Source organism: Caenimonas aquaedulcis (assembly GCF_015831345.1).
In the GTDB taxonomy this organism is placed as follows: Bacteria; Pseudomonadota; Gammaproteobacteria; order Burkholderiales; family Burkholderiaceae_C; genus Ramlibacter; species Ramlibacter aquaedulcis.
This window is the reverse complement of record NZ_JADWYS010000001.1, coordinates 4,097,756-4,207,099: the sequence shown is the minus strand read 5'-3', so window position 1 is coordinate 4,207,099 and position 109,344 is coordinate 4,097,756. Positions and strand designations below refer to the sequence as shown.

Genomic DNA, 109,344 nt, shown 5'->3' with positions numbered 1-109,344 from the left:
GCGGCAGCTGCCACGACAACGCGAGCGATCCTCCGAGGTGAGCATCCGACAGCGCGGATCCCGAAGGACCCGTGAGCGGCACGATTTCCGTGGTGAGGGCGTTCAGCGGGACGACGAGCGTGACCGTCGAGCCGTCCGGTCGCGACATCGTCACGGTGAACGGGGTGCCTGCAGGCGGTACCGAGGCCGCGGGCAGCGTCCCCGTGCCGCCGAAGAACGAGTCGAGCAGCACGCCTCCTTCGTCGATGCCGGTCGCGCCACGCGACATCGAGATGCTGCCGGCGCTCGTGGTCACGCTGACGGCGGAGACGGTGCCCTGCACCGGCTGCACGCCCGCACTCACCGACGGGCCACTGCCTTGCGCGTTCGCCCCCAGGTTCAGCCGCGCCTCCGCGTAGATGTCCACCTCGGCGATCCGGCCGTTGCCGCCCCACAGCCATCCGCTCGCGCCCTGCACGAAGTCGAAGTCGTTGTCCTGCTGCTCCTGCTCGCCGCCCTGGATCTGCGTGACGGTCACGACTGCCTGCGCGCGACCGGTGGCCAGGTCCAGGCTGGCCACGCGCTTCATCTCGAGCGTCACGCCCTGTCCGTCCATGAACGAACTGACGATGCCCGTGGCGAACTGGGTGCGGTTAAGCCCGTCGTTCATGAGGGCGGCATCCAGGTACGGCAGCAGGTCCGCGGTGGTGAGGCTCGCGCCCTTGGCGTTGATGACGGCCGCGAAGGAGGAAAGGCTCGCCTCGATCGCGTTCCATGCGGCCAGCCGACCGGCCGACGCGGGAATCACGGAAGCCACGGTGCTGCTGCTCGTGTTGCTTTCGCTGTGGACCGATGTGTTGGCCGTCATGGACGACTGCGCGGTGTCGTAGGTCACCGTCGTGGTCTGCACGCCGCCCGGTGCGTTGACGGTCACGGTGGCCGATCCGGCGGCGTAGGAGACGCGTGTCATGTCCAGCACGCCATCGAGTCCCGCGTGGTTGGCGGTGAACGGCATCGTGATCAGGTCCAGCGGCCCGCTGACGCCCGCCCCGCCCACCGTCAACGCGAGTTGCATCAGCGACAGCACGGCCTGGGCCGTGGCCTTGACCTGCACGCCCGCGGGCGGCGGCGCGGCCACCGGGTTGGCAAATGCCGTGTCGACGGGAATCCCCTGCACCGCATACCAGGAGCGCACGACGAGATCGGTGAGCGGCGTGAGGTTCGCCGTCTGCACCCCGGCGCCGGCGGTCACGCTGTACAGCGTCGTGCCGCTCGCCGTACTGGCCTGCAGCAGGAAGGGGCCGGTGAGCCCGTCGGTGCTGAAGGTGAAGGTGCCCGCGGCGCTGGTGCTGGTGGTGGCGGTGTGATTGAGCGCGTCCTTGAGCGTAACCGTGCGTCCCGCGAGCGGGCCGCCGACGGCTGCCGTGCCGCTCACGCTGCCGCCGCAGGTGGCGGGCAGGACGGTGCACTGGTAGCCCGACATCGGACCCACGTCGTAAGGCGTGTTGTTGGTGAGGCCAGGGCCCTGCACCCAGATCTCGCCGGTGTTCGTCACCGCGAGGTAGTTGCCGTTCGAGTACGCACGGTACGTGTAGGGAAAAGACGTGCGATCCGTCTCGTGTCCGGGGAAGTACGCCGTGTAGTGCTGCTCCGCCCAATCCATCAGCTGCGTGGGCGTGAGGAGTTGCCCGGCGGGCGCCGCGGCGAGCGGCTTCGGTGGGACCGGTGAATCCGGCGCGTCGCCACCACCGCATGACGCGAGGAAGATCGCGGCAACGCAAAGCACACGGGAGAACGAATCTCGCAGCATGGCGGCCTCCTCAAGGGGCTGGTTGCCGCGATTGGACGCCTCGGCAGGCGCAGTGTCAACGCGCTAGCCGACCACCTTGAGCGACGGCGGCGCCGCGCGATCCACGAGCTCGCCGAAGCGCGTGCGGATGGAGGCTTCGATGCCCGCCGCATCCAGCCCCTGCATGGCCAGCACGCGCGCCGGGTCGCCGTGCGGCGTGAACTCGTCGCGCAGGCCCAGTTGCAGCAGCGGCATCACGATGCCGGCCGCCTGCAATGCCTCGCCCACCGCGCTGCCGGCGCCGCCCATGACGGCGCCTTCCTCGAGGGTCACGAGGGCTTCATGGCGCGACGCGACCTGCGCCAGCAGCTCGGTGTCCAGCGGCTTGGCCCAGCGCATGTTGACGACAGTCGCGCCCAGGCGTTCCGCGGCGGCAAGCGCGGGATACAGCAGCGTGCCGAACGCAAGGATCGCCACGCCGCGCGGCGCGCCATCCGCCATGCCGGCACGCTCGCGCCGGATCTCTCCCTTGCCGTACGGCAGCGCGTCCAGGCCGGGCTCCACGGCGACGCCCGCGCCCGCACCGCGCGGGTAGCGCACGGCCACCGGATGGTCCTGCCGGAATGCGGCGGTGAGGAGCTTGCGGCATTCGTTCTCGTCGGCCGGGCAGGCGATGCCCATGTTCGGGATGCAGCGCAGGTACGGGATGTCGTAGGCGCCCGCGTGCGTGGGCCCGTCCGCGCCGACGATGCCCGCGCGGTCCAGCGCGAAGACCACCGGCAGGTTCTGCAGCGCGACGTCGTGCACGAGCTGGTCGTAGCCGCGCTGCAGGAAGGTCGAGTAGATCGCGACGACGGGCTTCATTCCCTCGCACGCCATGCCGGCCGCGAAGGTGACGGCGTGCTGTTCCGCGATGCCGACGTCGAAGTAGCGGGTCGGGAACATCTTCTCGAATTCGACCATGCCCGAGCCTTCGCGCATCGCGGGCGTGATGCCCACCAGGCGCGCGTCGTGCGCCGCCATGTCGCACAGCCATTGGCCGAACACCTGTGTGAAGGTGGGCTTGGATGGCGCGGAAGGCTTCGTCAGGCCCACCGCGGGGTCGAACTTGCCCGGGCCGTGATACGCCACCGGGTCCGCTTCGGCGAGCTTGTAGCCCTGGCCCTTCTTCGTCACCACGTGCAGGAACTGCGGGCCCTTCAGCTGCCGGATGTTCTCCAGCGTGGGGATGAGCGAATCGAGGTCGTGCCCGTCGATCGGGCCGATGTAGTTGAAGCCGAATTTCTCGAAGAGCGTCGCGGGCACGACGAGGCCCTTCGCGCCTTCCTCGAGCCGGCGCGCGAGTTCGAAGAGGGGCGGCGCGACCTTCAGCACGTTCTTGCCCACGTTCTTCGCCGCGGCATAGAACTGCCCGCTCATGAGCTGCGCGAGGTAGCGGTTGAGCGCGCCCACCGGCGGGCTGATCGACATGTCATTGTCGTTGAGGATGACCAGCAGGTCGCACTCCGCGACGCCCGCGTTGTTCAGCGCCTCGAAGGCCATGCCGGCGCTCATCGCACCGTCGCCGATGATTGCGATGGCCTTGCGGTCCTCGCCCTTCTGCTTGGCGGCCATCGCCATGCCCAGGGCCGCGGAGATGCTGGTGGACGAATGCGCGGTGCCGAAGTTGTCGTACGGGCTTTCGCTGCGCACCGGGAAGCCCGACACGCCGCCGAGCTGGCGCAGGGTGCCCATGCGTTCGCGCCGGCCCGTGAGGATCTTGTGCGGGTACGTCTGGTGGCCCACGTCCCACACCACGCGGTCGTAGGGCGTGTTGAAGACGTAGTGCAGCGCGATGGTGAGTTCCACCGTGCCGAGGTTGGAGGACAGGTGCCCTCCGGTGCGCGAGACGCTGTCGAGCACGAAGGCGCGCAGTTCCTCGGCGAGCGGCTTGAGCTGCGCGCGCGGCAGCTTGCGCAGGTCCGCCGGGTCGTTGATCGTGTCGAGCAAGGTGGCCATGCCGGGTGTGTCCGTGTCAGTTGTCGCGCTCGACCACCATGGTGGCCAGCGCTTGCAGTGCGCGCGTGTCGGGCAGCGCGCTCGCCTCGAGCGCATCGCGCGCCTCCGCGAGCAGTTCGCGCGCGAAGATGCGCGAGCGGTCCAGCCCGAGGAGCGAGACGTAGGTGGGCTTGTCCTGCGCGGCGTCCTTGCCGGCGGTCTTGCCGAGCGTCGCCGAATCCGCGGTGACGTCCAGGATGTCGTCCACCACCTGGAACGCGAGGCCCATCGCGGCGCCATAGCGTTCCAGCGAGGTCCGCGCGCGCAGGCCCGCCGCGCCGCATGCCGCGCCCATCATCACGCTGCCCAGCAGCAGGGCCCCGGTCTTGCGGCGGTGCATTTCCTGCAGCTGCGCTTCGTCGAGCGGCAGGCCGACGCTCGCGAGGTCGATCGCCTGGCCGCCCGCCATGCCCGCGTGCCCCGCGGCGCGCGCGAGCAGCCGGCACAGCGTGGCCTGGATGGGCGGCGCGATCGCATCGCCCTCCGGTGCGAGCAGTTCGAAGGCCAGCGCCTGCAGGGCATCGCCCGCGAGCAGCGCCTGCGCCTGGCCGAACTTGACGTGGACGGTGGGCTTGCCCCGGCGCAGCACGTCGTTGTCCATGCAGGGCATGTCGTCGTGGACGAGCGAATACGCGTGGATCAGCTCGACGGCGCAGGCCGAGCGCAGCGCGGCTTCGGGATGGCCGCCCACCGCTTCGCTCGCCGCCAGCACCAGCAGCGGGCGCAGGCGCTTGCCGCCGTCGAGCACCGCGTAGCGCATGGCGTCGCCCAGCCCCGCGGGCGCATCGGCGACGACCCATTCGGACAGCGCGGCTTCGACGCGCGCGAGCCGCTCGGCGCTCCAGGAGGCCAGGTCGAAGGCACCCGCCACGCCGCTCACTCCTGCGTCCACGGCTTGAGCGTGCCCTGGTCCAGCACCTTGATCTGGGTTTCGACGGCCTGCAGCTTGTCGCGGCAGAACTGCAGCAGCTCGGCGCCGCGCTGGTAACCGGTGAGCAATTGCTCCAGCGGCAACTGCCCGGATTCGATCAGGCCCACGAGCTGTTCCAGCTCTTCCAGGGCCGCTTCATAGCTGGCCGGGGGTTTGGACAAGGCCTTGGGCATGACTACTCTTCACGTGGAAACCCCGGATTCTAGGCCGTGTGGGCAGCGGCCGGCCCGCGCGGACGGTTACACACCGATCCTTGATCCCCCATGGAGAATCCCCAATTGGACGAGGGGTACAATCCCCTTCCCTTCATGCGGGGTCCCCCCGCGTTACGCGTCCCCAATCACCCTTTCCGCGCCAATCCACGGACGAAGCGCTTACCCTGCCCCTTCATAGGGGGAGTCTCTAGGTCAGGTCACCCATGTCTGATTTAAGTCTTCAACTGCAGCAGGCCGCAAGCCAACTACCAGTTTCAAGTTACTTCGACGAAGCGCTCTACCGGCGCGAGATGGACACCATCTTCCAGCGCGGGCCCCGTTATGTGGGGCACCAGCTGTCGGTCCCGAACACCGGCGACTACCACGCCCTCCCCCAGGAGGGTGGCGGCCGCGCCTTGCTTCGCACCCCGCAGGGCGTGGAGCTGATCTCCAACGTCTGCCGCCACCGGCAGGCCGTGATCCTCAAGGGCCGCGGCTCCATCGCAACGGCCAGCGGCACGGGGGGCAACATCGTGTGCCCGCTGCACCGCTGGACGTACAGCGGCGGCGCGGGCAGCCCGGCGGGCACCCTGCTGGGTGCGCCGCATTTTCCCGAGGACCCCTGCCTGAACCTGAAGAACTACGGCCTCCAGGAATGGAACGGCCTGCTCTTCGAGAAGGTCCCGGGCGGACGCGACGTCGAGGCGGACCTCGCCGGCATGGGCCCGCGCGCCGACCTCGACTTCGAGGGCATGGTGCTCGACCGTGTCGAGATGCACGAGTGCAACTACAACTGGAAGACCTTCATCGAGGTCTACCTCGAGGACTACCACGTGGGCCCGTTCCATCCGGGCCTCGGCAGCATGGTGAGCTGCGAGGACCTGCGCTGGGAATTCAAGAAGAACTATTCGGTGCAGACGGTCGGCGTGGCCAACCGCCTGGGCAAGGCCGGCAGCCCGGTGTACGACCGCTGGCAGAACGCGCTGCTCGACTACCGCAACGGCAAGCAGCCGAAGTACGGCGCGATCTGGCTCACCTACTACCCGCACATCATGGTCGAGTGGTATCCGCACGTGCTCACCGTTTCCACGCTGCACCCGATGGGCCCGCGCAAGACGATGAACATGGTGGAGTTCTACTACCCCGAGGAGATCGCGGCGTTCGAACGCGAATTCGTCGAAGCCCAGCAGGCGGCCTATATGGAAACCTGCGTGGAAGACGACGAGATCGCCGAGCGCATGGACGCCGGCCGCGAGGCGCTCCTGCGCCGCGGCGAGGACGATGCGGGTCCCTACCAGAGCCCGATGGAAGACGGCATGCAGCACTTCCACGAGTGGTACCGCGGCAAGATCCCGACCGCCTCCGCGCTTTGATCGGTGGGTGCGCGGCTCCCCTGGAGCCGCGGGACGCCAGATAATCGGGCGATGCACACCACGCTCATTTCCGCCACCGAACTGATGAGCCTGCAGGCGGCCGGCTCGCCGCTGATGGTCTTCGACTGCACCTTCGACCTGATGAACCCCGCCGCGGGCGAAGAGCAGTACCGCAACGCGCACATTCCCGGCGCTGTCTACGCGAGCCTCGACACCGCCCTCAGCGACGTCGGCGTCGCGGGGCCCGACGGCAAGCGCCTGCATCCCGACGCGGCGTCGGGCGGACGGCATCCGCTGCCCAGCCGCGAGAACTTCGCGCTGTGGCTCTCGAGCGTGGGCTTCGCCAACGACATGCAGGCGGTCGTGTACGACCGCAACGGTGCGAACTACTGCGGACGGCTGTGGTGGATGCTCAAGTGGGCGGGCCACGACGCCGTCGCCCTGCTCGATGGCGGCCTGCAGGCGTGGCAGGCCGCGGGGGGCGAAGTGACGGATCGCGCGGAAGTGGCGCACTTCCAGTCGAACTTCCGCCTGGGCGCCCCGCTGCGCGAACTGGTCGGCGCCGACGAACTCATGAAGGACATCCGGCAGCCCACGCGCACCGTGATCGATGCGCGCGCCGCGCCGCGTTATCGCGGCGAGGTCGAACCGCTGGACCCGGTGGCGGGGCACATTCCGGGCGCGCTGAACCGGCCGTTCTCGCAGAACCTGGGCGCGGACGGCAAGTTCAAGCCCGCCGCGCAGCTCAAGGCGGAATTCGATCAGTTGCTGGCAGGACGCGATGCACGCACGGTCGTCCACCAATGCGGCAGCGGCGTGAGCGCGCTGCCCAATGCGGTGGCGATGGAAATCGCAGGGTTTGCGCCGACGGCCCTCTATGCGGGCAGCTGGAGCGACTGGTGCAGCGACGCGTCGCGTCCCGTCGCCAAGGGATAGCAGGCCTCGCGACCGCTAGCGGTTGCCGACGCTGCTCTTGGTCGTGAGGTTGGGACTGCCGTCGCCGGCCGCGGGCGTGCCGCTGGCATTGCGCGCCGGGAAGCTTCCCGTGAGGCCGGTGCCCGATGAAGCGATCCCGCCATTGAGACCGACCCCGGGTTGCGCGCTGGCGGTGCTGCCGGCGCTGGCGGTGGCACGGCCCCCGCCTTGGCCTGCAGCGCCCGCCTCGGCTTCGGTCCCGGCCTTTTGACAGGCCGAGACCGCGACGCCCGATGCGAGGACGATGCAGAGGGCGACAGCTCGCATGCTTACTTCGTGGAGGTCGTCGCCATCGGGGTGGACGGGTTCACGCCGGAGGTGTCGCCGGACGTGCCGGAAGCGGTGCTGCCGGTCGTGTTGCCCGTGGTGCCGCCCATGCTCGAGGAGCCCGACGTGCCGGAGGTACCCGAGCCCGATGCGCCCATGGAGCTCGTGCTGCCCGAGGTGCCGCTGCCGGACGTGGAGGTGTCCGTGCTGGCCGTGCCGCTCGTGCCCGAGGTGCCGCTGCCGGTGCTGCCCGTCGTCGCGCTGGTGCTCGGCGAGGTGGACGTGCTGGAGCTCGTGCCGCTGGTGGAGGCGGACGGGGTCGCCGCGGTGTCGTCGCGCTTGTTGCAGGCGCTGAGGGAAACGACGGCAGCCAGCGCGATGGCGGCGGCGGAGATGAGGGATTTGTTCATGGAGGCTCCTGAAGTGGTGGTGGTTCGTGGAATGCCACGACTCTAGGGAATGCACCCGCGCGCGTTGTCGGCTCGCACCGGTTGTGCGTGTAGGACAGGCGCAGAGTGAAAGCTCAGCGATTCGAGCGCTTGCCCGTGTCCTCGTCTCCCGCTTCGGAAGCGGTCTTGCTCGTTTGCTTCATCGCGCTGCGCGCCTGCGACGCATCCCCGGTTTCGCCGCTGCTGGCCGTGCCGGTGTCCTCCGGCTGCATGTCGGTGTTGGGTGTCTTGCCGGCGGGGGCCGCGGGGCGCTCGCTCTGCTGGTCGCTGCTTTGGGTGCTGCCTGGGGTGCTCATCGCTGCCTCCTGTGAATGGATGGGATGCGACCACTCTAGGCCTGGCGCGGCCTTTCCGTGTCGGCAGGGGCAGCGCCTGCATGTAGGACGCGCGGGCACTTGACGCGCCCTGCGCGTGTGCTACACCCACGCACTGGCAACCGAAGGACCTGCGATGCACCACCCCGGCAAATTCACCTGGTTCGAGCACTTCTCGGGCGATCCGGGCAAGGCGCGCGACTTCTACGAGGCGCTGTTCGGCTGGAAGCTGAAACGCGTCCGGGGCCCGCAGCGCGAATACGACATGTTCCACAACGCCGGCGAAGGCGTCGCAGGGCTGCTGCCAGCACCCGCGGGCACGCCGAATCTATGGATGAGTTACCTCTCGGTGGCCGACGTCGACGCCGCGTTCGCGGCCGCCCTCGCGGCCGGCGCGAAGGGCCTGATGCCGCCTGCCGACTATTTCGGCGTGGGCCGCGCGGCGACGATCGCCGATCCGGCAGGCGCCGTCTTGTCCCTGTGGCGCGGCGCGCAGGGCGATCGCGAGGACCGCGAACGCACGCCCGCGGGAGACTGGGTCTGGAACGAACTCGCCACGCCCGACCCGGGCGCCGCGGTGGCGTTATACGAGAAGGTGTTCGGCTTTACGCACGACGAGATGGACATGGGCGCCCAGGGCAAATACCACGTGCTCAACAGCGCCGACGGCAAGGGGCGCGCGGGCGTCATGAAGTCGCCGCACGCGGGCATGCCGGCGATGTGGACGCCCTACGTGCATGTCGAACAGGCCGACGCCACCGCGGCCCGCGTCGCGCCGCTGGGCGGCACGCTGCTGTTGCCGCCGATGGACGTGCCGACGGTCGGCCGCATCGCGATGCTGCAGGACCCGCTGGGCGTTTCGGTCGCGTTCCTGCAGCCCGCTGTGATGGGCTAGCGCTTGCGCCCGCGCCCTCGTCGCATCGTGCGTTCGTAGGCCGCCATGAGCGGCGTGACGGAGATGCCGTGCACGATGATGGAAGTGACGACCACGGCGAGCGTGAGCGCCACGAGCGGGTCCACGAATTGCGTGGGCAGGCCGTGGTTCACGGCGTACATGAGGTAGTAGATCGACCCCACGCCGCGGATGCCGAACCAGCCGATCAGCCAGCGCTGGCTCTTCGTGCTGGGCGACTGCAACAGGCCGATCGCCACCGCCGCGGGCCGGATCAGCAGGAAAAGGAGCGGCACCAGCCACCAAGCGCCGCTGTGCCAGGGCACGGCCCACAGCAACGCGCCGATGGTGATGACGACGGCGACTTCGCCGATGCGCTCGATCTGTTCGTTGAAGCCGAGCACCGCCTGCGCCATGTATGCGGGCGCATGCTCGGGATCGACCGCCACGGCGTCCGCGACGCTCTTGTCCGGATCGGCGTGCGCCTGCGCGGCCGCCTCGCTCACCGAGGTCCTGGGCGTCTGCGACTGTTCGAGGTAGCGCAGCGCGACACCGGCGGCGAAGACGGCGAGGAAGCCGTTGGCGTGCACGAACTGCGCGAGGCCATAGGACAGCGCGACCAGTCCCATCGCCAGGAAATCGTCCAGGCCCACCGCCTCCTTGTGCTCGCGACGCAGGTACAGCACCAGCTTGCCGATGGCCCATCCGAGCAATCCGCCCACGACAGGGCCCATCGACGCGGCCCACAGCGTGTCCACCAGCAGCCAGCGCCAGCCATAGCTGCCCAGGTCATGCAGTCCCATCAGCCCGAGGCCGAGCAGGACGAAGGGGAAGGCCGTGCCGTCGTTCAGGCCGCCCTCGCCCGTGAGCGAAAAGCGCAGCCGGTCCCTGTCGTTGTGCTGGTGCACCTGCACGTCGGAGGCCAGCACGGGGTCGGTGGGCGCGAGGATCGCGCCGAGCAGGATGCAGGCGCCGATCGGCCATCCGAGCCCGACCCAGGCGGCTGTCGCGACCAGGGCCACGGTCACGACCATCGACGTGACGGCGAGGCGCAACGGCAGGAGCCAGCGCTTGTCGCGCAGGCCGGGACTGAGCTTGAGGCCCGCGGTGAACAGCGACACGAGCACCACGACCTCGGTCAGCCGCTCGAGAAGCAGGGTGTGCTGGTGCGGGGTGGGCGACATGAGCCCCAGGCCCAGCGGACTGACCGCGAGGCCGGCGCCCAGGTAGAGCATCGACGTGGACAGCGGCAGGCGGCTGAGCACGGTGCCGCTGAGCGCCATGAGGATCAGCAGCACGCCGACGACGATGGACCAGGTGGCGAATTCCATGCCGTCCATTGTCGGGACGGCTCAGCTGCGCGCGTGTGGGCGAATGCCGCGAGATGCGGAATTACCGGCCGGGATCAGAGGCAACCGAGGGCGCCGGTCAGGGCCTTGCGAAAGCTCGGGAACTTGTGCACGTCGCTGTGGCCCGCGCCTTCGACGCGCAGCAGTTCCGCCTGCGGCATGACCTTGCTCAGCGCCTCGCTGTGGTGGATGCCGATCAGCTCGTCCTTGTCGCCGTGCACCAGCATCAGCTTGCCGGCCAGGCGGGCGGCGTGCTCCAGCGTGTGCAGCGGGTAGCGCAGGACGCGCCGCGGAACCCACGGATAGAGCTCGTCGGCCAGTGCGCGCATGCTGCTGTACGGGGACACGAGCATCGTGAGGTCGGGCGTGCGGCCCGCGGCGGACAGTTCGGCCGACAGGCCGGCGGCGAGGCCGGTGCCGAGCGACTGGCCGGAGATCACGACGCGGCGGCCTTCGTAGTCCTTGGCGAAGTATTCCCACACGTAGCGCACGTCGGAGCGCAGCTGCTCTTCGCTCTCGATGCAACCGGTGCTCTTGCCGTAGCCGCGGTAGTCGAACATCACGACGTCGAAGTTGACTTCACGGAAGGCGTTGAGGTCCTCCATGCAGTCGGTGAGGTTGCCCGAATTGCCGTGCAGGAAGAACACGACGCCGCGAGGGCTGGGCAGCGAGAGGCGCACCGCGGACAGCGAAGCGCCGGGCACGTCGATCGTGAGTTCCTCGACATCCGGGTCGGCGCACAGCACATGGTCTTTCGGCAGGGGCGTGGGTTCGAACAGCAGGCGTTCCTGGCGGAACCAGAGCCATCCGATCGCCGAGGCGTACACCGCGCCGACCGCTGCAATCACTCCCAGGGAAAACAGTGCGTAGACCATGTTGCCTCCCGATTTCATTGTGTTGGACCGATTACTGCCGGTTCTTGTCCGGATCGCTGGTGCCGATGCGGTCGGACTGGATTTCCGCCGGGGCGCCGAGCTTGCCGCTGTCGCCGCCCTGCGCGTCCCGCGTGCCGCCCTGGCGCGCGGTGTTGCCGCGCGGGTGCGTCATGTCGTCGTCGTCGAAATTGAGGGAGCCGCCGCCCATGGGCTTGTCGTCGGCTGCGCCGTGGTCACGCTCGTTGATCCCGCTGGGGGACACGAGCTCGGGCTGGCGGCTGCTCGTGAGGCCGATCTTGCCGGGACCGTCGCCCTGTGCGACGTCGTCCTTGCCGGACGGGTCCCTGGGGTCTTGCTGATTGGCCATCGCGTGCTCCTTTGTGCTGTGAATGAAGCATGGAGCGCGAATCGAGCCCGACCTGTAGGAGTCAGGCGGCGAAAACCGTAGGAACCCCACGCGCGGGGTGGGGCGAAAGAGCTATAGCAGGGACCCGAGCAGGGACCACATGCGCTCCTGCGCCTTGGCCATGAAGGGCCGCGCCTTCCACGTTTCGTACGTGAAGCGGCGTGCCTTCCTGAGGTCCTGCTCGAACACCTCCGTCTGCCGCGCGGCGAAGCCCGCGTCGTACACGTTCAGGTTGGCCTCGTCGTTCAGCCGGAAGGAGCGCACGTCGAAGTTCGTCGAGCCGACAGAGGTCATCTTGCCGTCCACGATCATGACCTTGCAGTGGTACATCGTGGGCTGGTACTCGTACATCTCGACGCCCGCCTCCAGCAGCTCGCCCCACAGGCCGCGCGAGGCCCGGCGGACCGTCTCCGCGTCCATGTGCTCGCCCGGCGTGATGATGCGCACGCGCACGCCGCGCTTGCGCGCCGCGATGATCGCGTCGCGCGTGATGTCGTCCGGCACAAAGTAGGCGCTGGAGAGGTCGATGGTGCGCGTGGCCGCCGTGATGGCCAGGAGGTACATCATCAGCATGCTCTCGCTGCCGCCGTTGGGCGAGCTCGCGAACATCTGCGCGCTCTGGACGCCCACGGGTTTGGGCGAGGGAAAATACTCGACGCCGTGCAGCACCTTGCCGGTGGTCTTGGCCCAGTTGTCCAGCATGACGCTCTGCATCTGCGCGACCACCGGCCCCTCGATGCGGTAGTGCGAATCGCGCCAGTGATCCGGGTCCTGGCCGTTGCCCGTCCAGATCGGCGCGATGCCCACGCCGCCGGTGTAGCCCACCGTGCCGTCGACGATCAGCAGCTTGCGGTGGGTGCGGTTGTTCATGCGGCCGAGGTTGTACCAGCGCAGCGGATGGAACTTCTCGACCTCCACGCCCGAGGCTTTCATCTTGTCGATGACGGCATCGTCGATCTTCGCGCTGCCGATCCAGTCGAGCAGCACGTGCACCTTCACGCCCGCGCGCGCCCGCTCGGAGAGCGCATCGGCGAATTCGTTGCCGATCTCGCCGGACCAGTAGATGTAGGTTTCGAACAGCACGGTCTTCTTCGCCGCGCGGATCGACTTGAGCATCGCGGGGAAGATCTGGTCGCCGTTGATCAGTTCGGTCGCCGTGTTGCCGTCCATGATGGACGGCCCCAGAAGCAGCCCCATGGAACGCAGGAACTGCGGGTCGTCCACCGAGTAGAGGTGCTCGATGCGCGTCTGGATCTTTCGCTCGGGGCCGGCGAAATTGGCGTAGATCACGCCGACGAGCAGCGTGACGGCGATGGTGAGGAGGATCAACTTCTTGTGCTTCACGTGAATGGCTGTGTTGGCCATCGATCCTAGCGAGCGTCGCCGCCGCCGTGGGCGCTCGCGGCGAAGAAGCGAATTCTTCCTACAGCGCCGTCGGCGGCAGGTACAGGGCCTTCAGCCGCGCGCGCTCCGCGTCGCCCAGGCGCAGGCCCTCGCGCAGGTAGCTGTCCATCCCGCCGTAATCCGCGTCGATCACGTCGTAGGCGGCCTGCAGGAATTCGGGCTGCACGCGATACAGCACCTGCGCGACATGGCTCGGCAGGACCCAGCCCGTGATCGAGAAGGGCTTGAGCCGCTCGTTGGTGAGGAGGTAGTCGCGCATGACGTCGTCCCGCGACACGCCCAGCGAATGCAGGATCAGCGCCGCGGCGACGCCGGTGCGGTCCTTGCCGGCCGTGCAGTGGAACACCGTCGGCTCGTCGGACTCGAGCAGCATCCCGAAGAATTCCGCGAAGCGGTGCGTGCTGCCGCGGATGAAACCGCGATACGTGTCGCACATGTGCCCCACGACTTCCGCTTCGGTCAACCGGTGCCCCGCGCCGAGCAGGCCGTGCAGGGTCTGCACGATGCTGGGCTCGATCGCGAGCGAATGCACCTGCACACCCGGCAGGCTGCACGCGGCCGACGTGCGCTCGTCCACCCCGCGAAAATCCAGCACCCGGCGGATGCCCAGCGCCTGGATCTGCCGTGCGTCGCCTTCGCTGAGCCCGCCGAGGTGGTCCGAGCGGAACAGGACGCCGGGGCGCGGGCCGCCCGAGACGTGTGCGGCGAGATCGCGGAAATTCGGGGGGTTGTCGAGGCGCATCCCCTCCATTATCGCACCAATGAGAGTACGATTGACAGTACTTTTGGATAGACGGACAATCCTGCCCACTCCCACCATGCATGCACTCACCGCCAACGACCTCAAGACCCGCGGCGTCGCCGCGATCGAGGCCACGCTCGCCGACCAGCCCGAGGCCGTCATTTCGGTGCGCGGCAAGGATAAGTACGTGGTGATGGAGGTCGCGCAGTACCAGTACCTGCGCGAGTGCGAGCTGGACGCGGCGCTCGCCCAGAGCCGCGACGACGTCGCACGGGGCCGTTATGTCACCGAAACGGCGGCGCAGCACATGGCGCGCCTGGAAGCGCTGCTCGTCCCGGCGCAGGACGCACCCCGCAAGCTTGCCTCCCGCCGCCGCGCACCGCGTTGACCGCCTGCGGATGGCGTATCGGCTGGTCTTCACCGAAACCTACCTGCGCATCGCCGTGCGCTTCCTGCGCAGGCATCCCATGGTCAAGGCCCAATACGGAAAGACCTTGGCACTGCTCGAAGCCAATCCGCATCACCCGTCCCTGCGCCTGCATGAGCTGAAGGGGAAACTGGCGGGCCTGCATTCCGTCTCGATCAACCTCACCTACCGGATCACCCTGGAACTGCTGGTGCGCGACGGGGAAATCATTCCGGTCAACGTGGGCGACCACGAAGAGGTCTATCGCTGAAACGGGAAACCGCGCCTGAAGCGCGGTTTCCCGTTTCGGCGAGGCGGCGTGCGCCGCCTTCACCCTCAGTGGCTCGTCGACTTCTTCTCGCCCTGCTTGGCGCTGCGCTTGCTGCTCGCACCGCCCTTGCCCGCGCTGCTGCCCTTGCTCGCGGTTGCGTGCGAGCTGGACTTGGACGAGTCGGCCTGCGAGGCGCTGCTGCTGCCCTTCATGGGGCTGGAAGAAGAAGAGGACGACGATTTGGAAGTGCGCTTGGGCATGGAGAACTCCTTGGTGTGAACCGCTTGCCCCGTGCGAGCGGCGATGAATGCACTCTAGGCCTTCACCGCGCCGCGCGTGTCATCCCTCGCGGGGCTTGCATGTAGGACATGCCTTGTGCGTGCGGGTCGCGGGCGACCGCGGTCAACGCCACGCGGCACGCGCGCGATCGCGCACCTGCAGCACCGGCGCCGACGGCTTCGCGCCTGCGGCCGCATCGGCCGCGCCGGCCTGCGGCCACGTGATGCGCTCGAATTTCTCCGCCATCGCCTCGCTGATGAAGCGCGTGCGGCTCGCGTACATGTGCCTGTCGCCGCCGCCCGACTGCTGCGTGACGTAGAAACGGTGCGGCACGATGAGGTGCAGGTGCTCGCGCGCCCGCGTCATCGCCACATACAGGAGCCGGCGCTCCTCTTCCAGTTCCGCCTGGGTGCCCGTCGCCATGTCGCTCGGGATGCAACCGTCCACCACGTTCAGCACATGCACCGCTTTCCACTCCTGGCCCTTGGCGCTGTGGATGGTCGAGAGAACGAGGTAGTCCTCGTCGAGATGCGGGACGCCGGACTGGTCGCTGGTGGACTGCGGCGGGTCGAGCGTGAGTTCGGTGAGGAAGCGCTCGCGGCTCCCATAGCCCGCAGCCAGGCGGACGAGCTGGTCCACGTCGAGCTTGCGCACCGTGGCGTCGTCATGCAGGCGTTCCAGGTGCGGCAGGTACCAGGCCTTCGCGAGTTCGAGGTCGGCAGGCCACGCGACCGCCGGGTCCCGCAGTTGCGCATAGAGGGCAGCGAAACGCGTCCACTCCTCGCGCGCCTGCGACGGCACGTCGAAGGACTGCAGGACCTGCAGCGGCTGCGCCGCCTCCGACATCGCGTCCAGCAGCCGCGTCGCCGTCGCCTGCCCGATGCCGGGAATGAGCTGCGTCGTGCGAAAGCCCGCCATCCGGCCGCGCGGGTTCTGGGCGAAGCGCAGCAGGGCGAGCATGTCCTTCACGTGCGCGGCCTCGAGGAATTTCAGCCCGCCGAATTTCACGAAGGGGATGCTGCGCCGCGCGAGTTCCAGCTCCAGCGCCGCGCTGTGCGAGCTCGTGCGGAACAGCACCGCCTGGCTCTTGAGCGCGCTGCCGGCTTCGCGTTGCCTCAGCACCTCGTCCGCCACCCAGCGCGCCTGGCTGGCCTCGTCGGGCACCAGCAGCAATTGCGGACGATGGCTCGCGGCGCGATCCGTCCAGAGGTTTTTCGCGTGGCGCTCCTTCGCCTCGCCGATCACCGCGTTGCTCGCATCGAGGATGGGCTGCGTGCTGCGGTAATTGCGCTCCAGCGTGACGATGCGCGCGGGCTGCGCGAACTGCGAAGGGAATTCCAGGATGTTGCGCACCGTCGCGCCGCGGAACGAATAGATGCTCTGCGCGTCGTCGCCCACCACGGTCACGCCCTGGCCCGTCGGTTTCATCGCGAGGATGATTTCCGACTGGAGGCGGTTGGTGTCCTGGTATTCGTCGACCAGCAGGTGGTCGAAGCGCTCGCCGACCTCCTGCGCGATGGAAGGTTCCGCCATCATCTCGGCCCAGAACAGCAGCAGGTCGTCGTAGTCGAGCACGTTCTGCTGCTGCTTGGCTTCCACGTAGGCGCCGAACAATTTCTTCAGCTGGCCCTCCCACGCGCTGCACCACGGGTAGGTGTCCTGCAGCACTTTCTCCAGCGGGTCGCGCGTGTTGAGCACCCGCGAGTAGATGCCCAGGCAGGTGCCCTTCAGCGGGAAACGGTTCTTCGTTTCCGACAGGCCGATGTCATGCCGCACCATGCCCATCAGGTCCTCGGCGTCGCCGCGGTCGTGGATGGTGAAGCTTTCCTCCAGGCCGATGCGCCCAGCGTATTCGCGCAGCAGGCGCGCGCCGATGCCGTGGAAGGTGCCCGACCAGGGCAGGCCCGGCAGCGACTGCGTGCCGGGCAGGCCCAGCGCCTTCTGCAGCACCGAGCCGACGCGCCGCTCCATCTCCTGCGCCGCGCGGCGGCTGAAGGTAAGGAGCATCATGCGCTGCGGGTCCGCGCCATGGCGTATCAGGTTGGCGACGCGGTGCGCGAGCGTGTTGGTCTTGCCCGAGCCCGCGCCGGCGATGACGAGCAGCGGGCGCGTGTCGTGCGCGGTATCGCCCGTGCCGTGCATCGCGGCATCGCGTTGCTCGGCGTTCAGCTGCGCAAGCGGATCTGGCGCCGCAGGGGCACTGGACGGGGGCGGGATGGGGTACTGCATGGCGAAGCCGATCCCTGTATATTAATACAGTGGGCAACATCCTCATAGGCTCGGCCTCCTGGACCGACAAGACGCTGATCGAATGCGGGCGCTTCTACCCGAAGGGCTGCAGCAGCGCCGAGGCGCGGCTGCGCCACTACGCCACGCAGTTTCCGCTCGTGGAGGTCGATTCCAGCTACTACGGCATGCCGACGCCGGTGAATGCGCAGCTGTGGGCACAGCGCACGCCGGAGCACTTCACCTTCAACGTGAAGGCCTTCCGGCTCTTCACCGGCCACCAGACGTCGCCCGTCGTCCTGCACAAGGACCTGCAGCAGGCGCTCGGGCCCGACGCACCCAAGGTGCTGTACTACAAGGACACCCCGCGCGAGATCGCGGACGAATTGTGGCGGCGCTTCAGCGAGGCGCTGGAGCCGCTGCGGCAGGCCGGCAAGCTCGGCGCCGTTCACTTCCAGTTCGCGCCCTGGGTCCTGCGCAACCGCGAAGGGATGGCGCATGTGGCGCATTGCGTGGAAAAGATGGAGGGCCACCTGCTCTCCGTCGAATTCCGCAACAAGAGCTGGTTCGGCGGCGAGAACACGGCGCGCACGCTCGAATTCGAGCGACGGCTCGGCGTCGCGCACACCATCGTCGACGGGCCGCAGGGCTTCGCCAACAGCGTGCCGGACATCTGGGAAGCCACCCACCCCCGCCTCGCGCTGCTGCGGCTGCATGGGCGCAACCACGACACGTGGAACATCAAGAGCAATGCCTCCTCGAGCCGCTTCGACTACTGGTATTCGAAGGAGGAGCTCGCCGCGATGGTGCCGCGCATCCGCGAGGTGGCAGGTCTTGCCGACTCGCTGCACATCGTCTTCAACACCAACTACGAGGACCAGGGCCAGGTGAACGCGAAGCTGCTGATGAGCCTGCTGCAGTAAAGGCCCGGTAAAACGGGCGGGCGGCGAATGGCTCGTCAGCAGGCCCGCGCTAGACTTGCCCGATGAAACCAAAGACCTCGATGCTGGTGCCGCTGGCGGCGGTGCTGTTCTGCGCCCACGCGGCGGCGCAGCTGAAACTGCCCAAGGGCGCGACGGCTGCCCCGGCGCCCGCGGCGGCGCCGGCACCCGCGTCCACGCCCGCTGCCGCGGCGCCGTCGGCCGAAAACGCGGAGAAGGAAGCCGCCGGCCGGCTCGCCGCGTCCGGCTGGTTGCTGCTGCTCGACCGGGGCGACTGGGGCCGCGCCTGGGAAACGTCCAGCAGCGTGTTCCGTGCGACGGTGCCGCTGGCCGCATGGATGGACGGCATTCCACCGGTGCGCAAGGCGCTGGGCGCCTTCGTCGAACGGTCGCCGGCCGAGGCCACTTACAAGACCACGCTCGCGGGCCGCCCCGACGGCGAATACGTGACGGTGATTTTCGCGAGCAAGTTCGCGCAGCGCGAGCTGGAGGAGATCGTCACCACCGTCCGCGACACGGACGGGAAGTGGCGCGTGACGGGCTACTCGACCCGCTAGCCCGGCCCGGCGGCGCGCAGCGGCGCGGAAATCTTGTAGACCCGTGCCCGGTTCGGCGCGAGCTGCTCGCCCGTCACGAGCTGGTAGCGCATCTGCGGCAGCGTCTGGTCGATCCACGCCTTGATCTGCGGATCCCGCGTGGCCATGCTGGCCCGCTCGAAGTCGCTCACGTCCTGCTGCTGGTGGCGCAGGGCCACGGCCTCCACGAACTCCCGGTCGAACTTCGTGCCCTGCAGCTTCGCCATGCGGTTGAGCATCTTGCGCTGCGCGTCGGCCAGCATCGGCGCCGCCATGCCGCGCATCTGCAGCATGTGCAGGAGCTCGTTGCCCGCCGCGCTGTTGTGCTTGATGAGGGCGGCCGCGAAGTTGCGCACCTCGGGGTTCGTGGACTTGGCGAGCGCCAGGCGCGCGGCATCGCTTTCGAAGCGGCTCGCGGCCGCGGCTTCCTTGAGGAAGCGCCACTCGTCCCGCTGCTGGGGCGTCATCCGGCGGTCGCCCACCGCCACGGCGCCCCCGGGGGCGAACATCGCAGGATTGGCGGCGCGCGGCTTGGCCGGCGCGGGTGGGGCTTCGACCTGCGCGCCTGCCGAACATGCCACGGTCAGGGCCCACAGGGCGGCGATGAGGCAACGGTGGTAACGCATACGGGTCATGTCGCGAGGAGCGAACCTCAACGGTATGACGCCGCTGCCGGCGCCCGTGTCGGACAACGCCGCAAGCGTGTAGGACTGCAGGAAATTCCGTCAGTTCGCCACAACGGCGACGGTTTCCTGCAACGCCGCCGAAGACGCGACGGCGCGTTCGCGCATCGTGCCCAGCATGTCGTGGTTGCGCTTCGCGCGCTCGTACTGGTCTTGCAGGAGCGCGTGCACGCCTACCGGGAGGTTCTCCGTGAGAGCGCGGCGGTATCGCTCCAGCGCTTCGTCCTCCCCGCGTTCGCACTCCTCCAGCATCTTCTCGTCGGTGGCGCCGCCGAAAAATCCCCGTAGCTGCTTCCAGGCGCGCTGCGCCGCATCGGCGATGGTGACCTCCTCGGAGGGGTCCGCCGTGCCCCCGCGCGCGACGATCTCGCGCTCCAGCTGTGCGGCCGCGCGCGAGCAGGACGCGGCGCAGCGCTCGAAAAGCGTCGCCAGCGTCTGCGTGCGCGCATTCTCGGCGGCCTCGGCGAAGCCGCCCTCCCCGTCGCGGGCATGCCGCAGGAGCTCGGCGAGTGTCGCCAGGACGGTGTCCCGCGTGGCACTGCCGTCGGTGCGGAAGCTGTCCGCATACTGCGCGCGCTGCCAGGCTGCCCGCACGGCCGGCAGGGCTTCCGCCCAGGTGAGCTTGGACACGCTCTTGCGTAGCTCCCAGTCGTTGGCGAGCAGGCGTTGCGCCGAGTGGAAGTCGCCTCCGTACGCCACGTGGCCCTGCCAGCCGAGCTCATAGGCCGGCAGGTAGTCGTGAAAACCCAGCTTGGGCTCGAAATAGGGCTCTTCCTCGTAGGTGCCGCGCCAGTAGTCGGCTTCGGCCTGCGGGATGCCGGTGAAGACGCCGGCGGGAAGGCCGGCGTGGTCGCTGTTCTCTTTGGCCATGGATGCTCCTGACGCCTTGGGGCGCCCGGTCATCCTCGGTGGCGCGCGTGCCCGACAGGAAGCGGCGCGCGGCCCGCGCCGCTGTAGGAGCGTGCGGACTCGTCCGTGCGGCCCGCTCAGTCCACGTGCGCGAGGCTGCTCACGAGCGTCACGAGGCCGATGCCCAGCAGCAGCCAGAACACTTGCGTGACCGTCTCGCGGGCGGACAGCCGCCGTTGCAGTTGCGGGATGAGGTCGGCGAGCGCCACGTAGATGAAGCTGCTGCTGGCGACGACGAGGAAGTACGGCAGGTAGTCGTGCAGCCGGTCCACGAGCCACCAGCCGATGAGCCCGCCGAGCGCGGTGACCGCCCCGGCGAGGGAGACCTTCATGAGCGCGCTGCGCTTGCCCGCGCTCGTCTGGCGCAGGACGGCGAGATCGCCGATGTGGTGCGGCACCTCGTGCGCGAGCACGGACAGCGCGGCGACGAGGCCCAGCCGCCGGTCCGCCATGAACGCCGACGCGATCAGGATGCCGTCGCCGAAGCAGTGCAGGCTGTCGCCGGTGAGGACGGCCCATCCGCCGGAGCGGGGCGCATCGGGCGCGTGGGCGTGGTGGGGGTCGTGCCCGTGGTCGTGGTCATGCGCGTGATGGTGCTCGTGCCCGTGATGCCACAGCTCCGCCTTGTCCAGCAGGAAGAAGAACACCAGGCCCACGAGCAGCACCGCGAAGAGCGCCTTCGCGCCCGCGGCGCTCTCGAAGGCCTCGGGCAGCAGGTGCATGAAGGAAGTGGCGAGCAGCGCGCCGGCGGCGAGGCTGAGGAGGTGATGCGGCCCGACATGCGTGGACGGCTCGGGGCCGCGGGCGATGAAGCCGAGGCGCATCAGGCCGGCGGCAAGCCAGACGCTGCCGATGCCCGCGGCAAGTGTCGCGATCAGGATGGCTAACAAGGTCATGCTGGACGGGTGCGTCCGGCATGGATCGCGCCCAGGTTCTCCTGGCGGGCACGTGGCGCGCCCGAGGCGGCGATCTTAACAACCCGGTCCCGCCGGGCGACGTGTCAGCCCGGCGACACCTGCGTGATCGACGCTTCGATGGCGGGCGCGCGGAAGTCCGTCATGGCCCACGACGCGATGGCGGCGAGGCCCAGCGTGGCGGCGATGACGATCTGGCGGGCGATGGTGCTGCAGTGATGCTTCATGTTCTTCTCCTCTGGACCGACGTGCTTCGATGGCGTCCATTGTTCGCCCGCGGCCGCGGCGGCGTTTAGGGAAATTGCCTACCGCGCCACGCGTGAATTCCCCAAGGCGCCGCCGCAGGCACAATGCGGGCGAACCATCCGAAGGAGAGCGACATGCCGACGATCCGCGTCGAATTGCTGGAGGGCCGCACGCCCGAGCAGAAGAAGAATCTCGTTCAGGCCCTGACCCAGGCCGTGGTCGACACCCTGGGCAGCAAGCCCGAATCCGTCGATGTGCTGCTGTTCGACATCCAGCGCGCCGACTGGGCGACCGGCGGCGTGCTGTGGTCGGAGCGCAAATAGCGCCTCAGTGCGCCTTCTCCCAGTTCTCGCCTACGCCGATCTCCGCGAGCAGCGGCGCGCGCAGCTCGGCGACGCCCGCCATCAGGCGCGGCACTTCGCTTCGGACCCAGTCGACTTCGTCCTCGGGCACTTCGAACACGAGTTCGTCGTGCACCTGCATGATCATCTTCGTGCGGCGTCGCTCGGCGTCGAGCACGTTCTGCACCTTCACCATCGATAGCTTGATCAGGTCCGCCGCCGTACCCTGCATGGGCGCGTTGATGGCCTGCCGCTCGGCGCCGCCCCGGCGTGGACCGTTGGGCGAGTTGATCTCCGGCAGGTAGAGCCTGCGGCCGAACACGGTCTCGACATAGCCCTTGCTCTTGGCCGACAGGCGCGTCTCGTCCATGTAGTTCTTCACGCCCGGGTAGCGTTCGAAGTAGCGCTGGATGTAGTTCTTCGCCGCGGCATTGTCGATGCCCAGGTTGCGCGCGAGGCCGAAGCTGCTCATGCCGTAGATCAGCCCGAAGTTGATGACCTTCGCATAGCGGCGCTGCTCGCTCGACACCTCCCCGGGCGCGACGCCGAACACCTCGGCGGCGGTGGCGCGGTGCACGTCCATCCCCTCCTGGAAGGCGCGCAGCAGCGCCGCGTCCTCCGACAGGTGAGCCATGATCCGCAGCTCGATCTGGCTGTAGTCCGCGCTCGCGATGAAATGCCCCGGCGGCGCGATGAAGGCTTCGCGCACGCGGCGGCCTTCGGCGGTCTTCACCGGGATGTTCTGCAGGTTGGGGTCGTTGCTCGAAAGCCGCCCGGTGATCGCCACGGCCTGCGCGTAATGCGTGTGCACGCGCCCCGTGCGCGGGTGCGCCATCTGCGCGAGCTTGTCGGTGTAGGTGCCCTTGAGCTTGGACAGGCCCCGGTGCTCCAGCAGCTTGGCGGGCAGCGGGTAGTCCTCCGCGAGCTTTTCCAGCACCTCCTCGTCGGTGCTCGGCACGCCGCTGGGCGTCTTCTTCACCACCGGCAGGCCCAGCTTCGTGAAGAGGATTTCGCCGATCTGCTTGGGGGAGCCGAGGTTGAACGGCTGGCCGCCGAGCTCGTGCGCCTCCTGCTCCAGCTGCATCATGCGCTGGCCGAGCTCCGCGCTCTGCTTCGCGAGCATCGCGCCGTCGATGATCACGCCGTTGCGCTCGATGCGATACAGCGCCTCGCTGCTGGCGATCTCCAGCTCGTAGATGAAGCGCAGCTTGCTGTCCGCCTGCAGGCGCGGCCAGAGCACCTGGTGCACGTCGAGCGTCTGGTCCGAGTCTTCGCAGGAATACTCCGCGGCCTTCTCCACCGACACTTGCGAGAAGGGGATCTGGTGCGCACCCTTGCCGGCAATCGTTTCGTAGTCGATGCCGCTGCGGCCGAGATGGCGTTCGGCCAGGCTCGCGAGGCCGTGCGGCTTGTGCACTTCCAGCACGTAGCTTTCCAGCATCGTGTCGTGCACGTAGCCTTGCACTTCGATGCCATGGTTGGCGAACACGTGCCTGTCGTACTTCACATGCTGGCCGAGCTTTTTCCTTTCCGGGTTCTCCAGCCAGGGCTTGAGCTTCGCGAGCACTTCGTCGCGCGGCAACTGCTCCGGCGCATCGCCGTAGCTGTGCGCGAGCGGGATATACGCGGCCTCGCCGGGCTTCACGCTGAACGACACGCCGATGATCTCGGCCAGCATCTCGTCGAGCGAGCTCGTCTCCGTGTCGACCGCGGCGAGCTCCGCCGATTCCAGCCGCGCGAGCCAGTCGTCGAACTGCGCCCAGGTGAAGATGGTGTCGTACTGCAGGTTGCTCGCCTGCGAGATGCCGGAGAGATCCGGCTCGTCGAACAGGCCCGCGCCCGGGCCGGGCCCCACCTTCTTGCCGCTCTTGTGCTCCTCGATCAGCTCGGGCGGCACGTCGTGCACCTCGAGCTGCTTCACGAGGCCCTTGAAGCCGTAGCGTTCGTAGAAGCCCTTCAGGGCCTCGGTGTCCTGGCCGCCGATGACGATGTCGTCGAGCGAGGGCAGGCCCGCGATGTGCTCCGCGAGTTCGCAGTCCTTCTTGATCGTCAGCAGCGCGCGGCCCCTGGGCAGCCAGTCGAGCGCGCGGCGCAGGTTCTCGCCGACGGCACCCTTCACTTCCGCGGCGCGTTCCACCAGCGCGTCGAGCGAGCCGTATTCCTGCAGCAGCTTCACCGCCGTCTTGGGGCCGACCTTGTCGACGCCCGGCACGTTGTCCACCGAGTCGCCGACGAGCGTCTGGTAGTCCACCATCAGGCGCGGCGGGACGCCGAACTCGGCCTCGACCCCGGCGACATCGCGCTTGCGGTCGTTCATCGTGTCGATCACCATCACGTGCTCGTTCACGAGCTGCGAGAGGTCCTTGTCGCCGCTGGAGATCACGGTCTCGATGTCGTGCTGCGTCGCCATGCAGGCGAGCGTGCCGATCACGTCGTCCGCCTCCACGCCGGGCACGTTCAGCACCTTCCACCCGAGCAGGCGCACCACTTCGTGGATCGGTTCGATCTGCGCGCGCAGGTCCGGCGGCATCGGCGAGCGGTTGGCCTTGTACTCGGGATACAGGTCGTCGCGGAAGGTCTTGCCCGGCGCGTCGAACACGCAGGCCGCATAGTCCGCGCGCACGTCCTTGCGCAGCTTCTGCATCATGTTGATCATCCCGCGGATGGCGCCGGTGGCCGGGCTCGTCGGGTCGCCGGGGACGGCCCGCAGGTCGGGCATGGCGTGGAACGCGCGGTAGAGGTAGCTGGAGCCATCGACCAGCAGCAGCACCTTGCGGCCGGCGGCGGGGGTGGGGGCGGGGCCGGGCGGCGTGGATTCGGAAGGGGTCTCGCTCATAGGGCGGATTGTGCCTGCCATGGGGGCCGCGCCACCCCGCCCCCTACAATGGCCGCCATGCTTTCGCGACTACTCCTGACGGTTCTGCTGGGCGGCTTCGCGGCTCTCGCCCAGGCACAGACTGCCCCCGCCGGCCCAGCCACGGCCGCTGCGGTCCCGCCGCCCGCGCTCGTGCAGGACCCGACGCCTGCCGACGGCCGCAGGAACCAGCGCGTGGAACGCATCCATGTCGAGGACAGCCGCGTCGTGATCGACGAGACCCGCTACGCCGGGCAGACCGAGAAGATCCGCGTGAAGCCCAAGAACGGCGCACCCGCCTACGAAGTGCAGCCGGGCGGCGCGCGCGTCTGGAACGTCCTCGACTTCTGATGGCGGTCTTCACCGAAGTCTCCGAAGCCCAGGCCGCCGACCTGGCCGCCCGGCTGGCGCTGGGCGAGCTGCGCGAATTGCGCGGCATCCAGGGCGGCATCGAGAACACGAACTATTTCCTCACGACCAGCCAGGGCGAGTACGTGCTCACGCTGTTCGAGCGGCTGACCTTCGACCAGCTGCCGTTCTACCTGCACCTGATGAAGCACCTGGCGCAGCACGGCATTCCGGTGCCCGACCCGCATGGCCTGCCCGGCAGCCAGACGGCCGATCACCCGGAAGGCCGCCTGGTGCATGAGGTGTGCGGCAAACCTGCTGCGGTCGTGGACAAGCTGCGGGGCAGGAGCGAGCTGCAGCCGACCGCGGCCCATTGCACGGCCGTCGGCGAGATGCTTGCCCGCATGCACATCGCGGGCCGCGACTACCCGCGCCACCAGCCCAACCTGCGCGGGCTGCCCTGGTGGAACGAGACCGTGCCTGTCGTGCTGCCCCACGTGGACGCGCGCCAGGCCGCGCTGCTGGTGAGCGAACTCGCGTTCCAGAACCACATCGCGTCCGGCTCCGCCTACGCCGCCCTGCCGCGCGGCGCGATCCACGCCGACCTCTTTCGCGACAACGTCATGTTCGAGGACGGCCGGCTCACCGGCTTCTTCGACTTCTACTTCGCGGGCGTGGACACCTGGGTCTTCGACATCGCGGTGTGCCTGAACGACTGGTGCATCGACCTGCCCTCCGGGGCGCACGACGACGAGCGCACCCGCGCGTTCCTGGACGGCTACACGCGCGTGCGGCGCCTGGCGTCGGCGGAGCGGCAGCTGCTGCCCGCCATGCTGCGCGCGGGCGCCCTGCGCTTCTGGATCTCGCGCCTGTGGGATTTCCACCTGCCGCGCGAGGCGTCCATGCTGAAGGCGCACGACCCCTCGCACTTCGAGCGGGTGCTGCGCGAACGCGTGGCGCAGCCCCTGCGCGCCGAAACATGAAACTGAACATCGTTCCGGCGCGTACTGGCGTGCTATGGGTCAGGCTCGGCATTCGCACCTTCATGCGGCAACCGCTCGCATTCAGCGTGCTTTTCTTCGTGTACATGGCGGCGGCCCTCCTGCTGTCGGCGATCCCGGTGATCGGGCCGGTGCTGGGACTCGCCATCGTCCCGGCCGCGACGCTGGGCCTGATGGCCGCCACCCGGGAAGCCGAGGACGGGCGCTTTCCCACGCCGACCGTGCTCCTGAGCGCATTTCGCGCGGGGCGCCAGCGGGTGCGGGCGATGATGATCCTCGGCCTGATCTACACCGCGGCGTGGCTGGCGATCGCCGCTTTCGTGCATGCGCTGGTCGACGTGCCGCCGCAGCCCGTGCCTGCCCAGGGCGCCGCGGGGCCCGCCATGCTGTCCCCCGAATTCCAGCTTTCGATGCTGTTGATGATGGTGCTGTTCCTGCCGGTGTCGGTGATGTTCTGGCATGCGCCGGCGCTGGTGCACTGGCACGGCGTCTCGCCCCTCAAGAGCCTTTTCTTCAGCACCGTCGCCTGCATGCGCAACTTCAAGGCCTTCTTCATGTACGGGCTCGCCTGGATGGGTGTCTTCTTCGCCCTCTTTTTCGTGGGTTCGCTGCTGGCCGGCGCGATCGCGCTCGTCTCCGGCAATCCGCAACTGGGCGCGGTGGTCCTGATGCCGCTCATGATCCTGCTCGGAGCCATGTTTACCACCTCCCTGTATTTCACCTTTCGTGATAGTTTCGTCGCCACACCGGAATTGGAAACCCCATCCCCTGGAGAATCGCCATGAGCCAGCACACCCTCGAAGGCCGCACGGAAAAGGAAGTCCTGTGGTTCCAGCGTCGCAGTTTCCTGCAGGCCGCGGCCGCATGGACGGCGATGGGCGGCTTCGGCGGCGCGATCGCGCAGCAGCGCAGCAACATCGTGGAGCTGCGCGGTGACGCGATGGTGAACGGCCAGCGCCTCACGCCGCAGCAATATATCCAGACCGGCGACAACATCGAGACGGGACCGGACTCGACGCTCACGTTCGTCGTCGGCACGACGTCCTTCCTGGTGCGGCAGAACACGCGCATGGTGGTCGAGCGCGGCCCCACGCTGAACGCGGTAAGCGTGCTGCGGATGCTCACGGGCGCCGTCGCCAGCGTCTGGGGGCGCGGGCAGACGCGGCAGATCATCACGCCGACGCTGACCGCCGGGATTCGCGGCACGGGTGTGTACACGGAGGTGTTCCCGGAGCAGTCCTACCGCAGCTATTTCTGCAACTGCTACGGTACGGTGGACATGAGCGCGAGCGGCGACAGGACGGTGTCGCGGTCGGACTACCACCAGTCGTTCTGGGGCGAGGCGGAGCCGAAGAACGGCCGGATGCTGACGCCGGCCAGGGCGATCAACCACACCGACGAGGAGCTGGAATTCCTCGCGAAGCTGGTGGACCAGCGCACGGCGTGGGAAATTTTGGGCCGCAAGGGCGTCAAGGACGGCCAGGGCTACATGGATCAGCAGCCCGCCGGCATGCACCCGGCGATGCAGGCGCCGCAGCGCTAGTTCTTCGCTGCGCATGAGCCATCGATGACGCCGCGGAGAAATTGAAAGGTCACGAGCCTTGGCTTGTGCTCCACGGTGCGCGTCCTAGAATGTATCCATTCCACCGAGGAAGCGCCATGCCTTCCGACCCATTCGCAAGACCCGTCACCCCAAGCCCTTACACCCCGGCAGACCGGATGCCCGCGCCCGAAGTCGTGGAAGCCAGCTCCGACAGCGCGTGGGCCTTGTTCAACGAACTCGCCCAGGCGCCCGTGGAGCCCGCCTTCCAGCCGACGGCGCCGGCTTCCGCCGCGACGCCACTCGTGAAGGGGGATCGGCGCTATGCACCCACCGTGCCGTCGCCGCTCACGGCCAGCGCGCCCGCCAGGCCGCAACCCACCCATGCCATCAAGGGCATCACGGTGGCGGAAGCGATGGTGGAGGCGCGCCGCAACAACCGGCTGTGTCCGCAACCGCTCCTGTGGAAGCAGCTGTACGACATGCTCCCGGACAAAGTCCAGGGCGACCACGGCTGGCAGCCGCAGCCGCCCCTGATCGGTTCGGCCTGGTCGAGCACGCCGCCACTGGTCAAGCGCATGTGCCTGCGCGACCACATCGAATGGGCGGAAGGCCACGGCGTCCTCGACGAGGTCCATGCCTTCCTCAAGGCACTGCCGGAGACCGACTGGCACCACATGGGCGATTGACGCCCTTGCGCGCCGAGCCTCAGGGCACGGGTGTGAGCTTCGCCACCGACAGCGCCAGCCACTTGATCCCGTGCCTCGGGAAATTCACCTGCGCCCGCGCGTCCTCGTTCTGGCCCTCGATGGACACCACCGTGCCTTCGCCGAACTTCGTGTGGAAGACCTTCATGCCGCCCTTCAACCCGTGCGAGGGTTCGGCCTTCTGTACCGGCACCGGCGGGCTGGAGAAACTCTCGCGGCTGAAACCCGCGCTTTGCGCAGGGCGCGTGCTCGGATAGCCTGAGCCGTAACCGAAGGCCGACCCGCCGAAATTCTGGTTCTTCGGCGTGAGCCACTTGAGCGCACCTTCGGGCAGTTCCTCGAAGAAGCGGCTCTTGACGTTGTAGCGGGTCTGCCCGTGCAGCAGGCGCGTCTGCGCGTGGCTCAGGTACAGGCGCTTGCGCGCGCGCGTGATCGCCACGTAGGCCAGGCGCCGCTCCTCTTCCAGGCTTTGGGGATCGCTCATCGAGTTCTCGTGCGGGAAGAGCCCCTCTTCCATCCCGGTGATGAACACGCAGTCGAATTCGAGGCCCTTGGCCGAGTGCACGGTCATGAGCTGGATTGCGTCTTGCCCGGCTTGCGCCTGGTTGTCCCCGGACTCGAGCGCAGCATGCGTCAGAAAGGCCGCGAGCGGCGACAGCGTCTCGCCCGTTTCCGCGTCGGGCGGCACGTAATCGGGTGCGGGCTCGTTGACTTCCGGGAGGCTCGGATCCAGCCCCTGGCTAGCCGGCGACTGCCGCAGCATGCCCGGCCCGAGTTCGTCGACGGGCAGCGCCACGGCGTCGCGGCCGAAACCTTCCTGCGTGACGAAGCTCTCCGCGGCGTTCACGAGCTCTTCCAGGTTCTCGATGCGGTCGCCGCCTTCGCGCTCGCTCTTGTAGTGCTCGATGAGGCCGGACTGCTGCAGCATCAGCTCGATCGTCTCGCGCAGCGTGAGGTCCAGCGTATCCTCGCGCAGCTTGTCGAGCTTCGCGACGAAGCCCGCGAGGTTGGCGCCCGCCTTGCCCGTGGTGGACTTCACCGCGTCGTGCAGCGAACTGCCGGCGGCGCGCGCGGCGTCCTGCAATTGCTCGATGCTGCGCGCGCCGATGCCGCGCGGCGGGAAGTTCACGATGCGCAGGAAGCTCGTGTCGTCGTTGGGATTCTCCAGCACGCGCAAGTAGGCGAGCGCGTGCTTGATCTCCGCACGCTCGAAGAAGCGCAGCCCGCCGTACACGCGGTAAGGCACGGCGGCATTGAAAAGCGCCGTTTCGATCACCCGGCTTTGCGCATTGCTGCGGTAAAGCACCGCGATCTCCTTGCGCTCGAAGCCGCCTTCCGGTCCGTCGCCGCGCACGAGGTGCCGCATCTCCTCGACCATCCACTGTGCTTCGGCCAGGTCCGTCGGCGCCTCGTACACGCGCACCGGTTCGCCGGGACCCGCGTCGGTGCGCAGGTTCTTGCCCAGCCGCGTCTTGTTGTGGCTGATGAGCTCGTTGGCGGAGTCGAGGATGTTGCTGTGGCTGCGGTAGTTCTGCTCCAGCTTGATCTGGTGGCGCACGTGGAATTCGCGCACGAAGTCCGCCATGTTGCCCACGCGCGCGCCGCGGAAGGCGTAGATGCTCTGGTCGTCGTCCCCCACCGCGAACACGCTGCTGCCCTCGCCCGCGAGCATCTTGATCCACGCGTACTGCAGCTTGTTGGTGTCCTGGAATTCGTCGATGAGGATGTGGCGGAAGCGCCGCTGGTAGTGCTCGCGGATCGGGTCGTTGTCGCGCAGGAGCTCGTAGCTGCGCAGCATCAGCTCTCCGAAGTCCACCACGCCCTCGCGCTGGCACTGCTCCTCGTAGAGCTGGTAGATCTCGACCTTCTTGCGGTCTTCCTCGCCGCGCACCTCGACCATGTTCGGGCGCAGGCCGTCTTCCTTGCACCCCGCGATGAACCACTGCGTCTGCTTCGCGGGAAAGCGCTCGTCGTCCACGTTGTGCTGCTTCATCAGGCGCTTGATCGCCGAGAGCTGGTCCTGCGTGTCCAGGATCTGGAACGTGGAGGGAAGGTTCGCGAGCTTGTAGTGCGCGCGCAGGAAGCGGTTGCACAGGCCGTGGAAGGTGCCGATCCACATGCCGCGCACGTTCACCGGCAGCATCGCCGACAGGCGCGTCATCATCTCCTTGGCCGCCTTGTTGGTGAAGGTCACGGCCAAAATGCCGCCGGACGACACCTGCCCCGTCGACAGCAGCCAAGCGATGCGCGTCGTCAGCACGCGCGTCTTCCCCGAGCCCGCGCCCGCGAGGATGAGCGCGTGCTCGTTGGGCAGGGTGACCGCCGCGCCCTGTTCGGGGTTGAGATTCTGCAGGAGCGGCGAGGCCGCATCGACTTCTGGGAACATACGGCCATTGTAGGAACTGCCCCATGCCCGTGCTGTCACGATTCGCCCGATATTTCGCCTTCGCCTGCGCGGTCACGGCTTCCTTCGCCGCGAGCGGACAGTCGTCCTGCTCGAGCGACGGCCGGCCGCCTCCGGTCGCGCTGCTGGAGCGATTCATCAGCGCGGATTGCGCGTCCTGCTGGGCAGACGCCAAGGCGCCGCGCGCGGGACGAGGCGAAGTCGCCATCGACTGGATCGTGCCCAGCGCGAAGGGAGACGACGCACCGCTCTCCGCAGCGGCCTCGCGCGACGCGCCATCCCGGCTGGAAGGCCTGCAGCGCTCGAGCCCCCCGCAGGCTGACACCGTGCGGCACCCGATCGGGAAAGGCAGGGGCACCCTGCGCGTCGCGCACGGCCTGCCGTTCAACGGCTATATCGGCGCGTCGATCGAATGGCGCACACGCTCGCCCGGACCGTGGACGGCGTGGTTGATGCTGCTGGAAACCGTCCCGGCAGGAACCGAGGGGACGGCGGTGGAACGCCATCTCGTGCGCAATACGCTACAGCTCGCATGGGAAGGGAGCCGGTCGCTATCGAAAAAGGAGCGGGCACGGCTGTTCGAATCGCGCCCGCTCAGCATCCCCGAGGGGGCGAATCCGAAGCGCCTGCATGTGGTGGGCTGGGTCGAGGATGCGCAGGGACGCGTCGTTGGTACAGCGAAAAGCGCCTGCGCGGCGGGCTAGCGCCGCCGTTTCGCGGGACGCAGCGAAGCGGCCAGGCTCGCCAGCGACCCGTCCACGCGTGCCTTTTCGGCATCGTCCAGATAGGAAGTCTTGCCGCTTCGCAATTTGAGGACCGGAATCGACACAGGTCCGCCTGGATGTCGATGCCCTTGGGAGCCCCCCACATTCACCGCCCCATAGGAAGGTTATGGGCAGGGCGCCATCGATCCCGCACCGGCGCGGCGAGTAAAATCAATCACCGGGCCCAAGCATTTGCGGCCCGGTTTGCATTGCCGCCCCGAGCGGCTGCCGCCGGGCCGAATCCAAGCGCTCACTCGTTGTTCAACGATCCTTCTGGAGCTTGGTATGGAAATCTTCGATTACGACAATGTCCTCCTGCTGCCGCGCAAGTGCCGCGTGGAAAGCCGCTCGGAATGCGACGCCGGCGTGGAGCTCGGCGGGCGCACCTTCCGCATCCCCGTGGTGCCGGCCAACATGAAAACGGTGGTGGACGAAAAGATCTGCCTCTGGCTGGCGAAGAACGGCTACTTCTACGTGATGCACCGCTTCGACCTGGACAACGTCGAATTCACGCGGCGCATGCATTCGCAAGGCGCTTTCGCGTCCATCTCGGTGGGCGTGAAGCCGGCCGACTACGACGCCGTGGACCGGCTCGCCGCCGAAGGGCTCGTTCCCGAGTACGTCACCATCGACATCGCGCACGGACATGCCGACACCGTCAAGGACATGATCGCGCACCTGCGCGCGAAGCTGCCTTCGACCTTCATCATCGCGGGCAACGTCGGCACGCCCGAGGCCATCATCGACCTGGAGAACTGGGGCGCGGATGCGACCAAGGTCGGCATCGGCCCCGGCAAGGTGTGCATCACGCGCATGAAGACGGGCTTCGGCACGGGCGGCTGGCAGCTCTCGGCGCTCAAGTGGTGCGCGCGCGTCGCGACCAAGCCGATCATCGCGGACGGCGGCATCCGCGAGCACGGCGACATCGCCAAGAGCGTGCGTTTCGGCGCGACCATGGTGATGATCGGCTCGATGCTGGCCGGCCACGAGGAATCGCCCGGCGAAACGGTGGACGTCGACGGCAAGCTCTTCAAGGAGTATTACGGCAGCGCGTCGGACTTCAACAAGGGCGAGTACAAGCACGTCGAAGGCAAGCGCATCCTCGAACCCGTGAAGGGCCGCCTGCCCGACACGCTGCGCGAGATGGAGGAAGACGTCCAGAGCTCCATCAGCTACGCGGGCGGCCGCAAGCTGATGGACATCCGCAAGGTGAACTACGTGATCCTCGGCGGCGACAACGCCGGCGAACACCTGCTCATGTAGTGCCGCGGGGCGACGGCGGCGTCAATGCGGGAACATGCCCGGCGGTGACGACTCGCCGAAGACGCCCGGCGCGGTCGGCCGTTTCGCCGCGCGCGCCTGCGTGGCGCCGCAGCTGCCCGTGGCCAGGTAATCCAGCGCCACACGCGTGCGGTTCTCGTTGGCATCGCCGAGCTGGTGATCCAGGTCGTCCGCCGCGGGACAGTCGGGCGCGAAGCCCGCGGTGAAGCCGCCCACGCCCAGCGCATTGAGGCACTCGAATTCCACCGCGTTGTAAGTGATGCCACAGTCGTCGTGCGGAACGAACCCGTACGGCTTGCCGTAGGTGGTCGCGCCGACCAGCACGACGTCGACGAACGGGCGCAACCCGTTGACGAGCAGCTCGCTCGCCGAGGCCGTCGCCTCCGAACCGATCACCACGACGCGAGGAAGTCCCTGCGGCAAGGGCTGCGCGAAGTCGTCCGCCGACGTCTTGAAGCGCACCTGCTGCGTGGCGCTGGCCTGCTTGTCGTTGAAACGCAGGTACGCGTAAAGCTCCCCGGCCGTGCGCGCGCCGCCGATCATGCTCGCGAGGTCGCGCGAGGTCGCGACGCTGCCGCCGCCGTTGTAGCGCAGGTCGAGGATCAGCTCGCCGATGCCGGCGAGGTTGAAACGCGTGAATGCGAGGTTCAGCGCCGGAACGCTGTAGCCCACGAACTGGCTGTAGTCGATGTAGCCGACCTTCACCGGCACGCCGTTGCGGGTGATGTCGAAGATGGCCGTGGCGGCGACCGGGGTCAATGCGAAATCCCCGGACTCGACGTCCAGCGTTCGCGGGCGTCCCGCGCCGTCGATGATGTTGAAGATCCGGTGCACCCCCGGCGTGTTGACGATCGCCAGGGCGCCGGCCGCGATGTCCTGCGCGCCGAACCCGTCGATCGAGAGGATGGTGTCGCCCCGCATGAGGCCCGCCCGCGCCACCGGGCTCGCGGGCTCCGTGTTGCGCACGCGCAGGACGGTGCGCGACGCATCGGCCCAGGCCAGCGCATAGCCGTAGCCGACGCGCCGCCCTTCGGTGAAGAGGGCGTTGTGCGCTGCAGTGGATTCGGCGAAGCTGAACCGGTCCGTCGGCGTGAACAGCATCGACTGGAAGTACGCATCCATCGAGGCCGCCGACTCGTCCGGCGTGCGCAATTGGGGATACCAGTAGTAATGGTCCTGCATGTAGGCACGCAGCGAAGCGCGCTGCTGCGCGACCGAACACGCATCGCTGGCCGCCGTCGGCGCGTCGGGCCCGGACGAGCCGCCGCAGGCCTGGAGCAGCAGGCTCAAGGCCGCCAGCATCAACCACTTCATGACAAATTCCTCAATCTCGCAACAGCTTCAACGCGAGCCCGTTCTCACGCGAGCCGGGCGAAAGGAGTGACTCCAGCGCCGTGAAATGGTTCAACCCCGGCAGCGCCTCGCACACGGGCACGGCCTTCGCGCCCCAAGCCTTGCGGATCGATTCGTTCTGCCGAAGGTACTCGTCGCTCTCATCCCCGCCGACCACGGCATGGAGCGCGCCGCCATGCGCCGGCGCCGGGAGCCGGGCGGGGCTCGCCTGGCGCACCTGCTGCGCGGTGAGGTGGAGCGACGACTGCAGGTAGGGCGAATGCATGACGGGCTCGAGGTCGAACAGGCCGGAGATGGACAGTGCTGCTTTGACCAGGTCGGGGGGCAGGTCCTTCGCATACGCCGTCCACACGCACGACAGCATCATCGCGGCGAGGTGGCCGCCCGCGGAGTGGCCGGCCACGACGATGCGGGAAGGATCGCCGCCGTGCCTGGCGATGTTCCGGTATGTCCAGGCGAGCGCACCGACCATCTGCATCACGATCTGCGGGATCGTCACCGCCGGGCACAGCGCGTAGTTCGGGATGACGACGCAAGCCCCCGCCTGCGTGAATGCCGGCGCGATGAACGAATGCTCCTTCTTGTCCAGGCTTCGCCAGTACCCGCCGTGGATGAAGAAGAGGACCGGCGCATGGGAATCCGCGCACGGAAAGATGTCCAGGTGCTCGCGCGGCCCGCCGCCGTAGCGCACGTCCAGCTCGCGCGGCTGCGAGCGCATCGCGTCCGCCGAGTCCGCCGCCCAGCGCCTGAAGTGCTCGGCATGCGCCGGCACGCGCGCGCGGTTGTTGTACTGGGTGTCCAGGTAGTCGCTGTCGTAGGAGGTTTTCATGGGAGGCATCGGAAAGAGGCCCGCATCTTGGCACAGGGCACCCCGGGCGTCCCGCTTGCGAAAGCGGGACGAGCACTGTATTCTGTATACAGAATTCCGCAACCCTGCCCATGCCCGCCCGCCTCCTGAAGCTGGAAACCGCGCCCGACCTCGTCGACCGCGTCTACACGAGCCTGCTCGACGCGATCAGCGAGGGCTCGCTCGCGCCCGGCTCGCGCATCACGCAGGAGGACATCGCCGAGAAGCTCGCCGTTTCGCGCCAGCCCGTGCTGCAGGCCCTGCGCCTGCTCAAGAAGGACGGCTACGTGCAGGACGCCCCGGGCCGCGGCCTGCTGGTCGCGCCGCTCGACGCGGAATGGATGCTGATGGTCTACCAGGTGCGCGGCGCGCTCGACGCACTGGCCGCGCGGCTGGCCGCGCAGCGGCGCGTGAAGCTGGATGCCAGGCTCATCGAGCAGGGGCGCAAGGCCGCGCGCGGCCGCAACGTGAAGGCGATGATCGATGCGGACCTCGCCTTCCACACCGCCATCTACGCCGCGTCGCGCAATGCGCTGATCGAGCAGAGCGCGCGCCTGCACTGGGGCCACCTGCGCCGCGTGATGGGTGCGGCGCTCCAGCAAGCCGGCCAGCGCGAGGCGGTGTGGGACGAGCATGAAGCCATCGCCCGCGCCATCGCCGCGGGGGACGGCGCGCGTGCCGCGCGGCTGATCGAAGAACACAGCCAGCACGCGGGGGACAACCTCGCCGGGCAGCTGACCCAGGTGTTGAAGACCCGTGAAGGAGACAAATCATGAAACTCACCGCACAACAGCTCGAGCAGTTCGACCGCGAGGGCTACCTGTTCTTCCCCGGACAGTTCAAGCCCGGGGAAGTGAGGACACTCACCGACGCGGTGCCCGAGCTGTACAGCCGACGCGAGGCCTACAACGTGCGCGAGAAGGGCAAGGACGCCGTGCGGACCAACTTCGCGGCGCACATGTACAGCGAGCCCTTCGCTCGGCTGGCCCGCCACCCGCGGATGGTCGGGCCCGTGATGGATCTCTTCGACGAAGAGGTCTACATGCACCAGTTCAAGATCAACGGCAAGATGGCCTTCGAAGGCGACGTCTGGCAATGGCACCAGGACTACGGGACCTGGCTGAACGACGACATGATGCCCACCGAACGCGCGATGAACGTCGCGATCTTCCTGGACGACGTGAACGAGTACAACGGCCCGCTCATGTTCATCCCGGGCAGCCACAAGAAGGGCGTGGTCGAGGCGAAGCACGACCTCACCACCACGAGCTACCCGCTCTGGACGGTGGACAACGACCTGATCGAGCAGCTCGTGGAGCGGGCCGGCGGCAAGAACGGGGGCATCGTCTCGCCCAAGGGCCCGGCCGGCTCCATGATCCTCTTCCACAGCTGCCTCGTGCACGCATCGGTCAGCAACCTCTCGCCATGGAATCGCGTGGCCGTGTACCTGAGCCTGTGCGCCGTCAGCAACCACATCCGGCGCTTCAAGCGGCCGGAATTCATCGCGCATCGCGACTTCACGCCGATCGAGATGCTGCCCGACGACTGCCTCCTCGAGCCCTACCCCGTCGACCTGCCGTGGAAGAACGGCCTGCCCGCCAGCGCGCTGCAGACCTCCCCGGTCCCCTTCGATGAAATGAAGCGCGCAGCATGAGCCTCCACGCCCAACTCCAGCAGCGCGCCGCGGCCGGCAAGCCGGTGCGCGTCGGCCTGATCGGCGCCGGCAAGTTCGGCTCGATGTACCTCGCGCAGATCCCGCGCACGCCGGGCGTGCAGCTCGTCGGGATCGCGGACCTGTCCCCGGACGGGGCGCGTGCGAACCTCGCGCGCGTGGGATGGAAGCCCGAACAGGCGGGCGCCTCCTCGCTCGACGATGCCGTCAAGACCGGCGCGACGCACATCGGCGAAGACTGGCAGGCGCTCGTGTCGCATCCGGCCATCGACGTGATCGTGGAGTGCACCGGCCACCCGATCGCGGCAGTGGACCACTGTCTCGCGGCCTTCGCGAACGGCAAGCACGTCGTGAACGTCACCGTGGAAGCGGACGCTTTCTGCGGCCCGCTTCTCGCGCGCAAGGCCGCGCAGGCCGGCGTGATCTACTCGCTCGCGTTCGGCGACCAGCCGGCGCTCATCTGCGACCTGGTGGACTGGGCCCGCACCTGCGGCTTTCCGGTCGTGGCGGCCGGGCGCGGACACAAGTGGCTGCCGCACTTCGCCGAATCGACGCCGCAGACGGTGTGGGGCTACTACGGCCTCACGCCGGAGCAGGCGCAGCGCGGCGGCCTGAACCCGAAGATGTTCAACAGTTTCCTCGACGGCTCGAAGCCGTCGATCGAAAGCACCGCGGTGGCCAATGCGACCGGCCTCACCGTGCCTTCCAACGGCCTGCTTTACCCGCCCGCGAGCGTGGAGGACATCCCCTTCGTCACCCGCCCGATCGCCGAGGGCGGCGTGCTGGAGCGCAAGGGCATGGTCGAAGTGATCTCCTCGCTCGAAGCGAACGGACGGCAGATTCCCTACGACATCCGCATGGGCGTATGGGTCACGGTGGAAGCCGAAACCGAGTACGTGAAGAACTGCTTCGAGGAATACAACGCGCACACCGACCCGAGCGGCCGCTACTTCACGCTCTACAAGCGCTGGCACCTGATCGGCCTGGAAGTCGGCGTGTCGGTGGCGAGCGTGGCGCTGCGCGGGGAGGCGACGGGCGTCGCGACCTGCTGGAACGCCGACGTCGTCGCGACGGCCAAGCGCGATCTGGTGCCCGGCGACGTGCTGGACGGCGAAGGCGGCTACACCGTGTGGGGCAAGCTGCTCCCGGCCCAGACTTCCGCCGCGATGGGCGGCCTGCCACTGGGGCTTGCGCACGACGTCAAGGTGGTGCGCCCCGTGAAGAAGGGCCAGAGCCTCTCCTGGTCGGATGTCGCGGTCGACATGCACACGCACGCCTACAGGATCCGGCGCGAGATGGAAGGGATGTTCGCCGCGCCGGTATTGAAAGCCGCCTGACAGCAATCGCGGGAAGCATCGTCCGATGATGGCCCGTCGCCAGGACAAGGGGAATGGGCTATGAACATCGCGGTGCTGGGCATTGGCTTCATGGGTTTTCCCATGGCCCGCAGGTTGTGCGAAGCCGGCCACGACGTGCACGTGTGGAACCGGTCGCGCGACAAGGCCGAGCGGGTGGCGTCTTTCGGCGCGACCGTGCATGACACGCCGGCGTCGGCGGTCGCGGGCGCCGACTTCGTCGTCAGCATGCTGGAAAGCGGCGCCGTCGTGGAGGACGTGCTCTTCGCGCAGGGGACGGCGAAGGCGATGCGGCGCGGCACGCTCGTCATCGACATGGCGTCGATCAAGCCGCGGGAAGCGCGGGACCACGCCGCGCGCCTCGCGGATTTCGGCGTCGACCACGTCGATGCGCCCGTCTCGGGCGGGACGGCCGGCGCGGAGCAGGGAAAGCTCGTGATCATGGCGGGCGGGAAACCTGCCGACTTCGAACGCGCCCTGCCCGTCCTCAACGTCTTCGGGCGCGCGACCCATGTCGGGCCGCACGGCAGCGGTCAGCTCGCGAAGCTCGCCAACCAGATGATCGTCGGCATCACCATCGGCGCCGTGGCGGAAGCGCTGCTCATGTGCCAGAAGGGCGGCGCGGACATGGGCAAGGTCAAAGAAGCGATCACCGGCGGGTTCGCCGACAGCCGCATCCTGCAGGTGCACGGCCAGCGCATGGTGGAGCGGGATTTCGAGGCGCGCGCACGGATGACGGTGCAGCTGAAGGACATGCGCAACGCGCTCGCCACCGCCAGGGAGATCGGCTTCGAAGCGCCGATCACCGCCCTCTTCGAACAGCTGTATGCGGACGGCGTGGAGCACGGCCTGTCCGACCTCGACCACGCGGGGCTCTTCGTCGAGCTGGCGAGCCGCAACGGCATGGAGTGAGACCCTGGTTTTTTTGGCATAATTCGAGGCTGTCCTCGAAACGGCTGCGTGGATTTGCTAAACTACGCATCGCTGTGGGGGGGTAGCTCAGCTGGGAGAGCGTCGCGTTCGCAATGCGAAGGTCGGGAGTTCGATCCTCCTCCTCTCCACCACAGTTTCTTTTTCAAAAGTGGGTTCTTAGCTCAGTTGGTAGAGCAGCGGACTCTTAATCCGTAGGTCGACAGTTCGAATCTGTCAGGACCCACCACTTTTCCACCACACATTCTGCGATTTCCGGCAACTTCGTGAAGAAGTGTGAAGCCGGGACTCGACGCTCCTGTCGTGTTTGAAAACAATACGACTTCCTCAAACACCGGAGCTGTAATGAAGCGTCAACTGCAACAGGGTTTCACCCTGATCGAATTGATGATCGTGGTCGCGATCATCGGTATCCTGGCCGCCGTGGCCCTGCCCGCATACCAGGACTACACCAAGCGCGCGAAGATGTCGGAGGTCGTTCTGGCCGCATCCGCTTGCCGTACGACCATCACCGAGGTCTACCAGTCCGGTAGCACCACCCCCGCCGCTGACGGCTGGGGCTGCGAGTCTTCGTCGCAGACCAGCAAGTACGTCAAGAGCATCCACACCGACTCCAATGGCGTGGTCACCGTGGAAGCCACCGGCTTCAACGACACCAACATCGACGACAAGAAGATCGTGCTCACGCCCTACGTGAGCGACACCGCCACCTCGGCGATGCCCGCCAACCGCGGTTCCGCCGTGTTCAAGTGGGTCTGCGGCCCCGCAGGCACGAACGGCGTGCTGCCCAAGTACCTGCCGGGCTCCTGCCGCGGCTAAGCGCTGCAAGCGCCATCGAGAAGGGCCCGCACGGGCCCTTTTTTTATGCGTGTCCCGCCTGTGCGGCAAGGTAGACTGCCGCACACGTGAACCCCGACGCAGACCAACTCTGGCGCGCCCCGCGCTGGGCCCTCGCCGCGCTGCTTGCCCTCCTGGGCATGCTCGGCCCTTTCTCCATCGACACCTACATTCCCGCCTTCGCCGGGATCGCGAAGGCGCTCGACGCCACGCCGGTGCAGATGCAGCAGACCTTGTCCGCCTACCTGTTCGGGTTCGCGTTCATGAACCTGTTCCACGGGGCGCTGGCCGACAGCTTCGGCCGTCGGCCCGTGGTCCTGTGGGGCATCGCCGTCTTCACGGTGGCGTCGGCCGGCTGCGCGTTGTCGCAGAACGTGGGCCAGCTCGTCTTGTTTCGCGCGCTGCAAGGCCTTTCGACCGGCGCCGGCATCGTGGTGTCGCGCGCCGTCATCCGCGACATGTTCCCACCGGCGCAGGCCCAGCAGGTGATGAGCCAGGTCACGATCTACTTCGGGGTCGCGCCGGCCATCGCGCCCATCATCGGGGGCTGGCTTTTTGTGCATGCAGGGTGGCACAGCATCTTCTGGTTCCTCACCGGGGTGGGCATCGCGCTGTGGGTCGCGAATTTCAAGCTGCTGCCCGAGACACTGCACGTGGACCAGCGGCAACCGTTCAACGTGCGCAACCTGATGCAGGGCTACTGGCAGCTCGGGTCGAGCCCGCGTTTCCTGCTGCTCGCGCTCGCGAGCGGCGTGCCATTCAACGGGATGTTCCTCTATGTGCTGTGCGCCCCGGCGTTCCTTGGCGACCACCTGGGCCTCGAGCCCACGCAATTCTTCTGGTTCTTCCTGCTCACGATCGCCGGAATCATGGGGGGCGCCTGGGCCAGCGGCCGGCTGGCGGGAAAGATCGCGCCCAAGACCCAGATCCGCCACGGATTCCTCATCATGCTGCTCGTGTCGCTGGTGAACGTCGCCGCGAACTACGCGTTCATTCCATCGGTCACATGGGCACTCATTCCGATCGCGATCTTCGCGTTCGGCTGGGCACTGATGGTTCCGGTGGTGACACTGCTCGTGCTCGATCTCTATCCCGAGCGACGCGGCATGGCGTCGTCGCTGCAGGCCGTGATCGGCTCGACAGCGAACGGCCTGGTGGCGGGCGCGGTGGCGCCGCTGGTGATGCATTCCACGCGCGCAATCGCGCTCACCTCATTGCTGATGATGAGCGTCGGTTTGATCGCGTGGTTGTTCCTGCACAAGCGCTGGCCCGAGACGGGCCGCGCCGTGACTGCCGCCGGCTGAAGCCTTAGTTGGCGGGCTTGTAGGGACGCTTCTTCACGTCGCGCGGCACGAACACCTTGCCGCCGTTGCCGGGCTTGGCCGCCACGTCGCGGCGCGCGCCGAAATCACCGAAGCCGGCCTTGCGGCCGTAACTGTCACCGGTGCCACCACCGGTGCCGGCGCCACGGCGGGCGTCGAATCCGCGCTCTTCACGCGGCGCGTGATTGCCGGCGAAACCCGCCGTGCGCGGTGCACCGAACTTGCGGTCGCGCGAGTAGTTCTCGCGCGGGCCACGGTCGGCGAAGTTCGGGCGCGAGCTGGGCATGCGTTGCTGCGGCTCCAGGCCCGGCACCACTTCGGCCTTGAACTGCTGCTTGGTGTAGCTCTCGATGTCGAAGATCTTGCGGCGGTCGCGGAATTCGGCGAAGGTCACGGCGATGCCGTCGCGGCCCGCGCGGCCGGTGCGGCCGATGCGGTGCGTGTAATCCTCGGCCTTCATCGGCAAGCCGTAGTTGAAGACGTGCGTGATGGTAGGCACGTCGATGCCGCGCGCGGCAACGTCCGTGGCGACCAGCACCTGCACGTGGCCCTGGCGCAGCGCCATCAGGCGGCGGTTGCGCAGGCCCTGGCTCAGCGCGCCGTGCAGCGCCACGGCGTCGAAGCCGGCTTGCTGCAGGTCGTTCGCGAGGCCGTCGCATTCGATCTGCGTGCTGGCGAACACGATCGCCTGGTTGATCGTCGTGTCGCGCAGCCAGTGGTCCAGCAGCTTGCGCTTGTGCTGCGGGCTGTCGGCCCAGAACAGCACCTGCTTGATGTTGACGTGCTTTTCCTGCGGGTTGTCGATCTGGATCTTGCGCGGCTGGCGCATCACGCGTGCGGCGAGCTGCTGGATGCGCGGCGCGAAGGTGGCGCTGAACATCATGGTCTGCTTGCGCTCGATCGTGAGCTTGTTGACTTCGGCGAGGTCGTCGGCGAAGCCGAGGTCCAGCATGCGGTCGCCTTCGTCCACGACGAGGAACTGCACCTTGTCGAGCTTGATCTGGCTGGAGCGCTGCAGGTCCAGCAGGCGGCCCGGCGTGGCGACGACGAGGTCGGCGTTCTGCAGGCGCGCGAGTTGCAGCTGGTAAGGCATGCCGCCCACCACGCTGGCGATGCGCAGGCCGCGGCAATGCTGCACGAGGCCGATGGCGTCGTGCGCCACCTGCTGCGCGAGCTCGCGCGTGGGGCACAGGATCAGCGCGCCCGGCGTGGCGGGCTTGAAGTTGCGCGAGCTGGTCGGGTCCTTGCGCTTCGGGCGCTTCGGTGCGGGTTCGCCCTTGGCGGCGGCTTCCGCCACGGCGCGGTCGAACTCGGCGCGTTCCTGTGCTTCGGCTGCGGCCTGCTGCTGGAGCAGCGTGTGCAGCACGGGCAGCAGGAAGGCGGCGGTCTTGCCGCTGCCGGTCTGGCTGGAGACCATCAGGTCGATGAACTTCGCGTCGGCGTCTTCCGAAGCCATCGCAAGGGGAATCGTCTGCGCTTGCACGGTCGTGGGCTGGGTGAAGCCCAGGTCGGCGACGGCGCGGATCAGCTCGGGCGCGAGGCCCAGTTCGACGAAGCCGTTGGGCACTTCGGGCGCGGCTTCGGGCGTGGCGACGACGGCGGGGGTGCTGTCGAAGGAGGGGCTGGAAAATTCGGCAGGCGCAAAGTCGCCCTGCACTTCAAAAGTGTCGGTCATGGATGGCTCACAAGCGCCCACCGTGAGCGGGCGCAGTCGTCAATGGTTAGAAAACATCAACCATCAAACGACTGTCAGGGCTCCTGGACTCCGGGGGAGTCCGCCTCTGGAGGCCAGGCATTCGAGGCCGGGCCGGTGTGTGAAGGTCAGATGCACGAGGGCTGAGAAGTGATATTGCCTTCTGCAGCCAAGCCAGCGATTATCGCACGTTCAGGGTTTTCCCGCAAGCGGCGGTGTGGGTGCCATCTGCAGGAACGTCTCGCGGTAGTAGGCAAGCTCCTCGATCGACTCGTGCACGTCCGCCAGGGCCGTGTGCTTCTGCTGCTTCTTGAACGCCGCATACACCTCGGGCCGCCAGCGTTTGGCGAGTTCCTTGAGCGTGCTCACGTCGACGTTGCGGTAGTGGAAGTAGGCCTCGAGCTTGGGCATGTACTTCACGAGGAAGCGCCGGTCCTGCCCGATGGTGTTGCCGCACATCGGCGTCGCGCCCTTTGGCACGTACTTGGCCATGAACTCGATGATCTGCTGCTCGGCCTGCGCTTCGGTCACGCTGGAGGCCTTCACCTTGTCGATGAGGCCGCTGCGACCGTGCGTGCCCTTGTTCCAGTTGTCCATCTTGTCGAGTTGCTCGTCGGACTGGTGGATCACGAGCACGGGCCCTTCGATGCGCGGCTCCAGGTTGGGGCCGGTGACGATGACGGCGATCTCGATGAGGCGGTCGACCTCCGGCTCGAGGCCTGTCATCTCGCAGTCGATCCACACGAGGTTCTGGTCGCTCTTGCCGAGCGCGATGGGCATATCGGGGGAGGTGTCTGGCATCTTGCGATTGTCTCCCATGGCCTAAACTTCGCAGGATGACGCCCCCCTATCTCCTCACGCTCGCGTTCGCGGCCTTCCTGCTGGCAGGCATCGCGACGAAGCTGTGGCTCGCGTCGCGCCAGGTGCGGCACGTTGCACGTCACCGGGATGCGGTCCCGGCGCCCTTCGCCGGCACAGTGGCGCTCGCCGCCCACCAGAAGGCCGCCGATTACACCATCGCCAAAACCCGCTTCGGACTGGTCGAGCTGGCGTTCGGCGCCGCCGTCCTGCTGGGGTGGACACTGCTGGGGGGCCTCGACCTGCTCAACCGCGTGCTGGTGGCATGGCTCGGCACCGGGATGTGGCAACAGCTTGCCTTGCTGGTCTCTTTCGCGCTCATCGGCGGACTGCTCGAAATGCCGCTGACGCTCTACGAGACCTTCGTCATCGAGGAGCGTTTCGGTTTCAACAAGATGACCCTGCAGCTGTGGCTCGCCGATCTCGTGAAATCCACGCTGGTGGGCGTCGCGATCGGCCTGCCCATCGCCGCACTGATCCTTTGGCTCATGGGCGCGGCGGGACACCTCTGGTGGCTGTGGGCCTGGGCGGTATGGATGGGCTTCAACCTCCTGCTGCTCGTCGTCTATCCCACCTTCATCGCCCCCCTGTTCAACAAGTTCAAGCCGCTGGACGACGAGGTGCTGCGAGCCCGCGTCACAGAGCTGATGGCCCGCTGCGGTTTCGCGGCCAAGGGCCTGTTCGTCATGGACGGCAGCAAGCGCAGCGCGCATGCCAACGCCTACTTCACGGGCTTCGGCGCGGCCAAGCGCGTGGTCTTCTACGACACCCTGCTCGCCAAGCTCTCGCCCGGGGAAGTGGATGCGGTGCTGGCCCACGAACTCGGGCATTTCAAGCACAAGCACATCATCAAGCGCATCGTCGGCCTTTTCGCGCTCAGCCTGGCAGGCTTCGCGCTCCTGGGATGGCTGGCCGCCCACGCCTGGTTCTACCTGGGCCTCGGGGTCGCGCCCAACATGACGGGTCCGAATGACGCCTTGGCCCTGCTGCTGTTCCTGGTTGCCGTCCCGGTGTTCACCTTCTTCGTGTCGCCGCTGATGGCGCGCCTGTCGCGCAAGCACGAATTCGAAGCCGACGCGTACGCCGTGCGCCAGACGAGCGGTGGCGACCTGTCGACGGCACTGCTCAAGCTCTACGAAGACAACGCATCGACGCTCACACCCGACCCGGTGTTCGTGAAGTTCTACTATTCGCATCCGCCGGCATCCGAACGCCTGGCCCGCATGGCGGCGGGGAGCGCGGCATGAGCACGATGCTCAAGAAAAAGGACTGGTCGCTCCTGCCGCGCAGGGCGTTGACGGCGACGGAAATCGTGACACGCTTGTCCGCGGCGCCGGGGTGGAAACTCTCAGGCGACGGCCCGGACGTCGCCATCGAGAAGACCTTCACCTTCGCGAACTACTACGAAACCATCTCCTTCGTGAATGCGGTCGCCTTCATTGCGAACGCACAGGACCATCATCCCGACCTCTCCGTGCATTACGGCCGCTGCGTCGTGCGCTTCAACACGCACGACGTGAAGGGCCTGTCCGAAACCGACTTCGAATGCGCCGCGCAGGTCGATGCGCTCCTCGCATGAGGACGGGCCTGGTCGTCGCGGCGCACGGACGCCATTGCCTCGTGGAAACGCCGGAAGGCGAACGCGTCATCTGCCACCCGCGCGGCAAGAAGACCAGCGTGGTCGTCGGCGACCGGGTGCGCTGGGAGGCCTCGCACGACGAAGGCACGATCGAGAAGATCGACGAACGCCGCAACCTCTTCTACCGCCAGGACGAAGTCCGCACCAAGTCCTTCGCGGCGAACCTGGACACGGCGCTGATCCTCATCGCGGCGGAACCCGAGTTCTCGGAAAGCCAGCTGTCGCGCGCACTCATCGCCGCGGAGGCCTCGAAGATCAAGCCGCTCATCGGCCTGAACAAGAGCGACCTCGTCGAGCCCTTCGAGCGCGCGTGGGCGCGGCTGCTGCCCTACCAGCACATGCACTACGGCGTGCTGCCGCTGTCGCTGCGGCTCTCCAAGGATGTAGACCGGGAGCACCTGCTGAAGCACCTCGAAGGAAAGACGACGCTCGTGCTCGGGCCTTCGGGCGCGGGCAAGAGCACGTTGATCAACTTGCTCGTACCCGGTGCGACTGCGCTCACCAACGAGATTTCGCAGGCGCTTAATTCGGGCAAGCACACCACGACCAGCACGACCTGGTATTGGGTGGACAAGGCGAACGGCACCGCGCTGATCGATTCGCCAGGCTTCCAGGAGTTCGGCCTGAACCACATCGAGCCGATGCAGCTCGCGTCGTGCATGCCGGACTTCAAGCCGCACCTGGGCCAGTGCAAGTTCTACAACTGCACCCACCTGCACGAGCCGGGATGCGACGTGATCGCGGCCGTCGCCGATTCCGGCGCGGCCGATGCCATCACGCCGTCGCGCTACCGCATCTACCGGGAACTGTTCGACGAACTGTCGCAGCCGGGCCGCTTCTAGCCCGCCTAACCAAGCAGCCGCGCGAGCGTGAGTAGCGCGAGCAGCACCATCCACAGCACGACGCAGCGCCACACCAGCCCGACGATGCTGCGCAAGTGGCCGATCTCGGCCTCGCGGCCCGGGGTGCTTTCGGAATCCTCCATCGCCGCGACGCCGTCGGCGCGGAAGGTCTGCGAGGAATTCGGCGCGAATGCGGAGCGCAGCGCTTCGCCGCCCAGCCGCACGTTCACCGCGCCGGACGTGGCCGCGAGGATCACGCCGTCGTTGTCGTCCGGGAAGCGCTGTGCGTGGTGGCGCCAGCAGTCGATCGCTTCCTCGAAGCTCCCGACCACCGCGAACGCCAGCGCAGTGGCCCGCGCGGGCAGCCAGTCCACGGCATGCCACGCACGCGCAGCGGCCTCCTGCAGCGCCTGACTTGCGGGCTGGGTCTGTGTCCGGCTGCGATGGCTCCAGTAGCGCCCGACGAACTCGCTCATGCGATAGAACACCGCGCCCGCCGGGCCGAAGCCGAAGGCCGCGAGCACCGAGAACCACGCCAGCACGCCGAACACGTGCCGATGCGCGGCGAGCACCGAGTACTCGATGACGTGTCGCACGATCTCGCTGCGCGGCAACTCGCTCGCGTCGACCTGCTGCCATTGCGCCAGCAGTTGCCGGGCCAGCGGTTCGTCGCCGGCATCGAGCGCGTCGCGAATCTCCGTAAAGTGATGGCTGAACTGCCGGAATCCCAGGGTGACGTAGAGCACGGCCACCCCCCACACCACGGCGGCGGGCCAGCCGATCGCGTAGATCAGCCCCCAGTGGATGCCCATCGCGGCGAGGGACGGGACGACGACGGCCAGCGTCCATGCGATCCAGCCGTGTTGCGGCTTGCCCGCATCGAAATTCCGGCTGACCCAGCGCGCCCATCCCCGCAGGCCCGCGTGGATGGGGTTGTGCCTCGCCAGGGGACGCACCTGCTCGATCAGCAGCGCGAAGAGGATCGCGAAGAAGCTCATGGTTCAGCCATCATAAATGGCCTCCCCGCACGGGCCCGCGCCTCAGGCGATCAGGAAGCGGTAAAAGTTGCGCAGCATGGACGCCGTCGCGCCCCAGATGAAGCGCTCGGTGTTGCCGTCCATGTACGGCATGGAAAACCAGTCGCGCCGGGCGCCGTTCCACTCGACGAAGTGACGCCGATGGTGCGCGGGGTTCATGAGGAATTCGAGGGGCACCTCGAACGCGTCGGCGACTTCGAAGGGATTGAGCGTGAGCGTGTGCGCCGGGTCCACCAGTGCCACCACCGGCGTGATGATGAATTGCGTGCCGGTGCGATAGGTCGGCATCTGACCCAGGACCTCGATGTAGCGCGCTTCCAGCCCGATTTCCTCCTGCGCCTCCCGCAGGGCCGTGTGCGACGCATCGGTGTCCGTGTCGTCCTGTTTGCCGCCAGGGAAGGCCACCTGTCCCGAGTGCGTGGACAGGTGCGTGGTGCGCTCGGTGAGGAGCACCGTCGGCTGGTCGCGCATGACGAGCGGGACCAGCACGGAGGCGAGCGCGGTCTTGCGCTCGCTGAAGCGGATTTCGCTGCGGATCTCCGGCTCCCAAGGCGGCGGCGACGCAAAGCGCCGGCGCAGGGCGTCTGCGGTGAGCGCCTCCGCCGGCACGCGCGCCAGGTGCGAATCGATCCCCACGACCGGCACCGTGCGCGGGTCGAAATCCGGCAGCTTGGACAGCGGCGTGTCGGGCGGGAGCGAAGCGTCGATGCGCATGGCGGTTGCAGGGCCCCAATGGAAAAAGCCGCCACCAGCATTGCGCTCGTAGCGGCTTTCGCTCGGGCCGGCGATTTACTCGGCGGCGGGAGCGGCCGGCTTGTTGCGGTGGGCCAGCTTTTCCTTGATGCGGGCCGACTTGCCGCTGCGGTCGCGCAGGTAGTACAGCTTGGCGCGGCGGACATCGCCGCGGCGCTTGACTTCGATGCCGGCGATCAGCGGGCTGTAGGTCTGGAACGTGCGCTCCACGCCTTCGCCGCTGGAGATCTTGCGAACCGTGAAGCCGCTGTTCAGGCCGCGATTACGCTTGGCGATCACGACGCCTTCGAAAGCCTGGGCCCGCTTGCGGGTGCCTTCGACGACGTTCACGCTGACGATCACCGTGTCGCCGGGGGCGAATTCGGGGATCTTCTTGCCCAGGCGGGCGATTTCCTCTTGCTCGAGGGTTTCGATGATGTTCATGGCTACCTTGGACTCGATCATGCTCGCGCTACTCAGATGGTGGCAACCAACGGATTGCCACGGCCGACAGAGGATCGAAAAGCCTTTGATTATAACAAGTTACGCGAGCTTGGCCAGCAGGGCTTCGTCGGCCTTGGTCAGCCGCCCGGCCGCCCTCGCCGCCGCGATCAGGTCGGGCCGCTGGCGGGCCGTGACCTCCAGGCGCCGGTCGCGGCGCCAGCGTTCGATCTGGACGTGGTGGCCGGACAGCAGCTCCGGCGGAGCCTTCATGCCTTCCCACTCCTCCGGCCGGGTGTAATGAGGGCAGTCCAGCAGGCCGTCGAGCGCCGGGTTGAAGCTGTCGAATTGGTGGCTGTCCTGGTCGCCCAGGACGCCCGGCTGCAGACGCGCTACGGCGTCCAGCAGCGCCATCGCCACGATTTCGCCGCCGGACAGCACGAAATCGCCAAGGCTGAGCTGGAGGTCCACGTACCGGTCGATGAAACGCTGGTCGATACCCTCGTAGCGGCCGCAAACCAGCACGGCGCCCTCGCTGGCCGACCACGCTTCCACGCCGGCATGGTCCAGGCGGGGCCCAGCCGGGGAAAACAGCACCACAGGGGCTGCATCCGCCCGCTCCGCGCGGATCGCGGCCAGGCAGGCCGCCAGGGGCACGCCCATCATGACCATGCCCGGGCCACCGCCGAAGGGTCTGTCGTCCACGCGCTTGTAGTTGCCTTCGGCGAAATCGCGCGGATTCCACAGGCGCACGTCCACCAGCCGGGATTCGTAGGCGCGGCGGGTCACGCCACTCACGAGGAATGGCGCGAACAGCTCGGGAAACAGCGTGACGACGTCGAACCGCATGGCGCGATCTTAGTAGTCGGCCTGCCAGTCCACCACGATGCGCCTGCCCGGCAGGTCCACGCTGTCGACGAAGGCGGACACGAACGGGATCATCCGTTCCTGCGGCTTGCCGTCCAGCTCGTACGCGAGCACCAGGACCGTTTGCGGGCCGGTGGACAAGAGCTCCCGCACCTGTCCCATGGGCTCGCCTTCGCGGTTGACCACGTCGAGGCCGATCAGGTCGACCCAGTAGTACTCGTCCGTCGCCGCCGTGGGGAAGCTGCCGCGGGAAACGAAGACCCTTGCCCCCCGCAGCGCCTCGGCAGCGTCGCGGTCATCGATCTCCTGCGCCGTGGCCACGATGGAGTCGGAGTGCTCCTTCGCCTCGCGCACGCGCAGGAGATGCGGCCCGGAAAAGGTCTTGGCGCCTCTTTCGGACGGCAGGAGATACCAGCGTTTGGAAGAAAAAAGCGCTTCGGGCGAAGCGCTGTGGGGCAGCACCTTGAACCACCCCTTGATGCCCCAGGCATCGGCGATGCGCCCGACTTCGACGGCGTCCGCCGGAAGTTCGGCGGGTTCGAGACCCGCTGGGCTCATCGCTGTGGGTCGACTCAGGCGGCCTTGGCAGCCGGGGCGGTCTTGTCGGCCGCCTGCTTGATCAGGCGCTCGACCGTCGGGGACGCTTGCGCGCCGACGCCGCGCCAGTACGTCAGGCGGTCCTGGGCGATGCGGATGCTTTCCTCGTTGTCCTTGGCGATCGGGTTGTAGAACCCGATACGCTCGATGAAGCGGCCGTCGCGGCGCACGCGCTTGTCGGCAACGACGATGTTGAAGAAAGGACGGGCCTTGGCGCCGCCGCGGGAAAGTCGAATGACGACCATGATTTATCCTTCGGGTGGAAGTGTGAATTCCTTCAGCGTTGAGACACGCGACATAGCCACCCGGCCAGCGACACGCTGAAAAGCCCACGATTATAACGTTTCCTGCCTATATGACCACGCTCCGCCCCAGTGAAGACCGGGATTTGCCCGCGATTACCGCCATTTACCGCCATCACGTCCTCCACGGCACGGGCACTTTCGAGACCGATCCGCCCAGCGAAGCGGACATGGCGGCGCGTCGCGCCGACGTGCTCGGCAAGGCCCTTCCCTACCTGGTGGCGGAAGACGGCGGGCAGGTCGTCGGCTTCGCCTACTGCCAGTGGTTCAAGCCGCGGCCGGCCTACCGGTTCTCGGCCGAGGACTCGATCTACCTGCATCCTGACGCCGCGGGCAAGGGCGTGGGCAAGGCCTTGCTGGCCGAGCTCGAACGCCAGGCCACGGCGGCCGGCATACGCAAGCTCATCGCCGTGATCGGCGATTCCGGCAACCTCGGCTCGGTGGGCGTCCACCGCGCGTGCGGCTTCAACCCGGTGGGCACCTTCAAGTCCTGCGGGTGGAAGTTCGGGCGCTGGCTCGACGTCGTCCTGATGGAAAAATTCATCGGCGAAGGCGACACGACGCCGCCGGACGCGGCCGCCGGATGAAGAACAAGACGCTGGCCGCGTGGCTCGCCTTCCTCGGGGGCCCGCTGGGCCTGCACCGCTTCTACCTGCGCGGCATGTCGGACCTCCTCGGCTGGCTGCTTCCCCTCCCGACCGCGCTCGGCGTCTACGGCATCGCCCGCGTGCAGCAGCATGGCCTGGACGACCCGTGGAGCTGGGTGCTCATCCCACTGCTCGGATTCACCATCGCCGGCTGTGCGCTGTTCGCGATCATCTACGGCCTCATGTCGCCCGAGCAGTGGAATGCGCGCTTCAACAGTGCGGCCGCCGCCGACGCACCGGCCGGCAGGACGAACTGGCTCACGATCGCGGCCGTCGTGTTGTCGCTGCTCGTGGGCACCACGGTGCTGATGGCAAGCATCGCCTACAGCTTCCAGCATTACTTCGAATACCAGATCGAGGAGGGCCGCAAGATTTCCCAGTGACGGCCGCGTTACCGCATCGTTCCATGCACAGGCGGCATTTCACGCCGGCCGTCGAGCGACCCTACAGTGGGATGTCCATCAACCCCAACCAGGAGTGCTGCCATGGACACGGCCCACAAGGCTGACGCCCAATCCATTGTGATCCGCCCCGCCGAACCCGAAGACGCCGCGCGCATTTCCGCGCTGCTCGGCCAGGCGGGCACCTTCGAAGGCCTGCTGCAGGCGCCCGATGCGCCACTCGCCTCGCGCCTCGAAATCCTGCAACGCGTCGATCCCATGAGCTGCAAGCTGGTCGCGCTCGCAGGCGACGAGATCGTAGGATCCGCGGGACTGCACGCCATGATGCCCAACCTGCGCCGCCAGCACACGCGGATGCTGGGCATCGGTCTGCGCGCGGACTGGCAGGGGCGGGGCATCGGCCGCAAGCTGCTGACGCGCCTGCTGGACTGGGCCGACAACTGGGCCGGCGTCCTGCGGGTCGAGTTGCACGTCCACGCGGACAACGATCGCGCGCGGGCGCTCTACGAATCGATGGGTTTCGTCGAGGAAGGCCTGCACAAGGCGTACGCGCTGCGCAACGGCCGCTACATCGACAGCTACTCGATGGCCCGCCTGCACCCCAACCCGCCCACGCTGCCCAACTGATCAGAAGAATCAGAAGATCTGGAGGCTGACCCAGTAGGCGATCCCGGCCACGAACGCGCTGGCCGGGATCGTGAAGATCCACGCCCACACGATGTTGCCCGCCACCCCCCAGCGCACCGCGCTCGCGCGCTGCGTCGAGCCCACGCCGACGATGGCGCCCGTGATGGTGTGCGTCGTGGAGACCGGAATGCCCAGCGCGGTGGCGAGAAAGAGTGTGAGCGCGCCGCCCGTCTCCGCGCAGAAGCCGTGCACCGGCTTGAGCTTCGTGAGCTTCTGCCCCATCGTCTTCACGATGCGCCAGCCGCCGAACATGGTGCCCGCGCCGATCGCCACGTAGCACGCGATGATCACCCAGCCGGGGGGCTTGTCCGCCCCGGGAATCGCGTGTCCGGTGGCAATGAGCAGCATCCAGATGATGCCGATCGTCTTTTGCGCATCATTTCCGCCGTGGCCCAGGCTGTACGCGCCGGCGGACACCAGCTGCAGCCGGCGGAACCAGCGGTCGATGCGTGACGGCGTGGCGCGGCGAAAGATCTGCGAGACCGCCACCATCATCAGCGAGCCGAGGATGAAGCCGAGGAGCGGCGACAGGAAGATGAACAGCACGGTCTTCCAGATGCCGGCCCCGATGAGCGCGCTGGCGCCGGACTTGGCCAGCACCGCGCCCACGATGCCGCCGATGAGCGCATGCGACGAACTGCTGGGGATGCCGTAGTACCAGGTGAGCACGTTCCAGGTGATCGCGCCGAGCAGCGCGCCGAACACGATGTGGGTATCCACCACGCCCGGCTGGACGATGCCCTTGCCCACCGTCGCGGCCACGCTCAGGTGGAAGACGGCGATGGCCACCAGGTTGAAGAATGCGGCGAACACCACGGCGGTGCTCGGGCGCAGGACGCCGGTGGACACCACGGTGGCGATGGAATTGGCCGCGTCGTGGAAGCCGTTCATGAAATCGAACGCGACCGCCAGCACCACCAGCATGATCACCAGCCACAAGGCTGCTTGCGTAGCTTCCATCTGCTTACGAATGCTCGAGGATGATGCCTTCGATGACGTTCGCCACGTCTTCGCATTTGTCGGTGATGGTCTCGAGCAGCTCGTAGATGGCCTTGAGCTTGATCAGCTCGCGAACGTCCGGCTCTTCCCGGAACAGCTTGCTCATGGCCGAGCGCATCACGCGGTCCGCGTCGGATTCGAGCTTGTCGATCTCCTCGCAGGTCTTGAGCGCCGCTTCCGCGGTCGCCGGGTCGGCGAGCTTGCCGATCATGTACACGGCTTCCTTCAGGCGGTCGCAGCACTTCACGCTGAGGTCGGTGAGGCGCGTGATCTCCTCGGTCATGAAGCGCACGTCGTAGAGCGCCATGGTCTCGGCCGAATCCTGGATCAGGTCGCACACGTCGTCCATCGTGTTGATGAGCTTGTGGATCTGGTCGCGGTCGATCGGCGTGATGAAGGTCTTGTGCAGCATCCGGTTGACGTCGTGCGTCACCCGGTCCGCCGCGCGCTCGGCGTTGTCGACGTCGCGGTTGTACTGCTCGCGCAGGTGCGGATCGTTGTAGTTGGCCACCAGCTGCGCGAATGCGCGCGCCGCCTCGACGATGCGGTCGGCGTGCTGGTTGAACATCTCGAAGAAATTGCCTTCTCGCGGCAGCAGCTTGCCGAACAGCATGCTTCGCTCCTGGTTGGGGATCGGTGGGGTTGCCGGGAGTGTAACTGGCGCCCCGTCGGCCGGCCGTCAGGCGCCGCGGAAGATGAAGAAGACCGCGCCCAGGATGCACAGGCCGGCCCAGAGGTAGTCCAGCTTCAGCGGCTGGCCCAGGTAGAACACCGAGAACGGCACGAAGACAGCCAGGGTGATGACTTCCTGGATGATCTTCAGCTGGCCGACGGAAAACCCCGCCTGCTGGAACCCGATCCGGTTCGCGGGCACCTGCAGCAGGTATTCCGCCAGGGCGATGCCCCAGCTGATCAATGCGGCGATGTACCACGGCGAGGTGGCGAGGTTCTTCAGGTGGCCGTACCAGGCCATGGTCATGAAGAAGTTGGAGGCGACCAGCAGCAGGATGGCCTGCAGCGAAAATGGGAGGGCCGAAAGCGTGTTCATGGCCAAATTATCGAGCGACACCCATGGTTGAGCCCCTGCTGCGCGTCCTGCACGAGGACGCGCACCTGCTCGCCTTCGACAAACCGGCCGGGCTCCTGAGCGTGCCCGGGCGCGGCCCCGGCAAACAGGACTGCCTGTCGGCGCGGGCGCAGGCCGCGTTTCCCGGCGCACTGGTCGTGCACCGCCTGGACATGGCGACTTCCGGACTCTTTCTCATGGCGCGCGGGGCGGCGATGCAACGGGCGCTGTCGCATGCCTTCGCGCAGGGACAGGTGGACAAGCGATACGAGGCGGTCGTGGCCGGCGACCTGCGGCAACCGGCGCAGACCGCGGACGGCTGGGCCCTCATCGACCTGCCGATCGCCGCCGACTGGCCGCGACGGCCGCTGCGGATCGTGGATGCGGCCGCCGGCAAGCCCAGCCGGACACGCTGGCGCGTCCTCGAGGCTGCGGCTGGCACCACGCGCCTCGAACTCGCCCCGCTCACCGGACGCACGCACCAGCTGCGGGTGCACCTGCAGGCCGTCGGGCACCCCATCCTCGGCGATGCGCTCTACGCGCCGCCGGAGGTCCAGTCGCTCGCCCCGCGCCTGCTGCTGCACGCCACCTCGCTGCAGTTCACGCACCCCGACACCGGCTCGCGTGTCGCGCTTTCCTGCAGTCCCGCGTTCTGACGGCTACGATCACCCCATGGACCGACACCTCACGATCATCACCGGGGCCTCGCGCGGCATGGGCCTGGCCATCGCGCAGCAGCAGCTCGCGGCGGGCCACGACCTCCTGTGCATCTCGCGCAAGACCAGCGACACGCTCGCCTCGCAGGCCGAATCGCTCGGCCGCCGCTGCGAGCAGTGGCCGCAGGACCTCGCGCGCGCGGAGACGGCCGGGGCGCTGCTGGACACCTGGCTCGCCTCGCAGGACGCGGCGCAGTTCGCATCCGCGACCCTCATCAACAACGCCGGCATGGTGCCGCGCATCGCGCCCGTGTCCGCCCTCACCGGCGCCGAACTGGCGGAGTCGCTGCGCATCAACCTCGAAGCGCCTATGCTGCTCACGTCCTCGTTCCTGCGGGGCACGCAGGCGTGGGCCGCGGCCCGCAAGGTGCTCAACATCTCGTCCGGCCTCGGACGCCGCCCCATGGGATCGCAGGCCGCGTACTGCACGGGCAAGGCCGGCATGGACCACTTCACGCGATGCGTGGCGCTCGAAGAGGCGGCACGCAAGAACGGCGCGAAGATCGTCTCGCTCGCCCCGGGCGTGATCGACACGGACATGCAGGTCCACCTGCGCAGCGCGGACGCCAGCCAGTTCCCGGACCTCGGCAATTTCGTCGGCATGAAGGACAAGGGCATGCTGAGCGCACCGGCCGACGCCGCCGCGCGCATCATCGCCTTCCTCGCGCGGCCCGACTTCGGCACCCAACCCGTGGCGGACGTGCGCGACCCATGAGCGGCACCGTCCCGGCTCCCACCGATTTCGAGCAGCGCCGCCTTTCGCGGCTGCGCCTGCTCAACGTGCTGGACACGCCGCCCGAGCCGGTGTTCGACGCGCTGGTGCGCATCGCCGCCTCCATCTGCGGCACCCCCATCGCGCTGGTGAGCCTGATCGATACGGACCGCCAATGGTTCAAGGCCAACCTGGGCCTGGAAGGCACGCCCGAGACCCCGCGTGCCGTCGCGTTCTGCGACCACACCATCCGCGGCGACGAGGTGATGGAGATCGGCGACGCGACGACGGACGCGCGCTTCCGGGAGAACCCGCTCGTCACGGGCGACCCGAACATCCGCTTCTATGCCGGCGCCCCCATCGTCATGCCCACGGGCGAGCGCGTCGGCTCGCTGTGCGTCATCGACCGCGAACCGCGCGAGCTGAGCCCTTCGCAACGCCGGAACCTGGCCGATCTCGCGGTGGTGGTGCAGTGGGCGCTGACGCGGCGCGAGCGCAACCACGACCTGACGGTGGTCGAACTGCTGTCCAGCGTGCTGGAGAACATTCCCTGCGGCGTGGCCGTGTTCGACGCGGGACTGCGGCTGACGGCCCACAACCGGCAATTCCCGCAGCTGCTCGATTTTCCGGAAAGCCTGTTCTCGTCTTCCGAGCCGCGCTTCGAGGACTTCATCCGCTACAACGCGCAGCGGGGCGAGTTCGGGCCGGGCGATGTCGACACGATCGTCGGCGACATCGTGAAATGGGCGCGCGATCCGGCGCCCCACCACACGCAGCGCACGCGGCCCGGCGGTGCCACGCTGGAAATCCGCGGCGCGCCGATGCCGGGTGGCGGGTTCGTCAACACCTACATCGACGTCTCGCCGGCCAAGGCTGCCGAACTCGCGCTGCGCGAGAGCGAGGAGCGGCAGGCCCGCGCCCTCGATGCGTCGCGGCTCGCCCTGTGGGACCTCCATGTGGCAAGCGGCAAGCTGTACCTGTCCGCGAACTGGTCCGAGATGCTGGGCGGCGCCAAGGAATCGATGGTGACGACGCTGCAGGCCCTGATGGCGCGCGTCCCGCCCGAAGAGCAGGAACTCGTGTCGCAGGCGTTCGGTGCCGTCCTGAAAGGCACGCGGGACACCTACTCGGTCGAGCACCGCGTGACGCGCGACGACGGCAGCACCTGGTGGATCCGCAGCGAAGGCAAGGTCACGCAGCGCGATGCGCAGGGCCGTGCGCTGCAGATGACGGGAACCAACCAGGACATCAGCGCGCGCAAGGCCATCGATGCCGAGCTCGAACAGGCGCGGCTCGCGGCCGAGGAAGCCAACCGCGCCAAGACCGACTTCCTGCACAACGTGAGCCACGAGATCCGCACGCCGCTCAACGGCGTGATCGGCATGACGCGCATGCTGCTCTCCGAGAACCTCACGCCGCGCCAGCGCCAGTATGCGGAGCTCGCGAACACCAGCGCGTCGTCGCTGCTGGGCCTCATCAACGACCTGCTGGACCTCGGCAAGATCGAGGCGGGAAAGCTGGAGCTCGAGGAAGTGTCCTTCGACCTGCACGCGCTGCTCGGCGAGGTCGGGCAGCTGTACCGCCTCTCCGCGCGCGAGAAGGATCTGGCCTTCTCGCTCGACATCGCGCCCGGCGTGCCGGCCCAGGTGACGGGCGATTCGGGGCGGCTGCGCCAGATCCTCAACAACTTCCTGTCGAACGCGCTGAAGTTCACCGCTGCCGGCGGCGTCGCACTCGGGGTGGCGCGCGCCGGGTCAGGCGCCATGCTGCGCTTCACGGTGAGCGACACCGGCGTGGGCATCCCGGCCGCCGTGCAGCACAAGCTGTTCGACCGCTTCACGCAGGCCGACACCTCGACCACGCGCAAGTACGGCGGCACCGGACTGGGCCTCGCGATCGTCAAGCGCCTGTGCGAGCAGATGGGCGGCAGCGTCCGCCTCGACAGCAGCGAGGGACGGGGCTCCACCTTCACATGCGACCTTCCCCTGGCCGCGGCGGCTGCCGCCCAGTCGCTGCCGGCCGCGGCCCGGCCGCTGGAGCCCCCAACGGGCCGGGCGCTGCGCATCCTCCTGGCCGAGGACAACCCGACGAACCAGCTCGTCGCGCAGGGCATGCTCGCGCTGGCCGGCTACCACGACGTGACGACCGTCGAGGACGGCCAGCAGGCCGTGGCCGCGGTGGAGCGCGGCGGCATCGACATCGTGTTCATGGACTGCCGCATGCCGCGCCTCGACGGCTACGAGGCGACGACCCGGTTGCGGGAAGCGGGACACACGCTGCCCATCATCGCGCTCACCGCGAACGCGACGGCCGACGAACGCGAGCGCTGCCTGGCCCACGGGATGAACGACTTCCTTTCCAAGCCGATCGACGAAGCGAAACTTGCGGACGCCATCGCGCGCTGGGCTTCCGGCACGCCCGTGGCGGCTCCGACTCCCTCCCCCGAAGCGCCCGCAAGTCGCGCGCCGTTCAGCCGCGCGGCGGCGCTGGAGCAGTTGAGCGGCGACGAGGAACTGCTGGCGGTCGTCCTCGCATCCTTCCGCCAGCATGGCCCTGCCCTGCTCACGAAAGCGAGCGAAGCCCTCGCCGCGCAGGACGCGAAGGCCTTGCACCGCCACCTGCATTCGCTCAAGGGGTCCGCCGGCACGCTCGGGGCGAAGTCGCTGGCCGACCTCGCGAAAGCGCTCGAGGCGCTGGCCGCGGACGGCCGCATGAACGACGTTCAGGCCCGCCTGGGAGAGCTCGAGAGCGCGCTCGCCGATTTCCTCGGCGCGGCTGCTTCCTGGTAGCGCTCAGGCGCCCTGGAAGCCGCCCGCGCGCAAGGTGATCACCAGCGTGTCGCGGTGCGCCTGCTCGCCCACCGGCTGGATGGGCGTCGATTCATGGATGACGCGCTCGTCGTCCAGCAGCAGCAGGCTCCAGGGCTCGGTGAGGGTGAAGCGCTGGCCCGCCGGTCCTTGCGCCTCGAAGACACGCGTCTCGCCGCCCTTGATGTTTTCCCGCGCCACGAGGAACACCGCGACGAGGTCCACGCCGTCGCGATGCGCGCCTTCGGGCGTCGGCCTGCCGATGCCGCCCTCGGTGTCGATGCGGAACTGGTGCGCCTCCACGAACCATGGCGTGTTCCCTTTGAGCGTGGACGAGATCCGCGCCAGCGCGCGCAGCAGGCCGTGCCAGGCCGGCGCAGCCACCACCTGCGGCTCCATCGGTTCGAACCAGCGCTCCATACCGCCGTGCAGCGCGTTGTATTCCACGGGCTGCCAGTGCGCGCGGTGAGGGGCCTGCGTCACCGCATCGCCGTCGACGACGAAACACGAGTGCCGCCGCTTGCGGTAATGGCCCCCGTCCTTGAGGTAGTTGTCCGATGCGAGCCGGTCCCAGGAGGGGCGCAGCGCCATCAGCTGCGCGAGGTCGCAGCCGGCCAGGTGCGCGACCGCCGACGGGCTGAGCATCGCGTAGCCCTGCTGCCGCAGCAGCACCGGCACCTGGTCGGGGTAGGTGTAGGCAGGCGTGAGGATCATGCGGCGAGCATATCAAGCGGCCGGAGCCTGCCCAGGATGGTGGGCAGGAATTCCGCCACGGTCGGATGGATGGGCAATGCTTCCTTCATCACCCGCCAGCTCGCGCCCGTGGCCATGAAATGACTGATCACCTGGATGATCTCGTCGGCGTGGATGCCGACCATCGCCGCGCCGACGAATCGGTCCGTATCGGCGTCGACGAGCAACTTCACGAGGCCCGCGGTCTCGCTCTCCTCCTTCGCGCGGCTCACGTCCTTCATGTCGAAGGCCGCCTCCAGGATGCGCTTGCCGCTCGCGCGCGCCTCCGCCTCGGACATCCCGACGCGGCCGAGCGGCGGGTCGGTGAACATCGCGTAGGCCATGATGCGGTCGTCCGCGCTGCGATGCCCGCCGTCGTGGTTCGCCAGGACGATCTCATGGTCGTGGTAGCTCGTATGCGTGAACGCGCCCCGCTTGTTGATGTCGCCCAGCGCCCAGATCCCCGGCACGTTCGTCTCCAGCCGCCCGTTGGTCGGAACGAAGCCGCGCGCGTCCTTCTCCACGCCCACCGCGTCGAGGTTCAGCCGCTCGGTATTGGGCAGGCGCCCCGTCGCGACCAGCAGGTGCGAGCCTTCGACGCGCCGCTCCCCGACCTGCAGGACGATGCCCTCGCCGGCCTTGTCGGCCCTCGTGACGGGAGCGCCGGCCAATACGGTGATGCCCTCTTCCGCCAGGAACGACGCGATGCACGCCGAGACCTCCGCGTCCTCGCGGCTGGTGATCCGCGACCCGGTTTCGATGACGGTCACCTCGCAGCCGAGCCGCCGGAAGATCTGCCCCATCTCCAGCCCGATGTAGCTGCCGCCGATGACGACCAGGTGCCGCGGCCGCTCGCGCAGCTTCAGGAGCGACACGTTGTCCAGGTGGGCGACGGCGTCGAGGCCCGGGATCGACGGGATGAAGGCGCGCGTGCCGGTGTTGAGGTACACCCGCTTCGCCCGCACCGGCTGCTCCCCCGCCAGCAACTCGAACCAGTCGCCGCTGCGGCCCACGAAAGAGCCCCAGGCGCGCAGCAGCGTGATGTGGCGTTCGCCGGCGATCCAGCTTTCCAGCGAGCCGCGCGCCGCATCCACGCGCAGCTGCATGCGATCCATCGCCGCCGCAAAATCGACCTCCACCGCGCCGACGTGCACGCCGAATTCCGCGGCGCGCCGGGCCATGTGCGCCACGCGCGCGCTCTTGCGCAGGGTCTTCGTCGGCGTGCAGCCGTTGTTGACGCAGGTGCCGCCCACCTCCGCGCCCTCGATCAGCACGACACGCTCGCCGCGCTGCGCGAGCGCCACGGCCAGCGAGGGCGCGGCTTGTCCCGAGCCGACGATCGCCGCGTCGACTTCCAATGGCTGGACCATGGGACTCTCCTCGAAAAGCTAGGGGGCGACCTTCACGCCCTTCCAGAATGCGACGCGGTCCCTGACCATCTCCGCTTCCGGTTTGGGCGTCGGGTAATACCAGACGGCGTCGGCATTCATCTCGCCGTTCACCAGCAGCGAGTAATAGCTCGCCTCGCCCTTCCACGGGCAGGTGGTGTGATGGTTGCTGAAGGTGGTGAACTCGCGCTTGAGCGAACTCGCGGGGAAGTAATGGTTGCCTTCCACCACCACGGTGTCGTCGCTCTCGGCCACGACGGTGCCGTTCCAGGTTGCTTTCATGCGTTCACTCCGGTGCGTGCAGCCAGTGCACGCTGAAAAGATGGTCGGGGTCCGTCCACACCGGGCCAGGCCTGAACCCGGCGCGCGACGCCAGCGCGCGCAGCGAGTCGATCGTGAACTTGTGCGAGTTCTCGGTATGCAGGCTGTCGCCTTCCTCGAACTCGTACCACTCACCGCCGAGCGCCACGCGCTGCCGCTTGCGGCTGACGAGATGCATCTCGATGCGCCGGTGCGGCGCGTTGTAGAACGCGCCGTGCGCGAACTGGGCGAGGTCGAAGCGCGTGCCGAGCTCGCGGTTCGCGCGCGCCAGCAGGTTGAGGTTGAACGCCGCAGTGACGCCTTGCGAATCGTTGTACGCGGCGTGCAGCACCGCCGGGTCCTTGACGAGATCCGCGCCGATCAGCAAGGCGCCGCCGCGCAGGACCTGCGCCGCGGACGTGAGGAAATGCAGCGCTTCCTCCGGCGCGAAATTGCCGATCGTGGAGCCGGGGAAAAACCCGACGCGCCGACCCGCGTCGGGCGGTTGCGCGGGCAGCAGCAGGCGCTGGGTGTAATCGGCGGCGACGGGCCGCACTTCGAGGCCCGGGTAGTCGCGCTGCAGCAGCGCCGCGGAGTGCGCGAGGTGTTCGCCCGAAATGTCGATGGGCAGGTAACGCGCGGGCCGGTCCATCGCGTCCAGCAGCAGCCGCACCTTGCGCAGCGAACCGGCGCCGAATTCGACGATCTCCGCCTGCGGCCCCATGTGCGCCGCGATGTCGGGCGCGTGCCGCGCGAGGATGCCGAGCTCGGTGCGGGTCGGGTAGTACTCCGGCAGCTCGCAGATGCGGTCGAACAGGCGCGAGCCCTCCGCGTCGTAGAAGTATTTGGGTGAAATGCTGCGCGGCCGGTTGGCCAGCGCGCGTGCCAGGTCGTGCGCGAACTCGCCCGCGGGCGACACCCGCTCGTCATTGCCCGCCTCCGCGGCATGGCTGGATTGCACTTCGATCATCGAACGCGTCAGCATGCGCCGGCCTCCTTCGCGAGGCGCAGCCCGCTGAATTGCCACCGTGCACCCGGCGGGAAGAAATTGCGGTAGGTGGGCCGGGCATGGCCCGCCGGTGTCGCGAGGCTGCCGCCGCGCAGCACCTGCTGGCCCACCATGAACTTGCCGTTGTATTCGCCCACCGCGCCCGCGAAGGGCCGGAAACCCGGGTACGGGTCGTAGGAGGAGCGCGTCCACTGCCACGCATGCCCCGTCATCTGCGTGATGCCGGGCAGCTCCCATGCGGCTTCCCATTCGAATTCGGTCGGCAACCTCGCGCCGGCCCATTCGGCATAGGCCGCGGCTTCGTAGAAGCTGAGCTGCGTCACGGGCGCCGCCGCATCGAGCGCCTGCGCGCCGTGCAGGCCGAACACCTGCCAATGCGAGACCGGCGCGCGCACGTCGCCGGGCGCGATCCAGTAGGCCGGCGCCTTCCAGCCGCCGGCCTGCACGGCCGCCCAGCCGTCCGACAGCCAGAGCGACGCCGTCTCGTAGCCGCCGTCGGCGATGAACTCCGCGAAGTCGCCGCAGGTCACCAGCCGGTTGGCGATGCGGTACGGCGCGAGCAGCACGCGATGCCGCGGTGTTTCGTTGTCGAAGGCGAATGCGTCGCTGCCGTGCCCCACCTCCACCGTTCCGCCCGGGGCGTCCAGCCACTGCAGCGCCGGCAGGGGCGTCGCCAGGTGCAGGGCCCGCGCAGGGGCCGGCTGGTAGGCCGGCAGCAGGGGATTGCAGGACAGCGCATGCAGGATGTCCGTGAGGATGAGTTCCTGGTGCTGCTGCTCGTGGTTCAGGCCGAGTTCCACCAGCGGCGCGGCGGCCTGCCAGGCGGCGCCGCGCGACTCGCCGATGAACCGGGACATGGCGGCATCCACGTGGCGCCGGTACGCCAGGATCTCATCGTGCGAGGGGCGCGTGAGCAAGCCGCGCTGCGGACGCGGATGCCGCGGGCCGAGCGATTCGTAGTAGGAATTGAAGAGGTGGAAATAGCGCGGGTTGAAGGGGACGTAGCCCGGCTGGTGCGCAGCGAGGATCACCGCTTCGAAGAACCAGCTGGTGTGCGCCAGGTGCCATTTGGTCGGGCTGCAGTCAGGCATGGACTGCACGCACTGGTCCTCCGCGGACAACGGGGCGGCAAGCGCCAGCGTGTGCGCACGCACTTCGGCCAGACGGTTTTTGAGGGAATCGCGCCACTCATCGGCACGGCAGTCCGGCGAGGCGGACAGCGCAGTCACGGGCATAGGCTTGGGCTCCAATCTCCAAATTCATTACAGCACAAGGACATGAATCCGTGGGCCTTGCGGGACACCGCCGCGCGCCCCTCCTGACATGTCGTGGCAGGCGTGTTTTTCTTTCACTTCGCCTGTCACTTTCGCTACCGGCGCGCGCCGGGGCGGCCGCTACCATGGGCCGCTGCTCCAGGAGTCTCCCCATGAACGCCATCGCCTCCACCACCAACCACCAGGTCCGCCTGGCCCAGCGCCCGGTCGGCTTGCCCACGCGCGAGAACTGGTCCTTCACCACGGAACCCGTCGCCCAGCCGCCCGAGAGCGGCGTGCTGGTGAAGACGCTGTCCCTTTCGCTGGACCCGGCTATGCGCGGCTGGATGAACGACGCGAAGAGCTACATCGCGCCGGTGGGCATCGGCGAGGTGATGCGCGCCGGCGGCATCGGCAAGGTGGTCGCCTCGCGCAACCCGAAATTCGCGGTCGGCGACCTCGTCTCCGCTGCGCTGGGCGTGCAGGAGTACATGACGATCCCCGAGGACCAGTTCAAGCGCGTAAGCCTCTTCAAGATCGATTCGCGCCTGGGCACGCCGGGCCAATGGCTCAACGTGCTGGGCATGCCCGGCATGACGGGCTACTTCGGCCTGCTCGACATCGGCGAGCCGAAGGCCGGCGAAACCGTTGTGGTGTCCGGCGCGGCCGGCGCGGTCGGCCAGACGGTGGGCCAGCTCGCGAAGATCAAGGGCTGCCGCGTCGTCGGGATCGCGGGCGGCCCGGCCAAGTGCGAGTGGGTGGTCAATGAGCTCGGCTTCGACGCCTGCATCGACTACAAGGCCGGCAACGTGAAGGCCGCGCTGAAGGAACATTGCCCCAAGGGCGTCGACATCTATTTCGACAACGTGGGCGGCGACATCCTCGACGACGTGCTCGCGCGTCTCGCGCGGGGCGCGCGCATCATCATCTGCGGCGCGATCAGCCAGTACAACAACACGACTCCGGTGCAGGGACCGAAGAACTACCTGTCGCTCCTCGTCAACCGCGCGCGCATGCAGGGCATGGTGGTGTTCGACTATGCGGACCGCTTTCCCGTGGCCGTGGCCGAGCTCGCGGGCTACCTGCGCGAGGGGCGCATGAAGAGCCGTGAAGACGTCGTGCAGGGCCTCGAGACTTTCCCGGAAGCGCTGAACAAGCTCTTCAAGGGCGAGAACTTCGGCAAGCTCGTGCTGCAGGTCGCGGCCGATTAACCCGGGATCAGCTTCAGCGCGTCGCCGCTGATCGCGACGCGCGAACCGGCGGGCAGCGCGCCGCGCTGCTCGACCGTGCGAACGCTGCCGTCATCCATGCGGATGCGCATGCGAAAGGCCTTGCCCGGGGCGGCGACGGCAACGGACTCGACCACGCCGCACGTGGCGCACACCGCCGTGCCGCCCATGGCCTGCGCGCCGGGCCGCGACAGGGGCGGGGCCGTCACCACCGAAAGCTTTGCAGGCGTTGCAGCGGCGAGTGTCGCGGCGGGAGCCGGCGCATCGGCGCGGTGCGTCATGACCGCAGCCGCCACCGCGGCGACCGCGACCGCGAGCACCGCAACCGTGGGCGCCAGCGCCTGCCGGGGCGTGGGGGGCGGCTCCACCGGCCCGGCTGCCGCCTGCTCGGCCCAGTCGTTGTCCGTTGATGGGTTCATGGCAGGATTTAGCCCGGCAGCCTGCCCGTTGTCAGCACACGCTTGTGACAGCGGTAAGCGGGCATTGCTGTGTAGCCGCGGCCGAAGCGCTCAGACACGCGAGTTGCGATTGGCCTCGTTCACCATGACCCAGAAGCCGTAGACCTGCCGCATCTTGCGCTTGAGGTCCTCGAAATCCAGCGTCTTGCGCACCACGCTGTTGGCTCCCGCTTCGTAACAGGCGTCGAGCTCGGCCTTCTCGGTGGAAGCCGACAGCATCACCACCGGCGTCCACTGCGTGATCGGGCTTGCGCGCATCTCCTTGAGCACGTCCAGGCCGTGCACCTTGGTGAGCTTCAGGTCGAGAATGACGAGACGGGGCTGCTTGCGCGCGTCCACGTCCTTGTGCACGCCGCGCCCGAAGAGGTAGTCCAGCGCGTCGCTCCCGTCGGCGGCGGTGACGATGCGCGACTCGTCGCAGACTTCGCGCAGCGCCATCACGATGAGCTCGCGATGGTCGGGGTTGTCCTCCACCAGCAGGATGGCGATGTCGGCGGCTTTCACACGCCGCCCTTCGGGTGCGTCGGGTCCACCCAGAGCACCTGCTCGGGCTTCTCGGCGGGTTCGATGTCGAGGTTGACCGCCACGGCCTCGCCGTCGCTGCGGCACAGCACGCACTCGAGCTGCTCGGTGGGGCTCGCGTTGATCTCCTGGTGCGGCACATACGGGGGCACGTAGATGAAGTCCCCGGGGCCTGCCTCCGCGGTGAATTCGAGGTGCTCGCCCCAGCGCATGCGCGCGCGGCCCTTCACGATGTAGATGACGCTTTCCAGGTGGCCGTGGTGGTGCGCGCCGGTCTTGGCATTGGCGTGGATCGTCACCGTCCCCGCCCAGAGCTTCTGCGCGCCGACGCGCGCGAAATTGATCGCCGCCTTGCGGTCCATGCCCGGGGTCTGCGCCGTGTTGGCATCCAGCTGGTTGCCGGGGATCACCCGCACGCCATCGAGCTTCCAGGGCGGGACGCCGCCGCCGTGGTCGTGCGGCCCGTCGTTCGGGTGGTCATGCCAGGAGGAGGGGTGATCTTGGCTCATGGCCCAAAGTTAGCACTTCGCGGGCGATCAATCCAGCGCCGCGTAAACGAGGTGGCGAAACAGGTTGCGAAAGTAGATGCGCTGGTTGGGCGCCTGCGTGAGCAGCATCGCGAACAGGTCCTCGGCCGGATCGACGAAAAAGGAGGTGCCGCCGATCCCGCTCCAGAAGTACTGCCCGGGCGAGCCGGGCTGCGGCGCGAGGCCGGCGGCCAGCCGCACGGCGAAGCCCAGGCCGAAACCATAGCCGGGCAGCAGCAGTTCCCCGTTGGCCGCGATGGTCCCCAGGTGATCGGACGTCATCCACTCCACGGTCTTGCGGGAGACGAGCCGCGTGCCATCGAGGGATCCGCGGTTGCGCATGAGCTGCAGGAAGCGCGTGTAGTCCCCCGCGGTCGACATCAGGCCACCGCCGCCCGACTCGTAGGCGGGCACCTCCTTCGCATCCAGCATGACCACGGGCTTGCCGGTGTCCGGGTCTTCGGCAAAGGGCTCCGCCAGGCGGTGCCATTCGGATGGCGGCGTCGCGAAATGCGTGTCCTTCATCCCCAGCGGGTCGAAGATGCGGCGGCGCAGGGACTCACCCAGCGGACGGCCGTCCACCACCTCGACCACCGCGCCCAGCACGTCGGTCGCGCGGCTGTACTCCCAGCAACTGCCCGGCTGGTGCGCGAGCGGCAGCGCGGCGAGTACCTTGCAGAACTCGGCGTTCGTCCGCGAGCGGTTGGTGATGTCCGCGGACTCGTACTTACGCTGCACGGCGCTCGACCCGAGGAATTCGTAGGTGAATCCGGCGGTATGGCGCAGCAGGTCATGCACGGTCGGCTCGCGGCGCGCGGCGTCGAGGCGGCGGATCACACCGCCCTCCTCCACCGCGACCTGCAGGTCGGAGAACTCGGGCAGGTACTTCGACACCGGGTCGCCCAGCTGCAGCCCGCCCTCCTCCGCCTGCATGAGCGCGGCGAGCGACACGAGCGGCTTGGTCATCGAATAGATGCGGAAGATCGCGTCGTCCTTCATCGCGTCGCCGGCGGCCGCATCGCGCTGGCCGAGCGATCCGAGATATTCCACATGGCCACCGAGCGCCACCACGGCGACGGCGCCGGGAATGCGGCGCGCATCGATATGGGACTGCAGCACGTCCTGCATGCGCGCAAGGCCCGCGCGATTCAGGCGTCCCATCACGCGTACCTCTTGCGCGCGAGCGCGGCGCCGAGGCCCAGCGCCTCGAGCTTCTTCAGAGCGACTTCGCGGCTCATGGGCGCCAGGCCGCAATTCGTGCAGGGAAAGAGGCGCTGCTTCGGCACGAACTCGAGCGCGGCGCCGATGGTGTCGGCCACCTGCTCGGGCGTCTCGATCTCGTCGCTCGACACGTCGATCACGCCGACCATCACGTCCTTTCCCTCGAGCAGCTTCATGAGGTGCGGCGGCACGTGCGAGTGATAGCACTCCAGGCTCACCTGGCCGATCGAGCTCTTCGCGAGCGCGGGGAACACCTGTTCGTACTGCTTCCATTCGTCGCCCAGCGTCTTCTTCCAGTCCACGTTCGCCTGGATGCCGTAGCCGTAGCAGATGTGCACGGCGGTCGTGCAGGTGAGGCCCTGCGCGGCGCGCTCGAGCGCCTTCACGCCCCAGTCGGCGGCGTCCTTCATGTAGACGTTGAAGGCGGGCTCGTCGAACTGGATGATGTCCACGCCGTCGGCCTGCAGCGCCAGCGCCTCCTGGTTGAGCAGTTCCGCGAAGGCGAAGGCCATCTTCACCTTGTCGCCGTAGAACCGGTCCGCCACCGTATCCACGATGGTCATCGGCCCGGGCATGGTGAACTTCAGCTTGCGCTTCGTGTGCGCCCGCGCGAGCTGCGCCTCGAAGGCATGCACGCGGCCCTTGAGCCGCAGCGGCGCGACAACCTGCGGCACCATCGCGTCGTAGCGGTTGTCGCGGATGCCCATCTTCACCTTGTGCTCGAAGTCGATGCCCTCGACCTGCTCGAGGAAGCCGTGCACGAAATGCTGGCGGGACTGCTCGCCGTCGGTGACGATGTCCAGGCCGGCATCTTCCTGCGCCTTGATCCACAGCAGCGTGGCGTCGGCCTTCGCCTGCCGCAATTCCTCGCCCTGCGATTTCCACTGGGGCCAGAGTTTCTGCGTCTCGGCCAGCCAGGCCGGCTTGGGCAGGCTGCCCGCGATGGTGGTGGGGAACATGAACGTCGCTCCTTTGCCTGGGCATTGTGCCCGCTGCGTATCATCGGCACATGCCCATCAACCCCAATGCGGCGCGGCCGCGCATCGTCGTCATCGGCTGCGGCTTCGGCGGCCTGGAAGCGACGCGGGCGCTGAAATCCGCCGCCGTGGACATCACGCTCGTCGAACGCACCAACCATCATCTCTTCCAGCCGCTGCTGTACCAGGTGGCGACCGCCGGCCTCTCGGCACCCGCGATCGCGGCGCCGGCGCGCCACCTCTTTCGCAAGCAGGCCAACGTCACGACGCTGCTGGGCGACGTCACCGCCATCGACACGCAGGCCCGGCTCGTCAAGCTGGAGGAAGGCCCGCCCGTGCCGTACGACCACCTCATCGTCGCCGCCGGCGCGACGCACAGCTATTTCGGCCGCGACGACTGGGCGCCGTTCGCGCCGGGATTGAAGACGCTGGACGATGCGTTCGAGATCCGCCGCCGGATCCTGCTCGCCTTCGAGGCGGCGGAAAAGGAACCGGACCCCGCGCTGCGCGCCGCATGGCTCACCTTCGTCGTCGTCGGCGGCGGGCCGACCGGCGTGGAGATGGCGGGCACGCTCGCGGAAATCGCGCATCACACGCTGGCGGGCGAGTTCCGGCGCATCGACCCATCGGCCGCGCGCATCCTGCTGCTGGAAGGCGGGCCGCGCGTGCTGCAGGCGATGCCGGAAGACTTGAGCGCGCGGGCGAAGGAACAGCTGGAAAAACTCGGCGTGGAGGTGCGGCTGGGGGCGCGGGTCGTGGCGATCGACGGCCGGACCGTGGAGGTGCAGGGCGTGGACGGGCCACACGCCGCGCAGACCATCCACACCCGCTGCGTGGTGTGGGCCGCCGGCGTCGCGGCCTCCGCACTCGGCCGCCAGCTGGCGCAGGCGACGGGCGCCACCACGGACCGGGCCGGGCGCGTCGTGGTCGAGCCGGACCTCGGCTTGCCCGGCCATGCGGAGATCAGCGTGATCGGGGATCTCGCCGCCGCACGGAGTTTCGCGCCGGGTCTCGAGCCCCGGCCGGTGCCCGGGGTGTCGCCCGCGGCCAAGCAGATGGGGCGCGCCGCGGCGGCGAACATCCTGCGCCGCATCGCGGGACAGCCGACGCGTCCCTTCCGTTACCGCGATTACGGCAACCTGGCCACCATCGGCCGCAACGCCGCCGTGGTGGACCTCGCCTCGCCCCTGGGCCACTTCAAGTTCAGCGGCTACTTCGCCTGGCTGTTCTGGCTGTTCGCCCACATCTACTTCCTCATCGGGTTTCGCAACCGCCTCGTCGTGCTGATCGACTGGGCCTCGGCCTACTGGAGCAAGCAGCGCTATGCGCGCGTCATCAGCGACATCGCGCAACGGCCGCGCATGTAGGAAGAAGCAGCCCGCCTTTGACGCGGCGCGACTACAGGGCGAGGTCAGCCGCTGCGCCATGCTCGCGGCAATGCAGCGGTCCCCCGCCCCCCTCCGGCTGACGGCCCCCGAGGCGCTCGCCTTCCTGGCGGCCGCCCTCCTCTCGTTCGCCTGGCTGGCCACCGATCTCGTCCGTGCGGGCCCAATCACCCGCGCCGACGCCGGCGTCATGGCCTGGGTGCACGCGCATTCGCGCGAGACCCTCACCCGGCTGATGGTCGGGGTGACGCATCTCCACAGCTATACCGGCGTGTGCCTCATGGCCGCCGCGGCGGCCGGCGTGCTGATCTGGCAGCGGCGCGCGGCGTGGCTGCCCTTCCTGCTCATGGCCGTTCCCGGCGGACTCATCCTCAACGCACTCGTCAAGTACGAGTTCCACCGCAGCCGGCCGGTGATGGAGTCCCCGCTGCCGGCGCTGCACACCTTCAGCTTTCCGAGCGGCCACACGGCGGGCGCCACCGTGTGGTGGGGTTTCGTGCTCACCCTGCTCTTCGCGTACCGGGCGCCGGTGCGCTGGCGGGCCGCCGGTGTCGTGGCGGCGGTCGGCATGGTCGCGTTCACGGCCTTGTCGCGCGTGTACCTCGGTGTGCACTACCCGAGCGACGTGCTCGCCGCCGTCGCCGAAGGTTGCGCATGGCTGATGTTCTGCTACGTGCTGCTGGGCCGGCACCCGGCCGAGCGGGTGGCCGGGCCGGTGCGGCCGGCGGCGGCGCCCGCCACCACGCCTGCCGCACCGGCCGCCGGCGCTGCCGCGGGGGCTGCGGCCGACGCCCGCATCGAGGTCATCGCCAACAGCAGTTCCGGCCAGGGCTGCGCGCCCGAATGGGCCCGGGACGTCGAAGGCAAGCTTCGCGAGCACGGGCTCGACGCCCGGGTGACCCTCGTCCACAGCGGCGAGGAAATCCTGTCGACCGCGAAACAGGCTGTCGCGCGCGGCGCTGACATGGTGGTCGCCTCCGGAGGGGACGGCACGGTGAGCGCGGTCGCCTCGCAGCTCGCGGGCACGCGGGTGACGCTCGGCGTGCTGCCGATGGGCACGCTCAACCACTTCGCCAAGGACCTCGGCATCCCCATCGAAGTGGATGCCGCCCTCGGCGTGCTGGCTCGCGGCCACGCGGTCCAGGTCGATGTCGCCGAAGTGAACGGGCGCGTCTTCATCAACAATTCCAGCCTCGGCCTCTACCCCGACATCGTCCTCGACCGCGAGCGCCAGCGCCGGCGCCTCGGGCGCGGCAAGTGGGGCGCCCTCCTCGCCGCATCCCTTCATGCCGCGCAGCGCTACCCCGTGCTGTCCTTCGACATGGAAGTCGACGGCAAGCCGATCTCCCGGCGCAGCGCCTTCGCGTTCATCGGCAACAACGAGTACACGATGGAAGGCTTCGAGATCGGCGGGCGCAGCCAGGGCCTCGCGGACGGCAAGCTGAGCCTGTACATCACCCAGCGCACGGGCCGCTTCGGCCTGCTGCGGCTCGCATTGCGCGCACTGTTCCGCCGGCTGCGCCAGGCGAAGGACTTCGATATCCTCACGGCGCAGTCGCTGGTCGTGAACACGCGCCACCGCCACATGCGCGTGGCGACCGACGGCGAAGTGAGCCTCATGGAAACGCCCTTGACCTACCGCATCCGGCCCGCGGCATTGCGCGTCATCGTCCCCGCGCCGGAAGAGCCAGGAGACAATCAATGAGAATGGTGGTGCACCTGTCGGACCTCCACTTCGGCCGCGTCGACGACGCGCTGCTCGCGCCGCTGCGCGAATGCGTGGAGCGCATCGACCCGAGCCTCGTCGTCGTGTCGGGCGACCTCACGCAGCGCGCGCGCAGCGGGCAGTTCAAGGCCGCGCGCGAATACCTCGACACACTGCCCCGGCCGCAGCTCGTCGTGCCGGGCAACCACGATATCCCGCTGCACAACGTCTTCAAGCGCTTCGTCAATCCGCTCAAGGGCTTTCGCCGCCACATCACCGCCGAGCTCGACCCCTTCTTCGCCGACGACGAGATCGCCGTGGCGGGCGTGAACACGGCGCGCTCGCTCACGATCAAGGACGGGCGCATCAACCAGGACCAGGTGGCGCTGCTGCGCGAGCGCTTCGAAGCCCTCGATGCGCACATCACCAAGATCGTCGTCACGCACCATCCCTTCGACCTGCCCCAGGACAAGGACAACGACGACCTCGTGTGGCGCGCGAAGATGGCGATGCGCGAATTCGCCAAGTGCGGGGCGGACCTCCTGCTGTCCGGGCACATGCACCTGCATCACGTGGGCAGCACGTCCGACCGCTACGAGCTCGGCGGCTATGCCGCGCTCACGATCCAGGCGGGCACGGCGACCTCCACGCGCGGGCGCGGCGAGAACAATTCCTTCAACGCGATCTGCGTGCACGGCGACGAGATCCGCCTCGACCGCTACCAGTGGGACGGCAGCGCCTTCAGCCTGCACTCCAGCCGCCGCTACGAACGGGAAGCGCAGGGCTGGCGCGAAGTGGCCGCGCAGGGCGCGCAGGGATCGACCGCTCCCACGGAAACCGTTACGCTGACGGGATGAGCATCCGCATCGTTCGACTCGGCACCCCCCGATCCCCCGACGAAGGCCCCCGCCTGGGCACCGTGCGCCGACCGCCGCGCGGCGTGCCGAAGAGCGAATTCGGCAAGCGCGACTTCTACGACACCTGGCTGCCCAATCTTTCGCCCACGGCGGAACTGATGGCGCAAGGCCTCGCAGCCGAAACCGACAAGGACTGGGCCGCCTTCTCGCGAAAGTTCAAGGCGCAGATGAAGCAGCCCGATGCGAGCCACGTGCTGGACTTGCTGGCGGCGCTGTCGCATACCTCCTCGTTTTCGCTAGGCTGCTATTGCGAGGAGGAGTCGCGGTGCCATCGGTCGCTGCTGCGGGCCTTGTTGTCCGAGCGCGGGGCGTCTTTGGCGTAGCGTGCGTCCGCAAATCAAACGCGAAACCGCTCCCAGGCCCGCGCCGTCGGCGTCGTGCCCGCGCCCGGCTGCTGCGGCAAGCGGAACACCCCGTCCACCACCTCCGCCGGCTCCTCGAAGCAATCCTTGATCCACGGGATGTACTCCAGCACGGCGCACGCCGGGTGGGCGTAGTTCAGGTGCACGTGCACCTGGCTCATGTCGCCCGCATGCGGCGCCACGGGCAGGCGATAGGAATTCGCCGTCTCGCACACGCGCCACACCTCGGTGATGCCGGCCATGCGGGTCACGTCGGGCTGCACCCAATGGATCGCGCGCTGGTGGAAGAACTCGGCAAAGGCATCCTGCGTGTACAGCTGCTCGCCCAGTGCGACGGGAATGCTCGTGGCGCGCGCCAGCTCCGCATGCGACTTCACGTCGTCGTACCAGAGCGGCTCCTCGAACCAGTAGACGTCCTGGTCCCGCGCGCCGTGGCAAAAGCGCAGGCAGGTGGGCAGGTCCCACTTGCCGTTGCCGTCGATGGCCAGCGTGACCGACGGGCCGATCGCGCGGCGCACCGCGGCCAGCCGCGCGGGGTCCCGCTCCACGGTCGAACCCACCTTGATCTTGATGCCCGTGAATCCGTCGTCCACCGCGCGGCGAGCGCCTTCCACGAGCTTGTCGTCCGCGATGCTCAGCCAGCCGATGTCGGTGTTGTACGCGCGCACCTTCTCGCGCACCTGCCCGCCGAGCAGCTTCCACAGCGGCACGCCCGCGCGCTTGGCCTTCAGGTCCCAGAGGGCGACGTCGATCGCCGCGTGCGACAGCGTGGTGATGCCTGCACGGCCGATCCACTGCAGGGCGGGATGGCGCGCGAGCTTGAGCCAGAGGCGCTGCACGTCGTCCGGGTCCTCGCCGATGAGCAGCGGCGCGTGGCATGTCGAGATGCACTGCGTGATGAGGCGGTCGCCGGCAAGAAAGGCATGCGTGCCGGTGAAGCCGAAGCCTTCCAGCCCGTCCTCCGTGGCGATGCGCGCGCCGACCACGCCCCAGTGGCTGATGGTGTGCGTGCTGTCGGCGATCTGCGAGCCGGTGACCGGCACGTGCAGGATGAAGGGCTCCACGGTGTTGATCTTCACGCGCGCTCCTGGATACGACGAAGGTCGCCCATCGTAGTCCAGCGCGAGCCGGCGGTCAGAGCCGGTTGTGGATGGCCGTGGCCGCGATCGCGGCGTGCCCCGCCGCGACGTTGATCTGGTTCAGGCCGACCGCCACGTCGCCCGCGGTGTACAGGCCGTCCACCGTCGTCTGCAGGTGGTCGTCGACTTCGAGCTGGCCGTCCTCCTGCGCACGCGCGCCGAGCGCCGTCGCGAGCTCCGACGCATGCGTGATGCCCAGGGCCGGGTAGAGCACGTCGAACTCGTGCCGCTTGCCGTCGTGCATTTCCACGGTGACGCCCTGCCCGGGCGCGCAGTGGATGTGGCGCGGGTCGCCGCCGGCGATCGCGACCTTGCGCTCGCGCAGATGGGCGAGCGCGTCCTGCGGGAGCGACGCGTGCGAGTCCATCGACAGCCAGGTCACCTCGTTCGCGAAGCCCGAGAGGAAGGCGGATTCGCGCATGCCGTGCACCTCGCGGCCCAGCACGGCCACGCGCTGCCCTTCGGTCTCGTAGCCATCGCACACGGGGCAGTAGCGCACCACGCCCGCCTGCAGCGATTCCGCGAGGCCGCCCAGCTCGGGCACGACGTCGACCGCGCCCGTCGCCAGGATCACGAAGCGGGCGCGCCAGCGCTGCTTGCCCGATGTGGCGTCGAAGATGCCGTCGGCGCCGCGCGCGAGCCTCTCCACGCGTCCCACATGCGCGGTCACGCCATAGTTGGCCGCGTGCTCCCGCATGCGCGCCCACAGGTCCTTGCCCGCGATGCCGTCCGGAAATCCCATCACGTTGCGCGTCTTCGGAATCCAGCCCAGACGGCTCTTGCCCTCGTCGACCAGCGCCACGCGGCGCCGGAACCGGCCGAGGTAGACGCAGGCCACGAGACCCGCCGCACCGCCGCCGATCACGAGGCAGTCGAGCGGCGGCTCAGTCATCCGCCTCGCCGGCGAATGCTTCGTCGGGCTGGGGCAGCCCGTGGATGCGGCCCGATTCGGTGGGCTCGTAGAGCGCGCCCGCGGGCCGCTGCGGCGGCTGGTCCGTCTGCTGCCGGTCCGCGCGCCGCGCGGCGAGCTTGTCCGCGAGTGCGGGCGCGAGCGTGGACATCGCGCTGTTCAACATCGCGATGGCGCCGACCTTCACGTCGCGCCCGCCCTCGGTCGCGGCCCGGAGGATCGCCTCGGCGACGCGCGCCGGATCGATCGTGGGCGTCGGATGACGCGGCTCGGCATCCATGTAGTTGCGCGCATGCTGCGGATGCGGGGTATCCACGGCGGACGGCTGGATCAGCGTGACCGACACGCCTGACTTGTCCACTTCCTCCTGCTCGACGCGCAGCGCGTCGGTGAAGCCCTTCACCGCGAGCTTGGAGCTGGCATACATGCCCTGCAGGGGCAGCGCGAGTTCGGACACCTCGCTGCCCACGTTGATGAGCGCGCCTTCGCTGGCTTTCAGATGCGGCAGGGCCGCCAGCGAGCCGTTGACCACGCCCCAGAAGTTCACGTCGAACATCCGCCGGCTGTCTTCCTCGCTCACCTCGTCGAGCCGCCCGTAGATGGACACGCCCGCGTTGTTGACCCAGGTGTCGATGCGCCCGTAGGCGTCGATCGCCGCCTGGGCCGCGGCCGCGACCTGCGCGCGGTCGGCCACGTCGGCGACGAGGTGGATCGCGTCATGGCCGCTCTCGCGGATCAGCCGCACGACGCTCTCGAGCACGCCAGTGCTGCGCGCGACCAGGACGACTTTGGCGCCGCGCTGCGCCGCGAGCTGCGCGGTGCACAGCCCGATGCCGCTCGTGGCGCCGGTGATGACGATGACCTGCCCGGCCAGGGTGCTGCGCTTCACGTCACGCGCTGCTGAGCGCCCCGCTCTCTTCCGCTTCCTCGACGGGCTTGCCGTCCAGTGCGCGTGCCACGGCGTCGCCCAGGGTGTTGATGTCGAAAGGCTTGCGCAGGATCGCGAGCTTGCCGGCGAGACGCTCCACTTCCGCCATGTCCGCATAGCCGGTCGCGAGGATGACGGGCATGTGGTGCCCCATCTCGCGCGCCTTGGAGATCACTTCGGCGCCCGTCATGTCCGGCATCGCGTAGTCCACGATCAGCACGTCGGGCTTTGCGCGGCCGATCGCCTCCAGGCCTTCGGTGCCGTTGGCCGCCTCGTTGACGCTGTAGCCGATGAGGCCCAGGCATTCGACGATCACGCGGCGCACGTCGGCGTCGTCTTCCACGACGAGGATGCGCCTGGCCTTCTCGCCGCGCGGCAGCGGCAGCGATTGCAGGGGCACCGACTGGTCCTCCTGCTCGTCGCGCGCCGCGGGGAAATACATCTCCACCGTCGTGCCCTTGTCCGTCTCGCTGCGGATGAAGGCGAGGCCGCCCGATTGCCGCGCGAAGCCGTACACCTGGCTCAGGCCCAACCCCGTGCCGCTGCCCAGCGGCTTGGTCGTGAAGAAGGGGTCGAACACCTTCGACAGGAACTGCGGCGGGATGCCGGGGCCCGTGTCGCTCACGGTGACCACGACGTAGTCGCCGCGCGCGAGTTCGCCGTACGCTTCGACGTCCTGCTTCTCGCAGGTGGAGATGGTGAGGATGCCGCCTTCGGGCATCGCGTCGCGGGAGTTGACGGCGAGGTTCAGCACCGCCATCTCGAGCTGGCTCGGGTCCACGACGACGGCGGCGTCCTGCTCGCACAATTCGAACTCCACGGCCACCGCGCTCCCCGCGGAGATCTCGATCAGGTCCTTCATGCCCATCAGCAGCCGGTTCACGTGCGTGAGCTTGGGCATGAGCGACTGGTTGCGCGCGAACGAAAGGAGCTGGCCCGTGAGCTTCGCCCCGCGCCGCGACGCGCTCTTGGCGCGGTCCACCACCGGCTTGACCTTCTCCTCCTTCGCATAGAGGGAGATCAGCTCGAGGTTCATGTTGACCACGTGCAGGAGATTGTTGAAGTCGTGCGCGATGCCGCCGGTGAGCCGGCCGATCGCCTCCATCTTCTGCGACTGCGTGAGCGCCGCCTGGGCGCGCTCGCGCTCGGAGATTTCCTTCATCAGCCGGTTGTTCGCCTCCGACAGCTCGCGCGTGCGGCCCTCGATGCGGCGCTCGAGCTCGCCGTTGAGCTGCTCGAGCTTGGACTGGCCCTGCTGGATTTCCTCCAGGTGCATGCGCGTCGCGTACTGGCGCCTCCGGGCCCGCACGGCGGCGTCCGCGGCGCTCGCGAGCGTCTCGGCGTTGAGCGGCCGCTCGAGCAGGATCACGTTGCCCAGGCCGTGCAGGGCCTGCGTCGCGCTCTGCGCGCGCGGCCCGACCTTGCGGGCCGCCAGGACGACGAAGGGAAAGTCGGACCAGGGCGGCTGGCCGGCGAGCCACGTGCGCAGGGCCTCGGCCAGGCCCGCCTCGTTCAGGACTTCTTCCGTCAGCACCGCGGCCGCGGCTCCCGCATTCAGGGCCGCAACCAGCTGCGGTGCGGTGGCGCAGACCTCGACGCGGTGGCTGGCCTCGATCACGTCCTTCACCACGGCGGCGTCCCGGCCCCGCGGTGCATGGACGAGTACTCTCAATTCGGTCATGCGGGGGTCCCGTCGGCGTCGGACAGCAGGGGCATGCTTCCGCGGTAAGTGGCGATACCGGACATGACACCGTGGAAATCGGTCAGCGCCTCGCCGACCTCGATGCCCTTCGGTCCCAGCCGGAACTCGCGGATGGTGAGCTCGTGCGGGCTGGTGCGGCTCTTGACGGCCGAGACCGCCTTGAGCAGGCTGCCGCGCGCCTCGAAAAAACGGAACAGCAGGATGCCGTCCGACAGGTAACTCAAATCCACGTCGCCGCGCACGTCCCCCACGAGGCCATGTTGCGCGAGGATGAGGATGGTGACGACGCCGCGCTGGTTCAGGTAGGTGAGCAGTTCGTGCATCTGCAGCAGCAGGTGCTTGTCGCCCGACATGGCCTGCAGGTACGCGTTGAGGCTGTCGATCACCACTGTGCGCGCGCCGTCTTCCACGGCCGCACGGACCATGTTGGCGAATTCGCCCGGCGATACCTCCGCCGGATCCAGCATCTGCAGCCTCAGCTGCCCGCTGCGCAGGAACGGGTCCACGTCCATGCCCAGGGCCCGGCTGCGGGTCAGCAGCGTCGCGAGGCCCTCGTCGAAACAGTAATAGACCGCCCTTTCGCCGCGCAACAGCGCGGCGCGCGTGCATGCCACCGCCGTGGTGGTCTTGCCCACGCCCGACGGTCCCGCGAAGAGCGTGTTGCTGCCGCGCGCGATGCCGCCGCCGAGCAACAAGTCGAGCGCGGCCGTGCCGGTGGACACGAGCTCGCCTTCGAAATCCGTGCGGTGTTCCGCCGCCACGAGTCGCGGAAACACCGACAGCCCGCCGGTATCGAGGTTGAAGTCGTGCTCGCCGCCGCGAAACGGGATGCCGCGCATCTTCACCACCCGCAGGTGGCGGCGCTCGGGGCCGTAGGAGTCCACGCTGTGGTCCAGGGCGATCACGCCGTGCGCGATGCTGTGCAGCTGCAGGTCGTCGTGCGACGCGCTGCGGTCGTCCAGCAGCAGCACGGTGCAGTTGCGCGAGGAAAAGAAGCTCTTCAGTGCCAGCACCTGCCGGCGGTAGCGCAGGGAGTTCTGGGCCAGCAGGCGCATCTCCGACAGGCTGTCGAAGACGACCCGGCGCGGCCGGATCTGCTCGACGGCGGCCATGATGCCCCGCGTCGTCTCGCCGAGCTCCACCTCCGACGGATGCAGGATCGACTGCTCGGATTCGGGGCTCAGGCCGTCTTCGGTGACCAGCTGGAAAATCTCCACGCCGTCGAGCGTCCAGCCATGCGACGCCGCCACCGTCTTCAGTTCGGCGGCCGTCTCCGAGAGGGTGATGTAGAGGCCCTTGTCGCCGCTTTCGACGCCCTTGCGAAGGAACTGAAGGCCCAGCGTCGTCTTGCCCGCGCCGGGCGTGCCCTCGACGAGGTAGAGGTGATTTTCGGGGAGGCCGCCACCCAGGATGTCATCCAGGCCCTTGATGCCGGTGGATGCGCGGGCCTGCTGGTCGAAATTGGGCGCGGAGGGGTTGGCACGCATCGAATCGTGGAATGGCTCAGAGACAGAATGCGCCCGATGCTATTCGCAAACCTTCCGCCCTCGTGTAGGAGGAGACCGACAGCCGAGCTGGCCCCACGGACCTATTTCACGGCGGTCAGCCTTCCGCCTCCTGGAGGGTGCGCCACATCACCTTGCCGCTGCCGCTCTTGGGCAGCGCGTCGGCGAACTGGACAATTCGCGGCACCTTGTAGACGGCCATGTTCTCGCGGCACCAGTCGATCACGTCCTGCTCGCTCACCTGCCCCTTGTGCGAGGCCCGCAGCACCACCACCGCCTTAACCGTCTCGCCGCGGTACGCATCCCTGGCGGCGATCACGCACGCTTCCTGGATGGCCGGGTGGCGGAACATGAGCGCTTCCACCTCGGCCGGCCAGACCTTGAAGCCGGACGCGTTGATCATCCGCTTGAGCCGGTCGGTGAGGAAGAAGTAGCCGTCGGCATCCATGCGGCCGAGGTCGCCGGAGCGGAAGAAGCGCTTGCCCTCGAACTCGATGAACGCGGCCGCGGTGGCTTCCGGCCGCTTCCAGTAGCCCGCGAACACCATGGGGCCGTGCGTGATGATCTCGCCCTGCTCGCCCACCGGCACTTCCTGCAGCGTGTCGGGGTCGACGACGCGCGAATCGCAGCCCATGAAGGGTATGCCCAGGCACTGCTGCTTCGGGTCGTCGGGCGGGTTGCTGTGCGAGGGCGCCGCGGTCTCGGTGAGCCCGTAGCCTTCCACGTAGCGCAGGCCGAACTGCTCGAGCAGGCGCTGCGCCACCGCCTGCGGCATCGCCGCGCCGCCGCCGCCGATGTGCACGATGCTGGAGAGGTCGTACTCGCCGAAGCTCGGGCTGCCCATCAGGTCGATCACCATCGTCGGGATGTTCGTCCAGGTCGTCACGCGGTGGCGCGAGATGAGGCGGCCCGCGAGGTCGCGGTCCCAGCGCGGCATCACGACGAGCGTCGCGGCCATGTAGATGCTCGCGTGCATCACGCTCACCATGCCGGTGATGTGGAACATCGGCACGACCAGCAGCGTGACGTTCTCGGACGTGCCGTTGCCCCAGGTCGCGCTCGACACCGCGTTGTGCATGATGCTCGAGTGCAGGTGCATGCAGCCCTTGGGCAGGCCGGTGGTGCCGCTGGTGTAGGGCAGCACGGCCATGTCGGACGGACCGACGTCCAGCGCGGGCGGCGGCGCCGCGATGTCCAGCGCATCGGTCCAGCGGATGGCTTCGCCGCCCGCGAACGCCGGCAGCGGGTGCGGCGTGAGCAGCCAGTCGCGCCATGCGGCGGGCATCGCGCGCGCCTCCTCTCCGTCCGCATCGAAGGCGTCCGCGAACTGCGTGACGATGAGGTGCGCGAGGCGCCTGCCCTGCGGCAGCGCATCGCTGGCTTTCGCGACCTCCGCGGCGAGGTCGGAGGTGGTGATGGCGACTTTCGCGTCCGGGTCGTCGATGTAATGCTGCAGCTCCTGCGCGCGGTTCATCGGGTTGACCGGCACCACCACCGCGTTGGCGCGCAGGATCGCGAAGTGCGCGATGACGAGCTGCGGGCAGTTCTGCATGTCGAGCATGACGCGGTCGCCCTTGCGCACGCCCAGTGCGTGCAGCCGGGCCGCGAGGCGCTCGGCCTGCTCGCGCAGTTGCCGGTAGGTGACGGTACGCCCGAAGAAGACCAGCGCGGCCTTGTCCGGGTAACGGCGGGCGCTGGTGTCGAGGTTGTCCCAGAGCGAGGTGGCGGGCGGCGTGATCGCGTGCGGCAGGCGACGTGGCCAGAATTTGTAGTGCGGGCGTTGCATGGGGCCAGCCTATCCCTGCGCCTGATGCGGTGCATCAGGGATGGCCCCAACGCGGTCGCTTTGGCGACGCCGGGCCGCGCGCCGATCGCGCGCCGATATCATCGGCACGGAAATGGAGACCGCATGACCGACCTCTGGCGCCTGGGCGCGCTGGCGCTGAGCGACGGCTACCGCCGGCGCGATTTCGACCCGGTGGATGCCTTGCACGCCTGCCTCGCGCGCGTGGCCGCATGCCAGGGCGCGGTCAACGCGATGCTGCACGTGGACGCCGCCGGCGCGTTGGCGTCCGCGCGCGAGAGCGCAGCGCGCTGGTCCCGCGGCCAACCGTTGAGTCCGCTGGACGGCGTGCCCGTGAGCCTGAAGGACAACCTGCACGCCGCCGGCATGCCCACCACCTGGGGCAGCCGGTTGCTGGAAGGCTTCATCGCGCCGCAGGACGAGTTGCCCGTCGCCAGGCTGCGCGCCACCGGGGCGGTGATCTTCGGCAAGACGATGCTGCCCGAGTTCGCGCTGCAAGGCGTCACCGAAAACCTCCTTGCCGGCGCCACGCGCAACCCGTGGAACCTGGCGCGCACACCGGGTGGCTCTTCAGGCGGCGCAGCGGCCGCCGTCGCGTGCGGCATGGGACCGCTCGCGCTCGCGACCGACGGAGGGGGCTCGACACGCCGGCCCGCCTCCCACACCGGCGTGGTCGGCTTCAAGCCTGGCGCGGACTGGCTCGCGCGCGGCGGCGGCCTGCCGGAGATCTTCCTGCACTTCGAGCAGCCGGGGCTGATGGCCCGCCGCGTGGCGGACGTGCAGGCGTTCGCGCATGCGATGGTGCCGCCCGGTGCAACCGATGAAACGCATGGCCCTGTCCGCCTCCTCTTCGTGCGCACGTTCGCGGATCATCCGGTCGATGCGGGGATCGCAGCGGCCGTCGAACGCGCGGCTTCGCAATTCGCATCGATGGGGCACGCCGTGACCGAGGTCGCCGGCGTGGGATGGTCCGAAGCGGTCAACGACGCGTGGCCGTCGTTGTCGAACGCGGGCCTCGCGTGGATGCTGGCCGATGCGTCGCGCTTTCCGGAACTGGGGCAGCGCGGCACGCAGCCCGTGGACCTCGAACGCTGCGGCGCCGCCGCGCGCGCGAACGCGGCGCATGGCGCCGGCCTGTCCGCCACGGCGCTCTTCGATGCACTTGCCGCCGTGCGCACCTTGCAGGCGCGGCTGGTCGACGTGTTCTCCGCGCACGACTTCATCCTCACCCCTGCCACCGCCGCGCCGCCCTGGCCGCTGGGCGAGACGCATCCCGCGCTGATCGCCGGACGGCCCGCCGGGCCGCGGGGCCACGCGATCTTCACGGCCTTCGTCAACGCCGCGGGCCTGCCGGCCATCGCGCTGCCCGGCGGCTTCGCCGGGGGCTTGCCGGTCGGTTTTCAGCTCGTCGGGCCGCGCGGCGCCGATGCCTCGCTGCTCGCATTTGCCCACAGGTGGGAGCAGGCCTTTCCGCCGGAGGCCGTGTGGCCGCCGGAACCTCCCCCTACGATGGCGGCGCCATGACCCCACCCTCCGCTTTCGATCCCGCCGCGCTGGGCCGCCGCCTCGCCGCCACGCACAAGGGATCCACCGCGGTCCCCCACGCGGAGGCGACACCGCCGGATCGCGACACGGCCTTCCGCGTGCAGGACGCCACGCTCGCGTCGCTCGGCCCCATCGGGGGCTGGAAGGTCGGCGCGAAGGGCCTCGACCAGGAGCCGAATTGCGCGCCGCTGCCGGCGGCCGGATTCTTCTCCAGCGGCATCACGCTCGCCGGGCCGCCGTGGCGCATGCGCGGCATCGAGCTGGAAGTCGCGGTGCGCCTCGCGCACGACCTCGTGCCGCGCGACGGCCCGCCCGACGCCGCGACCGTACGCGCCGCCATCGGCGAAGTGCTCCCCGCGATCGAAGTCGTGGAGACGCGCCTGGCCGATTGGCGCGACAGCACCCCGCTCGCCCAGCTGGCGGACCTGCAAAGCCATGGGGGCATGGTGCTCGGAGCCCCTTCGACGCTGGTGCCGGACGACGTGGACCTGCGCGTCGTGGAGGCCTACCTCGCCTTCGACGGCCAGCCCGTGGCGGTGACACGCGGCGCCAACCCCGCCGCCGACATCTGGCGCCTGCTCTCCTGGCTCGCGTGGCACTGCGTGCAGCGCGGCGCGCCCTTGCGTGCGGGACAGGTGGTCACGACGGGGTCGTGCACCGGTATGCTGTTCGCTCCGGAGGGTGCGCATGTGCAGGCTCAACTGGCCGGGATCGGGCTGGTGGAACTGCGGTTCTGATTTTTGGGGCGCGCCTCCGTCTTTTGAACGCAGAGGACGCGAAGGTTCCGCAGAGGACGCAGAGGAAGACCGAATCCAATGAATTGAAGATTCCCTTGGATTTCTTCCTGCATTTCCTCTGCGTCCTCTGCGAAACCTCTGCGCTCTCTGCGTTCAAAACGCCCCACATGCACCACCTCGCCCCGCCGTGGTGCACCCACCCCCGGGAAACCCCCAATTTTGGTGCGCAAGTCTTGTATACCAGTGGCACGGCAACTGCTATACATTGATTCATGGCCACTTCCTCCGAGATCAGCGACCGCATCCTCGAAGCCGTCATGGCGCGCAAACTGGAGCCCGGTTCGCGGCTCGGCGAGCAGCAGCTCGCGATGCTGTTCGACTGCAGCCGCACCATCGTGCGCGAGGCGCTCACGCGGCTCGCCGCGCGCGGCATCGTCACCGTCAGCGCGCGGCGCGGCTGGTACGTGGTCGAGCCCTCGCAGGACGAAGCGCGCGAAGCTTTCGAAGCGCGCCGCGTCATCGAAACCGGCCTCATCCGCACGACGAAGAAAGTCGACAAGCCCGAGATCACGCGCCTGCGTGCTCACCTGGCGCGGCAGAAGGCGGCCATCAAGGGCAGCGACGTGGGCGCCCGCAGCTTCCTGCTCGGCGACTTCCATGTGTGCCTGGCGGAATGCCTGGGCAACTCGCTGCTGGCCGAGACCCTGCGCGACTTCACCGCCCGCACCACCCTCATCGCGATGCGCTACCAGACGCCGGAAGACGCCGCGCAGTCGTGCTCGGAACACGTGGACATCGTGGCCGCGCTCGAAGCAGGGGAGCTGAAGAAGGCCGAGCAGCTCATGGCCGCCCACCTCTCCACCTGGCAACTCAAGCTGCAGATGCCCGGCGACGCCGACCCGCTGTCGAAACTGCGCGACGCCCTCGCCCCCATGGGCAAGGCACGGGAGTTGCGTGGCAAGGATCCATCCCCGGCCCGCAAGACGCGGTCCACCCGTTCCACCTACCTAGGAGAAGTCTTATGAACCCCGGCAAGCGCCTCTTCACCCTCGCCCTCGCAGCCGCCGCGCTCGGCGGCACCACGCTCACCGCGCAGGCGCAGACCGCGCTCGACGACGTGATGAAGGCGAAGGAAATCAAGATCGCGATCCCCACGGACTTCCCGCCGTACGGCTTCGTCGGCACGGACCTGAAGCCCCAGGGCCTGGACATCGACATGGCCAACTACATCGCCGCCAAGCTCGGCGTGAAGGTGGAACTGCTGCCCGTGACCACCGCCAACCGCATCGCCTACCTGCAGACCAAGAAGGCGGACCTCGTGATCTCCACCCTCGGCAAGAACCCCGAGCGCGAGAAGGTGATCGACTTCACTTCCGCCTACTCGCCCTTCTTCATCGCCGTGTTCGGCCCGAAGACGATGACGGTGAAGGCGCCCGCCGACCTCGCCGGCAAGTCGATCTCCGTCACGCGCGGTTCCGTCGACGATGCCGAACTCACCAAGGTCGCGCCGCCCACCACCGAGCTGCGCCGCTTCGAGGACAACAACTCCACGGTGTCCGCCTTCGTCGCCGGCCAGACGCAACTCGTCGCCACCAGCGCGCAGGTCGCGGGCAACATGATGGCCAAGAACCCGCAGCTGGGCACCGAATACAAGTTCGTGCTGAAGGACTCGCCGAACTTCATCGGCGTGGGCAAGGGCGAGGACAAGCTGCGCCTAAAGGTCAACGAGATCCTCGCCGAGGCCAAGAAGAACGGCGACATCGACAAGATGTCCGTGAAGTGGCTCGGCCGCCCGGCCGGCGACCTGCCGAACTGATCGCCCTGCGCCATGCGCGTCGCCTTCGACTTCCTCGCCGTCCTCTCGCAGTGGCCGATGCTGCTCAAGGGCGTGGCGTGGACGCTCGGGCTGACCTTCGTGTCGGCCGTCGTCGGCGTCGCGGCGGGCGTGGCCTGCGCCTGGGCACGCACGTACGGCGCGACGTGGCTGCGCGTCGTGGTGGGCACCTATGTGGAGTTGATCCGCAACACGCCCTTCATCGTGCAGCTGTTCTTCGTGTTCTTCGGCCTGCCCGCCATGGGCGTGAAGCTGTCGCCCGAGGTCGCATCGATCATCGCGATGGTGGTCAACCTCGGCGCGTACGCGGCAGAGATCATTCGCGCCGGCATCGAGGCGACACCGCGCGGACAGATCGAGGCGGCCCAGAGCCTGGCGATGACGCATGCGCAGGTCTTCATGCGCGTGGTGCTGCCGCCCGCGCTGCGCAAGGTGTGGCCGGCGCTCGTGAGCCAGATCATCATCGTGATGCTCGGCTCGGCTGTCTGCGGGCAGATCTCCACCGAGGAACTGAGCTACGCGGCCAACCTGATCCAGAGCCGCAACTTCCGCGCGTTCGAAGCCTTCCTGATCGCGACGGGCATCTACCTCCTGCTGGCCATCGGCGTGCGCAAGCTGCTGAACTGGCTCGGCCCGCGCTTCCTCTTCGGCAGGTGAGGGCGCAATGGTCGAATTCACCGTCTGGGACATCTTCCGCAACCTGCTGCAGGCCGGCCGCTGGACGGTCGCGCTGTCGCTCATCGCCTTCATCGGCGGCGGGCTCGTCGGCCTCGCGCTCCTCGTCCTGCGCCTGACGCCCTCCGTCTGGGCGCATCGCTTCGTCGGCGGCTACGTGCAGCTGTTCCAGGGCACGCCGCTGCTGATGCAACTCTTTCTCGCCTACTTCGGCATCGCGCTCTTCGGCATCAACACCTCGCCCTGGGTCGCCGCGGCGCTCGCGCTCACGCTCTACACCAGCGCCTTCCTCACCGAGATCTGGCGCGGATGCGTCGCCTCCATCCCGAGGGGCCAGTGGGAAGCCGCGCAGAGCCTCGCGCTGAACTTCGGCGAGCAACTGCGTCACGTGGTGCTGCCGCAAGCCTCGCGCATCGCCATCCCGCCGACGGTCGGCTTCCTCGTGCAGGTGATCAAGGGCACGGCGCTCGCGTCCGTCATCGGCTTCGTGGAGCTCACGAAGGCCGGCACCATGATCACCAATGCGACCTTCAAGCCCTTCGTCGTGTACAGCTGCGTCGCGCTGCTGTACTTCGCGCTGTGCTACCCCATCAGCTTCTACGCCAAGATCCTCGAGGGAAAAATCAATGCGTCCCGTCGTTGAAATCACCGCCCTGCGCAAGTCCTTCGGCACGAACGAAGTCCTGAAGGGCATCGACCTGAAGGTCGAAAGCGGCGAGGTCATCGCCATCATCGGCAAGAGCGGTTCGGGCAAGAGCACGCTGCTGCGCTGCATCAACGGGCTGGAGACCTTCCAGGACGGCGCGCTGACGGTCGACGGCAAGCCGCTGCTGCACGACAGCCCCGGCGCCATGCGCGAGCTGCGCCAGCGCGTGGGCATGATCTTCCAGAGCTTCAACCTCTTCCCGCACCTCTCGGTGGGCCGCAACATCATGCTGGCGCCCACCCTCGTGAAGAAGAAAAACGCCGAGGAAGCCGTGCAGCTCGCGAAGAAACTGCTCGATCGCGTGGGCCTCGCCGAGAAGTTCGACGCGATGCCCGAGCAGCTCTCCGGCGGGCAGCAGCAGCGCGTGGCGATCGCGCGCGCACTCGCGATGGAACCCGCCGTGCTGCTGTGCGACGAGATCACGAGCGCGCTCGACCCGGAGCTCGTCGGCGAAGTGCTGCGCGTGGTGGAGAGCCTGGCCGAGGAAGGCATGACCCTCCTCATGGTGACGCACGAGATGAGCTTCGCGCGCAAGGTGAGCGACCGCGTGATCTTCATGCACCAGGGCCGCGTGCACGAGATGGGCACGCCGCAGGCGCTGTTCGGCGCGCCGGAGACGCCGGAGCTCAAGCAATTCCTGTCCTCGCTGCACGACTGAGCGCGCATGCCCCGCGCGGGCTATGATCGCGCGCAATGAAACCTGACCCCTTGCGGTCCCTGAAACTGCTGGGCGCCCTGAGCATCGCCGTGCCGGTGTTCATCTACCTCATTTTCGGTGCCTACCGCTTCTGGGAGGCCAGCGACGTGCCCGAGCAGCGGGTCAACCGCTCGCTGCGGGTGGCGCACGAGCACGCGAGCAAGGTGGTCGCGAGCGCCGAAGCGATGCAGGACCGCCTCCTGGACCAGCTGCAGGGCAAGTCCATGGCTGAGCTGCGGCAGGCGCAACCCCGGTTGCACGCCCTGCTCGCGGAGCGCATCAGGGGCCAGCCGCAGATCCAGTCGATCTGGATCATCGGCGCGGACGGCCACCCGATCGCGACAAGCCGGTTTCCCCAGGCGCCCCCCGAGCTCGACTTCACCGACCGGCCCTACTTCCAGGCGCACCGTGCCGGCACCGGGGGCCGCTATGTTTCCGCGCCCTTCCTGACCCGGACGACCCGCGAGCGGATCATGGACCTCAGCGTCCGCTTCGACGGGCCGGACGGCAAGTTCGCGGGCGTGATCAACCTCAGCCTGCTCACGAAGTACTTCGAGGACTTCTATGCCGACCTCGTGGCCGACGAACCCGGGCTCGCCGTCAACCTGTTTCGCGAGAGCGGCGAGATCTACACCCGCTGGCCGCGCCTGCCCAACCAGCCCGAACGCATGGGCGCGTCCAGCCCCGTGCTCGCCAAGGTGGCGCAAGGCGTGCCGACGGCGCAGCTGCGCGGCGTGTCGAGCACGGATGGCCAGGACCGCCTGATCGCCTACCGCAAGATCGGGGACTATCCGCTCTACGTGGGCACCGGCATGAACATCTCCGCCATGCGGGCGGACATCGCGAAGGACCTTGCCGTGCTTTTCGCGCTCGGGGTCCCGCCCTTCGCCGCGCTGTTCTTCACCTCGCGCTTCGCCCTGCGGCGCACGCGCGAATCGCTGGAGTCCGCCGACGAGCTCGAGCGCGAGACCCACACACGGATGCGCGCCGAGGAAGCCCTGCGGCAGGCGCAGAAGCTCGAAGCGCTCGGCCGCCTGACGGGCGGCGTCGCGCACGACTTCAACAACGCGTTGATGGTGATCAGCAACAACGCCTTCCTCCTGCGCCGCCACGTGAGCGACGCGGGGGGCCGCCAGCTCGACTCCATCGGCCGCGCCGTGGATTCGGCGACGAAACTCACGCGGCAGCTGCTCGCCTTTTCGCGCCGCCAGGTGCTCGTGCCCGAACAGGTGCGCCTGCAGGACCGCCTGCCCGAGATCAAGGAGCTGATCGCGCCGGTGCTCGGCAGCCAGATCCGCCTCGGGATCGACGTCGCGCCCGACACGCGCCCCATCACCATCGACCTCGCGGAACTCGATCTCGCCTTGCTGAACCTCGGCATCAACGCGCGCGACGCGATGCCCGGCGGCGGCTCCTTCACCATTTCCGCGCGCAATGCGCGTCCGGACATGCCCGGCACCATCGCAGGCGAGGCCGTGCTGATCGAGGCCACCGACACCGGCTCGGGCATCGACGAGGCCACGCTCGGCAAGGTGTTCGAGCCCTTCTACACCACCAAGCCGGTCGGCCACGGCACGGGCCTGGGCCTGAGCCAGGTGTACGGCCTGTGCCAGCGCGCGGGCGGCGCCGCGACGATCCGCAGCGTCGTGGGGCAAGGCACGACCGTGAGCCTGTATTTCCCCGCCGCCGATGGCGAGTCCGCGGCGCAGCCCGCGTCGGCGCAGGCGGTGGACCGCAACCTGGACAAGTCGGTGCTGCTCGTCGAGGACAACAACGACGTCGCGATGGGCCTCATTCCCCTGCTGGAAGCGCTCGGCTGCTCGGTGACCCGCGTGGACCGGGCGGCCGGCGCACTGGAATGGCTCGCTGCACGCACGGCATTGCCGGACCTCGTGCTCACCGACGTCGTGATGCCGGGGGAGATGAACGGGCTCGCCCTCGCGCGCCACCTGCGCGACACCCACCCGAACCTGCCGGTGCTGCTCATGACGGGCTACGCGGAGCAGCTGGACGCCATCGAGAAGATGGGATTCGAAGTGCTGCCCAAGCCCTGCTCCGCCGACGTGCTCAGCGCCGCCATCGCGCGCGTGTCCGCGCCCGGCGTCAGGCCCGCCTGAAGATCTCCAGCTTCAGGGGCCACTCCTGGCCCAGCCAGTAGGCGTAATCGGTGTGGTCCTTCAGGTCGTCGCCGGTGTCCCCGTGCACGAGGATGTCCAGGCCATTGCGGTTCGCCTCGAGCCAGGGGATGACCTTGTCGAACTCCGCGGCGTCGAAGCCGATCTGGCAACTCCATCGCGGATGCGGGCCGACCTCCTTCTGGTGCAGCCGGCCCGCGGACACGTAGAACTTGTGCCACGCGTCGCTCACGAGCGCTCGCGCCTGCTCCACGGTCGGCGCGTCGAAGTAGACATGCGCGTGATACGCCGGATGCACATTGACGGGGCGGCGCGGCATGCTCACGAATCCCAGTGTTGCGAGTAGACGGGCGCCACGGCGGGATGCGCCTGGATACGCGCCAGCAGTTCCGTGAAGCGGGGCCGGTGTACCTGCAGGTGCTGGCGCGTGCCGCCCCACTTCGACACCACCACCGCCAGGAAATCGAGCGCGCCGGGCGCGTCGCCCGCGAGGAAGGGCGTGGCGGGAAAGGTGTCCGCGAACACCTCCCAGTTCCTGTGCATCTGCGCGCGCGTGCCCTGCCGGATGGCTTCGAGCGAGGGCTCGTCGGTCGCCGTGGTGAAGCGCCCGGGGTAGTCGAGGATGGTGATGCCGCTGTAGCAGTTGGCCGGGATGTACACGAGGCCCCGCAGCGACTGGGCGCGCGACCGCGGGTCCTTCGGCAGCAGGGCACTCGCCGGCGCGGCGTCCAGCCCGAGGTGCATGAGGATCGCCGCGCTCTCGGTCATCACGGCGCCGTCGGGCAGCACGAGCGTGGGGATCTGCAGCAGCGGGTTGACCTTGCGCAACTCCTCCTGCGCCGAGTCGGCTTCCCACCGCGAGGCGCGCACCACGCGGTACGGCAGGCCCGCCGCGTGGAGTCCCATCTCCGCCGCGGCCGAGCCCGACCCGCGCGATCCATACAAGGTGTACATGTTTTCTCCCGGTGTCATGTCTTTGGCGGGCCGCGCCGCAAGGCTTCGCGCCGCGCGAGGCTTTCTGCGGGCCAGTAGGCGTTGCGCTCGTAGTATTCGGCCACCGCCGGCGTGCCCGGCGGCAGCACCACCCAGGGCTGCCGCGTGGACGTGAAGATGTGGATGTCGGGCGGCAGCAGCTCCGGCCGGTCGAGCGTGCCGACACGCACGAAGGCCACCGCGGCGCCCGCGCCCGCATAGTGGCTCCACACGGCGACCTGGCAATGCGGGCAGCGCGCGACCTGCTGGCCCTTGCCGCTCGCCGATGGCGTGTCCACGAGCCGCGGCGCTTCTCGCAGCACCTCGACGCGGTCCGATTCGATCATCGCGTTCAGTGCGAACGACGCTCCGCTTTCGCGCTGGCACCAGCGGCAATGGCAGCAATGCACGAAGAGCGGACGCGTCAGCATCCGGTAGCGCACGGCGCCGCAGTCGCAGCCGCCTTCCAGGGGGTAATCGTCGTGCGTCATCGTCGATGCATTCGTCCTTGCCCGGCAGTGTAGGGCGCGCGGAACGCGCGGGCAAATCCGCGGTGACGCGGCCGTGTGCGTGCGGCAAAATGCCGCGATGAAGTTGTCCAGAACCCTCCTTTGCGCGAGCCTCGCGGTCGCCCTCCCCGCCTTCGGCTTCGCCTTCGACCTGCAGGGCCATCGCGGCACGCGCGGCAACGCGCCCGAGAACACGCTGCCCGCCTTCGAACGCGCGCTCGAGATCGGCGTCACCACGCTCGAGCTCGACGTCGGCGTCACCGCCGACGATGTCGTCGTGATCTCCCATGACCCCTACCTCAACCCGCAGATCACGCGCGATGCGAAGGGCCAGTGGCTGCCCGGCGACAAGGGCCCCTTCATCCGCCAGCTGACCTACGCGCAGATCCAGGCCTACGAGCTCGGCCGCATCAACCCGGACACGCCGTACGCCAAAACCTTCAGCACGCAGCAGCCGCGCGACGGCACGCGCATGCCGACGCTGCAGGCACTCTTCGACCGCGTGAAGGCCCTCGGCGCGAACGAGGTGCGCTTCAACATCGAGACCAAGCTCGATCCCGCGCGGCCCGGCGACACCGTCACGCCCGAGGCGATGACCCGCGCGCTGCTCAAGGTCATCAAGGATGCGGGCATGACGCAGCGCGTGACGATCCAGAGCTTCGACTGGCGATCGCTCAAGGTCGCGCGCCAGCTCGAGCCGTCCATTCCCACCGTCTGCCTCACCATCCAGACCAGCAACAACGACAACACGCGCGACGGCGACTGGACGGCCGGCCTGAAGATCGCCGACCTCGGCAGCGCGCCGAAGATGGCCAAGGCCGCCGGCTGCGCGGTGTGGTCGCCCAACGGCGGCGCGGTGACCGAATCGCTGGTGAAGGAAGCGCAGGGCCTAGGCCTGCAGGTGGTGCCGTGGACGGTGAACAACCCCGCCGACATCGACCGCATCGTGGGCTGGGGCGTGGACGGGCTGATCAGCGACTACCCCGATCGCGTGCGCACCGTCCTGCAGGCGCGCGGCATCGCGCTGCCGAAACCGCTCGCGAAGAACTGAGTCGGCGCGGGCTCAGCCCGCGTGATCGTGTTGCGTCTCGCGGGCGTGGGAATGCGTGTGCCTGTGATGCGCGTCGGGGAAGTGCGCATGGGTATGCACGAGCGGCTCATGCCGGTGGGCGTGGGCATGGCGCGTCCCCGGCGCGACGGGCGGCTCGTGGACGTGATCGTGATGCGTGTCGCCGGCGCCGTGCACGTGCTCGTGCGTGTGCTGCATCGCCACGTGCGCGTGGCGATGCTCATGCCGTTCGGTGAGGTGCAGCGCGACGCCGGCCGCCATCAGCAGGCCGGCAGCGCCGAGCGTGGCCGTGAGCGGTTCGCCGAGCAGCAGCACCGACAGCACCGCGCCGAAGAACGGCGCCACCGAGAAGTACGCGCCCGTGCGCGCCGCGCCGAGTTCGCGCAGCGCCACGACGAAGAGCGCGAGGCTCGCCCCGTAGCTCGCGAAGCCGAGCAGCGCGGCGCCCGACACCACCGGCCACGCGGGCCATGTCGCCCCCAGCGCCAGCGCGAGCGCCAGGTTCGTTGCGCCCGCGACGAGGCCCTTGACCATCGCGATCCAGGTGGCGTCGCCGAGCGAGACCTTGCGCGTGAGGTTGTTGTCGATGCCCCAGGCGAGACAGGCGCCCACCACGTACAGCGCGGGGTGCCAGCCCGACCAGTCGAGCCGGCCCGGCCAGGCGAGCAGGACGCCGCCCGCGACGATCGCCAGCATGCCGAGCGCGATGCGGCGGTCGAAGTTTTCGCGGAAGACGAACCAGGCGAGCAGCGCGGTGAAAACGGATTCGGCGTTGAGGAGGAGCGATGCGGACGAGGCCTGCATGCCGGCGAGACCGCGCATCAACAGGACGGGGCCGATCACGCCACCGCACAGCACGGCGCCGGCAAGCCAGCGCCATTGCCCCGCAGGCAGCACGGCACGCGGCGCGCCGCGCAGGCGCCGCACGATGGCGAGGCCGAGGCCGGAGCCGAGGTAGAGGAGCGCCGCCAGTAGCCAGGGACCGGACTGTGCGAGCAGCAGCTTGGCGAGCGGGGTGCTCGCGCCGAAGAGCAGCGCCGCGGCCAGGCCGGCCCAGGCACCGCGGGGCATGGGGTTCATCGGCATGCGCAGATGCTACCCGTGCCGATGGGGGGAAGCGCGCCGCACGGCAGGCGCCGTGCGCGTGCGCCGGGGTTCAGCGCAGGATCTTGCCGAGCAGCAGGCCCAGCGCGAAGGCGCCGGCGACGGTGCTCAGGGGATTCGCCTTGATCTGCTCGCGCGCGTACTTGCCGTACTCTTCCTGCATGGACAGGACGCGGTCGCTGCCGGCGGACACGGTCTGCTCGAGCTTGTCCACGGTCTCGTGGGCCTTCTGCGCCACGCGGTTGACCACGTTCCCGTTCAGGCCGTTGGAGTTGTTCGTCGTGAGTCCGCTGTCGATGGTTTCGTTCATGGTGGTTCCTCTTTGCGTTGGCTAAACAATCGCCGGCCGATGCCAGCGCTACCCCAGTCTAGGAAGCTCGGCGTTCCGGGGCTGTCGGCCAAAGCGCCGCGTGTCGTGTAGGAGCCGTCCTGCGGCGGGATGGATAATCGCTTCGCATGTCTTCCACCTCATCCATGCGCGGCGCGGCGGGCGCGATCACCGATGTCCCGGGCATCGAAGTCGGCCACTTCACGGACACGCGCCGGCCCACGGGCTGCAGCGTCGTCATCGCGCGCGAGGGCGCCGTGGCGGGCGTCGATGTGCGGGGCGCCGCGCCCGGCACGCGCGAGACGGACCTGCTGTCTCCCACCAACCTCGTCGAGCGCGTCCACGGCATCCTGCTCTCGGGCGGCAGCGCATGGGGCCTCGCGGCGGCCGACGGTGTGGTGCGCTGGCTGGAAGAGCAGAAGGTCGGCATGCCCGTCGGCCCCGCGCTCCTGCCGATCGTGCCCGGCGCCGTGCTCTTCGACCTGATGGTCGGCGACTCCTCCATCCGCCCCGACGCGCAGGCCGGCTACGCCGCGTGCGCGTCGGCGTCGTCGCGGGCGCCGGCCGAAGGCAACGTCGGGGCGGGTGCGGGCGCTGCCGTGGGCAAGATCTTCGGCATCGGCCGCGCCATGAAAGGCGGCATCGGCACCGCGTCGGTCACGGTGGACGGCGTCACCGTCGGCGCGCTGATCGCGTGCAATGCGCTCGGCGACGTGATCGACCCGGACACCGCGCGGCCCATCGCGGGTGCGCGCACCGCGGACGGCAGCGCGCTCGCGGACACGCGGCGGGCCCTGCTGCGCGGCGAAGCGCCCAAGCCGCTCCTAAAGGGCACGAACACCACCATCGGCGTGATCGCGACCGATGCGGTGCTCACCAAGGTGCAAGCCTCGCGCCTCGCCACCGTGGGCCACGACGGACTCGCGCGCAGCATCAACCCGGTGCACACGATGTCCGATGGCGACGCCCTCTTCGCGCTCGCGACGGGCCGCAGCGGCAGGAACCCCGGGATGATGCTGCTCGGCACGATGGCCGCGGAGGTTGTGGCAATGGCGGTGGTGCGCGCGGTCCGCGCCGCGCAGGGCATCACTGCCGGCAACCTGCACTTGCCCGGGGCGCGCGACCTGGACCGCGGCTGACTACAACCTGATATCCAGGCTATTGCGCAAAGCCGCCTGCGCCACCGCGTCCAGCGCGCGATCGACGACCGCCTGGCCCGACACCATCCGCAGCGTCCCGCCCTGCAGCATCCTGTCGATCAGCCGCCGCGTCATCGAGTGCGAGCGCCCCGCCCCGTTGCCGAACATGTAGAGCGTGCCGTGCGGGCTCGCCCAGGTGACCTGGAAGCGCGCCCAGCCGCCGCCCATCAGCATCTCGACCCAGGTGCCCGGCTGCAGCGCCGACGACGGCAAGGTGGGCAGGTCGCGCGGGCGCGTGTCGGTGAACCCGGGTTGCGTCTCCTTGAACAGCGGCCTGGGCGCGAGCGACTGGTGGGTCGGCATGAAGCCGGAGTGCTCCGCCTCCGTCGCGCCCAGCCACGTGCCGGGGCCGGTGTCGTCGTCGCCGCCCATCATCGACTCGAGTTCCTCGCGCGTCATGCTGGTCGAGAGCGCGACGGGACGCTCCGGCTGCTGCGCCGACTGCATCGCGTGGTCATGCGTGGCCGCGAGGTACGCGAGGAAACGTTGCGTCGAGGCCGGCGGGTTGTCGATCAGGGCGAGGCCGCGACCGATCTTCTCGACGAGCTGCGGCACGAGCCGGGCGAGGCGCGGGACGCTGGACGCGGCCAGGCGCGGCTGCACGCTCCACAGGAGGTCGGGCACGAGCGCCGCGAAGCCGCCCGGGTCGGGCGCGCCGGTGTCGTCCGCCAGGCGCGCCTGCGCCATCACCTGCGACCACGGCCCGGTGATGAACGCCGAGATTTCGCGCGGGGCGGCGGGCACGTCCAGCCGCGCGCGCATCTCGCGCGCGATCTTCTCGGCCAGCAGGTTGCGCTGCTCCGCGCGCAGCAAGGCGCGCACGGCCCGTTCGCGAAAGCGCTGGTCGCGCTCCTGTTCGGCGCCCCACGCCTCCTCGAGCGACTCCAGGGCGAAAGCGAAGGGCTCCGCGCCCTCCGTGCGCGTGATGCGCAGCGCCTCCACGGCCTGGCGCAATGGATCGATGAAAGCCTGGAAGCCGGGCTCTTCCGCGGCTTGCCACGCGAGGCTGCGCTGCGTCATCGTGTCGAGCAGCCGCCGCGCCGGATGCTTGCGGTCGCTGAAGAACCGCGGATCGACCAGCACGAGCCGCTGCAGCGCGGGCAGCAGCTCGCGCACCGCCTGCTGCACGGGGGCGAGGAGGCGCGCGTCGCCGGCGATGTTCTCCACCATCAGGTTGACGACCTCCTGGCCCAGCGCCTGCGCGGCCGCGCGCGGGTCGTCGGGCGAGCCGCGCTGCTGCATGCGGCGCATCACCTTGTCGACCTGCTTCATCTCCTGCAGCGCCTCGAAGGCGGCGGGCATGGTCGGCGAGTATTCGACGTGCGCCGCTGCGACCGGGGCGCGTACGGGCGCCGGCTCGTCGAACTCGCCGGCGAGCAGGCTGCGCAGCTCCCGGACATTCAGCCGGTCGCTCGGCGCGCTCGCGTCGCGCGCGGCCGGCACCGGCGGCGAAGGCGTTACCACGAAACCGGCCGGCGTCACGCCCTGGGCGCGCAGCATCGCGCCCAGGTCCCGGTAGACCGCCGCGAGCTCGGGCGCCATCGCCTCGCCCAGGTGCAGCATCCAGCAGTTGCGCATCGCGGGCGGCACGGGACTTTGCAGGGTGACGGTGCGCAGGCTGCGCACGTAGGCCTCGGGGCGCAGCGGGTTGCGCTCGGCCTGCACGGTGCGCAGCCCCTGCACGGCGCAGACGAGGGCGTTGAGTTCCGCGAGGTCGGCCTCGACTTTCGCGAGCACCACCTGCTGGAGCCGCAGCAGGTCGACGTTCTCCTGCATCTGCTCGTCGCCCATGAGTTCGAGCGAATCGAAGCTCATGGCGCCGGACCTGCGTGCGTCGCCGGAGATGGCCAGCGCGAATTCCGCGAGCAGCGCCTGCGGATAGGCCTCGCACAGGCTGCCTTCGTGCTTGGCGAGGGTGCGCGTGGCGTCGAGGAGGAACTTCCTTTGCGCCTCGCCGGCCTGCATGGCGGCGCGCCGGGGCATCTCGTAGACGGCGCGGCGCACGAGGCGCTGAATGAGCGAGCGCCCCTGCGCCGCTGCTTCCTTCATGCAAGCGCGGTACAAAGCCTGGTAGTTGTTCTGCCCGCCCGCCACAAGCTCCCTTCCGTGCCAATGAGCCCTGATGGCCACCCTTCGTGGGCCACCGCGGAACCGGCTTTGCCGGGCCGCTGGTGGCGCCCCCTGAGGGGGAGGCGCCGAAGGCGCTTCGGGGGTGGGCCTATTTCAGTGCTTTATAGCGCATGCGGTGGGGTTTGGCACCCTCTTCGCCGAGGCGCTTTTTCTTGTCCGCCTCGTATTCCTGGTAATTGCCGTCGAAGAAGGTCCACTGCGAATCGCCTTCCGCCGCGAGGATGTGCGTGGCGATCCGGTCCAGGAACCAGCGGTCGTGGCTGATCACCATCACGCTGCCCGCGAATTCCAGCAGGGCGTCTTCCAGCGCGCGCAGGGTTTCCACGTCGAGGTCGTTGGACGGCTCGTCGAGCAGCAGCACGTTGCCGCCCGCGATCAGCGTCTTGGCCAGGTGCAGGCGGCCGCGCTCGCCGCCCGACAGCGTGCCGACGCGCTTTTGCTGGTCGCCGCCGTTGAAGTTGAACCGGCCTGCGTACGCGCGGCTGGCCATCTGGAACTTGCCGACGTTGAGGATGTCGAGGCCGCCCGAGATGTCTTCCCAGACGGTCTTCTGGTTGGCGAGTTCGTCGCGGTGCTGGTCGACGAAGGCCATCTGCACGGTGGAGCCGATGACGACTTCGCCCGAATCCGGCTTTTCCTTGCCCGCGATCAGCTTGAACAGCGTCGACTTGCCGGCGCCGTTGGGGCCGATGATGCCGACGATGGCGCCCGGGGGCACCGTGAAGCTCAGGTTGTCGATCAGCACGCGGTCGCCGAAGGACTTGGTGACGTTGTGGAACTCGATCACCTGCTGGCCCAGGCGCTCGGCGACGGGGATGAAGATCTCCTGCGTCTCGTTGCGCTTCTGGTATTCGATGTCCGACAGCTCCTCGAAGCGCGCGAGGCGCGACTTGCTCTTCGCCTGGCGCGCCTTCGGGTTCTGGCGCGACCACTCCAGTTCCTTCTTCAGGGCCTTGGCGTGGGCTTCCTCGCTCTTTTGCTCCTGCGCAAGGCGGTCGCCCTTCTGCTCGAGCCAGGTGCTGTAGTTGCCCTTCCAGGGGATGCCGTTGCCGCGGTCCAGCTCGAGGATCCATTCGGCGGCGTTGTCCAGGAAGTAGCGGTCGTGGGTGATGGCCACCACGGTGCCCGAGAAGCGCGTGAGGAACACCTCCAGCCATTCCACCGATTCGGCGTCCAGGTGGTTGGTGGGCTCGTCGAGCAGCAGCATGTCGGGTTTGGACAGCAGCAGGCGGCACAGCGCGACGCGGCGCTTTTCACCGCCGGACAGCACGCCGATCTTCGCGTCCCAGGGCGGCAGGCGCAGCGCGTCGGCCGCGATTTCCAGCTGGTGCTCCGAATCGGTGCCCGCGGTCGCGATGATGGCTTCGAGGCGCGCCTGCTCCGCGGCGAGCGCGTCGAAATCGGCGTCGGGCTCCGCGTAGGCGGCATAAACCTCCTCGAGCTTGGCCTTGGCGGCGAAGACTTCGCCCATCGCCTCTTCCACACTTTCGCGCACGGTGTGCTCGGGGTTGAGCTTGGGTTCCTGCGGCAGGTAGCCGATGTTCAGGCCCGGCATCGGCGTAGCTTCGCCTTCGTATTCCTTGTCGACGCCCGCCATGATCTTCAGGAGGGTGGACTTGCCCGAGCCGTTCAGGCCCAGCATGCCGATCTTGGCGCCGGGGAAGAAGGACAGCGAGATGTCCTTGAGGATCTGCCGCTTCGGCGGCACGATCTTGCCGACGCGGTTCATGGTGAAGACGTACTGGGCCATTTGGAGCTTTATGTGGAGGAAGTCGGATGCAACCCTCCATTATCGCGGACCCGGCTAGCCCTTGGCGTCGAGGCTGTTCTTCAGCGCGGTCTTTGCGACCTGGTCGAGGGCCTCGTCCACCACGTTGCGTTCCGCCACGACCTTGATGTGGCCGGCGGCCCGCAGCTTGTCCAGCGTGCGGCGCGACATGGAATGCGCGGTACCTGCCTGCGAGGTGAACATGAAGAGGGTGGCGTGCGGGCTGGCCCAGGTGAGCTGGGCGCGCAGCCACTGGTTCTTGACCATCAGTTCGACCCAGGTGCCCGTCTTGAGGTCCGTCGCGCGGGCGGGCCCGCTCGGCTCTTCCATCATCGCCTCGGGGCTGGCCACATGCTCCGGGGTGAGCGCATCGCCGTCGAGGTAGCCGGAATCGACGGCTTCCTGCTTGTCGAGCCAGAGCTCGGCCTGCGCCGCGTCCTCGTCGCTGAATTCGGACTCCTGCGCCTCGACCGCCTCGGCCGCCGCCTGGCTGATCGCGTCCCGGCCCTCGTGCACCGCCGCGCGGTGGATCGTGATGAGGTTGTTGAAAAACCGCGCGGTGAGCTCCGGCGGGTACTCGATCCGGTCCAGGCCCTCGCGCAGCTTGGAGAGCAGGCCCGGGATCATCTGCACCAGGCGCTTGGCGCGCCCGCGCGTGGCCGTGCTCTTCTGCACGCTCCAGACCAGGTCGTCGACCATCGCGCGGTAACCGTAGGGATCGTCGGAGCCGTCCGCACAGCTGAGCTGGGCCTCCGCCACCACCTGCGCCCAGGAATTCTTGAGGAAGTCGAGCACGAAGTCGGCGACGTCCAGGTTCTCGACCTGGGCCACGAATTCGGCCGCGAGCTTTTGCGCAAGGAGGTTGCGCTGCTCGGCGTGCAGCAGCGCGCGCGCGGCTTCCTCCCGGCGGGCCTTGAGCACGACGTCGTGCTCCGACCACTTGTCCTGCAGGTTGTCCAGCAGCTCCCCGAAGGTGTCCGCGTCCACCACCTTGCTGCCCATCCACTGGACCGAATCCTGCACGGTCGCGAGGAACCGGCGCCACCCGGGGTCCTTCTCGTCGGAGAAGGCGAGGCTGCGCTGCGTGATCCGGTCCAGGAACTGGCGCGCGGGGTGCGTGCGGTCGCTGAAGAAGCGCGAGTCCTGTTCGGCGAGCCGGAGGATGCCCGGCTCGAGGGCCTTGAGCTGGACCTTGAATTCCGGCAGCAGGCGCTTGTCTACGGCCAGGTTGTCGAACATGAGGCGCACCACTTCGCCGCCGAGCTGCGTGCCCAGGCGGGGCGCGGACTCGCCGGGGGGTTTCTCCGCCTCCTTGAGCAGATCGACCGGCTCGGCCGGCGGCGGCGCCTTGGGACGGCTCTCGAGCTTCTGGACCAGCGCATCGACCTGCTTCATTTCCTGCAGCAGCGACATCGACGCCGGCATGGTGTGCAGGAAGTCGCGCGGCGCGGTGTTCGCGTCGAAGTCGCCGTGAAGCAGCTTGCGCAGGCGGTCCAGCGTGAGCAGCGTCTTGGCCATGGAATCGGCGACCGGCTTGCCGCTGGCGAGCCCTCCCTTCACCACGCGGCCGCCGATGGGCACGGCGGGCTCGACGCCCGTGGAGGCGAGCCAGTCGGCGAGTTCCTTGTAGAGCCGGCGCAGGTTCGCGCCGAGCAGGCCGGCCGACGGCGCGATGAGCTGTTCGCGCACCTGCGCATCGGGGACGTGCTCGGACAGGGTCGCCTGCAGCGCGCGGACGAAGACATCGGGGCGGACGGGGTTGAGGCCCGGCTGGATCGTGCGCCAGCCCAGCAGGGTGCTCACCAGGGCGTCGAGCGTCGGCAGCACGTCGTCCACGGCGAGCGTCACCTCCTGCTGGGCCCGCGCGACCTCGATGCTCTGGTCGAGCTCGGAGGCTTCGAACAGGCGCAGGTCTTCGAAGCGCAGGGCCTCGGCGTGAACGGTCTCCTTGCCGCCGCCCTCGTACACGAGCCTGGTGAGCTCCGCGCGGAAGGACCCGGACACGGCCTTCAGGTTCTTCGACATCTCCTGGATGGCCAGCTTGGTGCCGGGCTGCTGAAAGCCGGCGATGCGCCGCGTACTGTTGGGCGCGGTGGCGGCCACCAGCCCGTTGAGCATTTCGGTCACGAGCAGGTCGGACTGCTGAAGCATCGCCTCCAGGCAGTCGTTGAGCGACGGCTGGAAAGCGGTGGGGTCGTCGGAGACCCCCAGTCGGAGCTTGAGCAAAGTGGCCATAGGTTTCGGGAAGCGAACCAAATTATGTGTCCGCACGGTCGGGCAACGCCAGCCTTTTCCCCCCGCCACGGGGCGCTGGCGCGACAAATGAGACAGCCCGGCAACGCCGGGCACCGATCCGTGAGACAATGACCCTGTCGCGGACTCCAGTTGCCCGCGATCTCAGCGATTCGCTGGGGACAAGGCGACCCGACCCAGGGCCCGCCGCCTCCCACCTCCCGGAACCCCATCTGCCTTTGACTGGCTCGGTGCACCCGCACCGTACAGGCCGATTCCCAAGCGCCACGGATGGCGCACTTTTAAATGACTTTTGATGATTTGAAGCTGGCTCCCGCCATCTTGAAGGCCGTGCACGAGCAAGGCTACGAAACCCCCACCCCGATCCAGGCCCAGGCGATTCCCGCCGTGCTCGAAGGCCACGACCTTCTGGGCGGCGCCCAGACCGGCACCGGCAAGACGGCGGCCTTCACGCTGCCCATGCTGCACAAGCTCGCGGCGGGCAGCAGCAGGACCAACAAGTTCGGCAAGGACGGCATCGCCGCCTTGGTGCTCACGCCCACGCGCGAACTCGCCGCGCAGGTGGAGGAATCCATCCGCACGTACGGCAAGTACCTCAAGCTCACCTCCACGGTGATCTTCGGCGGCGTCGGCATGAACCCGCAGATCAGCAAGCTCAAGGCCGGTGTCGACATCCTCGTGGCCACCCCCGGCCGCCTGCTCGACCTGCAGCAGCAGGGCTTCCTGGACCTGTCCACCGTCGAGATGCTCGTGCTCGACGAGGCCGACCGCATGCTGGACATGGGCTTCCTGCCCGACGTCAAGAAAATCCTCGCCCTCGTGCCCAAGGAAAAGCAGAGCCTGCTCTTCTCCGCCACCTTCAGCGACGAGATCCGCGAACTCGCGAACAACCTCCTGAAGAACCCGCAGAGCATCCAGGTGACGCCGCGCAACACGACCGTGCAGCGCATCACGCAGACGCAGCACCCGGTCGGCCGCGGCAAGAAGAAGCAGATGCTCGCCCACATCATCAACGAGCACAACTGGAGCCAGGTGCTGGTGTTCACGCGCACCAAGTTCGGCGCGAACAACGTCGCCGAATTCCTGACCAAGAACGGCATCCAGGCGATGGCGCTGCACGGCAACAAGAGCCAGTCGGCCCGCACCCAGGCGCTGGGCGGCTTCAAGAGCGGCGAGATCCGCGCGCTCGTGGCCACCGACATCGCCGCGCGCGGCATCGACATCGACGACCTGCCGCACGTCGTCAACTACGAAATCCCCAACGTGCCGGAAGACTACGTGCACCGCATCGGCCGCACCGGCCGCGCGGGTGCCGAAGGCGCCGCCGTGAGCTTCGTCTGCCTGGACGAAGAGGGCTTTATGCAGGAGATCGAGCGCTTCACCAAGCAGAAGATCGAAAGCCGTCTGATCGAGGGCTTCGCGCCCGAACCCGGCGAGCGCGCCGAGCCCATCGCCATGGGCCGCCAGACGATCTGGGGCGGCGCCGGCAAGCCGCCGGGCCGCGACGTGATGGCCGCAGCCGCCAAGGCCGCGCGCCAGGAAATGATGCAGCGCATCCGCGACAACAAGGCCGCCGATGGCGGTGGCGGTGGACGCAACGGTGGCGCGCGCAATGGCAATGGTGGCGGCAACCGCGATGGCGCCGCCGGCAACGGTGCCGGCCGCAACGCCGGCGCACGCAACGGGGGTGGCGGCAACGGCTCGCGCAACGGCGCGCAGCCGCAAGGCCAGCGCGCGAACGGCAATGGCAATGGCCAGCGCCCGCCGCAGCAGGCCCGCCCGCCGCGCAACACGCAGCCGCAGCAACCGCAGCCCGTGCAGTTCCGCGATTCGGATGACCGCGACGAGGACCGCATGCCGCGCAACATCGATCCGCTGCGCACCAACATGCCCGGCCGCCGCGACATGACCGGCGTGCAGCGCGTGAACGTGGGCGGCCAGCCCGACCCGACGCGCACCAGCATCGACAGCATGGGCGCCGGGCGCCGTGGCGGCGGCGGCAACCGCAATCGCGGTGGCGGCGGCGGCAACGGCCAGCGCGCGCCGTCCCGCTTCGCACGCTGAAGCATCGGAGGTAGGATGCGTCCACCATGGACGCGCCCTCCTCCCGCACCGTACTGATCGCCGGGGCTTCCGGCCTCGTCGGCCGCTCGATCCTCGACGGCTTGCTCGCCGATGACAGCGTCGCGGCGGTCCATTCGCTGGGCCGCCGGGAACTGCCGGTGGCGCATCCCAAGCTGACCCAGCACCGGGTCGATTTCAACCAGGCCTTGCCCGCGCTCCCGAGCGTCGGCGAGGCCTTCGTCGCACTGGGCACCACGATCAAGGTCGCGGGCAGCCAGGCGGCTTTCCGCGCGGTCGATTTCGACGCGGTGCTCGCGGTGGCGAAGGCGGCGAAGGCCGCGGGCGCGAAGCGCCTGGGTGTCGTGAGCGCGATGGGCGCCGACAAGGGCTCGCCGATCTTCTACAACCGCGTGAAGGGCGAGATGGAGGATGCGCTGACTGCCCTCGGTTTCGAAGGCCTGGTCATCGCGAGGCCGTCCTTCCTCGCGGGCGACCGCGAAGCACTGGGGCAACCGCTGCGAGGCGGCGAGAAACTTGCGATGAACGTCAGCCGCGTGCTCGCGCCGCTGATCCCGGACAACTACAAATCGATCCCTGCGAAGTCGGTGGCGAATGCGCTGCTGAAGGCAGTGCCAGTGGCCCACGGCAAGCGCGTGATGATGTCGTCGGAGCTGCGCAAGGCGAGCTAGGCGGAGTCGTCCTTGCCGAACAGGTCCCCGAATTTCTTCGCCGCATCCGGATCGGCGTTCGACGTCATCGGCCGGCCCTTGGGATATTCCTCCGCGATCCGGTCCTCCCAGTAGGTCGCGGGGTTCGGCGCGCTGCATAGCCGGCGGAACACTTCCTCCGGCACGTGCTTGTACGCCAGCACCGACTTGTTGTCCCAATGCAGGTCGAGCTGCCGCGAAGAAGGGTCGTAGTCCGCCTTGCGGATGCGGCCGCTCGTGAAGGTCTTCGTCGGCATGATGGACGCTCCCCTACTTGCGCCGCACGATGACGTGCGTGGCGCGCTCGCCGCGGATCTCCTCGGCGACTTCGTAGCCGAGCGCGCGCAGGTCGAGGCCGGCCCACATCGCCTCGCCGCGCCCGAGCAGCACGGGCCGCACCGCGTAGTGCAATTCATCGACGAGCCGCGCCTGCAGGTACTGCCGCACCGTCGACACGCCGCCGCCGATGCGCACGTCCTTGCCGCCGGCCGCGGCCCTCGCCTGCTCCAGGGCGCTCTCGATGCCGTCGGTGACGAAGCGGAACTCCGTCCCGCCTTCCATCTTCAGCACCGGCCGCGCATGATGCGTGAGGACGAAGGTCGGCACGTGGTAGGGCGGGTTGTCGCCCCACCAGCCCTTCCAGCTGTCGTCCGGCCACGGGCCGCGCACGGGGCCGAACATGTTGCGCCCGAGGATCCATGCGCCGATGTTCTCGAAGCCGCGTTCGGACATCTGGTTGTCGATGCCAGTCTCGCCGTCCTCCTTGCCACCGTGCATGCGCTGGAACGAGCGCGTGGGAAAGACCCACTGGAAGATCTCGGGCCCGCCGACACCCAGCGGGTTCTGCAGGTCCTGGTCCGGCCCCGCGCCGAACCCGTCGAGGGAAAGGCTGAAGCAGAGTACTTTGACTTTCATCGCATCCTTCTTGTCGATTCGCTCAGCGCTTCTGCGCTTCGACCTGCTTGCGCAGCCGCTCTTCCTGTTCGCGCAGCTCCGGCGTGAGGGCCTCACCGAAATCCTCCGCGCCGTACAGCGGACGGATCTCGATCTCCGAGTCGCCGGGCATCGGGTTGGGGCAACGCTTGACCCACTCGATCGCCTCCTGCAGCGACTTGCATTCCCACAGCCAGAAGCCCGCCACGAGCTCCTTCGTTTCCGCGAAAGGACCGTCGATCACCTGGCGGTCCTTGCCGGAAAAGCGCACGCGCGCGCCATTCGAACTGGGTTTCAGGCCTTCCCCGGACAGCATCACGCCGGCCTTCACCAGCTCTTCGTTGAATTTCCCCATCGCCGCGAAATCCTGCTCCGTGGGCATCACGCCCGCCTCGCTGTCTTTCGTGGCCTTGACCATCACCATGAATTTCATGTCCATCTCCTTGCATTGGTTTGCAGGAACTTCGCGCTCCTGCCCTCACGACGAACGACGGCGGGCATTCTCGACAAGTCTTCAACCGATGAGCTGGAAATTCCGCCCTTGTCCTACGCGCGCATTGTGACGCCCGTTCACATGCCGTTCAGCCCGGGCGGGGCACAGTGGAGGCACTGCAAAGAAAGGAGCTTCCATGAAGCGCTCTGTCCAATCCAAACTCCTCGCGGCCGTGCTGGCCCTCGCGTCCATCGGCGCCACGGCGGCTGCCAGCGCGGGCACCACGGTGTACTTCGCCCCGGGCTCGTCCAACTATGCGCCGCCACCCCCGGTGGTGCAGCTGGCGCCGCAGCCGCTCTATGTCCAGCACCGCGAGATCGCCGTCGGCGAGCCCTACCCCGGCCGTTACGACCCGTACCGCCGTGACCGCGGCGACCGCTGCGGCGCGGCGCGCTGGAACCCGCAGGTGCGCTACCTGCCCGGCAACCTCGCGCGCCACCACGGCAAGGTCTACGCGGCGACACGGATCTCCGCCCGCGTGTACAACGTGAACAGCCCGCCGGAAGTGACGCCGCAATACTGGGTGCGGGTGCGCTGCAACTAAAGGCGCGCTCAGATCGACCTGACCTGGAGCTTGCGGAACTTCACCACGCCGCCGGCGTACTGCAGGCCGATCACCCCGGCGTTGTCGCGCGCCTCGTTCGTCTCGGCGGTCTTCACGCCATTGAGCGTCACGGTCATGTGCGTCCCCTTGGCCGTGACCTCCATGACGTTCCACTGACCCCCGGTCCTGGGCACCGGCACCGGCGCCTTGACGAGCCATACGATCGCGCCCGTCGCGAAGCTGGGGTCGGGGCGCTTGTCGAAGATGTTGGCCTCGTGGCAGGTGCGGTCCGTCATGGGGCGCACTTCCGAGCAGCGCAGGTACAGCCCGCTGTTGGCGTCCTCGCTCACCCAGAATTCGGCGCGGACCTGGAAGTCCTTGTACGACTTGTTCGTCGCGAGGTAGTAGGTGGGTTCGTTGCCGGGGCGCTTGTCCGCGACGATCGCATCGCCCTCCGCGCGCCAGTTGGCGCCTCCCATGTTCGTGAAGTTCTGCATGCCCTGTGCGCCGTCGATCAGCGTCTCCCAGCCCGCCATCGACTGCATCGACGCGCATCCCGCGAGGGCCGCGACGCCCACCGCGATGGCGGCCGCGCTCTTGAAGGTCATCATGTCTCGCTCCTGGTAGTGGTCGCCCATTGAAGCGAGGCGCCCCGGCTGCGTCAAGCGGGATGATCGGGAGTCCCACCCGCGCGGGGACTGTGGAAGAATGAACCATGAAGTTGCGCCACACCCTCCCCCTCCTCGCCGCCGCCCTCCTCGCCACCGCGGGTGCGTTCGCGCAGGACGCCTACCCCTCCAAGCCCATCACCATCGTCGTGCCGTATCCGCCCGGCGGCTCCAACGACGTGTTCGCGCGCAGCATCGCCAGGGAGATGGGTGAGCTCCTCAAGCAGCCCGTCATCGTGGACAACCGGCCCGGCGCGAGCGGCACCACCGGCACGCTGGGCGTGGTGCGCGCGCCCGCTGACGGCTACACACTGGTCGCGGTGTCGTCGAGCATGACGACCAACGCGGCGATCCAGCCGAAGATGCCTTTCGACCCGGTGAAGAACCTCGCACCCGTCGCGATGTTCGCGGACGGCCCCTTCATCGTCGCCGTGAACAACGAATTCCCCGCGAAGACCCCGAAGGACCTCATCGCGGCGATCCGCGCGAAACCCGGCGCGTACAACTACGCGTCGTCCGGCACCGGCAGCGTCAACCAGTTCGGCACCGAACTGCTCAAGGCGCAGGCGGGCAACCTCTTCATCACGCACATCCCCTATCGCGGCATGGGCCCGGCCGTCACGGACCTCATCAGCGGCCAGACGCAGGTGCTGATGGCCAGCGGCCCGAGCCTGCTGCCCATGGTGCGGGCCGGCCGCGTGCGCGCCATCGGCATCACGAGCCTCAAGCCCAGCGCGATCGCGCCGGAGCTCATCCCCTTTTCCACCGCGGTGCCGAACTACGAGTTCGCGCTCTGGTGGGGCATGCTCGCACCGGCGGGCACGCCCGCGCCGGTGATCGAGAAGCTCAACGCCGCGATCAACCAGATCCTCGCCAAGCCCGCGATCCGCGAGCAGTTCCTGCGCGAAGGCGCGGAGGCACGCCCGATGACCGCGGCGCAATTCGGCGCCGTGGTCGCCGGCGATGTCGAACGCTGGAAGAAGCTCGCGAAACAGCAGAACATCGTCGCCGAATAGGCGCCAGGATCGAATGAGCACACACCGACCCGCGCGCTACCGGGGGCTCTTCCCGGTGGTCCCCACCACGTTCACCGAGAGCGGCGAGCTGGACCTCGCGAGCCAGAAGCGCTGCGTCGACTTCATGATCGACGCGGGCTCCGACGGCCTGTGCATCCTCGCGAACTTCTCCGAGCAGTTCCTGCTGGCCGACGACGAGCGCGAGGTGCTCACGCGCGCGATCCTCGAACACGTGAACGGCCGCGTGCCCGTCATCGTGACCACCACGCACTTCAGCACCAAGGTCTGCGCCGAGCGCTCGCGCCGCGCGCAGGCGATGGGCGCGGCAATGCTCATGGTGATGCCGCCCTATCACGGCGCGACCTTCCGCGTGAACGAGACGCAGATCCACGAGTTCTACGCGCGGCTCTCCGATGCGGTGGACATTCCCATCATGATCCAGGACGCGCCCGCGGCGGGCACGCCGATGTCCGCCGCCTTCCTCGCGCGGATGGCGCAGGATATCGAGCACGTCGCCTACTTCAAGATCGAGACCGCGGGCGCCGCCGCGAAGCTGCGCGAGCTGCTGCGCCTGGGCGGCGACGCGATCGAAGGACCGTGGGACGGCGAGGAAGCGATCACGCTCCTGCCCGACCTGGACGCCGGCGCCACGGGCGCGATGACCGGCGGCGGGTTCCCCGACGGGATACGGCCGATCCTCGATGCCTACCGCGAGGGGCGCCGGGACGACGCCATCGCGGCTTACGAGCGCTGGCTGCCGCTCATCAACATCGAGAACCGCCAGTGCGGCCCGCTCGCCGCGAAGTCGCTGATGAAGGAAGGCGGCGTGATCGCATGCGAAGCGCCGCGGCATCCGTTCCCCGCGATCAACCCGTACAGCCGGTCGTTGCTCGTCGAGACCGCGAAGCGGCTGGATGCGATGGTGCTGCGCTGGGCGAGGTAGCCTGGCCGCGCCTCGTCAACCGACAGACTCCTTCTGCCGCCGGTATTCCTCGGTCACCTCGTCCAGCGCCGCGCCGGACAGGCGCTTGAGCCGAAGCACCTCATCGCTCAATTCGCCCGGGACTTCGCCGGCGCCCCCCGCGAGCGCGTCCTTCACGCGCTTGCGCGCGGCCTGCAGCTGCTCGAACAGGCTCGACCACTTCGCCAGCTTGGAGTCCACGGTGGCGGCGGGGGCGGCGGTGCGTTCTTGTGTGTCCATGCAGGCAGTCTGATGGCGCGGACGCGAGGCGGCAGTGCGTCCGGTCACATCGGCAGCGGCCGGTAGCGGGTTTTACCGCGCGTTCACATGGCAGCGCGCTGGCTGTACGATTCGCTGAAACTGGTTTCAGCATCCATGCCGCCTTCTTCCTCATCCGCCACGCGCGCCACGATCGCCGACGTCGCCGCACGCGCGGGCGTCTCGAAGTCCACGGTGTCGCGCTTCCTCAATCGCCGCGACGAGCTGCTCACGCCCGACATCGCGAGCCGCGTGGAGTCGGCGGTGAAAGCGCTCGGCTACTCGCCCAGCCCGATGGCGCAGGCGCTCAGCCGCGGCCACTCGCGGCTCATCGGGCTTGTCGTCGCGGACGTCACCAACCCGTTCTCCGTCGCCGTCCTGCGCGGCGCCGAGAAAGCGTGCAAGGAAGCGGGCTACCTGCTGATGCTCTCCAACCTCGGCGACGGCGGCGTGCGCGAGCGCGACGCGATCGAGGCGCTCGCGTCCTACCAGGTGGCGGGCCTCATCCTCAACACCATGGGCCGCGACGAAGCCGCGGTGTCGGCCGCCGCGCGCAGCGGCCGGCCCGTGGTGCTGGTGGACCGGCGCCACCCGGGCATGCAGGCGGACTTCGTCTCCCTCGACAACGCGGGCGCGGTGCAGATGGCGGCCGCGCACCTGCTCGAATCCGGCTGGCGCGACTTGCTGTACGTCACCGAGCCGGTGGCGGGCGTGAGCTCGCGCCGCGAGCGCGCAGCCGCCTTCCGCGCGCTCGCGAACGGACGTGCCGGGATGAAGGCCCACGTCTTCGAGTCCACGCCCGACAAGCCCGATGCGCTCGTCGCCGCGCTCACCGAACACAAGGGACGCGGGCGGCGGCTGGCCGTGCTGGCCAGCAACTCTGTCACGACGTTGCGCGTCGCGCATGCGGTGGCCGCGCTGGGCTGGGAATTCGGGCGCGACCTTGGCTTCGCGGGCATCGACGAGACGGAGTGGGCGCCCCTGGTCGGCCCCGGCCTCACCACGGTCGCGCAGCCGACGGACGCGCTAGGACGCCTCGCCACGGCCTGCTTGCTCGAGCGCATGGATGGGCTGGACGTGCCGCCCCGCCAGATCCTGCTCAACGGGCAACTCGTGGCGCGCCGTTCGTCGATGCGCACGGCCTCCTAGGTAAAAACCCGGATGAAGCCGCTACCGGCCGTTTCTAGAATACAGGTTGTCTGAAACCGGTTTCAGCGCTGCCGTAGCGGCCTTGAAGTACCCGCCTTGAATTACACCTTCCAGTTCGACGCCGTCTTCGCGGCGTGGCCCCTCCTGCTCAAGGGCACGTGGATCACGATCCAGCTGTCGCTCACCGCGACCGTGCTCGGCCTGGCCGTGGCCGTCGCCTGCGCATGGGCCAAGACTTCGGGTCCGGCGCCGGCGCGCTTCGTCGTCAATGCTTACATCGAGCTCGTGCGCAACACGCCCTTCCTGGTGCAGCTGTTCTTCTTCTTTTTCGCGCTGCCCGCGATCGGCCTGCGCTGGTCCGCGTATGCCGCCGCGCTCGTGGCGATGGTGGTGAACCTCGGCGCCTACGCCACCGAAATCATCCGCGCAGGCATCGAGTCGATCCCGCGCGGGCAGATCGAGGCGGGCCTCGCGCTCAACCTCAAGCGCCACCAGGTGTTCCGCTTCGTCATCCTCAAGCCCGCGCTGAAGGCGATCTACCCCGCGCTCACCAGCCAGTTCATCCTGCTGATGCTCAGCTCGGCGGTGGTCTCGGCCATTTCCGCGGACGACCTCACCTCGGTGGCCGCCAACCTGCAGTCGCAGACCTTCCGCAGCTTCGAGATCTACATCGTCGTCGCGTGCATCTACCTCGCGCTCGCGCTTTCCTTCTCCGCGCTGTTCAAGCTCATCTACCGCGCGGCGCTCAACTACCCGGATCGGCGGTAAGGCATGCGCACCTTCGGCTTTCCGGAATTCCTGTTCATCCTCGAGGCGGCGAAGTGGACGATCGCGCTGTCGCTGATCGCCATCATCGGTGGCGCGATCGGCGGCCTGCTCGTCGCGCTCGCGC

At 68.5% G+C, this 109,344-nt stretch carries 115 protein-coding genes and 2 tRNA genes (2 of these 117 only partly in view); 55 read left to right on the top strand and 62 right to left on the bottom strand.

What is annotated here, in order from left to right; translation table 11 throughout:
* The 4 genes from I5803_RS20385 to I5803_RS20370 form a co-directional block, all read right to left on the bottom strand.
* On the bottom strand, positions 1-1,789 hold the 5' portion of the coding sequence (locus tag I5803_RS20385) for a hypothetical protein (RefSeq protein ID WP_196988139.1). It extends 236 nt beyond the left edge of the window; the window shows 1,789 of its 2,025 coding nt (coding positions 1-1,789); the start codon lies at positions 1,787-1,789; the stop codon falls past the left edge of the window.
* A 63-nt stretch (positions 1,790-1,852) separates the two neighbouring features.
* Positions 1,853-3,766 (bottom strand): 1-deoxy-D-xylulose-5-phosphate synthase, encoded by a 1,914-nt coding sequence (gene dxs / locus I5803_RS20380; RefSeq protein ID WP_196988138.1) that lies wholly within the window; start codon positions 3,764-3,766, stop codon positions 1,853-1,855.
* 16 nt (positions 3,767-3,782) lie between these two features.
* Complete coding sequence (locus tag I5803_RS20375; RefSeq protein WP_196988137.1) at positions 3,783-4,697, bottom strand: polyprenyl synthetase family protein; 915 nt, start codon at positions 4,695-4,697, stop codon at positions 3,783-3,785.
* A complete protein-coding gene (locus I5803_RS20370) occupies positions 4,682-4,909 on the bottom strand; it encodes an exodeoxyribonuclease VII small subunit (RefSeq protein WP_196988136.1) in 228 nt (75 codons plus the stop codon). The genes I5803_RS20375 and I5803_RS20370 overlap by 16 nt, the downstream gene beginning before the upstream one ends.
* Before the next feature lie 245 nt (positions 4,910-5,154).
* Here I5803_RS20370 and I5803_RS20365 point away from each other — a divergent pair, with 245 nt between their 5' ends.
* Both I5803_RS20365 and I5803_RS20360 read left to right on the top strand, forming a co-directional pair.
* Entirely contained in the window at positions 5,155-6,303 is a 1,149-nt protein-coding gene (locus I5803_RS20365; protein ID WP_196988135.1) for an aromatic ring-hydroxylating oxygenase subunit alpha, read from the top strand.
* 51 nt (positions 6,304-6,354) lie between these two features.
* Complete coding sequence (locus tag I5803_RS20360) at positions 6,355-7,239, top strand: sulfurtransferase (protein ID WP_196988134.1); 885 nt, start codon at positions 6,355-6,357, stop codon at positions 7,237-7,239.
* A 15-nt stretch (positions 7,240-7,254) separates the two neighbouring features.
* Here I5803_RS20360 and I5803_RS20355 read toward each other — a convergent pair whose 3' ends face one another.
* The 3 genes from I5803_RS20355 to I5803_RS20345 all read right to left on the bottom strand — a co-directional run bounded on the left by I5803_RS20355 (position 7,255) and on the right by I5803_RS20345 (position 8,290).
* Positions 7,255-7,545 (bottom strand): hypothetical protein, encoded by a 291-nt coding sequence (locus tag I5803_RS20355; RefSeq protein ID WP_196988133.1) that lies wholly within the window; start codon positions 7,543-7,545, stop codon positions 7,255-7,257.
* Between the two features lie 2 nt (positions 7,546-7,547).
* Positions 7,548-7,955 (bottom strand): hypothetical protein, encoded by a 408-nt coding sequence (locus tag I5803_RS20350; protein ID WP_196988132.1) that lies wholly within the window; start codon positions 7,953-7,955, stop codon positions 7,548-7,550.
* 113 nt (positions 7,956-8,068) lie between these two features.
* Positions 8,069-8,290, bottom strand: coding sequence for a hypothetical protein (locus I5803_RS20345; RefSeq protein ID WP_196988131.1), 222 nt, complete (start codon positions 8,288-8,290; stop codon positions 8,069-8,071).
* A 154-nt stretch (positions 8,291-8,444) separates the two neighbouring features.
* Here I5803_RS20345 and I5803_RS20340 point away from each other — a divergent pair, with 154 nt between their 5' ends.
* The gene (locus I5803_RS20340; protein ID WP_196988130.1) at positions 8,445-9,203 is read left to right on the top strand and encodes a VOC family protein; all 759 of its coding nucleotides are present in this window, start codon (positions 8,445-8,447) and stop codon (positions 9,201-9,203) included.
* On the opposite strand, the gene I5803_RS20335 is transcribed toward I5803_RS20340, so the two are convergent.
* The 5 genes from I5803_RS20335 to I5803_RS20315 form a co-directional block, all read right to left on the bottom strand.
* Complete coding sequence (locus tag I5803_RS20335) at positions 9,200-10,531, bottom strand: cation:proton antiporter (RefSeq protein WP_196988129.1); 1,332 nt, start codon at positions 10,529-10,531, stop codon at positions 9,200-9,202. The two genes, I5803_RS20340 and I5803_RS20335, sit on opposite strands and share 4 nt — an antisense overlap.
* A 74-nt stretch (positions 10,532-10,605) precedes the next feature.
* Positions 10,606-11,424 carry an alpha/beta hydrolase gene (locus I5803_RS20330; RefSeq protein WP_196988128.1) on the bottom strand — a complete coding sequence of 273 codons (819 nt, stop codon included), beginning with the start codon at positions 11,422-11,424 and terminating at the stop codon, positions 10,606-10,608.
* Between the two features lie 31 nt (positions 11,425-11,455).
* Complete coding sequence (locus tag I5803_RS20325; RefSeq protein WP_196988127.1) at positions 11,456-11,791, bottom strand: serine/threonine protein kinase; 336 nt, start codon at positions 11,789-11,791, stop codon at positions 11,456-11,458.
* A 111-nt stretch (positions 11,792-11,902) separates the two neighbouring features.
* Positions 11,903-13,195, bottom strand: a complete 1,293-nt coding sequence (gene cls / locus I5803_RS20320) for a cardiolipin synthase (RefSeq protein ID WP_196988126.1) — start codon at positions 13,193-13,195, stop codon at positions 11,903-11,905.
* A gap of 58 nt (positions 13,196-13,253) precedes the next feature.
* On the bottom strand, positions 13,254-13,976 hold the full coding sequence (locus I5803_RS20315) for a tyrosine-protein phosphatase (protein ID WP_231402480.1): 723 nt from the start codon (positions 13,974-13,976) through the stop codon (positions 13,254-13,256).
* Between the two features lie 76 nt (positions 13,977-14,052).
* Between I5803_RS20315 and I5803_RS20310 the strand changes: the two genes are divergently transcribed.
* Together I5803_RS20310 and I5803_RS20305 are read left to right on the top strand one after the other, a co-directional pair.
* Entirely contained in the window at positions 14,053-14,364 is a 312-nt protein-coding gene (locus I5803_RS20310) for a hypothetical protein (protein ID WP_196988124.1), read from the top strand.
* Positions 14,336-14,653, top strand: a complete 318-nt coding sequence (locus I5803_RS20305; protein ID WP_196988123.1) for a type II toxin-antitoxin system RelE/ParE family toxin — start codon at positions 14,336-14,338, stop codon at positions 14,651-14,653. Before I5803_RS20310 ends, I5803_RS20305 begins: the two co-directional genes overlap by 29 nt.
* Positions 14,654-14,718: 65 nt before the next feature.
* On the opposite strand, the gene I5803_RS20300 is transcribed toward I5803_RS20305, so the two are convergent.
* Positions 14,719-14,913 (bottom strand): hypothetical protein, encoded by a 195-nt coding sequence (locus I5803_RS20300; protein WP_196988122.1) that lies wholly within the window; start codon positions 14,911-14,913, stop codon positions 14,719-14,721.
* Between the two features lie 142 nt (positions 14,914-15,055).
* A complete protein-coding gene (locus I5803_RS20295; protein ID WP_196988121.1) occupies positions 15,056-17,161 on the bottom strand; it encodes an ATP-dependent helicase in 2,106 nt (701 codons plus the stop codon).
* Positions 17,162-17,190: 29 nt separating this feature from the next.
* Here I5803_RS20295 and I5803_RS20290 point away from each other — a divergent pair, with 29 nt between their 5' ends.
* On the top strand, positions 17,191-18,081 hold the full coding sequence (locus tag I5803_RS20290; RefSeq protein ID WP_196988120.1) for a DUF72 domain-containing protein: 891 nt from the start codon (positions 17,191-17,193) through the stop codon (positions 18,079-18,081).
* Positions 18,082-18,143: 62 nt separating this feature from the next.
* Entirely contained in the window at positions 18,144-18,656 is a 513-nt protein-coding gene (locus I5803_RS20285; protein ID WP_196988119.1) for a DUF4019 domain-containing protein, read from the top strand.
* On the opposite strand, the gene I5803_RS20280 is transcribed toward I5803_RS20285, so the two are convergent.
* From I5803_RS20280 to I5803_RS20265, 4 genes are all read right to left on the bottom strand, one after another.
* Entirely contained in the window at positions 18,653-19,309 is a 657-nt protein-coding gene (locus I5803_RS20280) for a DUF4142 domain-containing protein (protein WP_196988118.1), read from the bottom strand. The two genes, I5803_RS20285 and I5803_RS20280, sit on opposite strands and share 4 nt — an antisense overlap.
* 90 nt (positions 19,310-19,399) lie before the next feature.
* The gene (locus I5803_RS20275; protein ID WP_196988117.1) at positions 19,400-20,227 is read right to left on the bottom strand and encodes a PA2169 family four-helix-bundle protein; all 828 of its coding nucleotides are present in this window, start codon (positions 20,225-20,227) and stop codon (positions 19,400-19,402) included.
* Positions 20,228-20,343: 116 nt separating this feature from the next.
* A complete protein-coding gene (locus tag I5803_RS20270) occupies positions 20,344-21,162 on the bottom strand; it encodes a ZIP family metal transporter (RefSeq protein ID WP_196988116.1) in 819 nt (272 codons plus the stop codon).
* Between the two features lie 104 nt (positions 21,163-21,266).
* Positions 21,267-21,407 carry a hypothetical protein gene (locus I5803_RS20265; protein WP_196988115.1) on the bottom strand — a complete coding sequence of 47 codons (141 nt, stop codon included), beginning with the start codon at positions 21,405-21,407 and terminating at the stop codon, positions 21,267-21,269.
* Positions 21,408-21,530: 123 nt separating this feature from the next.
* On the opposite strand from I5803_RS20265, the gene I5803_RS20260 reads away from it, so the two are divergent.
* A complete protein-coding gene (locus I5803_RS20260; RefSeq protein ID WP_196988114.1) occupies positions 21,531-21,749 on the top strand; it encodes a 4-oxalocrotonate tautomerase in 219 nt (72 codons plus the stop codon).
* 4 nt (positions 21,750-21,753) lie between these two features.
* Here the strand turns inward: I5803_RS20260 and polA are convergent, their stop codons facing one another.
* Positions 21,754-24,603 (bottom strand): DNA polymerase I, encoded by a 2,850-nt coding sequence (gene polA, locus I5803_RS20255; RefSeq protein ID WP_196988113.1) that lies wholly within the window; start codon positions 24,601-24,603, stop codon positions 21,754-21,756.
* Between the two features lie 57 nt (positions 24,604-24,660).
* Between polA and I5803_RS20250 the strand changes: the two genes are divergently transcribed.
* The 5 genes from I5803_RS20250 to I5803_RS20230 all read left to right on the top strand — a co-directional run bounded on the left by I5803_RS20250 (position 24,661) and on the right by I5803_RS20230 (position 28,199).
* Positions 24,661-24,972, top strand: a complete 312-nt coding sequence (locus I5803_RS20250; RefSeq protein WP_196988112.1) for a hypothetical protein — start codon at positions 24,661-24,663, stop codon at positions 24,970-24,972.
* Complete coding sequence (locus I5803_RS20245) at positions 24,972-25,952, top strand: homoserine kinase (protein ID WP_196988111.1); 981 nt, start codon at positions 24,972-24,974, stop codon at positions 25,950-25,952. The genes I5803_RS20250 and I5803_RS20245 overlap by 1 nt, the downstream gene beginning before the upstream one ends.
* On the top strand, positions 25,949-26,755 hold the full coding sequence (locus I5803_RS20240) for a BPSS1780 family membrane protein (RefSeq protein ID WP_196988110.1): 807 nt from the start codon (positions 25,949-25,951) through the stop codon (positions 26,753-26,755). Before I5803_RS20245 ends, I5803_RS20240 begins: the two co-directional genes overlap by 4 nt.
* Positions 26,752-27,513: a FecR family protein gene (locus I5803_RS20235; protein WP_196988109.1), complete on the top strand. Its 762-nt coding sequence runs from the start codon at positions 26,752-26,754 to the stop codon at positions 27,511-27,513. The genes I5803_RS20240 and I5803_RS20235 overlap by 4 nt, the downstream gene beginning before the upstream one ends.
* A 176-nt stretch (positions 27,514-27,689) precedes the next feature.
* Positions 27,690-28,199 (top strand): hypothetical protein, encoded by a 510-nt coding sequence (locus I5803_RS20230; RefSeq protein ID WP_196988108.1) that lies wholly within the window; start codon positions 27,690-27,692, stop codon positions 28,197-28,199.
* Positions 28,200-28,218: 19 nt separating this feature from the next.
* Here the strand turns inward: I5803_RS20230 and I5803_RS20225 are convergent, their stop codons facing one another.
* Positions 28,219-30,603, bottom strand: coding sequence for a UvrD-helicase domain-containing protein (locus I5803_RS20225; protein ID WP_196988107.1), 2,385 nt, complete (start codon positions 30,601-30,603; stop codon positions 28,219-28,221).
* A gap of 23 nt (positions 30,604-30,626) precedes the next feature.
* Here I5803_RS20225 and I5803_RS20220 point away from each other — a divergent pair, with 23 nt between their 5' ends.
* Positions 30,627-31,325: a hypothetical protein gene (locus tag I5803_RS20220; protein ID WP_196988106.1), complete on the top strand. Its 699-nt coding sequence runs from the start codon at positions 30,627-30,629 to the stop codon at positions 31,323-31,325.
* Positions 31,326-31,670: 345 nt separating this feature from the next.
* Complete coding sequence (locus tag I5803_RS20215; RefSeq protein ID WP_196988105.1) at positions 31,671-32,648, top strand: GMP reductase; 978 nt, start codon at positions 31,671-31,673, stop codon at positions 32,646-32,648.
* A gap of 21 nt (positions 32,649-32,669) precedes the next feature.
* Here the strand turns inward: I5803_RS20215 and I5803_RS20210 are convergent, their stop codons facing one another.
* Entirely contained in the window at positions 32,670-33,980 is a 1,311-nt protein-coding gene (locus I5803_RS20210) for a S41 family peptidase (protein ID WP_196988104.1), read from the bottom strand.
* A gap of 10 nt (positions 33,981-33,990) precedes the next feature.
* Positions 33,991-34,848: an alpha/beta hydrolase gene (locus I5803_RS20205; RefSeq protein ID WP_196988103.1), complete on the bottom strand. Its 858-nt coding sequence runs from the start codon at positions 34,846-34,848 to the stop codon at positions 33,991-33,993.
* Positions 34,849-34,958: 110 nt separating this feature from the next.
* Between I5803_RS20205 and I5803_RS20200 the strand changes: the two genes are divergently transcribed.
* The 8 genes from I5803_RS20200 to I5803_RS20165 all read left to right on the top strand — a co-directional run bounded on the left by I5803_RS20200 (position 34,959) and on the right by I5803_RS20165 (position 40,964).
* A complete protein-coding gene (locus tag I5803_RS20200) occupies positions 34,959-35,642 on the top strand; it encodes a GntR family transcriptional regulator (protein ID WP_196988102.1) in 684 nt (227 codons plus the stop codon).
* Complete coding sequence (locus tag I5803_RS20195; RefSeq protein WP_196988101.1) at positions 35,639-36,520, top strand: phytanoyl-CoA dioxygenase family protein; 882 nt, start codon at positions 35,639-35,641, stop codon at positions 36,518-36,520. The genes I5803_RS20200 and I5803_RS20195 overlap by 4 nt, the downstream gene beginning before the upstream one ends.
* Complete coding sequence (locus tag I5803_RS20190; RefSeq protein ID WP_196988100.1) at positions 36,517-37,875, top strand: NAD(P)H-dependent oxidoreductase; 1,359 nt, start codon at positions 36,517-36,519, stop codon at positions 37,873-37,875. The genes I5803_RS20195 and I5803_RS20190 overlap by 4 nt, the downstream gene beginning before the upstream one ends.
* A 60-nt stretch (positions 37,876-37,935) precedes the next feature.
* Positions 37,936-38,805, top strand: a complete 870-nt coding sequence (locus tag I5803_RS20185; RefSeq protein WP_196988099.1) for an NAD(P)-dependent oxidoreductase — start codon at positions 37,936-37,938, stop codon at positions 38,803-38,805.
* A 76-nt stretch (positions 38,806-38,881) separates the two neighbouring features.
* Positions 38,882-38,957: transfer RNA gene (locus I5803_RS20180), tRNA-Ala, on the top strand.
* A gap of 19 nt (positions 38,958-38,976) precedes the next feature.
* Positions 38,977-39,052 (top strand) — tRNA-Lys (locus I5803_RS20175).
* A 116-nt stretch (positions 39,053-39,168) separates the two neighbouring features.
* Positions 39,169-39,642 carry a pilin gene (locus tag I5803_RS20170; protein WP_196988098.1) on the top strand — a complete coding sequence of 158 codons (474 nt, stop codon included), beginning with the start codon at positions 39,169-39,171 and terminating at the stop codon, positions 39,640-39,642.
* 86 nt (positions 39,643-39,728) lie between these two features.
* Positions 39,729-40,964, top strand: a complete 1,236-nt coding sequence (locus I5803_RS20165) for a multidrug effflux MFS transporter (RefSeq protein WP_196988097.1) — start codon at positions 39,729-39,731, stop codon at positions 40,962-40,964.
* A 4-nt stretch (positions 40,965-40,968) separates the two neighbouring features.
* On the opposite strand, the gene I5803_RS20160 is transcribed toward I5803_RS20165, so the two are convergent.
* Positions 40,969-42,657 (bottom strand): DEAD/DEAH box helicase, encoded by a 1,689-nt coding sequence (locus I5803_RS20160; protein WP_196988096.1) that lies wholly within the window; start codon positions 42,655-42,657, stop codon positions 40,969-40,971.
* A gap of 210 nt (positions 42,658-42,867) precedes the next feature.
* Positions 42,868-43,476, bottom strand: a complete 609-nt coding sequence (gene orn, locus I5803_RS20155) for an oligoribonuclease (protein WP_196988095.1) — start codon at positions 43,474-43,476, stop codon at positions 42,868-42,870.
* Positions 43,477-43,511: 35 nt separating this feature from the next.
* Here orn and I5803_RS20150 point away from each other — a divergent pair, with 35 nt between their 5' ends.
* The 3 genes from I5803_RS20150 to rsgA are packed head-to-tail and all read left to right on the top strand — an operon-like array spanning position 43,512 to position 46,014.
* The gene (locus I5803_RS20150; RefSeq protein ID WP_196988094.1) at positions 43,512-44,780 is read left to right on the top strand and encodes a M48 family metallopeptidase; all 1,269 of its coding nucleotides are present in this window, start codon (positions 43,512-43,514) and stop codon (positions 44,778-44,780) included.
* Complete coding sequence (locus I5803_RS20145; protein WP_196988093.1) at positions 44,777-45,112, top strand: 4a-hydroxytetrahydrobiopterin dehydratase; 336 nt, start codon at positions 44,777-44,779, stop codon at positions 45,110-45,112. Before I5803_RS20150 ends, I5803_RS20145 begins: the two co-directional genes overlap by 4 nt.
* A complete protein-coding gene (gene rsgA / locus I5803_RS20140; RefSeq protein WP_196988092.1) occupies positions 45,079-46,014 on the top strand; it encodes a ribosome small subunit-dependent GTPase A in 936 nt (311 codons plus the stop codon). Before I5803_RS20145 ends, rsgA begins: the two co-directional genes overlap by 34 nt.
* A gap of 5 nt (positions 46,015-46,019) precedes the next feature.
* Here rsgA and I5803_RS20135 read toward each other — a convergent pair whose 3' ends face one another.
* The 6 genes from I5803_RS20135 to rpsP all read right to left on the bottom strand — a co-directional run bounded on the left by I5803_RS20135 (position 46,020) and on the right by rpsP (position 49,933).
* Entirely contained in the window at positions 46,020-47,012 is a 993-nt protein-coding gene (locus tag I5803_RS20135) for a CobD/CbiB family protein (protein ID WP_196988091.1), read from the bottom strand.
* Between the two features lie 42 nt (positions 47,013-47,054).
* Positions 47,055-47,765 carry a CoA pyrophosphatase gene (locus I5803_RS20130; protein WP_196988090.1) on the bottom strand — a complete coding sequence of 237 codons (711 nt, stop codon included), beginning with the start codon at positions 47,763-47,765 and terminating at the stop codon, positions 47,055-47,057.
* Between the two features lie 75 nt (positions 47,766-47,840).
* Entirely contained in the window at positions 47,841-48,227 is a 387-nt protein-coding gene (rplS, locus tag I5803_RS20125) for a 50S ribosomal protein L19 (protein WP_196988089.1), read from the bottom strand.
* 99 nt (positions 48,228-48,326) lie between these two features.
* Positions 48,327-49,073 carry a tRNA (guanosine(37)-N1)-methyltransferase TrmD gene (trmD, locus tag I5803_RS20120; protein WP_196988088.1) on the bottom strand — a complete coding sequence of 249 codons (747 nt, stop codon included), beginning with the start codon at positions 49,071-49,073 and terminating at the stop codon, positions 48,327-48,329.
* Positions 49,074-49,082: 9 nt separating this feature from the next.
* Positions 49,083-49,649: a ribosome maturation factor RimM gene (gene rimM, locus I5803_RS20115; RefSeq protein ID WP_196988087.1), complete on the bottom strand. Its 567-nt coding sequence runs from the start codon at positions 49,647-49,649 to the stop codon at positions 49,083-49,085.
* 14 nt (positions 49,650-49,663) lie between these two features.
* Complete coding sequence (gene rpsP, locus I5803_RS20110) at positions 49,664-49,933, bottom strand: 30S ribosomal protein S16 (RefSeq protein WP_196988086.1); 270 nt, start codon at positions 49,931-49,933, stop codon at positions 49,664-49,666.
* Between the two features lie 110 nt (positions 49,934-50,043).
* On the opposite strand from rpsP, the gene I5803_RS20105 reads away from it, so the two are divergent.
* From I5803_RS20105 to I5803_RS20095, 3 genes are all read left to right on the top strand, one after another.
* Entirely contained in the window at positions 50,044-50,577 is a 534-nt protein-coding gene (locus I5803_RS20105; RefSeq protein WP_196988085.1) for a GNAT family N-acetyltransferase, read from the top strand.
* Complete coding sequence (locus I5803_RS20100) at positions 50,574-51,020, top strand: TM2 domain-containing protein (protein WP_196988084.1); 447 nt, start codon at positions 50,574-50,576, stop codon at positions 51,018-51,020. The genes I5803_RS20105 and I5803_RS20100 overlap by 4 nt, the downstream gene beginning before the upstream one ends.
* A gap of 102 nt (positions 51,021-51,122) precedes the next feature.
* Entirely contained in the window at positions 51,123-51,665 is a 543-nt protein-coding gene (locus I5803_RS20095) for a GNAT family N-acetyltransferase (protein ID WP_196988083.1), read from the top strand.
* Positions 51,666-51,674: 9 nt separating this feature from the next.
* Here I5803_RS20095 and I5803_RS20090 read toward each other — a convergent pair whose 3' ends face one another.
* The 3 genes from I5803_RS20090 to I5803_RS20080 form a co-directional block, all read right to left on the bottom strand.
* Positions 51,675-52,685 carry an inorganic phosphate transporter gene (locus I5803_RS20090; protein WP_196988082.1) on the bottom strand — a complete coding sequence of 337 codons (1,011 nt, stop codon included), beginning with the start codon at positions 52,683-52,685 and terminating at the stop codon, positions 51,675-51,677.
* A gap of 4 nt (positions 52,686-52,689) precedes the next feature.
* On the bottom strand, positions 52,690-53,337 hold the full coding sequence (locus I5803_RS20085) for a DUF47 domain-containing protein (RefSeq protein WP_196988081.1): 648 nt from the start codon (positions 53,335-53,337) through the stop codon (positions 52,690-52,692).
* A gap of 66 nt (positions 53,338-53,403) precedes the next feature.
* The gene (locus I5803_RS20080; RefSeq protein WP_196988080.1) at positions 53,404-53,772 is read right to left on the bottom strand and encodes a DMT family protein; all 369 of its coding nucleotides are present in this window, start codon (positions 53,770-53,772) and stop codon (positions 53,404-53,406) included.
* A 23-nt stretch (positions 53,773-53,795) separates the two neighbouring features.
* Here I5803_RS20080 and I5803_RS20075 point away from each other — a divergent pair, with 23 nt between their 5' ends.
* Genes I5803_RS20075 through I5803_RS20065 form a run of 3 tightly spaced genes read left to right on the top strand, consistent with a single transcriptional unit; the run spans position 53,796 to position 58,007 of the window.
* Positions 53,796-54,446: an RluA family pseudouridine synthase gene (locus tag I5803_RS20075; protein WP_196988079.1), complete on the top strand. Its 651-nt coding sequence runs from the start codon at positions 53,796-53,798 to the stop codon at positions 54,444-54,446.
* Positions 54,447-54,462: 16 nt separating this feature from the next.
* Complete coding sequence (locus I5803_RS20070) at positions 54,463-55,221, top strand: SDR family NAD(P)-dependent oxidoreductase (RefSeq protein WP_196988078.1); 759 nt, start codon at positions 54,463-54,465, stop codon at positions 55,219-55,221.
* Entirely contained in the window at positions 55,218-58,007 is a 2,790-nt protein-coding gene (locus I5803_RS20065) for a PAS-domain containing protein (protein ID WP_196988077.1), read from the top strand. The genes I5803_RS20070 and I5803_RS20065 overlap by 4 nt, the downstream gene beginning before the upstream one ends.
* 3 nt (positions 58,008-58,010) lie before the next feature.
* Here the strand turns inward: I5803_RS20065 and I5803_RS20060 are convergent, their stop codons facing one another.
* From I5803_RS20060 to egtB, 5 genes are read right to left on the bottom strand one after another with little or no spacing between them, the layout of a single operon-like run.
* Complete coding sequence (locus I5803_RS20060; RefSeq protein ID WP_196988076.1) at positions 58,011-58,739, bottom strand: 2OG-Fe dioxygenase family protein; 729 nt, start codon at positions 58,737-58,739, stop codon at positions 58,011-58,013.
* Complete coding sequence (locus tag I5803_RS20055; protein WP_196988075.1) at positions 58,736-60,127, bottom strand: mercuric reductase; 1,392 nt, start codon at positions 60,125-60,127, stop codon at positions 58,736-58,738. Before I5803_RS20055 ends, I5803_RS20060 begins: the two co-directional genes overlap by 4 nt.
* Before the next feature lie 18 nt (positions 60,128-60,145).
* The gene (locus I5803_RS20050; RefSeq protein ID WP_196988074.1) at positions 60,146-60,427 is read right to left on the bottom strand and encodes a DUF427 domain-containing protein; all 282 of its coding nucleotides are present in this window, start codon (positions 60,425-60,427) and stop codon (positions 60,146-60,148) included.
* A 4-nt stretch (positions 60,428-60,431) separates the two neighbouring features.
* Positions 60,432-61,415 carry an L-histidine N(alpha)-methyltransferase gene (gene egtD, locus I5803_RS20045; RefSeq protein WP_196988636.1) on the bottom strand — a complete coding sequence of 328 codons (984 nt, stop codon included), beginning with the start codon at positions 61,413-61,415 and terminating at the stop codon, positions 60,432-60,434.
* Positions 61,416-61,423: 8 nt separating this feature from the next.
* On the bottom strand, positions 61,424-62,689 hold the full coding sequence (egtB, locus tag I5803_RS20040; RefSeq protein ID WP_196988073.1) for an ergothioneine biosynthesis protein EgtB: 1,266 nt from the start codon (positions 62,687-62,689) through the stop codon (positions 61,424-61,426).
* A gap of 191 nt (positions 62,690-62,880) precedes the next feature.
* On the opposite strand from egtB, the gene I5803_RS20035 reads away from it, so the two are divergent.
* A complete protein-coding gene (locus I5803_RS20035) occupies positions 62,881-63,918 on the top strand; it encodes an NADP-dependent oxidoreductase (RefSeq protein ID WP_196988072.1) in 1,038 nt (345 codons plus the stop codon).
* On the opposite strand, the gene I5803_RS22350 is transcribed toward I5803_RS20035, so the two are convergent.
* The 5 genes from I5803_RS22350 to I5803_RS20010 all read right to left on the bottom strand — a co-directional run bounded on the left by I5803_RS22350 (position 63,915) and on the right by I5803_RS20010 (position 67,623).
* Positions 63,915-64,355 carry a hypothetical protein gene (locus tag I5803_RS22350; RefSeq protein ID WP_196988071.1) on the bottom strand — a complete coding sequence of 147 codons (441 nt, stop codon included), beginning with the start codon at positions 64,353-64,355 and terminating at the stop codon, positions 63,915-63,917. The two genes, I5803_RS20035 and I5803_RS22350, sit on opposite strands and share 4 nt — an antisense overlap.
* A gap of 90 nt (positions 64,356-64,445) precedes the next feature.
* Positions 64,446-64,898 carry a response regulator gene (locus I5803_RS20025; protein WP_354001693.1) on the bottom strand — a complete coding sequence of 151 codons (453 nt, stop codon included), beginning with the start codon at positions 64,896-64,898 and terminating at the stop codon, positions 64,446-64,448.
* A complete protein-coding gene (locus I5803_RS20020; protein ID WP_196988070.1) occupies positions 64,895-65,425 on the bottom strand; it encodes a cupin domain-containing protein in 531 nt (176 codons plus the stop codon). Before I5803_RS20020 ends, I5803_RS20025 begins: the two co-directional genes overlap by 4 nt.
* Before the next feature lie 27 nt (positions 65,426-65,452).
* On the bottom strand, positions 65,453-66,604 hold the full coding sequence (locus tag I5803_RS20015) for a serine hydrolase domain-containing protein (RefSeq protein WP_231402476.1): 1,152 nt from the start codon (positions 66,602-66,604) through the stop codon (positions 65,453-65,455).
* The gene (locus I5803_RS20010; protein WP_196988069.1) at positions 66,604-67,623 is read right to left on the bottom strand and encodes a methionine synthase; all 1,020 of its coding nucleotides are present in this window, start codon (positions 67,621-67,623) and stop codon (positions 66,604-66,606) included. Before I5803_RS20010 ends, I5803_RS20015 begins: the two co-directional genes overlap by 1 nt.
* A 50-nt stretch (positions 67,624-67,673) precedes the next feature.
* On the opposite strand from I5803_RS20010, the gene I5803_RS20005 reads away from it, so the two are divergent.
* The 4 genes from I5803_RS20005 to I5803_RS19990 all read left to right on the top strand — a co-directional run bounded on the left by I5803_RS20005 (position 67,674) and on the right by I5803_RS19990 (position 71,971).
* Positions 67,674-69,008 carry an NAD(P)/FAD-dependent oxidoreductase gene (locus I5803_RS20005; protein WP_196988068.1) on the top strand — a complete coding sequence of 445 codons (1,335 nt, stop codon included), beginning with the start codon at positions 67,674-67,676 and terminating at the stop codon, positions 69,006-69,008.
* 70 nt (positions 69,009-69,078) lie between these two features.
* Positions 69,079-70,731 carry a bifunctional phosphatase PAP2/diacylglycerol kinase family protein gene (locus I5803_RS20000; protein WP_196988067.1) on the top strand — a complete coding sequence of 551 codons (1,653 nt, stop codon included), beginning with the start codon at positions 69,079-69,081 and terminating at the stop codon, positions 70,729-70,731.
* Positions 70,728-71,588, top strand: a complete 861-nt coding sequence (locus I5803_RS19995) for a metallophosphoesterase family protein (RefSeq protein WP_196988066.1) — start codon at positions 70,728-70,730, stop codon at positions 71,586-71,588. Before I5803_RS20000 ends, I5803_RS19995 begins: the two co-directional genes overlap by 4 nt.
* Positions 71,585-71,971 carry a DUF488 domain-containing protein gene (locus tag I5803_RS19990; protein ID WP_196988065.1) on the top strand — a complete coding sequence of 129 codons (387 nt, stop codon included), beginning with the start codon at positions 71,585-71,587 and terminating at the stop codon, positions 71,969-71,971. Before I5803_RS19995 ends, I5803_RS19990 begins: the two co-directional genes overlap by 4 nt.
* 14 nt (positions 71,972-71,985) lie before the next feature.
* Here the strand turns inward: I5803_RS19990 and I5803_RS19985 are convergent, their stop codons facing one another.
* The 6 genes from I5803_RS19985 to I5803_RS19960 all read right to left on the bottom strand — a co-directional run bounded on the left by I5803_RS19985 (position 71,986) and on the right by I5803_RS19960 (position 79,980).
* Complete coding sequence (locus I5803_RS19985; protein ID WP_196988064.1) at positions 71,986-73,089, bottom strand: mandelate racemase/muconate lactonizing enzyme family protein; 1,104 nt, start codon at positions 73,087-73,089, stop codon at positions 71,986-71,988.
* A 55-nt stretch (positions 73,090-73,144) separates the two neighbouring features.
* The gene (locus tag I5803_RS19980; RefSeq protein ID WP_196988063.1) at positions 73,145-74,041 is read right to left on the bottom strand and encodes an NAD(P)/FAD-dependent oxidoreductase; all 897 of its coding nucleotides are present in this window, start codon (positions 74,039-74,041) and stop codon (positions 73,145-73,147) included.
* On the bottom strand, positions 74,034-74,948 hold the full coding sequence (locus I5803_RS19975) for an SDR family oxidoreductase (RefSeq protein WP_196988654.1): 915 nt from the start codon (positions 74,946-74,948) through the stop codon (positions 74,034-74,036). The genes I5803_RS19980 and I5803_RS19975 overlap by 8 nt, the downstream gene beginning before the upstream one ends.
* A 1-nt stretch (position 74,949) precedes the next feature.
* The gene (locus I5803_RS19970; protein ID WP_196988062.1) at positions 74,950-76,668 is read right to left on the bottom strand and encodes a response regulator; all 1,719 of its coding nucleotides are present in this window, start codon (positions 76,666-76,668) and stop codon (positions 74,950-74,952) included.
* Entirely contained in the window at positions 76,665-78,176 is a 1,512-nt protein-coding gene (locus tag I5803_RS19965; RefSeq protein WP_196988061.1) for an ATPase domain-containing protein, read from the bottom strand. Before I5803_RS19965 ends, I5803_RS19970 begins: the two co-directional genes overlap by 4 nt.
* A gap of 115 nt (positions 78,177-78,291) precedes the next feature.
* The gene (locus I5803_RS19960) at positions 78,292-79,980 is read right to left on the bottom strand and encodes a long-chain fatty acid--CoA ligase (protein ID WP_196988060.1); all 1,689 of its coding nucleotides are present in this window, start codon (positions 79,978-79,980) and stop codon (positions 78,292-78,294) included.
* Positions 79,981-80,103: 123 nt separating this feature from the next.
* On the opposite strand from I5803_RS19960, the gene I5803_RS19955 reads away from it, so the two are divergent.
* From I5803_RS19955 to I5803_RS19920, 8 genes are all read left to right on the top strand, one after another.
* The gene (locus tag I5803_RS19955) at positions 80,104-81,522 is read left to right on the top strand and encodes an amidase (RefSeq protein ID WP_196988059.1); all 1,419 of its coding nucleotides are present in this window, start codon (positions 80,104-80,106) and stop codon (positions 81,520-81,522) included.
* Positions 81,519-82,280, top strand: a complete 762-nt coding sequence (locus I5803_RS19950) for a 2-keto-4-pentenoate hydratase (RefSeq protein WP_196988058.1) — start codon at positions 81,519-81,521, stop codon at positions 82,278-82,280. The genes I5803_RS19955 and I5803_RS19950 overlap by 4 nt, the downstream gene beginning before the upstream one ends.
* 272 nt (positions 82,281-82,552) lie before the next feature.
* Positions 82,553-83,305 carry a GntR family transcriptional regulator gene (locus I5803_RS19945; protein ID WP_196988057.1) on the top strand — a complete coding sequence of 251 codons (753 nt, stop codon included), beginning with the start codon at positions 82,553-82,555 and terminating at the stop codon, positions 83,303-83,305.
* Positions 83,302-84,096: a transporter substrate-binding domain-containing protein gene (locus tag I5803_RS19940; RefSeq protein ID WP_196988056.1), complete on the top strand. Its 795-nt coding sequence runs from the start codon at positions 83,302-83,304 to the stop codon at positions 84,094-84,096. The genes I5803_RS19945 and I5803_RS19940 overlap by 4 nt, the downstream gene beginning before the upstream one ends.
* Positions 84,097-84,108: 12 nt before the next feature.
* Complete coding sequence (locus tag I5803_RS19935) at positions 84,109-84,771, top strand: amino acid ABC transporter permease (RefSeq protein ID WP_196988055.1); 663 nt, start codon at positions 84,109-84,111, stop codon at positions 84,769-84,771.
* 7 nt (positions 84,772-84,778) lie between these two features.
* Positions 84,779-85,432: an amino acid ABC transporter permease gene (locus tag I5803_RS19930; RefSeq protein ID WP_196988054.1), complete on the top strand. Its 654-nt coding sequence runs from the start codon at positions 84,779-84,781 to the stop codon at positions 85,430-85,432.
* Positions 85,416-86,153: an amino acid ABC transporter ATP-binding protein gene (locus I5803_RS19925; protein ID WP_196988053.1), complete on the top strand. Its 738-nt coding sequence runs from the start codon at positions 85,416-85,418 to the stop codon at positions 86,151-86,153. Before I5803_RS19930 ends, I5803_RS19925 begins: the two co-directional genes overlap by 17 nt.
* A 35-nt stretch (positions 86,154-86,188) precedes the next feature.
* Entirely contained in the window at positions 86,189-88,309 is a 2,121-nt protein-coding gene (locus I5803_RS19920; protein WP_196988052.1) for a hybrid sensor histidine kinase/response regulator family protein, read from the top strand.
* On the opposite strand, the gene I5803_RS19915 is transcribed toward I5803_RS19920, so the two are convergent.
* The 3 genes from I5803_RS19915 to I5803_RS19905 are packed head-to-tail and all read right to left on the bottom strand — an operon-like array spanning position 88,296 to position 89,790.
* Entirely contained in the window at positions 88,296-88,646 is a 351-nt protein-coding gene (locus tag I5803_RS19915; RefSeq protein ID WP_196988633.1) for a DOPA 4,5-dioxygenase family protein, read from the bottom strand. The genes I5803_RS19920 and I5803_RS19915 overlap by 14 nt on opposite strands.
* 2 nt (positions 88,647-88,648) lie before the next feature.
* Entirely contained in the window at positions 88,649-89,281 is a 633-nt protein-coding gene (locus tag I5803_RS19910) for a glutathione S-transferase family protein (RefSeq protein ID WP_231402475.1), read from the bottom strand.
* 14 nt (positions 89,282-89,295) lie between these two features.
* Complete coding sequence (locus tag I5803_RS19905; protein WP_196988050.1) at positions 89,296-89,790, bottom strand: GFA family protein; 495 nt, start codon at positions 89,788-89,790, stop codon at positions 89,296-89,298.
* Positions 89,791-89,887: 97 nt separating this feature from the next.
* Between I5803_RS19905 and I5803_RS19900 the strand changes: the two genes are divergently transcribed.
* Positions 89,888-90,859 carry a glycerophosphodiester phosphodiesterase gene (locus I5803_RS19900; RefSeq protein ID WP_196988049.1) on the top strand — a complete coding sequence of 324 codons (972 nt, stop codon included), beginning with the start codon at positions 89,888-89,890 and terminating at the stop codon, positions 90,857-90,859.
* Between the two features lie 12 nt (positions 90,860-90,871).
* On the opposite strand, the gene I5803_RS19895 is transcribed toward I5803_RS19900, so the two are convergent.
* Both I5803_RS19895 and I5803_RS19890 read right to left on the bottom strand, forming a co-directional pair.
* Positions 90,872-91,963: a DMT family transporter gene (locus I5803_RS19895; RefSeq protein ID WP_435520865.1), complete on the bottom strand. Its 1,092-nt coding sequence runs from the start codon at positions 91,961-91,963 to the stop codon at positions 90,872-90,874.
* Between the two features lie 70 nt (positions 91,964-92,033).
* Positions 92,034-92,291, bottom strand: coding sequence for a hypothetical protein (locus I5803_RS19890; protein WP_196988048.1), 258 nt, complete (start codon positions 92,289-92,291; stop codon positions 92,034-92,036).
* A gap of 146 nt (positions 92,292-92,437) precedes the next feature.
* On the opposite strand from I5803_RS19890, the gene I5803_RS19885 reads away from it, so the two are divergent.
* Positions 92,438-93,448, top strand: coding sequence for a P1 family peptidase (locus I5803_RS19885; protein ID WP_231402474.1), 1,011 nt, complete (start codon positions 92,438-92,440; stop codon positions 93,446-93,448).
* On the opposite strand, the gene I5803_RS19880 is transcribed toward I5803_RS19885, so the two are convergent.
* The 3 genes from I5803_RS19880 to I5803_RS19870 all read right to left on the bottom strand — a co-directional run bounded on the left by I5803_RS19880 (position 93,449) and on the right by I5803_RS19870 (position 99,641).
* On the bottom strand, positions 93,449-95,602 hold the full coding sequence (locus tag I5803_RS19880) for a DUF1631 family protein (RefSeq protein WP_354001692.1): 2,154 nt from the start codon (positions 95,600-95,602) through the stop codon (positions 93,449-93,451).
* Positions 95,603-95,726: 124 nt separating this feature from the next.
* Positions 95,727-97,388 carry an energy-dependent translational throttle protein EttA gene (gene ettA / locus I5803_RS19875; RefSeq protein ID WP_196988046.1) on the bottom strand — a complete coding sequence of 554 codons (1,662 nt, stop codon included), beginning with the start codon at positions 97,386-97,388 and terminating at the stop codon, positions 95,727-95,729.
* A 54-nt stretch (positions 97,389-97,442) separates the two neighbouring features.
* On the bottom strand, positions 97,443-99,641 hold the full coding sequence (locus tag I5803_RS19870) for a DUF1631 family protein (RefSeq protein ID WP_196988045.1): 2,199 nt from the start codon (positions 99,639-99,641) through the stop codon (positions 97,443-97,445).
* Between the two features lie 303 nt (positions 99,642-99,944).
* Between I5803_RS19870 and I5803_RS19865 the strand changes: the two genes are divergently transcribed.
* Positions 99,945-101,723, top strand: a complete 1,779-nt coding sequence (locus I5803_RS19865) for a DEAD/DEAH box helicase (protein WP_196988044.1) — start codon at positions 99,945-99,947, stop codon at positions 101,721-101,723.
* Positions 101,724-101,749: 26 nt separating this feature from the next.
* Positions 101,750-102,412, top strand: coding sequence for an NAD(P)H-binding protein (locus I5803_RS19860; RefSeq protein ID WP_196988043.1), 663 nt, complete (start codon positions 101,750-101,752; stop codon positions 102,410-102,412).
* Here I5803_RS19860 and I5803_RS19855 read toward each other — a convergent pair.
* From I5803_RS19855 to I5803_RS19845, 3 genes are read right to left on the bottom strand one after another with little or no spacing between them, the layout of a single operon-like run.
* Positions 102,409-102,687: a KTSC domain-containing protein gene (locus tag I5803_RS19855; protein WP_196988042.1), complete on the bottom strand. Its 279-nt coding sequence runs from the start codon at positions 102,685-102,687 to the stop codon at positions 102,409-102,411. The two genes, I5803_RS19860 and I5803_RS19855, sit on opposite strands and share 4 nt — an antisense overlap.
* Before the next feature lie 13 nt (positions 102,688-102,700).
* Complete coding sequence (locus I5803_RS19850) at positions 102,701-103,345, bottom strand: dihydrofolate reductase family protein (protein WP_196988041.1); 645 nt, start codon at positions 103,343-103,345, stop codon at positions 102,701-102,703.
* Positions 103,346-103,367: 22 nt separating this feature from the next.
* Positions 103,368-103,796: a YciI family protein gene (locus I5803_RS19845; RefSeq protein ID WP_196988040.1), complete on the bottom strand. Its 429-nt coding sequence runs from the start codon at positions 103,794-103,796 to the stop codon at positions 103,368-103,370.
* Between the two features lie 196 nt (positions 103,797-103,992).
* Here I5803_RS19845 and I5803_RS19840 point away from each other — a divergent pair, with 196 nt between their 5' ends.
* Positions 103,993-104,400 carry a hypothetical protein gene (locus I5803_RS19840; RefSeq protein WP_196988039.1) on the top strand — a complete coding sequence of 136 codons (408 nt, stop codon included), beginning with the start codon at positions 103,993-103,995 and terminating at the stop codon, positions 104,398-104,400.
* A gap of 8 nt (positions 104,401-104,408) precedes the next feature.
* On the opposite strand, the gene I5803_RS19835 is transcribed toward I5803_RS19840, so the two are convergent.
* Positions 104,409-105,011, bottom strand: coding sequence for a 3-keto-disaccharide hydrolase (locus tag I5803_RS19835; protein WP_196988038.1), 603 nt, complete (start codon positions 105,009-105,011; stop codon positions 104,409-104,411).
* Between the two features lie 104 nt (positions 105,012-105,115).
* Between I5803_RS19835 and I5803_RS19830 the strand changes: the two genes are divergently transcribed.
* Both I5803_RS19830 and I5803_RS19825 read left to right on the top strand, forming a co-directional pair.
* Complete coding sequence (locus tag I5803_RS19830) at positions 105,116-106,084, top strand: tripartite tricarboxylate transporter substrate binding protein (protein ID WP_196988037.1); 969 nt, start codon at positions 105,116-105,118, stop codon at positions 106,082-106,084.
* A gap of 13 nt (positions 106,085-106,097) precedes the next feature.
* Entirely contained in the window at positions 106,098-107,027 is a 930-nt protein-coding gene (locus I5803_RS19825; RefSeq protein ID WP_196988036.1) for a dihydrodipicolinate synthase family protein, read from the top strand.
* A gap of 15 nt (positions 107,028-107,042) precedes the next feature.
* On the opposite strand, the gene I5803_RS19820 is transcribed toward I5803_RS19825, so the two are convergent.
* A complete protein-coding gene (locus tag I5803_RS19820) occupies positions 107,043-107,285 on the bottom strand; it encodes a hypothetical protein (protein WP_196988035.1) in 243 nt (80 codons plus the stop codon).
* Between the two features lie 135 nt (positions 107,286-107,420).
* Between I5803_RS19820 and I5803_RS19815 the strand changes: the two genes are divergently transcribed.
* The 3 genes from I5803_RS19815 to I5803_RS19805 form a co-directional block, all read left to right on the top strand.
* Positions 107,421-108,452 carry a LacI family DNA-binding transcriptional regulator gene (locus tag I5803_RS19815; protein ID WP_231402473.1) on the top strand — a complete coding sequence of 344 codons (1,032 nt, stop codon included), beginning with the start codon at positions 107,421-107,423 and terminating at the stop codon, positions 108,450-108,452.
* A 96-nt stretch (positions 108,453-108,548) separates the two neighbouring features.
* The gene (locus tag I5803_RS19810; protein WP_196988033.1) at positions 108,549-109,220 is read left to right on the top strand and encodes an amino acid ABC transporter permease; all 672 of its coding nucleotides are present in this window, start codon (positions 108,549-108,551) and stop codon (positions 109,218-109,220) included.
* Positions 109,221-109,223: 3 nt separating this feature from the next.
* Positions 109,224-109,344, top strand: the start of a protein-coding gene (locus I5803_RS19805) for an amino acid ABC transporter permease (RefSeq protein WP_196988032.1). The gene runs 533 nt beyond the window's last position; only the first 121 of its 654 coding nucleotides appear in the window; its start codon is at positions 109,224-109,226; its stop codon lies beyond the right edge, outside the window.

Coding starts and splice junctions, on each gene's coding strand:
- I5803_RS19945 (WP_196988057.1), top strand. CDS start 82,553: ATGGCCACTTCCTCCGAGATCAGCGACCGCATCCTCGAAGCCGTCATG.
- I5803_RS20075 (WP_196988079.1), top strand. CDS start 53,796: ATGGTTGAGCCCCTGCTGCGCGTCCTGCACGAGGACGCGCACCTGCTC.
- I5803_RS20195 (WP_196988101.1), top strand. CDS start 35,639: ATGAAACTCACCGCACAACAGCTCGAGCAGTTCGACCGCGAGGGCTAC.
- rplS (WP_196988089.1), bottom strand. CDS start 48,227: ATGAACATCATCGAAACCCTCGAGCAAGAGGAAATCGCCCGCCTGGGC.
- I5803_RS19915 (WP_196988633.1), bottom strand. CDS start 88,646: ATGCCGCGCCGCCCCGTCAATGTGCATCCGGCGTATCACGCGCATGTC.
- I5803_RS19980 (WP_196988063.1), bottom strand. CDS start 74,041: ATGACTGAGCCGCCGCTCGACTGCCTCGTGATCGGCGGCGGTGCGGCG.
- egtD (WP_196988636.1), bottom strand. CDS start 61,415: ATGATCGAAGTGCAATCCAGCCATGCCGCGGAGGCGGGCAATGACGAG.
- I5803_RS19825 (WP_196988036.1), top strand. CDS start 106,098: ATGAGCACACACCGACCCGCGCGCTACCGGGGGCTCTTCCCGGTGGTC.
- I5803_RS20100 (WP_196988084.1), top strand. CDS start 50,574: ATGAAGAACAAGACGCTGGCCGCGTGGCTCGCCTTCCTCGGGGGCCCG.
- I5803_RS20020 (WP_196988070.1), bottom strand. CDS start 65,425: ATGAGCCAAGATCACCCCTCCTCCTGGCATGACCACCCGAACGACGGG.
- I5803_RS20185 (WP_196988099.1), top strand. CDS start 37,936: ATGAACATCGCGGTGCTGGGCATTGGCTTCATGGGTTTTCCCATGGCC.
- I5803_RS20205 (WP_196988103.1), bottom strand. CDS start 34,848: ATGAAAACCTCCTACGACAGCGACTACCTGGACACCCAGTACAACAAC.
- I5803_RS20295 (WP_196988121.1), bottom strand. CDS start 17,161: ATGCAGTACCCCATCCCGCCCCCGTCCAGTGCCCCTGCGGCGCCAGAT.
- I5803_RS20010 (WP_196988069.1), bottom strand. CDS start 67,623: ATGTTCCCCACCACCATCGCGGGCAGCCTGCCCAAGCCGGCCTGGCTG.
- I5803_RS20015 (WP_231402476.1), bottom strand. CDS start 66,604: ATGGGACGCCTGAATCGCGCGGGCCTTGCGCGCATGCAGGACGTGCTG.
- I5803_RS20265 (WP_196988115.1), bottom strand. CDS start 21,407: ATGAAGCATCACTGCAGCACCATCGCCCGCCAGATCGTCATCGCCGCC.
- I5803_RS19855 (WP_196988042.1), bottom strand. CDS start 102,687: ATGCCGACGAAGACCTTCACGAGCGGCCGCATCCGCAAGGCGGACTAC.
- I5803_RS20085 (WP_196988081.1), bottom strand. CDS start 53,337: ATGCTGTTCGGCAAGCTGCTGCCGCGAGAAGGCAATTTCTTCGAGATG.
- ettA (WP_196988046.1), bottom strand. CDS start 97,388: ATGGCCCAGTACGTCTTCACCATGAACCGCGTCGGCAAGATCGTGCCG.
- cls (WP_196988126.1), bottom strand. CDS start 13,195: ATGGCCAACACAGCCATTCACGTGAAGCACAAGAAGTTGATCCTCCTC.
- I5803_RS20005 (WP_196988068.1), top strand. CDS start 67,674: ATGCCCATCAACCCCAATGCGGCGCGGCCGCGCATCGTCGTCATCGGC.
- I5803_RS20190 (WP_196988100.1), top strand. CDS start 36,517: ATGAGCCTCCACGCCCAACTCCAGCAGCGCGCCGCGGCCGGCAAGCCG.
- I5803_RS20370 (WP_196988136.1), bottom strand. CDS start 4,909: ATGCCCAAGGCCTTGTCCAAACCCCCGGCCAGCTATGAAGCGGCCCTG.
- rimM (WP_196988087.1), bottom strand. CDS start 49,649: ATGAGCCCAGCGGGTCTCGAACCCGCCGAACTTCCGGCGGACGCCGTC.
- I5803_RS20055 (WP_196988075.1), bottom strand. CDS start 60,127: ATGGTCCAGCCATTGGAAGTCGACGCGGCGATCGTCGGCTCGGGACAA.
- egtB (WP_196988073.1), bottom strand. CDS start 62,689: ATGCCCGTGACTGCGCTGTCCGCCTCGCCGGACTGCCGTGCCGATGAG.
- I5803_RS20200 (WP_196988102.1), top strand. CDS start 34,959: ATGCCCGCCCGCCTCCTGAAGCTGGAAACCGCGCCCGACCTCGTCGAC.
- I5803_RS19940 (WP_196988056.1), top strand. CDS start 83,302: ATGAACCCCGGCAAGCGCCTCTTCACCCTCGCCCTCGCAGCCGCCGCG.
- I5803_RS20315 (WP_231402480.1), bottom strand. CDS start 13,976: ATGCGCCTCGACAACCCCCCGAATTTCCGCGATCTCGCCGCACACGTC.
- I5803_RS20340 (WP_196988130.1), top strand. CDS start 8,445: ATGCACCACCCCGGCAAATTCACCTGGTTCGAGCACTTCTCGGGCGAT.
- I5803_RS19970 (WP_196988062.1), bottom strand. CDS start 76,668: ATGACCGAATTGAGAGTACTCGTCCATGCACCGCGGGGCCGGGACGCC.
- I5803_RS20245 (WP_196988111.1), top strand. CDS start 24,972: ATGGCGGTCTTCACCGAAGTCTCCGAAGCCCAGGCCGCCGACCTGGCC.
- I5803_RS19900 (WP_196988049.1), top strand. CDS start 89,888: ATGAAGTTGTCCAGAACCCTCCTTTGCGCGAGCCTCGCGGTCGCCCTC.
- I5803_RS20150 (WP_196988094.1), top strand. CDS start 43,512: ATGACGCCCCCCTATCTCCTCACGCTCGCGTTCGCGGCCTTCCTGCTG.
- I5803_RS20060 (WP_196988076.1), bottom strand. CDS start 58,739: ATGATCCTCACGCCTGCCTACACCTACCCCGACCAGGTGCCGGTGCTG.
- I5803_RS20035 (WP_196988072.1), top strand. CDS start 62,881: ATGAACGCCATCGCCTCCACCACCAACCACCAGGTCCGCCTGGCCCAG.
- I5803_RS20260 (WP_196988114.1), top strand. CDS start 21,531: ATGCGGGCGAACCATCCGAAGGAGAGCGACATGCCGACGATCCGCGTC.
- I5803_RS19865 (WP_196988044.1), top strand. CDS start 99,945: ATGACTTTTGATGATTTGAAGCTGGCTCCCGCCATCTTGAAGGCCGTG.
- I5803_RS20360 (WP_196988134.1), top strand. CDS start 6,355: ATGCACACCACGCTCATTTCCGCCACCGAACTGATGAGCCTGCAGGCG.
- I5803_RS20355 (WP_196988133.1), bottom strand. CDS start 7,545: ATGCGAGCTGTCGCCCTCTGCATCGTCCTCGCATCGGGCGTCGCGGTC.
- trmD (WP_196988088.1), bottom strand. CDS start 49,073: ATGCGGTTCGACGTCGTCACGCTGTTTCCCGAGCTGTTCGCGCCATTC.
- I5803_RS20230 (WP_196988108.1), top strand. CDS start 27,690: ATGCCCGCGCCCGAAGTCGTGGAAGCCAGCTCCGACAGCGCGTGGGCC.
- I5803_RS19955 (WP_196988059.1), top strand. CDS start 80,104: ATGACCGACCTCTGGCGCCTGGGCGCGCTGGCGCTGAGCGACGGCTAC.
- I5803_RS19960 (WP_196988060.1), bottom strand. CDS start 79,980: ATGCAACGCCCGCACTACAAATTCTGGCCACGTCGCCTGCCGCACGCG.
- I5803_RS19935 (WP_196988055.1), top strand. CDS start 84,109: ATGCGCGTCGCCTTCGACTTCCTCGCCGTCCTCTCGCAGTGGCCGATG.
- I5803_RS20240 (WP_196988110.1), top strand. CDS start 25,949: ATGAAACTGAACATCGTTCCGGCGCGTACTGGCGTGCTATGGGTCAGG.
- I5803_RS20310 (WP_196988124.1), top strand. CDS start 14,053: ATGCATGCACTCACCGCCAACGACCTCAAGACCCGCGGCGTCGCCGCG.
- rpsP (WP_196988086.1), bottom strand. CDS start 49,933: ATGGTCGTCATTCGACTTTCCCGCGGCGGCGCCAAGGCCCGTCCTTTC.
- I5803_RS20050 (WP_196988074.1), bottom strand. CDS start 60,427: ATGAAAGCAACCTGGAACGGCACCGTCGTGGCCGAGAGCGACGACACC.
- I5803_RS20325 (WP_196988127.1), bottom strand. CDS start 11,791: ATGGCCAATCAGCAAGACCCCAGGGACCCGTCCGGCAAGGACGACGTC.
- I5803_RS19965 (WP_196988061.1), bottom strand. CDS start 78,176: ATGCGTGCCAACCCCTCCGCGCCCAATTTCGACCAGCAGGCCCGCGCA.
- I5803_RS20350 (WP_196988132.1), bottom strand. CDS start 7,955: ATGAACAAATCCCTCATCTCCGCCGCCGCCATCGCGCTGGCTGCCGTC.
- I5803_RS19840 (WP_196988039.1), top strand. CDS start 103,993: ATGAAGCGCTCTGTCCAATCCAAACTCCTCGCGGCCGTGCTGGCCCTC.
- orn (WP_196988095.1), bottom strand. CDS start 43,476: ATGCCAGACACCTCCCCCGATATGCCCATCGCGCTCGGCAAGAGCGAC.
- I5803_RS20235 (WP_196988109.1), top strand. CDS start 26,752: ATGAGCCAGCACACCCTCGAAGGCCGCACGGAAAAGGAAGTCCTGTGG.
- I5803_RS19830 (WP_196988037.1), top strand. CDS start 105,116: ATGAAGTTGCGCCACACCCTCCCCCTCCTCGCCGCCGCCCTCCTCGCC.
- I5803_RS19990 (WP_196988065.1), top strand. CDS start 71,585: ATGAGCATCCGCATCGTTCGACTCGGCACCCCCCGATCCCCCGACGAA.
- I5803_RS19950 (WP_196988058.1), top strand. CDS start 81,519: ATGACCCCACCCTCCGCTTTCGATCCCGCCGCGCTGGGCCGCCGCCTC.
- I5803_RS20345 (WP_196988131.1), bottom strand. CDS start 8,290: ATGAGCACCCCAGGCAGCACCCAAAGCAGCGACCAGCAGAGCGAGCGC.
- I5803_RS19860 (WP_196988043.1), top strand. CDS start 101,750: ATGGACGCGCCCTCCTCCCGCACCGTACTGATCGCCGGGGCTTCCGGC.
- I5803_RS20095 (WP_196988083.1), top strand. CDS start 51,123: ATGGACACGGCCCACAAGGCTGACGCCCAATCCATTGTGATCCGCCCC.
- I5803_RS20105 (WP_196988085.1), top strand. CDS start 50,044: ATGACCACGCTCCGCCCCAGTGAAGACCGGGATTTGCCCGCGATTACC.
- I5803_RS20160 (WP_196988096.1), bottom strand. CDS start 42,657: ATGACCGACACTTTTGAAGTGCAGGGCGACTTTGCGCCTGCCGAATTT.
- I5803_RS20220 (WP_196988106.1), top strand. CDS start 30,627: ATGCCCGTGCTGTCACGATTCGCCCGATATTTCGCCTTCGCCTGCGCG.
- I5803_RS20090 (WP_196988082.1), bottom strand. CDS start 52,685: ATGGAAGCTACGCAAGCAGCCTTGTGGCTGGTGATCATGCTGGTGGTG.
- I5803_RS19925 (WP_196988053.1), top strand. CDS start 85,416: ATGCGTCCCGTCGTTGAAATCACCGCCCTGCGCAAGTCCTTCGGCACG.
- rsgA (WP_196988092.1), top strand. CDS start 45,079: ATGCGCCGCGCAGGTCGATGCGCTCCTCGCATGAGGACGGGCCTGGTC.
- I5803_RS19870 (WP_196988045.1), bottom strand. CDS start 99,641: ATGGCCACTTTGCTCAAGCTCCGACTGGGGGTCTCCGACGACCCCACC.
- I5803_RS19930 (WP_196988054.1), top strand. CDS start 84,779: ATGGTCGAATTCACCGTCTGGGACATCTTCCGCAACCTGCTGCAGGCC.
- I5803_RS19835 (WP_196988038.1), bottom strand. CDS start 105,011: ATGATGACCTTCAAGAGCGCGGCCGCCATCGCGGTGGGCGTCGCGGCC.
- I5803_RS20145 (WP_196988093.1), top strand. CDS start 44,777: ATGAGCACGATGCTCAAGAAAAAGGACTGGTCGCTCCTGCCGCGCAGG.
- I5803_RS22350 (WP_196988071.1), bottom strand. CDS start 64,355: ATGAACCCATCAACGGACAACGACTGGGCCGAGCAGGCGGCAGCCGGG.
- I5803_RS19895 (WP_435520865.1), bottom strand. CDS start 91,963: ATGCCGATGAACCCCATGCCCCGCGGTGCCTGGGCCGGCCTGGCCGCG.
- I5803_RS19910 (WP_231402475.1), bottom strand. CDS start 89,281: ATGTACACCTTGTATGGATCGCGCGGGTCGGGCTCGGCCGCGGCGGAG.
- I5803_RS19920 (WP_196988052.1), top strand. CDS start 86,189: ATGAAACCTGACCCCTTGCGGTCCCTGAAACTGCTGGGCGCCCTGAGC.
- I5803_RS20135 (WP_196988091.1), bottom strand. CDS start 47,012: ATGAGCTTCTTCGCGATCCTCTTCGCGCTGCTGATCGAGCAGGTGCGT.
- I5803_RS20210 (WP_196988104.1), bottom strand. CDS start 33,980: ATGAAGTGGTTGATGCTGGCGGCCTTGAGCCTGCTGCTCCAGGCCTGC.
- I5803_RS19905 (WP_196988050.1), bottom strand. CDS start 89,790: ATGACGCACGACGATTACCCCCTGGAAGGCGGCTGCGACTGCGGCGCC.
- I5803_RS20250 (WP_196988112.1), top strand. CDS start 24,661: ATGCTTTCGCGACTACTCCTGACGGTTCTGCTGGGCGGCTTCGCGGCT.
- I5803_RS20225 (WP_196988107.1), bottom strand. CDS start 30,603: ATGTTCCCAGAAGTCGATGCGGCCTCGCCGCTCCTGCAGAATCTCAAC.
- I5803_RS19815 (WP_231402473.1), top strand. CDS start 107,421: ATGCCGCCTTCTTCCTCATCCGCCACGCGCGCCACGATCGCCGACGTC.
- I5803_RS20080 (WP_196988080.1), bottom strand. CDS start 53,772: ATGAACACGCTTTCGGCCCTCCCATTTTCGCTGCAGGCCATCCTGCTG.
- I5803_RS20285 (WP_196988119.1), top strand. CDS start 18,144: ATGAAACCAAAGACCTCGATGCTGGTGCCGCTGGCGGCGGTGCTGTTC.
- I5803_RS20070 (WP_196988078.1), top strand. CDS start 54,463: ATGGACCGACACCTCACGATCATCACCGGGGCCTCGCGCGGCATGGGC.
- I5803_RS20270 (WP_196988116.1), bottom strand. CDS start 21,162: ATGACCTTGTTAGCCATCCTGATCGCGACACTTGCCGCGGGCATCGGC.
- I5803_RS20280 (WP_196988118.1), bottom strand. CDS start 19,309: ATGACCCGTATGCGTTACCACCGTTGCCTCATCGCCGCCCTGTGGGCC.
- I5803_RS20170 (WP_196988098.1), top strand. CDS start 39,169: ATGAAGCGTCAACTGCAACAGGGTTTCACCCTGATCGAATTGATGATC.
- I5803_RS20365 (WP_196988135.1), top strand. CDS start 5,155: ATGTCTGATTTAAGTCTTCAACTGCAGCAGGCCGCAAGCCAACTACCA.
- dxs (WP_196988138.1), bottom strand. CDS start 3,766: ATGGCCACCTTGCTCGACACGATCAACGACCCGGCGGACCTGCGCAAG.
- I5803_RS19820 (WP_196988035.1), bottom strand. CDS start 107,285: ATGGACACACAAGAACGCACCGCCGCCCCCGCCGCCACCGTGGACTCC.
- I5803_RS19995 (WP_196988066.1), top strand. CDS start 70,728: ATGAGAATGGTGGTGCACCTGTCGGACCTCCACTTCGGCCGCGTCGAC.
- I5803_RS20275 (WP_196988117.1), bottom strand. CDS start 20,227: ATGGCCAAAGAGAACAGCGACCACGCCGGCCTTCCCGCCGGCGTCTTC.
- I5803_RS20000 (WP_196988067.1), top strand. CDS start 69,079: ATGCAGCGGTCCCCCGCCCCCCTCCGGCTGACGGCCCCCGAGGCGCTC.
- I5803_RS19885 (WP_231402474.1), top strand. CDS start 92,438: ATGTCTTCCACCTCATCCATGCGCGGCGCGGCGGGCGCGATCACCGAT.
- I5803_RS20300 (WP_196988122.1), bottom strand. CDS start 14,913: ATGCCCAAGCGCACTTCCAAATCGTCGTCCTCTTCTTCTTCCAGCCCC.
- I5803_RS20130 (WP_196988090.1), bottom strand. CDS start 47,765: ATGCGCATCGACGCTTCGCTCCCGCCCGACACGCCGCTGTCCAAGCTG.
- I5803_RS19845 (WP_196988040.1), bottom strand. CDS start 103,796: ATGAAATTCATGGTGATGGTCAAGGCCACGAAAGACAGCGAGGCGGGC.
- polA (WP_196988113.1), bottom strand. CDS start 24,603: ATGAGCGAGACCCCTTCCGAATCCACGCCGCCCGGCCCCGCCCCCACC.
- I5803_RS20065 (WP_196988077.1), top strand. CDS start 55,218: ATGAGCGGCACCGTCCCGGCTCCCACCGATTTCGAGCAGCGCCGCCTT.
- I5803_RS20330 (WP_196988128.1), bottom strand. CDS start 11,424: ATGGTCTACGCACTGTTTTCCCTGGGAGTGATTGCAGCGGTCGGCGCG.
- I5803_RS20215 (WP_196988105.1), top strand. CDS start 31,671: ATGGAAATCTTCGATTACGACAATGTCCTCCTGCTGCCGCGCAAGTGC.
- I5803_RS19850 (WP_196988041.1), bottom strand. CDS start 103,345: ATGAAAGTCAAAGTACTCTGCTTCAGCCTTTCCCTCGACGGGTTCGGC.
- I5803_RS19890 (WP_196988048.1), bottom strand. CDS start 92,291: ATGAACGAAACCATCGACAGCGGACTCACGACGAACAACTCCAACGGC.
- I5803_RS20335 (WP_196988129.1), bottom strand. CDS start 10,531: ATGGAATTCGCCACCTGGTCCATCGTCGTCGGCGTGCTGCTGATCCTC.